Origin of the sequence: Kitasatospora sp. NPDC001527 (genome assembly GCF_040298605.1) — a bacterium.
Taxonomy (GTDB): Bacteria; Actinomycetota; Actinomycetes; order Streptomycetales; family Streptomycetaceae; genus Kitasatospora.
In genome coordinates, this window is record NZ_JBEPAM010000013.1 from 56,877 (window position 1) to 169,331 (window position 112,455).

Genomic DNA, 112,455 nt, shown 5'->3' on the forward strand with positions numbered 1-112,455 from the left:
CTGCGCGCCGCCGAGTACACGCTGCGGCGCGGTCGCCCGCTCGCCTACTCCTGAGCCGCGTCCGCGAGGGCGGGGGCCCCGTCGCCGTTCCGGTCCGCGCGGCGCCGCCGCCCGGGGTCGCCGCGCAGGACGGAGACGACGCCGAGCCCGGCGGCGCAGACCGGCACGGCCAGCAGGGCACCGATGATGCCGGCGATCCCGGAGCCGGCCACCACGGCGACCATGATGGTGGCCGGGTGGAGCTCCACCGTCCGGCTCTGGATCAGCGGCTGGAGGATGTTGCCCTCGATGACCTGGACCGCGACCACCACGCCGAGCGCCCAGAGCGCCGTGCCCAGACCGCCGTCGGCGAGGGCGACCAGCACGGCGACGGTGCCGGAGAGGAAGGCTCCGACGAACGGGATGTAGGCGCCCATGAAGACCAGCGCGCCGAGGCCGGGCGCGCCGGGGACGCCGAGGATCAGCAGTCCGACGGTGATGAAGAAGGCGTCGATGAGGGCGATCAGGGTGGTGCCGCGCATGAAGCCGGCCATCGCGTCGAAGGCCCGTTCGCCGCAGGCCACCACCGTGTCGGCGGTGCGGCGGGGCAGGTAGGAGTGGACGAACTCGCCGGTGCGGTGGCCGTCACGGAGGAAGAAGAAGACGAGCGCGAGCGCGAGCACGCCGCCGGTGGCGATCTGGGTGGCGAGGCCGAGCCCGGAGAGCACGCTGTCGGTGAGCGTCGTGACGAGCGTGTTGGTCTCGCCCTGGGCGTTGTCCAGCACGTGCCGCAGCTTCTCGCCGAAGGGGCCGAGCCATTCGGCGAGCCGGTCGCCGGACTCCTGGAGGGCGGAGGCGATCTGCGGGGCGCTGTGCACCAGCGAGTTGACCAGCAGGGCGATGACCGTGCTGACGGCGGCCACCAGCACGGCGCAGGTGAGTCCGGCGGCGACCGAACGGCTGACACCGCGTCGGACCATCCACGGCATCACGGGGTAGAGCAGGGAGGTGCCGAGCAGCGCCAGGATCACCGGCACGGTCGCGGCCCGCAGTTCGACCAGGGCGAAGACGACGAGCGAGGCGACGGTGATGAGCAGCACCAGCGCCGCCGACCAGGCGGCGGCGGCCCTGACCGGGGCCGGCAGCATGAGGTAGGGGCGTCGGTGGTCGGCGGGTCGGTGTTCGGGCGGAGTCTCCCCCGGCATCCGTTCCTCCATCCGGTCGATCGGTCCAGGTCTGCCCCATCTCAGCAGATGATCCGATCATATGCCTGATTTGTTCCGCCTTCGGACACGCCCGCCCCGGCGGTCGCGGCACGACCGGGGCGGACGCGCCGCCGGTCACTCGTGGAACTGGAACAGCCAGGCCTGCCGCTGGTCCTGAACCTCCAGCGGTCGCAGCGCGGTGCGCTGCGGGAAGATGTCCAGCACGCTCAGGTCCAGCGCCAGCTCCCGGCCGCCGACCGGGCCCCCGGGGAGGACCACGTGGAAGGAGAACCGGTCGGCCGCCTGGTACAGGGCCCATTCGAACGCCTCGGTGGTGCCCCGGACCTGCCGGTCCACCTTCGGCGGGCCGTCCAGGCCGATGTAGGCGTCATGCCGGAGGTTCCTGATGACGACGTTTCCGTTGTCGCGGCCGGTCACCTCCCACTCCTGCTCGCCGGGCTCCCCGGTCGGTGTCAGGACCACCACGAACTCCTTGGCGGCCTGGAGGGTGAGCAGCTGCTCGTCGGGCTTGGCGATCGCGTAGACGCCATTGTTCACAGGGGCCACGGCCGACTCCACTTCGATGCGGGACGCTGGTGCACGGGGCGGCCGCCGCAACCGGCGCCGCCCCCTGCGAAAGAGTGGGTCGATTGAAGCCAGCCGCGGCGGTACGGACACAGAGCACCGCTGCGGGACCACCCCAACGAGTCACGCCGCCCCGCACGTCCGTCCGGCCGTCGAACGCGCTATCCGGCCGCCTCGAAGCGCACCTCACCATGGCCGCCCGCGAAGGCGAGCACCCGTTCGGCCTCGGCCCGGGCCGCGTCCCGGTCGGCCCGGGCGAGCGGCGCGAACGGGCGGACCGTCACCGACCACGCCCCGGTGCCCTCCCCGGCCAGCTGCCAGCTCCCGGCGACCAGGCCGTCCACCAGCAGGCTGCCGAGCACGATGCCGTTCTGCGTCATCACCCGCGGCCGGTAGGCCTCGGGCAGCACCCGGGTGCGGTCGGCGTGCGAGAGCAGCAGGTTGTCGAACGGCGCGACCAGCCGGACCGGGGCCGGGGTGTCCGGATCGGGCCGCGGTGCGTCGGGCAGGTCGTAGAGCTGGCGGCCCTGCTCGTCGCGGAAGGCGACCAGGCCCGGGGCGAGGCGCCCCAGCACCGCGGCCCACCCGCCGAGGCCGCACCACTTCTGCAGGTCGGCGGCGGCGGCCGGCCCGAAGGCGGCGAGGTAGCGCAGCGCGAGGGCATCGAGCGGGGGCGCCGGGGCGAGCGGGCGGCCGAGCCAGGCCTCGGCGGTGGTGTGCGCGGCGGGACCGCCGCGCCCCCACAGGCCGCGCGGCGGGACCTGCACCAGCGGCAGCAGGCAGCGCGCGGCCTGGGCGAGCGCGGCCGGGTCGCGGTCGGGGCGGGTGACGGCCAGTTCGGCGCCCAGCCGCTGGAAGGTGCGCGGCTCCTCCTCGACCAGGGCGCGGGCCTCGACGGCGAGCGCGTCGAGGTCGAGTCCGGCCAGCCGCTTGCCGTAGGTGGTGCGCAGTTGCCGTTCCAGCAGCGGCTGCAGCAGCGGACGCAGGCTCAGGCAGTCCTCGGCGGTGACCAGGTGGATGGTGCCGCGCTGGAGGGCGATCCGCACGGCCCGCCGGCTCTCGATCAGCCCGGTGAGCGCCTCGGGGGTGAAGCCGTCGATCCGGGCGAGCAGGCCGAGGTAGGGCGGCTGCGGGGCGGCCTGGGCCTGCAGGCCGCCGAGGTGCCCGATCACGGCGGCCGGGCCGTCGGCGGTGCGCTCCAGCAGGTGCTGACGGGCCAGCAGCGCGCGGCCGAGCGCCCGCGGGCCCAGCACCCCGCCGTCGGCCCCGGGCATGCCCCCGGTCACCGGCGGCCGTCCAGCACGGCGCGCAGCAGGGCGATCCGGTTGGTGGTGATCGAGTCGACGCCGGCCTCGCCCAGCTTGCGCATGGTGCGGCGCAGGTCGGCGGTCCAGGTGGAGACGGCCAGCCCGGCCTGGTGGGCGGCGGCGGTGAAGGCGGGGGTGGCCAGGCCGAAGGGCGGGTTGACGTACCGCGGGCGCAGGTCGTCGAGCAGGGCGCGGGCGGGCAGCCGGGGCTGCTTCCAGGTGAGGGCGATCTCGGCGCCGGGGGCGAGGGCGCGGACGGCCAGCATGGCGGTGGCGGGGCCGCAGAAGCCGACCCGCTGCTCGGCGCCGAGGGCGGTGACGGCCTCCCAGGTGGCGGCGGCCGGGCCGGCGTCGTCGAGGTCGATGAGGAGCTTGGCGCCGGGCGGGGCGGCGGCGGTGGCCTTGAGCGCCTCGGCGAGGGTGGGGACGTGGTGGCGGCCGTCGTCGAGGGCGTCGAGCTGCTCGGCGGTGAGCCGGGCGAGCGGGCGCGGGTCCCCCCAGAGGCGTTCGAGGGTGGCGTCGTGCAGCAGGACCGGGACCCGGTCGCGGGTCAGCCGGACGTCCACCTCGACGGCGTCGGCGCCGGCGGCGAACGCGGACTCGACGGAGGGCAGGGTGTTCTCGCGGTGGCGGTACGGGTCGCCGCGGTGGGCGACGGCGAGGACGGGGCGGCGGGCGGCGTAGGCGGTCATCGGTCCGTTCATCGGTCCGTTCATCGGGTCGGAGCGGTGGTCTGCGCGGGCGGCCGGGGTCAGCGCAGCCGTCCGGCCAGCCACGGGGTCAGGGTGTACAGGGTGACGGCCTCGCGGTAGCTCGGCTCGCCCGGCACGGTGACGATCATGGTGCAGGAGGGCGGGAAGACCCGCTGCTTCAGGTGGACCAGGCCGGTCCAGACGGAGTTCAGGAAGGCCGGGACGCTGTCGCGCGGCACGTCGAAGGCGATGGCGTCGACGGTGACCACGGCCTCGTCGTGGTCGAAGAGGCGGACGGTGATCTCGGGCGTCCCGGCGATCTCGACCAGCGCCTCGTGGGGTATCGCGGCCAGCTCGTCGGTGCCGGGGCCGCCGTCGGCGCCGACCAGGCCGGCGAAGGTCTGGTCCCGCCCGATGTCGTGGCCGGTGCGCACCGGGCGGCCGTGCCGGGCGGCCATCGCCTCGATGGCGAGGACGGCGCTCTGGGTGGACGGCAGCGGGTCGTGGGGCATCGGGCGTCCTCTCCTCGGTGCTCGGCTGGTCGGCTGGTCGGCTGCTCGGCGCTCAGCGTCGTTCGATCATCACATTGGTCGACTTGATGACGGCCGTGGCGGGTGCGCCGGGCACCAGCTCCAGCTCCTCCGCCGACTCCCGGCTGATCAGCGAGACCACCCGGAACGGCCCGGCCTGGATCTCCACCTGGGCGGCGACGTCCCCCAGCAGCACCTCGGTGACGATGCCCGGGAAGCGGTTGCGGGCCGAGGAGGGGCGGCCCTCGGCGGCGGCGGTCTCGGGGCGGGCCAGCTCACGGGCGAAGGCGGCCAGCTCGGCGCCGGCGATGATCCGGTGGCCGTGCTCGTCGCGCTCGGCGGCGATCCGGCCGGCGTCCACCCAGCGCCGCATGGTGTCGGCGCTCACGCCGAGCAGCGCCGCGGCCTCGCCGATGCGGTACGGGTTGGCCGGTGCCCCGGGCTGGCCCATGGATGCGACTCCTGACGGTGGTGCGGACGATCGGCCGGGGAGACGGTCGGGCCGTGGTTCGCCCCCGCCCGGTCCCGGCCCCGCCGCCCATCCTGCCGTACCGGCCGGACGGCGGCGCAGCGACCCTGGGGTCCGTCGTCGGACCCCGTCGTCCGTCCGGCAGGCGGGGGTTCGACGACGGACCCTAGGGTTCGCCGAAGAGGTCCCGGCGCACGGCGTCGCCGGCGGTGAGCACGGCTCCGCCGAGCACCGCGCCGCCGCCGGCCTCGCCGGGGCGGACCTCGGTGCGCAGCGGAGAGAGCCCGGCCAGCCGCCGTTCGACCCGGGCGGCGAGTTCGACGCCGCCGGCCCGGCCGATCTCGCCGCCGAGCACGACGCAGCCGGGGTCGAGGACCACGCAGACGGCCGAGACGCCGACGGCGATCCGCTCGGCGAGCTCGTCCAGGAACGGCCCGCCGGGCAGCCCGTCGCCGAGCGCGTCGAGCGCGGCGCGTACGGCGGCCTCGGCGGCGGGGGCGTCGTCGGCCGGGCCGGCGGACAGGCCGTGGGCGCGGGCCAGCGCGCAGACGGCGGCGCTGCCGACCAGGCCGTGGAAGCCGCCCTCGCAGCCGGTCGCGCTGGGGAGCGCGGTGGTGCCGGGCACGGGCAGGAAGCAGATCTCGCCGGTGCCGCCGCCCGCGCCGCGGCGCAGCTTCCCGTCCAGGACGACGGCGGCGCCGACGCTGTGCCCGAGCCAGATCAGGACGAAGTCGTCCCGGCCGCGGGCGGCACCGATCCGGTACTCGGCGCGTCCGGCGAGGTTGACCTCGTTCTCCAGGATCACGTCGGTGCCGGGCAGTTCGCGCAGGGCGGCGAGGAGTTCGGCGTGCCAGGCGGGCAGTTCGCCGGTGGACTGGAGCCGGCCGGTGGCGGGGTCGACCAGGCCGGGGGCGCCGACGGCGACGGTGTGCAGGTGCTCGACGCCGGCCCGCCGGGCGGTGTCGAGCAGGGTGCGGACGATCCGCTCGGCGGCGGCGCGGTGGGCGGCGGCGTCGGTGGGCGGCTCGGCGACGGCGAGTTCGGCGCCGGCCAGGGTCTGCCCGGCGAGGTCGGCGACGACCAGGGTGACGCCGCCGGAGCGGACGTCGACGGCGCCCAGGTGGGCGCGGGAGGCGACCAGGGCGTAGAGCCGGGCGTTGGGGCCGCGCCGCTGTTCGCCGCGCTCGCCGACGACGGCGACCAGGCCGGTCCGCTGGAGCCGGTCGAGCAGGTCGGCGACCGTGGGCCGGGAGAGGCCGGTGAGGTCACGCAGCTCGGTCGCGGTGAGTGGTCCCTGGTCGAGCAGCAGGTTGAGCGCCAACCGGTCGTTGATCGCCCGGGCGGTGCTCGGCGTGGCCGTACGCACGGTGGTCATGGCCGAACATCCTTCCAGAGTATTTCTATCAGGGTCCCTTCCTGATAATTTATCGAACCGTCGCCGCACTGCCACGTCGGCGGGCACCACCGAAGCCACCACACCCCCAGGGCACCGCCGCGCCGCGCGCGGCCGGGAGGGAAGAGCCGGATGACCACCAGCCTGACCGCAGCACCACCCTTCGGCGGCCGGCGCGCCGCACGCCGCGCCCATGCCGCCGTCGCCCTCGTCTTCGCCGTGCACGGCGCCGTCGGCGGCACCTTCGTCAGCCGGATCCCGTGGATCAAGGACCACCTCCACCTCTCCCCCGGCCAGCTCGGCCTGGCCCTGGTGATGCCGGCCGTCGGCTCGTCCCTCGCGATGCCGCTGGCCGGCCGCTTCGTGCACCGCTACGGCGGGCGGGCGGCGGTGCGCGGCCTGCTGTCGCTCTGCTGCCTGGCCTTCGCCCTGCCCCTGTTCGCGCCCTCGCTGCCGGTGCTCTGTCTGGCCCTGCTGGCCTACGGCGCGACGGCGGGCATGTCGGACGTGGCGATGAACGCGCAGGGCGTGGAGATCGAGCAGCGGCTCGGGCGCTCCGTCATGTCCGGCCTGCACGGGATGTGGAGCGCGGGCGGGCTGGTGGCCGCCGGCGTCGCCATCCTGGCCGCGCACCAGGACCTCGACCCGCGGGTGCAGGTCGCCGTGACCGCCGCCGTCCTGGTGGCGCTCGCCCAGTTCGTCTGCGGCGCGCTGCCGGACCTGCGCGCGCCCGAACAGGCCGAGGAGCCGCCGCGCTTCGCACTGCCGCCGCGCAGTTCGCTGGTGATCGGCCTGGTCGGCTTCTGCGCGGTGTTCGCCGAGGGCGCCTCGATGGACTGGAGCGGCGTCTACCTGCGCGACGTCACCGGCGCCTCGCCCACCGTGGCGGCCGCGGCCTACACCGCGTTCTCGCTCACCATGGCGGTCAGCCGGCTGGCCGGCGACGCGGCGATCCGCCGGCTGGGCGCCGTCCGGGCCGCCCGGCTGAGCGGCGCGATCGCCACCACCGGCGGCCTGCTGGTGGTCTGCGCCGACCGCCCCTCGGTCGCCATCCCCGGGTTCGCGCTGATCGGGATCGGTGTCGCCGTGGTGGTCCCGCTGGCCTTCGCCGCGGCCGGCCGGATCGGCAGCAACCCCAGCCAGGCCATCGCCGGCGTCGCCACCGTCACCTACACCTCGGGGCTGATCGCCCCCGCGATCATCGGCGGCCTCGCCCAGGCCACCTCGCTCACCGCCTCCTTCGGCGTGGTCACCGCGCTCTCCGTGGCCCTGCTGCTGAGCGCGGGCGCGCTGCGCCGGGCCGAGGAGCGCAGCCCGGACGGCGCCGGCCCGGACATCGTGACCACTCCGGAATCGAAAAACTCTTTCGAAAGAAATTCGCCGTCGATATGATGGAAAATTCCTCGGGGAATTCTCGCTAGCATCTCGGACCGCCGGGCGCGCACACCGCGCGCCCGGCGGTTCCGCGACCCGCGAAGGATTTCCCGTGTGCTACCAGGCCGACGCCGCCCCGCCCGTCTTCACGCCCGCCACCCACACCCTCGCCGAGGCCACCGCCCTCACCCTGACCTCGGCGGACGGCACCGCGTTCGCCGCCTTCCTGGCCCGCCCGGACGACCCGGCCGGGCCCGGCGTGCTCGTCCTGCCGGACAACAAGGGCCTTTCCGATTTCTACCGGCAGACCGCCGTACGGCTCGCCGAACAGGGATTCCCGGCCCTCGCCGTGGACTATTACGGCCGCACCGCCGGCGCCGACCCGCAGAACCGCGCACCGGAATTCGGCGAGCTGCCGAACCTGCTGCCGCACCTGCTCGCGCTCACCCCCGAGGGCCTCGACGCCGACCTCACGGCCGGCCTCGACCGGCTGCGCGCGCTCGGCGCCGCCGAGGTCGTCGCGCTCGGCTTCTGCTTCGGCGCCCGCCAGGCCTTCCGCGCCGCCGCACCGCGCTTCGGTCTGGCCGGCGCGGTCGGCTTCTACGGCTACCCCGACGCCATCAACGGCGCTCCGGGGCCGACCCAGCTCGCCGCCGGACTGACGGCACCGATCCTCGCCTTCTGGGGCGGTGCCGACGAGCACATCCCGCCGAGCGCGGTCGAGGCCTTCGACGCCGCGCTCACCCGCGCCGACTGTGAACACGAGTTCATGACTTTTCCTCAGGCTCCGCACAACTATTTCGAACTCGCGGCGGTCCAACACCGCGACGCCGCAGAGGAGTCCTGGATCAGGCTCCTCGGCTTCCTGTCCGAGCGCACCATCCGTCGCACTTCGGGAGGACACCCGTGACCGATCCCGCCCCCACCAACAGACGCCGCCTCGGCGCCGCCCTCGGCGCCCTCGCCACCGCCGCGGCGGTCGTCATGACCGCTCCCGGTACCGCCCACGCCGGGCGGGCCCACTACTTCTCCCCCTACTTCGAGATCCGCAACGTGGCCACCGGCAAGTGCCTGGAGGTCGCCGACTGGCGCACCGACGACCGCGCGCCCGTCCGGCAGTGGACCTGCACCGGCGGCGCCAACCAGCTGTGGAGCAACAGCAACTACGGTCTCCTGAAGAACAAGAACAGCGGCAAGTGCCTGGACGTGCCGTACTCGAGCACCGTGTGGGGTACCCAGCCGATCCAGTGGTCGTGCGCCGATCCCTCGAACCTCGCCAACCAGACCTGGTCGGTTCCCGGGGTCAACCGGCCCTCGCCCAACACCGTGTACACCCAACTCGGGCTGGTCCTCGACGTGTACGGCTACGACCCCTCCGACGGCGCCCCGGTCGTCACCTGGGGCGCCAACGGCGGCGACAACCAGCTCTGGATCGGGCTCGACCCCCAGATCAGCCTGCCGCGCTTCTGACACCGCCCGCCCGTGCCGGGACGCCCCGCCGTCCCGGCACGGGACCGCACACCCGGGAGGACCCCATGCGCATGCCCCTTCGCACCCTCACCGCGCTCGCCGCCGCCGGCGCGCTCGGCCTCCTCACCCCCACCGCCGCGCAGGCCGGCCCCGACCGGCCCTTCACGGTCATCACCGCCAACCACTCCGACAGCCAGCAGTGCCTGGACGTCACCGGTCGGCGGACCGACGACGGCGCCCCCGTCGAGCAGTGGCCCTGCAACGACGGCGACAACCAGAAGTGGTACTGGACCGACGCGCACGAGCTGGTCGGCGTCGGGAGCGGCAAGTGCCTGGACATCCCCTTCGGCAGCACCGAGGAGGGCGTGCAGGCGATCATCTGGCCGTGCAACGGCGGCACCAACCAGCAGTGGACCAGCACCCTGGTCCACCACGCCGGCATCTACATCCTGGCCGGCGTCAACAGCGGACTCCTGCTGGACGTCCGCGGCGCCGACCCGACGCCCGGCGCGCCGGTGATCCAGTGGCGCCACGTCGGCGGGCTCAACCAGTGGTGGTTCTTCTCGCCCTGGCAGAACGGCCAGAACTGACCCCGGGAGGTCACCATGCACACCCACCGCACGGCCCTGCGCCGCCCGGGCGCGGCCCCGGCCGTGCTCACCACCGCGGACGCCCTCGTCCTCGTCCCGGCCGCCGAGACCTCTTCGGGGGCAGCTCCGCCGACGGCGCGCCGGTAGGCCGGTGGACCACCACCGGCGGCGTCAACCATCGCTGGCTCATCCGACCGGCCCCGCCCGCGCCCGGCCCGGCACCCGTCCGCCGGGCCCGACCGGGCACCCGGTTAGGCTCGGCCCGTGCCCGAACCCGTGACCTCCCCGTCTCCGCCCGGCCAGGCCCCGGCCGACCCGCCGGAGCGTTCGCCGTGGCCGCGGTTCGCCCTGCTGGTGGCGATCCTCGGCGCGGCGACCGGCTCGCTGCTGCTGTGGAGCCCGACCGCCCTGCTCGACGGCGACGCGTTCGCCGGGACCCCGTGGTACTGGCGCGCCCCGCTGTTCACCGCGGTGTACGCGCTCGGTACGGTGGCCTTCTTCCCCCGGCCGGCCCTGAACGCGGCCGCCGGGCTGCTGCTGGGCGTGCAGCAGGGCCTCCTGCTGGCCGTGCTGGGCACGACGCTCGGGGCGGCGACGGCCTTCGGGCTGGCCCGGTGGCTGGGGCAGGACGCGCTGCGGCGCCGGCTGCGCGGCCGGATGCTGCTGGCGCTGGACCGGCGCTTCACCGACCAGGGGTTCCGCAGCGTCCTGCTGCTGCGGCTCTTCCCCGGCCTGCCGTTCCAGGCGGCCACCTACGGGGCGGCCGTGTCCGGGGTGCGGTTCCCGCCGTTCATCCTCGCGACCGCGCTCGGCGTGGTCCCGGTGACCGCGGTCTACGTCACCGCGGCGGCCACCGCGCGCGAGCCGGGCTCGGCCGGCTTCCTGGTCTCGGCCGGGCTCGTCGGGCTGATCTGCCTCGCGGGGCTGGTCCCGGTGGCGCGGGCGGCCCTGCGGCGACGGCGCGCGACGGCGGGCTGAGCGCCGGGAGCCCGCGACGGCGCGCCGGGCGCGGGACACGCCGACACCCGCTCGGCCGAGCGGGTCGTTTGTCGGTGGCGTGTGAAATCGTTCCCGCATTGTTGACAGAAGGTCAATTACGCGGTGACCGCGACCGATATCGTCTACGCGCGCAACCGTACGTCCCTGCACCGCGTCGCTTCTGATGCCCGGGTCCGCCCGGACCGTCGGCGCGGCGCGACGCGTGCGGACGGCGCGAGCGGGCACGAGACCGGTGATCAGTGCGATACTCGGACAGTTCCGACGAGTGGATGACGTGTCAAAAGGGCACGCGCACCGGGGGACCTGTATCGGAACAGAGGCAGGGAGGCGCGGCATGGGAGCACTTCGCGACGAGCACCACAACGGGTGGCTGATGCCCTCCGGGCACTACCCGGCCGCGGTGTACGAGGACGAGTGGGTCGAGCAGGAGACGGTTCCGTCCTCCCCCGCCCCGGCGAAGATCGTCTCCCTGCGGCCGACCGGATTCGAGGCGGCCCGCACGGTCGGCGAGCACATCCGGGCGAGCACCCCGGTGGTCATGGACCTCACCGAGATGGAGGAGGCGGAGGCCAAGCGGATGGTCGACTTCGCCTCCGGCCTGATCTTCGGCACCCGCGGCGGCATCGAGCGGATCGCCCGCCGGGTGTTCCTGCTCACCCCGGCGGACGTCGAGGTGATGGTGATCGACCGCCCGCTGGACGACACCGGCTTCTACAACCAGAGCTGACCCGAGCCCGACGGAACCGGGGACGGCACCCGCCGTCCCCGGCTTTCTGTTGCCCGGGCGCCGTACCGGCATGCCTCGAACGAGACAGCCGGATTAACAATGAGACATCCATGTCTCATTCGACGTACACTCGCTCCATGGCCACCGACCGTGACTCCGTGCTCGAAGCCGCCGTCGGCGTGCTCTCCCGCCGCCCGACCGCCCACCTCGACGAGATCGCCCGCGCCGCGGGCATCAGCCGCGCCACCCTGCACCGGCTCTTCCCCGGCCGGGACGCGCTGATCCGCGAGGTCGGCATGCTCGCGCTCCAGCGCCTGGCCTCCGCGCTCGACACCACCGCGGTCGAGGAGGGCGACGCGCACGCCGCGCTGCGCCGGCTGATCGACGCGATCGTGCCGGACGCCATGCTCTGCGCCTACCTGACCGGCGAGAGCCAGCTCTACGACGACGAGGCGGTCAACGAGCTCTGGGAGGCCCAGATCGCCCGGCTGCACGCGCTCTTCCTGCGGGGGCAGCAGCAGGGGGTCTTCCGCATCGAGCTCTCCGCGGCCTGGCTCAGCGAGGCCTTCTTCGACCTGCTCGCCGGGATCGGCTGGGCCGTCCAGGACGGCCGGCTGGCCCCGCGCGACGCGACCTTCTCGCTCGCCGAGCTCTTCCTCGGCGGCGCCCTGCGGACCCCGCGCCCGCACTGACCCCGACTCCTCATCCACCGCACCTCGGACCGGAAACCGGACACCGATACCCATGAGCAGCACCGTCCACCTCCAGCCCCGCCAGCGCTGGACCGGCCTCGCCGTCCTCGTCCTGGCCGTCACCCTGGTCGCCGTCGACGCGACCGTCCTGTCCCTGGCCATCCCCTCCATCAGCGAGACCCTGCGCCCCAGCGGCACCCAGCTGCTGTGGATCGGTGACGCCTACTCCTTCGTGCTGGCCGGCCTGCTGGTCTCGATGGGCTCGCTCAGCGACCGGATCGGCCGCAAGCGGCTGCTGCTCGCCGGTGCCACCGCGTTCGGCGCCGCCTCGCTGCTCGCCGCCTACGCGCCGACCGCCGGCTGGCTGATCCTGGCCCGCGTGCTGCTCGGCGTGGCCGGGGCGACCATCATGCCGTCCACCCTCTCGCTGATCCGCACGCTCTTCCCCGACGACCGGGAGCGGGCCACCGCGATCGGCATCTGGGGCGCCGCGGCGTCGGCCGGCGCCGCGCTCGGCCCGGTGGTCGGCGGCGTGCTGCTGGAGCACTTCTGGTGGGGCTCGGTGTTCCTGCTGAACATCCCGGTGCTGGTGCTGCTGCTGGTCCTCGGCGCCTGGCTGCTGCCCGAGTCCAGGGACCCGAAGCCGGGCCGCTGGGACGTGCTGAGCGTGCTGCTGTCGCTGGCCGGTGTGATCGGCGTGGTCTACGCGATCAAGGAGGCCGCGGCGCACGGTGTCGCCCGCTGGGACGTACCGGTGACGGGCCTGCTGGGCGCGGCCGCGCTGGTCGTCTTCGTCCGCCGCCAACTGCGGCTGGAGACCCCGCTGCTGGATGTCCGGCTCTTCGGCAACCGGCGCTTCACGGCCGCCGTGCTGGCCTCGCTGATCGCGCTGATCGGCCTGTCCGGCATCGTCTTCGTGACCTCGCAGTACCTGCAGCTGGTCCGCGGCTACCCGCCGCTGAAGGCGGGCCTGGCCGAGCTGCCGGCCTTCGCCGGCGCGGTGGCCGGTGGTCTGCTCACCGCCAGGCTGGTGCGCCGCACCGGCGCCCGCACGGCGCTCACCCTCGGCCTGCTGACGATGGGCGCCGGGATCGGCCTGCTCGGCTGGATCCAGCAGGACACCACCTACCTCGTGCTGGCCGGCGCCTTCCTGCTGGTCGGCACGGCCGAGGGCGTGGTCTACACGCTCGGCGCGGACATGGTGCTGGGCGCCGCCCCCGCCGACAAGGCCGGCGCCGCGTCCGCGGTCTCCGAGACGGCCTACGAGCTGGGCACCGCGCTCGGCATAGCCCTGGTCGGCTCGGTGGTCGGCGCGCTGTACGCGGACCGGCTGGCCGTCCCGGCCGGGACGGACCCGGCGGCGGCCGCGCAGGCGGGCGAGTCGCTGGGCGGCGCGGTGGAGGCGGCGCACGGGCTGCCGGAGGCCCTGGCCGGGCCGCTGCTGTCGAGCGCCAAGGAGGCGTTCGTCCACGGCGTGAACGCGGCCGGGATGCTGGCGGGCGCGCTGCTGCTGGGCGCGGCGGTGCTCGCCTGGCGGCTGCTGCGGGAGCCGAACGGCGGGGCCGGTCGGCCGGAGCGGCCCCGGGAGCCGGCGCAGGAGCCGGCCCAGGAGCGGACGCCGCAGCAGGCGGCGCTCTGAGCGAGGGCGGTGCCCCGCGTCCCGGGAGGGGGCGCGGGGCACCGCCGCGTTCGGGACCGGTCAGACGGCGCCGAAGGGCAGTTCCAGCTCCGCCCAGACCACCTTGCCGTCCCGGGTCAGCCGGCTGCCCCAGCGCTGGGCGAGTTCGCTGACCAGGAACATGCCGCGGCCGCCCTCGTCCTGCTCGGCGAACGGGCGCAGCTGGGGCGTCTGGCCGCCGGCGTCGGCGACCTCGACGGTGAGCACCCGGTCGCGGAAGAGCCGCAGCCGGCGCGGGGCGTCGGCGTGCAGCAGGGCGTTCGTGACCAGTTCGCTGACCAGCAGCTCGGCGTAGTCGGAGAGCGCGCCCAGGCCCCAGGCGTCGAGCGTGGCGCGGGTGAAGCGGCGGGCCTTGCCGGGCAGCCGGCCGCCGCCGGTGAGCGGGAGGGTGGCGACCCGGTCGGCGGGCAGCGGCAGCACCCGGGCCATGATCATCGCGATGTCGTCGTCGCTGCCGCCGCTGACCAGCGCGCCGAGCACGGCGTCGCAGCTCTCCTCCAGGGTCCGGCCGGGGCCGGCCAGGGTGCGGGCGAGCAGGTCGATGCCGTCGTCGAGGTCCTGGCCGCGCCGTTCGACCAGGCCGTCGGTGTAGAGCGTGACCATGCCGCCCTCGGGGAGGGCGAACTCGACCGACTCGAAGGCCACCCCGCCGACGCCGAGCGGCACGCCGGGCGGCATCTCGACCCGCCGGGGCGTGCCGTCGGGGGCGACCCAGACCGGCGGCAGGTGGCCCGCCGAGGCGACCAGGAGGGTGCGCTCCAGCGGGTCGTAGACGGCGCAGATGCAGGTGGCGAACTGGCCCTCGCCGATGCCGGAGGCGGTCTCGTCGAGCCGGGTGAGCACCTGCTCGGGCGGCATGTCCAGGGTGGCCAGGGTGCGGGCGACGGTGCGCAGCTGGCCCATGGTGGCGGCGGCCCGGATGCCGTGGCCCATGACGTCGCCGACGACCAGGGCGACCCGGCCGCAGGAGAGCGGGACGACGTCGAACCAGTCGCCGCCGACCTCGCTGGTGACGCTGGAGGGCAGGTAGCGGTAGGCGATCTCCAGGCCCAGGGTGCGGTGGATCTCCTGGGGCAGCAGGCTGCGCTGGAGGGTGAGCGCCGTCTCCCGCTCGCGCCGGTAGAGGCGGGCGTTGTCGATGGCGAGCGCGGTGCGGGCGACGAGTTCCTCGGCGAGCGCGACGTCGGCGGCGGTGAACGGCTCGGGGTTGCGCATGCGGATGAACTCGGCGCCGCCGAGGACCATGCCCCGGGCGGTGACGGGCAGCATCAGGTAGGAGTGGATGCCGGCGGCGAGGCCGGGGGCGACCCGGTCCGGGCTGGCGACCAGCCCGCGCAGCACCTCCGCGTCGACGTGGGCGCGCAGCAGCGGGCGCCCGCTGCGCAGGCACTGGGTGTAGCTGCGTTCGGGCGCGTACTCGGATACCTCGCCGACGGTGTCGACGGCGCTGGTGAGCCCCGTTTCGTAGGCCTCGCCGACCGCGACGGCGCGCAGCTGGACGCCGCGGTCCTCCGGGATGGGGGTGGGTTCGGAGCCGCGCAGCACGGTTTCCAGCAGGTCGACGGTGGCGAAGTCGGCGAACCGGGGGACGACGGCCTCGATGAGCTCCTCGGCGGTGCGCTGGAGGTCGAGGGTGGTGCCGATCCGGGCGGTGGCCTCGGCGATGGTGGCGAGGCGCTCCTGGGCGCGGGCGGCCCGGGCCTCGGCCTGGAAGCGCTCGGTGACGTCGATGATCGAGGAGCAGACGCCGAAGACCCGGCCGCTGGAGTCCTCCAGCCGGAAGTAGGAGGCGGACCAGGCGCGGTCGCGGCGCGGGTCGCCGGGGACGCGGCCGTGCGAGCGGGCGTCGACCACCGGCCGCCCGGTGGTCAGCACCTGCTTCATGATCTGTTCTATCTCGGTGCTGTTGATGCCGGGCAGGATGCTGCTGATCCGCCGGCCGAGGTGGTCGGCGACGGGGAGGCCGTTCATCCGGGCCAGTGACTCGTTGAGCCGGACGTAGCGCAGCTCGGTGTCGTAGACGGCCATGCCGATCGGGGACTGGCCGAAGATGCCGTCGAGGACGGCGAGGTCGGCCTCGACCCGGTGCAGGGCGGCGGTGTCGGAGGCGGTGGCGAGCAGCAGCAGGGTGCCGCCGGGACCGGCGACGGGGTAGGTGCGGAACTCCAGCTCGACGGTGTGGCCGTCGCGGTGACGGAGCGGGAGGACACCGGACCAGCCCTTGCCGCCCAGGATGCGCTCGAAGAGCTCGACGGTCTCGGGGCGCTCGGCGTCCTCGGTGAGCAGCCGGGCCGCGTGGGTGCCGACGGCCTGTTCGGCGCTCCAGCCGAGCAGCGCCTCGGCGTCCTCACTCCAGTGCAGGATCAGCCCGTCGTCCTGGAGCAGGGCGGTGGCGAGCGGGAGGAGGCGATGGCCGTCCAGGCGTGCGGGGCTGGCGCCGGCTCCGGGGCCGGTGGCATTGGTGGCGTCCCACTCGTCTCTCCGCATGATCAGGCTGCACCCCGGTTCGGCTCGTGCCCGGCCGGGCGGTCTCGTGGTCCGTGCGGCCGGGGTTCTTCTCCAGACTGCACGGACATCGGCCGCCCGGCGACCCCTTGGTGAGGGGTACCGGTCGTCCAGGTGTACGGGCGTCATGGGCCTACCGGGCGCAGCGTACTCTCCAGAAGGCTCGCCCACTGCCTGATCACTCCGGAACGTCGGGCGCTGTCGTCGGTGAGCAGGTTGGCGAGGCCGAGTCCGCGGGCCATGTCGAGGGTGGCCTGCACGGTTTCGCGCACGCCGGGGCGGGTCTCGTCGGCGCCGAGGAACTCGACGGCGGCGCGGTGGGCCTCGCGGCCGACGTGGCCCTCCAGACCGATGATCCGTTCGCGCAGCGGTTCCTCGGTCGCGGCGGCGACCCACAGGTGCAGGGCGGCGCGGAACAGCGGGCTGGTGTAGAGCCGGACGATCATGTCGACGACGGCCTCGGTGCGGGCCGGGCCGGCGGCGGGCAGCGCGTCGGCGTGCGCGCGGACGGCGGCCAGCCGTTCGGCGGTGACGTGTTCGACGGCCGCGGTGAAGAGGTCCTCGCGGGTCGGGAAGTGGTGCTGGGCGGCTCCCCGGGAGACGCCGGCCCGTTCGGCGACGACGGCGACGGTGGAGCCGTTCCAGCCGAGTTCGGCGAGGCAGTCGACCGCCGCGGCGAGCAGCCGGGCCCGGGTGGCGCGGCTGCGGTCCTGTCGGGGGGTGCGGGCGGCCGGGTGGGTGGTCATCTGCGGCGGCGGTTCCTGTCCGTGCGGGGCTGGCGGCTGGTCGATCCTCGCAGACGGGGGCGGGGGTGGTGCGGCCCGGTGGGGGCGGCCGCACCGGTGGGCGGGGGGCGGGTGGGATCGGCCGGCCGGCGGTTCGGGCCGGCAGGCGGTTCGGGCGGGCGGGCGGCTCAGCGGGCGGCGGCCTCGCGCTCGCGCAGCTCGCGCCGCAGGATCTTGCCGGCCGGGGACTTCGGGACGGCGTCCAGGAACTCCACCGCGCGCACCTTCTTGTACGGCGCGACCTGGCCGGCCACGAAGGCGGCGACCTCCTGCTCGGTGAGCGCGCTGCCGGGGGCGCGGACCACGAAGGCCTTGGGGCTCTCGGTGCCCTCGGCGTCGCGCACGCCGATCACGGCGGCGTCGGCGATCTGCGGGTGGCTGAGCAGCAGGGCCTCCAGTTCGGCGGGGGCGACCTGGTAGCCCTTGTACTTGATCAGCTCCTTGACCCGGTCGACGATGTGCAGGTAGCCGCGGTCGTCGACGAAGCCGATGTCGCCGGTGTGCAGCCAGCCCTCGGCGTCGACGGTGGCGGCGGTGTCGGAGGGGCGGCCGAAGTAGCCCTTCATCACCTGGGGGCCGCGGATCAGCAGTTCGCCGCTCTCGCCCGGGCCGAGGTCGGCGCCGGTGCCGTCCAGGGCGGTGACCCGCAGCTCGGTGGAGGGCACCATCCGGCCGACCGAGCCCGGGGAGGGGTCCGGGTCCGTCGGGTCCATCACGTGGCTGACCGGGGAGAGCTCGGTCATGCCGTAGCCCTGGAGGATGTGCGTCAGGCCGAGGCGGCGGGCGCAGGCCTCGGCGAGCTCGCCGTCCAGCGGGGCGGCGGCGCACAGCAGGTACTCCACCGAGGAGAGGTCGTACTGCTCGACGACGGGGTGCTTGGCGAGCGCGAGGACGATCGGCGGCGCCGCGAGCACGGACTGCACCCGCTGGTCCTGGACGGTGCGGCAGAACTGCTCCAGGTCGAAGCGGGGCAGCACGACGACGGTGGCGCCGCAGCGCAGCGGCTGGTGGAGCAGGGCGGCGAGACCGTAGATGTGGAAGAAGGGGAGGACGGCGAGGACGCGCTCGCCGGGCTTGGGGCGGAACAGGGCGTCGGTCTGGGCGAGGTTGGTGGCGATCGAGCGGTGGGTGAGCATCACGCCCTTGGGCAGGCCGGTGGTGCCGCTGGAGTAGGGCAGCACGGCGATGGACTCGGCCGGGTCGAGCGCGATCTCGGGCTCGGGGCCGGTGGCGGCGAGCAGGTCGGCGAGCGAGAGGTGGCCCTCGGCGCCGTCCAGCACGACGATCCCGGCGAGCGGCCGCCCGTCGGCGGCGAGCTTCCCGGCGGCGGCGCGCGCGGTGGGCAGGAACGGCGAGACGGTGATCAGCCAGCGGGCCCCGGCGTCGGCGAGCTGGCCGGCGAGTTCGGTGTGGGTGGTGAGGGAGGAGACCGGGGTGACGGTCGCACCGGCCCGGGTGGCGCCGAAGAAGGCCATCGGGTAGCGGATGCTGTTGGGGCTGTACAGGGCCACCACGTCGCCCTGGCGGACCCCCGCCTCGGCGAGGCCGGCGGCCACCCGCCGTACGGCGTGGGCGAGTTGCGCGTAGCTGACGGTCTCGCCGGTGATCCCGTCGATGAGGGCGGGCCGGTCGCCGTGGCGCTCGGCCTCGCCGAGAACGGCGTCGTGCAGGGCGAGGTCGACGATGCCGACGTCCGGGAACTCACTGTGGAACACCAAGGCGTGCCTCCTGTGCGGTAGTTGGCGCGGGGCGGGACGGCCGGCTGGAGGTCGTGGCGACCGGCCGTGCGTCGTGCGGGACAGGAGCATACGGACAGTGGGCGCCCGGTGCGCCCCAGTGACGGACGTTTGGCGGAGCGCGCGGGGCGCAGGGGTGGCGCAGTACGGCGAATGTCGAGGTGGGGACGGGTCGGCGGGGTGCCCGGCCGGGGGCTCCGGTCAGATGTCAGAACGATGGTGCGACGATCCGTTCGAGAGCCGGCCGCGGGCCCGCCGACCCGGTGGCCCGGCCGCCCCGCCGGCCGGTTCGGGCCCGGCGGCTCAGTAGGACTTCGGCAGGCCGAGGGTGTGCTGGGCCACGTAGTTGAGGACCATCTCGCGGCTGACCGGGGCGACCCGGCCGACCCGGGTGGCGGCGAGCAGCGCGGCGAGCCCGTACTCCTGGGTGAGGCCGTTGCCGCCCAGGGTCTGCACGGCCTGGTCGACGGTGCGGGCGGCGGCCTCCCCCGCCGCGTACTTGGCCATGTTGGCCGCCTCCCCCGCCGCGGCGTCCTCGCCCGCGTCGTACAGCAGGGCGGCCTTCTGGGTCATCAGCCGGGCGAGTTCGACCTCCACCGCGCACCGGGCGAGCGGGTGCGCGAGGCCCTGGTGGGCGCCGATCGGGGTGGACCAGACGGTGCGGGTGCGCGCGTACTCCACCGCCTTGCCGAGCGCCTGGCGGGCCAGGCCCAGGGAGAACGCGGCGGTCATGATCCGCTCGGGGTTGAGGCCGGCGAACAGCTGGAGCAGTCCGGCGTTCTCGTCGCCGACCAGCGCGTCGGCGGGCAGCCGGACGTCGTCCAGGAAGACCTGGAACTGCTTCTCGGGGGCGACGAGTTCCATCGGGATCGGGCGGAACTCGAAGCCGGGCGTGTCGCGCGGGACGACGAACAGCGCGGGCTTCAGCTTCCCGGTGCGGGCGTCCTCGGTGCGGGCGACGAACAGCACGGCGTCGCAGTGGTCGATGCCGGAGACGAACACCTTGCGGCCGGTCAGCAGCCAGTCCGCGCCGTCGCGGCGGGCGACGGTGGAGATGCGGTGGGAGTTGGAGCCGGCGTCCGGTTCGGTGATGCCGAAGGCCATCCGGCGGCTGCCGTCGGCGAGGCCGGGCAGCCAGTGGCGCTTCTGCTCCTCGGTGCCGTAGCGGGCGATGACGGTGCCGCAGATCGCCGGGGAGACGATCAGCAGGAGCAGCGGGCAGCCGGCGGTGCCGAGTTCCTCCAGCACGATCGCGAGGTCGGCGATCCCGCCGCCGCCCCCGCCGTACTCGGCGGGGAGGTTGACGCCGAGGTAGCCGGCCTTGCCGGCCTCGGCCCAGAGCTCGTCGGCGGGCTCGCCGGCCCGGGCCCTGGCGAGGTAGTAGGCGGAGCCGTAGCGGGCGCCGAGGGCGGCGACGGCGTCGCGCAGGGCGCGGCGTTCGGGGGTTTCGAGGAGCTGGCTGCCGATGGCGGACATGCGCGGTCCTTCCTCAGACCTCTTCGGGGGTGTTGGGACCTTTCGGGGGACGTCGGGCCTCGTCGGGCGGCGTCGGGTTTCTTCGCGGGACGGCGGGCCTCGTCGGGCGGCGTCAGGCGTCCTCGGGGGACTTCACGACGGCGAGCAGGGCGCCCGTCTCGACCTGCTGGCCCGGGGTGGCGCGGAGTTCGACGAGGACGCCGTCGGCGGGGGCGGTGATGCGGTGCTCCATCTTCATCGCCTCCAGCACCAGCAGCGGTCGGCCGGCGGTGACGGTGTCGCCGACGGCGGCGGTGGTCCGTACGACGGTGCCGGGCATGGGGGCGAGCAGCGCGCCGGGGTCGGCGCTCACCCGGGCCTCCGGGAAGCGCGGCAGGGCGGTGAGCGCGGTGGCGCCGGCCGGGGTGTCGACGTGCACCCGGTTCCCGTAGCGGGCGACGCGGTAGGCGCGCCGCAGTCCGCCCTCGCGCAGCACCACCAGCCCGGGCGCGGCCTCGACCAGTTCGGTGTCCGGGTGGCCCTCGGCCCGCAGGCCGGTGCGGGTGAGCCGGTAGCGGACCTCGTGCTCGGTCCCGTCGTCCGACCGGAAGCGCTTGAGCTGCGGCTGGGAGGGCAGGTTGCGCCAGCCGGAGGGCAGCGCGCCGCGGCGGGCGGCGGCGTCGGCGAGGGCGGCCGCCAGGGCGGCGCGCCCGGCACCGTCCCGGTCCGGGGCGGTGAGGGCGTCGGCGTGCTCGGCCAGGAAGCCGGTGTGCAGCCGGCCGGCGAGGAACGCCGGGTGGCGCAGGGCACGGACCAGCAGCTCCCGGTCGGTGGCGGGCCCGTGGATCCGGGCGCGGGCGAGCGCGTCGGCCAGCCGCCGGGCGGCGGCGGCCCGGGTCGGTGCCCAGGCGATCACCTTGGCGAGCATCGCGTCGTAGTGCGGGGTGATCGCGCAGCCGTCCGCGACGCCGGAGTCCAGGCGCACCCCCCGGCCGGTGAACTCCTCGTGCGGGACGGTGAGTTCGAGCCGGTGCAGGGTGCCGGTGGCGGGCCGCCAGTCGTGCGCCGGGTCCTCGGCGTAGAGCCGGGCCTCGATCGCGTGGCCGGTGACCGGCGGGGCGGCGGGGCCGGGCAGGGCCTGCCCCTCGGCGACGGCGAGCTGCAGGGCGACCAGGTCCAGGCCGGTGACCGCCTCGGTGACGGGGTGCTCGACCTGCAGCCGGGTGTTCATCTCCAGGAACCAGCAGCGGCCGTCCGGTCCGAGCAGGAACTCGGCCGTGCCGGCGCCGGTGTAGCCGATCGCCTTGGCGGCGGTCACCGCGGCCTCGTGCAGGGCGGCGCGCACCGCCGGGTCGAGTCCGGGCGCGGGCGCCTCCTCGACGACCTTCTGGTGGCGCCGCTGGAGCGAGCAGTCCCGGTCGCCGACCGCCCAGACCGTGCCGTGCGCGTCCGCGAGCAGCTGCACCTCGACGTGCCGGCCGGTGGGCAGGTAGCGCTCGCAGAACACCTCGCCGGAGCCGAAGGCCTTCGCCGCCTCGGCGCGGGCGGCGGCGAGTGCGGCCGGCAGGTCGGCGAGGTCGCGCACCACGCGCATGCCGCGCCCTCCCCCGCCGGCCGCCGCCTTGACCAGCAGCGGCAGGTCGGCCGCGGTGGGCGCGTCCAGCGCGTCCAGGACGGGCACCCCGGCCGCGGCCATCAGGCGTTTGGCGGCGGTCTTGGAGCCCATCGCCTCGATCGCCTCCGGCTCCGGGCCGACCCACCGCAGCCCGGCCGCCCGCACGGCGCGGGCGAAGGCGGCGTCCTCGGCGAGGAAGCCGTAGCCCGGGTGGACGGCGTCGGCACCGGCGGCCAGCGCGGCCTCGACGATCAGCGCGCCGCGCAGGTAGGTGTCGGCGGGCGCGGCGCCGGGCAGCCGCACGGCGGTGTCCGCCTCGCGCACGTGCGGCGCGTCGGCGTCCGGGTCCGCGTACACGGCGGTGGTGGCGATGCCGAGGCCGCGGCAGGTGCGGAAGATCCGGCGGGCGATCTCGCCCCGGTTGGCGACCAGCAGGTTGGTGATCACGTGGTTCCCCCTACATCCGGAAGACGCCGTAGCCGGTGGCGCCCGCGACCGGCGCGTTGTGGATCGCGGACAGGCAGAGCCCGAGCACGGTGCGGGTGTCGCGCGGGTCGATCACCCCGTCGTCGTAGAGCCGCCCGGAGAGGAAGGCCGGCAGCGACTCCGCCTCGATCTGCTGCTCCACCATGGCCCGCACCGCCGCGTTCGCCTCCTCGTCGTACGGCCGTCCCTTGGCGGCCGCGGACTGCCGGGCGACGATGGACAGCACCCCGGCGAGCTGCTGCGGGCCCATGACGGCCGACTTGGCGCTCGGCCAGGCGAACAGGAAGCGCGGCTCGTAGGCGCGCCCGCACATGCCGTAGTGGCCGGCGCCGTAGGAGGCGCCCATCAGCACCGACAGGTGCGGGACGGTGGAGTTGGCGACGGCGTTGATCATCATCGCGCCGTGCTTGACGATGCCGCCCTGCTCGTAGTCCCGGCCGACCATGTAGCCGGTGGTGTTGTGCAGGAACAGCAGCGGGACCGACCGCTGGTTGGCGAGCTGGATGAACTGGGCGGCCTTCTGGGACTCCTGGCTGAACAGCACGCCCTGCGCGTTGGCCAGGATGCCGACCGGGTAGCCGTGCAGCCGGGCCCAGCCGGTGGCGAGGCTGGCGCCGTAGCGGGGTTTGAACTCGTCGAAGTCGGAGGCGTCGACGATCCGGGCGATCACCTCGCGCGGGTCGAAGGGCACCTTGAGGTCGCCGGGGACGATGCCGAGCAGTTCCTCCTCGTCGTACTCCGGCGGCTCGGCGCCGAGGTCCGGGCCCGGCCCCGGCTTGCGGTGGTCCAGGCGGGCGACGATCCGGCGGGCCAGGCGCAGCGCGTCCGGCTCGTCCAGCGCGAAGTGGTCGGCCAGGCCGGAGACCCGGGCGTGCATCTCGGCGCCGCCGAGCGACTCGTCGTCGGACTCCTCGCCGGTGGCCATCCGCACCAGCGGCGGGCCGCCCAGGAACACCTTGGCCCGTCCGGCGACCATCACGGTGTGGTCGGACATGCCGGGCACGTAGGCGCCGCCGGCCGTGGAGTTGCCGAACACCACGGCGACGGTGGGGATCCCGGCGGCGGACAGCCGGGTGAGGTCGCGGAACAGCGCGCCGCCGGGGATGAAGATCTCCTTCTGGCTGGGCAGGTCGGCGCCGCCGGACTCGACCAGGTTGACCAGCGGGAGGCGGTTGGCCAGGGCGATCTCGTGGGCGCGCAGGGCCTTGCGCAGGGTCCACGGGTTGGACGCGCCGCCGCGCACGGTCGGGTCGTTGGCGGTGATCACGCACTCGACGCCCTCGACCGTGCCGATGCCGGTGACCAGCGCGGCGCCGACCGGGTACTCGCTGCCCCAGGCGGCGAGCGGGGAGAGCTCCAGGAACGGCGAGTCCTCGTCGACCAGCAGCTCGATCCGTTCCCGGGCGAGCAGCTTGCCGCGGCCGCGGTGGCGCTCGACGTAGGCGGGGCCGCCGCCGGCCAGCGCCTTGGCGTGCTCGGCGTCCAGGTCGGCGAGCTTGGCGAGCATCGCCTCCCGGTGGGCGGTGTACTCGGCGCCGCCGGGGTCGAGGCGGGTGGGCAGGACGGTCACAGCAGGGCCTCCGGGATGTCGAGGTGGCGCGAGCGCAGCCACTCCCCCAGCGCCTTGGCCTGCGGGTCGAAGCGGTGCTGGGCGGCGACGCCCTCGCCGAGCAGGCCGGTGATGGTGAAGTTGACCGCGCGGAGGTTCGGCAGGACGTGCCGGGTGATCGGCAGCTCCGCCACCTCCGGGAGGAGTTCGCGCAGCAGGTCGGTGGTGAGGGTGTGGGTGAGCCAGCGCCGGGCGGGCTCGTCGCGGGCCCAGACGCCGAGGTTGGCGTCGCCGCCCTTGTCGCCGCTGCGGGCGCCGGCCACCAGGCCGAGCGGGGCGCGGCGGGTGGGGCCGCCGGGGACGGGGGCCTCGTCGACGGGCTCCGGTTGCGGTGCGGTGGCAGGGGCGGGCGCGGTGGCAGGGGCGGGCGGGACGGTCACCCGGCGGCCGTCGGGCAGCACGGCGGTGTGCTCGACGGCCGCCGCGTCCACGGAAACGGCCTCGAACACCCCGTACGGCGTGCCCGGCCCCGGCGGCGCGGTGAGGTGGAAGCCCGGGTACCCGGCCAGGCCCAGCTCCACGGCGACCCGGCCGAGTTCACGGCCGACCCGGTCGGGGTCGCGGTCCCGCGCGGTGAGCCGCAGCAGCGCGGAGGCGGCCTCCTCGGTGGCGGCGTCGGCGTGGTCGGTGCGGGCGAGGGTCCAGCGCAGTTCGGCGGGCCCGCGGTGCGCGGGCAGGGCGTCCTCGAACTGCCGCCGCACCAGGGCGGCCTTCGCCTCGATGTCGAGGCCGGTGAGCACGAACACCACCTCGTTGCGGTGGCCGCCGAGCCGGTTCAGCCCGGCCTTGAGGGTGGCCGGCGGCGCCTCGCCGCGCACCCCGTCGATCCGCACCCGGTCCGGCCCCTCCTCCGTGAGCCGGACGGTGTCCAGGCGGGCCGTCACGTCCGGCCCCGGGTAGCGCGGTCCGCCGGTCTCGTAGAGGAGTTGGGCGGTGACGGTGCCGACGGTGACGGCGCCGCCGGTCCCCGGGTGCTTGGTGATCACGCTGGAGCCGTCCGCGCGCAGTTCGGCCAGCGGGAAGCCCGGCCGGGTGACGTCGTGCTCGCGGAAGAAGGCGTAGTTGCCGCCGGTGGCCTGCGCCCCGCACTCCAGGACGTGCCCCGCCACCACGGCGCCCGCGAGCGCGTCCAGATCCCCCGGGCCCCAGCCGAAGCGGGCGATCGCCGGCCCCGCCACCAGCGCCGCGTCGGTGATCCGCCCGGTGACCACCACGTCCGCGCCGGCCCGCAGGCACTCCGCGACGCCGAACGCCCCCAGGTAGGCGTTGGCGGCCAACAGCCCCCCTGGCAGGCCGAGTTCCTCCCGGCGCGGCAGCAGGTCGTCGCCCTCGACGTGCCCGACCGCCGCGTCCAGCCCCTGGCTCTTCGCCAACTCCCGCACCGCGTCGGCGAGTCGGGCCGGGTTGAGGCCGCCGGCGTTGACCACGATCCGCACCCCGCGCTCCAGCGCCAGGCCGAGGCACTCCTCCGCCTGGCGCAGGAACGTCCTGGCGTACCCGAGCGAGGGGTCCCTCAGCCGGTCCCGCGCCAGGATGAGCATGGTCAGCTCGGCCAGGTAGTCCCCGGTGAGCACGTCCAGCGGCCCGCCGGTGAGCATCTCCCGCATCGCCGAGAAGCGGTCCCCGTAGAACCCCGACGCGTTCCCGACCCGCAGCACCGGCCCACCGCCCGCCGTCCGCGCCTGAGACTCCCCGTACACGCCCACCCCCGGAGGCTGGCCCAACGTTCGCCGACGGTGAGCAGACTGACACCCTGTGAGAGAAAAAGCAATCACGCGTGCTTGTTTCTCGGGCGGGGCGATCGACCGAAGATCGTCGAGCGGTAAGATCGTTTCGCAACACGACGCGAAGGAGAGCTTGTGGCGCGGGTTGCGGTGATAGGCGGGGGCATCAGCGGGCTGGGGGCGGCGCTCATGCTCGGGCGGCGGGGCCACGCGGTCACGGTGTTCGAGCAGGAGGTGCGGGAGGCCGGGGCCGACCTGCACCGGGACTTCTTCGACTGGGACCGGCCCCGCGTGCCGCAGGCCGTCCAGCCGCACTCCTTCCTCGCGCTCGCGCGCAGCGTCCTGCGGGCCGAACTCCCCGACGTCCACGCGGATCTGCTGGCCCGCGGGGCCCGGGAGCACCACGACTTCGACTGGTTCGGCGAGCATCCGCCGCGCCGGGCCGGCGACGAGGACCTGGTGACGCTGCGCACCCGCCGCATCGTGCTGGAGGCCGCCCTGGCCGCGGCGGTCCGGCGGGAGCCCGGCGTCGAGGTGCGGCGCGGCCGGCGGGTGCACGCCCTCACCTTCGAGGAGGGCCGCCCGCCCCGGGTCACCGGCCTGCGGGCGGACGGGCGCACGCACCGGGCGGACCTCGTCGTCGACGCCTCCGGCCGCCGCTCGCCGGTGCCCGGCTGGCTGGTCGCGGCCGGCTGCCGCCCGCCCGTCGCCGAGAGCCACCGCACCGGGCTCGCCTACCTGTGCCGCTGGTACCGCCTGCGGCCCGACGGCCCGCGCGACCCCGGGCGGGTGAAGCCCGGCTCCTCCTCGCCGTTCGCGCTCGCCGGCGTCTTCCCGTCCGACAACGACACCGTCGCGGTGAACCTGATGCTCTCCACCGGCGACCCGAGCCGGGGCGCGCTCGCCGACCCCACCGTGTTCGAGGCCGTCGCCCGCAGCTTCCCCGCCACCGCCGCCTGGCTCGCCCTGGACCCCGAACCGCAGTCGGCCGTCCTGGCGATGGCGGGTCTGGACAACCGCTGGACCGCCCTCGCGGACGCGGACGGACCGGTCGTCACCGGCCTGGTCAACACCGGCGACAGCCTCGTCCACACCAACCCCACCTCGGGCCACGGCGTTTCGTTCGGCCTGTGCGCCGCCCGGTACCTCGCCACCCGGGCCGACCGGATCGTCGCGGACCCCACCCGGTACCACGTCTGGGCGGCCGGGACCCTCCGCCCGTGGTTCGACGCCCAGGTGGCCGCCGACCGCGCCAACGAGCAGCGCCTCACCGAGAACCCGCCGCCCCCGGACCGCCGCGCCGCCGCCCTCGCCGCCTGCGCCTTCGACGACCCCGTCGTCATGCGCGCCCGCGCCCAGGTCCGCCACCTCCTGCGCGCCCCCGGCGAGGCCTTCGGCACCGAGGAGGTCGACCGCCGCCTCACCGCCTGGCTCGCCGCCCGCCCGGACTTCGCCCCGGCCCACGACGGCCCGACCCGGGCCCGGTGGGAGGCCCTCGTCGCGGACCCGAGCGACCGCCCCGCCGCCCTGGCCCGCGGCTGAGGGTCGGCGGGCGCGGGCCGCCGGATCCGGCGGTGCGCGTGACGGGCGGTGGGGTGCGGGGGCAGGATGGGGCGCATGTGCGGTCGCTTCGTCTCCACCACCACGCCGTCCGATCTGGCGGACCTGCTGCGCGCCTCCGTGTGGCCCGCGACGGAGGCGCTGGCGCCGTCCTGGAACGTGGCGCCGACGGACCGGGTGGCGAGCGTGCTGGAGCGGGTCGACCGGGAGACCGGGGAGCTCACCCGGCAGGTGCGGTCGCTGCGGTGGGGACTGGTGCCGTCCTGGTCCAAGGACCCGGGCTCCGGGGCGCGGATGATCAACGCGCGGGTGGAGACGGCGCACGAGAAGCCCGCGTTCCGCAAGGCGTTCAAGGAGCGGCGCTGCGTGGTGCCCGCGGACGGGTACTTCGAGTGGCGGCCGGTCCCGGCGGCCGAGGGGCGCAAGGCCTACAAGCAGCCGTACTACCTGCACCGGCCCGACGGCGGCCTGCTGCTGATGGCGGGGCTGTACGAGTTCTGGCGCGACCGCGCGGTGGAGCACGACGACGACCCGGCCGCCTGGCTGGTCACCTGCACCGTGCTGACCACCGAGGCGACCGACGCGGCGGGCCGGATCCACGACCGGATGCCGGTCACCCTCGCCGCCGACGCCGTGGACGCCTGGCTGGACCCCACCGCGAGCGACCCCGGCGAGGTGCGCGACCTGCTGCACGCCCCGGCCGGCGAGCTGACGGTGCGGCCGGTGGCCACGACGGTCAACAGCGTCCGCAACGACGGCCCGCGGCTGCTGGACCCGGTCGAGGACCCGCTGCCGGAGGTCACCGGGGGCCACTACACCTGAGCCGCCGCCCGCCACCGACCCTCTATGGCGCATCCGCGTTGTTCTTAGACTGGCCGGATGGAGGACATCGACGCGATCGCGGCGCTGCAGGATCCGGTGCGCCGCCGCCTGTACGAGTACGTGGCGGCCCAGGGCCGCGAGGTCGGCCGCAACGAGGCCGCCGAGGCGACCGGGGTGGCGCGCACGCTCGCCGCGCACCACCTGGACCGACTGGCCGAGGCCGGGCTGCTGGAGACCGGCAGCCGGCGGCTGACGGGCCGTTCGGGGCCGGGGGCGGGCCGCCCGGCCAAGGTGTACACCCGGGCGCGGGCGGAGCGGTCGGTGTCGCTGCCCGCCCGCGACTACCGCACCGCCGCCGAACTGCTCGCCGAGGCCGCCGAGGAGGCCGGGCTGGACGCCGGGCTGTGCGCGGCCGCGCGCCGCCGGGGCGAGGCCCTGCGCCAAGCGGCGGCGCCCTGCGGCGGCCTGGGCGAGGCGGTGGAACTGCTGGCCGCCCGGGGGTACGAGCCGTACCCGGCGCAGGACGCCGCGGGGCCGGTCGTCCGGATGCGCAACTGCCCGTTCCACGCCGTCGCCGAACACTTCCCGCCGCTGGTCTGCGGCATGAACCTCGCCCTGCTGGAGGGCCTGCTCGGCGCCGGCGGCCCGCTGCGCGCCCGGATGGACCCCCGGCCCGGGGAGTGCTGCGTGGTGGTCGAGGCTTCTAAAAACAATGGAGATTGACATAGAAAACGGGGCCGTGCTGGGATGGGGCATGACCTCACCCGCGCCCGCCGCCCACCTGGCCCAGCTCAACGTCGCCACGCTCAGCCACCCGATCGACGACCCGCGGATCGCCCCCTTCGTCGAACAGCTGGACCCGGTCAACGCCGCCGCCGAGGCCGCCCCCGGCTTCGTCTGGCGGCTCGTCGAGGACGGCGCCGCCGACGCCACCGGGCTGCGCCCGGCCGGCGAGAACGTCATCGTCAACCTGTCGGTGTGGCAGAGCCCGGAAGCCCTGTGGGACTTCACCTACCGCAGCGGCCACCTGGACGTGGTGCGCCGGCGCCGCGAGTGGTTCGAACGGCACGTCCAGGCGCACCTGGTGCTCTGGTGGGTGCCCGCCGGGCACCGGCCGGGCGTGGAGGAGGCGCTGGAGCGGCTGGCGGACCTGCGGGCGAACGGGCCCTCCCCGCGCGCGTTCACCTTCGCCTCGGCGTACCCGGCGGACGGGGCCGTTGTCGGTGCCGCCCGCTAGGGTCGGCGCATGTCGATCACCGCGATGTCGATCACGGCACACCTGCGCGACTCGGTGAAGCTGCCGGGCGGCGCCGCACTGATCAGCGGCCCCGCGCTCGAACGCCGGGGGGACGGCTCGCGCCGCGCGCTCCTGCGGCAGGAGGGCGAGCTGGCGGTCCACGAGCTGGACGAGCTGTTCGCCGGGGAGCGCGCGCCGGCCGCCGTCTTCCCGCTGCCCTGGCCCGGCTGGCGGCACGGCGGCCAGTCGGTGAGCCCCGACGGGGAGTTCGCGGTGTTCGCGGGCCAGCGCGCCGTGCGGGCGGTGGCGCGGGACGGGACGACGCTGTGGGAGTACCCGCACGCCTGCTGGGGACACCCGTCCGGCCACCCCCACACCGGCGACGCGCAGGAGGTCTGCGCCGGCTGGGAACACGGCTCCTGCCTGGTCTCCGACGACGGCCGGCTGGTCTGGGCGCACGTCGCCTCCGGCTCGGCGGCGCAGGACCGCCGGGAGCACTGGGTCGTCCTGGACTCCCGGGACGGCGGGGAGGCGGCCCGTCTGCCACTGCGGAACAGCGAGGCCTCCGGCTCGTACCAGCTCTCCCACCCGGACGGTGCGCACATCGGCCTCGCCATCGGCATGGGCCAGGACGGCGTCCTGCTCCACTGGGCCCGCCGGGACGGCGCGGACCTCGGCAGCTGGGGCGTCAACCAGGACCTTGACCGCATCCTGGCGGACGTCCACCCGGGCCACCCGGGGTTCCTGACGGTCGAGCACGGCGGCTCGGACCTGCGGCTGCACGCACTGGACGGCAGCGTCCTCGCCCGGCGGGAGCCCGAGCAGGGCGAGGACGAGGACCCGCCCTGCTGGGACCACGACTGCGGCTTCGTCGACGCCGACACCGTCCTCGCCTCGACCCTGGACTGCGCCGACGATCCGGCGGACGGGCGGCACTGGCTGCTGGACGCCCGCACCCTGGAGATACGCGGGAGCGTCGACTACCCCGGCCGCCCCGTCGACGGCTACGCGCGTCCGCTCGGGGACGGCACCTGGCTGACGTACGACGACGCGAACGGGACGCTCGAGCGCTGGAGCGCGGCGCCGATGTGAACGTGTCAGGCGGATCGGTCGAGCGGGAGGGCCATCTCCAGTTCGCGGGCGGCCGGGTCGAGGGGGTAGGGCCTGGTGGCACCGGTGAAGTCGAAGCCGCGGCGGCGGTAGAAGGCGGCGGCCCGGGCGTTGTCCTCGTGCACGGTGAGCGCCAGGCGCCGCGCCCCGGCCTCGTCGCGCGCCCAGGCGACGACGGCGTCCAGCAGCAGGTCCGTCACCCCGCGCCCGCGGCCGCGGTGCTGCGGGGCGACCCAGACGCCGACCAGCATCGCCGCACCGGGCTCGGGGGTGAGGCCGATCATCGTGCCGACCCACTCCCCCGGCGTCCCGGTGACGGCCACCAGGCCGACGCTTCCGGGCTCGTTCACCCGGCGGACCCGGGCCTGCCACTCCTCCTCGCCGTGGGCGAGCGCCGTCTCGTGGGTCTCCAGGAAGGCCATGGGCGTGTCGAGCAGCTGCGCGAGCCGCACCTCCCGAAGCCGCTCCCAGTCCTCCAGGCCGATCCGTTCGATCCGGTAGCTCATGGCCCCGCCTCCCCGTGACGATCATCATTCCGCGGTTCAGGAGCATAGGCCACCGCCGGGGGACGCCGAACAGCACGCCCGCAGCCCGCCGACCGGGCGTCGGCGCAGGTCAGGGGGTGGCCCGGTGGATAGGGTGCGGGAAGGGGCGGCGCACGTACCGCCCCGTCCGCACCCCGCCCGTGCCGCCGAAGGAGCCCCGCCATGCCGACCGTCCCCGCCACCGAGGCCCCCGACACCGCCGGAGCGTCGATCGCGCGGTTCGGCCTGGGCACCGCGGCCGTCGGGCGGCCGGGCTACATCACGCTCGGCCGCGACCTCGACCTGCCCGCCGAGCGCACCGTCGACGCCCTGCGCGAGCGCACCCACGCCCTGCTCGACGCCGCCTTCGCGGCCGGCGTGCGCTACTTCGACACCGCCCGCTCGTACGGGCGCGCGGAGGAGTTCCTCGGCGAATGGCTCGCCGCCCACCCGCGGCAGGCGGCCGAGGTGACGGTCGGCAGCAAGTGGGGCTACACCTACACCGCCGGCTGGCGGGCCACCGGCGTGCCGGTGCACGAGGTCAAGGAGCACTCGACGACGGTGTTCGACCGCCAGGTGGCGCAGACCCGGGCGCTGCTCGGCGGGCTGCCGGACATCTACCTGGTGCACTCGGTCACCCCGGACAGCCCCGCGCTCACCGACCCCGCGCTGCACGGGCGGCTCGCCGCACTGGCCGCCGAGGGCGTGCGGGTGGGCCTGTCCACCAGCGGCCCCGAGCAGGCCTCGGCGGTGCGCGCGGCCCTGGCGGTGACGGTCGACGGGCGGCCGCTGTTCACCGCCGTGCAGTCCACCTGGAACCTGCTGGAGCCCTCCGCCGGTCCGGCGCTCGCCGAGGCCTACGAGGCCGGGTGGCTGGTGGTGGTCAAGGAGGGCATGGCCAACGGCCGGCTCGCCGACCGCAACGCCACCGGCCCGGACACCGCCGCGCTGCGCGCGCTCGCGGCCCGCACCGGCGCGTCCTGCGACGCCCTGGCGCTGGCCGCCGTCGCCGCGCGTCCCTGGGCGGACCTGGTGCTCTCCGGGGCGGCGACCACCGGTCAGCTGGCCTCCAACCTGGAGGCCGCCGGGCGCGTCCTGGACGCCGACGACCTGGCCTGCCTCGCGGAACTGGCCGAGCCGGCCGAGGAGTACTGGCGCACCCGCTCGGCGCTGCCCTGGGCCTGACCGCGCCCGGTCCCGTCAGCGCGCGGCGCGGCGGACCGTCAGCATGTCCCGGGTGTGCCCGATGGCGTAACCGCCGTCCGGCCGGGTGAAGTGGCGCTCGACGGAGGAGGCCAGCTCCGCGCGTTCGGGCAGCGGGTCCACGGTGGCCAGGTCGGCCACGTTGATCATGAACTCGGCGACGTCCACCGCCTCGTCCAGCCGGTCGGTGCGGTAGTGCAGGTCGAGGGCTTCGAGGGCGAACGTCCACGGCGCGGCGGCCCGGTCGGCGTCCTGGGCGGAGAGCTGCTCGGCCGGCGGCCGCAGGTCGTAGCGCACGCCCGTGAAGTGCGCGGCCATCCGCATGCAGGGGCTCTCCGGGTTCTGCGGCACCACCAGCAGCGTCCCGCCGGGGGCCACCCGGTCCAGCACCCGGCGCACCGTGCCCGGCCGGTCCGTCGGCGGCACGTAGGACAGCACGTGCGAGAGGCGCACCAGGTCCGCCGGGCCCGGCGGCTGCGCCGTGTCCACCGGCTCGGGCAGGACCAGCGCCTCGGGGCAGGCCAGGCGGAGCTTCTCGCGCATCGCCGCACTGGGCTCGACGGCCACCGTGCGGTCGCAGTACTGCGCCAGGTAGGCGGTGGTCCGCCCCTCGCCCGGCTCGACGGCGTTCCCGTGCCGGGCCAGTGCACCCCGGCACGGGGCGGCGCCGGCGCAGGCACGTTCCTGCCCTCGTGCCGCGCGCCGGACGGGGCGCCGCGGAACGCGCCGAACGCCGCCGAACCCCGCTGGACCGCCGCCGTCCGGCGTCCGTGCACGTCACGGCCACGTCCGCGATCGCCGCTCCCGGCACGCTCGGGGCAGCCGGCGCCACCGCGCCGCCACCGCCCCTGCGCACCACCCCGCCGGAAGGAAGACGACCGCCCGTGTCCCGTACCGCCCGCCCGCGCCACTACCTGATGTGCCGTCCGACCCACTTCACGGTCGACTACTCGATCAACCCGTGGATGGAGCCGGCGAAGCCGACCGACGCCGAGCGCGCCGTCGCCCAGTGGGAGCAGCTGTACGCGCTTTTCCGGGAGCTGGGCCACACCGTCGAGCTGATCGAGCCGCTGCCCGGCCTGCCCGACATGGTGTTCGCCGCCAACGGCGCCACCGTCGTCGACGGCACCGCCCTGGTGGCCCGCTTCCGGCACCGCGAGCGCGCCGACGAGGCCCCGGCGTACCTGGAGTGGTTCCGCTCGCGCGGCTACCGCACGGTGGCGCAGGCCGGGTTCACCAACGAGGGCGAGGGCGACTACCTCCTGGCCGGCGGGCGGCTCCTGGCCGGGACGGGCTTTCGCACCGACCGCCGGGCGCACGCGGAGGCGCAGCGGGTGCTGGGCCGCCCGGTGGTGACCCTGGAGCTGGTCGACCCGCGCTACTACCACCTGGACACCGCGCTCGCGGTGCTCGGTGAGGAGGAGATCATGTACTACCCGGCGGCGTTCTCCCCGGAGAGCCGGAGCACGCTCGCCGCGCTGTACCCCGACGCCGTGCTCGCCACCGACGAGGACGCCGCCGTCTTCGGCCTCAACGCCGTCTCGGACGGCCGCCGGGTGGTCCTGCCGGAGGCGGCGGTGGCGCTGGCGGCGCGGCTTCGCGCGCGGGGCTTCGAGCCGATCGGGATCGACGTCACCGAGCTGCTCAAGGCGGGCGGCAGTGTGAAGTGCTGCACCCTGGAGCTGCGCGGCGCACCCGCCTGACCTGCCCCTTTCCCGGCGCCGCCCGCCGGGAAACCGGATGTGCTCCCCGGCCGCCCGGTGTTAGGGTCGTCCGGCCGGCCGCGGGACTCCGGTGCGACTTCCGGAACGTGCCCCTACCGCAATGATTCGCAGTTCGCGCCCCCATTCCCCGGCCGGCATCACTCCATGACGGGACGCGACCGGAGGGCGGGGCGGTGGAGACGTACGGCGACCTGGTCGCCGCCGAGGACGTGCTGCTGTTCGTCAACGCCGCGATCACCGGCACCGGCCAGCGCGAATTCCACGGCGCGGCGGCCGAGCAGCAGCTCTCACTGGACTTCCTGCACGCGTACATGCGCGTCAACTACCGCGGCCCGTACGCCGCCGCGCTCGCCCTGGACATCAACGACCACAACGCCGCCCTGATCGTCCGGCACCTGCTGGAGACCTCCCGCGAGGCCACCGAGGAGCAGCGGCGCACCGAGGGCCGGCTGATCGCCCGCCGCCTGGAGCTGCTGCCCCCGCAGCGGGTCTACCGGCTGATCGGCGAGCTGCGCCGCGCCAGGGTCAACAACCGCCGCACCCGCGCGATCCTGCGCGACTGGCTCGCCGCGCGCCCCGATCAGGCGCTCGACGCCGTCAAGTACCGCGCCGGGTTCAAGCGGGCGCTGCGCCACGCCCACCTGCGGCCCGCCGAGGCGGAGACCGGGGACTTCCTGTACGCCCCGCGCCGGCGGTCCAAGTACCGGGCGCCGCTGCTGGACGCCTGGCGGCGCGCCCACCACCAGCAGGCCGCCGTCTACGAACTCCCCTACACCGTCGCGGAGTCCTTCGCGCAGCGGCACGGGATCCCGCGGGCCGCCTTCCTGGAGCGCATCGCGCCCCGGCTGACCACGCTGGAGCGGCTGCGCCTGCAGGAGTCCGCCCGGGCGCACGGCGCGGGCGCCGTCGCCGCGGACCTCGCGCGGATGCCGCTCACCCGGCTCGCCTCCTACGTGCTCGCGCTGCCGCCCGCCGACCGCACCGCCCGCCGCGCGGAGCTGACCGACGCCCTGCGCGGCGCGGCGCGCCGGGCCGCCCGCGCGGCCGGGGCCGCCGAGGGCGGCTGGGGCCGGGTCACGGCGGTGCTGGACGACAGCTGGTCCGCGTACGGCTCGGGCGTCAAACGCCGCCGGCCGCTGGCCGCCGCGCTCGCCTGCCACTTCCTGCTGGAGGCGCTGGCCGGCGAGTACACCGCGCTGTGGACCTCCGGGCGCAGCGACGCGCTGCTCGCCCGCCCGTCCGGCCCGACCCCGCTCGGCCGCCGGATCCTGGACGCGCTCGACACCGCGCCGCAGCGCCTGCTGATCGTCTCCGACGGCTGGGACAACGCCCCGCCGGGCCTGGCCGCCGAGGTGCTGCGGGTGTGGCGCACCAGGCTGGACCCGGAGCGCCGGACCAGCATCGTGCACCTCAACCCGGTCTACGACGCGGAGGGCTTCGACGTCCGCCGGCTCGCCCCGACGGTGCCCACCGCCGGGCTGCGCGACGCCGAGGACCTTCCGGCGCTGGTCGAGTTCGCCCGCTTCGCCGAGGGCCGCACCGGCCTCGCGGAGCTGACGGAGCACCTGGCGGCCCGCACCGCACGCTTCCTCGCCGACCCGGAGGTGACCGCCCGGTGAGCACCGCCCCGCCCGCCTTCCGTCCGGACCTCACCGGCCTCGACACCCGGCCCGCCCAGGTGTGGGGCGGCGTGCGCCTGGTGCCGCTGGTCCGCGCCGAGCCGATCGCCGACCTGCGGCTGCGCCAGGAGCTGTACGAGGAGGAGTACGCCGCCGTCCCGGTCGGCCGCCGCGCCCACTACTGCTCCTACGTCCCGCACGGCTTCGTCGCCGACTGGACGCGCGACGGCACCCCGGCGGCCGCGTACGGCACCCGGCTGGACGCGTCCGACGCCGGTGCGGCGCCGCCCGAGCGCGTGCGGGTCCGGGTGCCGCGCCGCCTCGCCAAGCGCGAGGGCCGCACCCGGCTGCGCTTCCTGCCGCTGCACCTCGCGCTGGACGGCTACCTCGCGCTGCACTTCGGCGGCCCGTCCCTCGCCTGGGAGCAGTGGTCCGAGCGGGCGCTGCGCCACGGCCTGTCCCCGCGTGCCGAGGAGGCCTACGCCGGTGACCGGGTCCGCGGCCTGGCCGACGCGCTGCGGGTCTTCGAGCTGTACCCCGGCCAGTGCGGCCTGGTGGTGTACGTCGCCGACGCCCTCGCCGCGGCCTTCGCCGTCCCGCACCCCGACGACTACCGCGCCCTGCACCGCACCCTGCTGCTGGACCTCTACGGCGAACTGATCCACCACTACGCCACGCTGTCCGCCCCCGTCCCGGACTTCCGCGCCGACCTGCGCGCGGCCGGCCCGATCGGCTCGGCCGCCGACCTGCGCGCCGCCGTCGCCCACCAGGAGCGCGCCTGGGCGGACTTCCACGACGGCACCATGGCCGGCGGCCTGCTGGACAGCGACTACCGGGCCCGGGTGGTGCGCCGCACGGACCGCTTCACCCTCTCCCGTTTCCTCCCGGACTTCCGGCCCCGCCGGGAGAACCACATCGGCGAGGCGATCACCGACGAGCACGGGCGGATCGCCTACCTGAAGACCTTCCGCCTCTCCGAGGCGCAGGTCCGCCGCGGCTACCTGCTGGACCGCCTCGCCGCCCACGACTGGCACCTGCCCGCCGCCGCCGGCGCCCTGAACCTCACCGAGGCCCAGCTCGCGCTGCGCCTGGAGGGCGCCGGCTTCGGCGAACTGCTGCGCCAGGACGTCCTGGACCACTACCGCCGGGCGGCGCGCGGGTAGGGGCGTCTTCCTGCCGGTCGCCCTCAGGAGCGGGCGGGCCCGGTCCAGTCGGCGGGGACGTGGCCGAGGCGGACGCGCTGCGGGTGGTCGCCGACCTCGACGGAGGAGGTGCGCTGCCCGGTGGCGAAGTCGATCGCGGTGACCCGGTCGGCGCCGCTCTCGGAGACGACGCAGGAGCGGCCGTCGCCGCTGACCGTCGCCCAGTAGGGCTTGGCGACGGGCACCAGCGGGCCTTCCCGCAGGGTGGCCCGGTCGACCACGGTGGCGTAGTCGTCCATGGTGCCCGCGACGCAGAGCCGGTCCCCGGCGGGGCTCATGGCCAGGCCGTGGTGGCGGGAGTCGTTGACCCAGGTGGTGCGGTCCTCGCTGGTCGCCGGGTTCCCGGGCAGGGTGGCGACCCGGGTGATCCGGTCGGCGGCGGCGTCGTACTCCACGAGGCCGTTGAAGAAGGAGACCTGGAAGTACAGCGTCGAGCCGTCCGGGGTGAAGGCGGCCGGGCGGATCGCGTCGGAGAGGTCGGGGCGGCCGAAGGCGTCGAGGCGCTCGCGCATGTCGATGATCCGGACGGTGCGCAAGGTGTCGGCGTCGGCGACGGTGATCCGCCGGTCGCCCTTCGTCCAGTCCAGCCAGGGCGCGTCGAGGGCGGTGGTGACCTCGCCGATCGACATGTTCCAGATCCGCCGGCCGCCGTCGGTGAAGAGGTTCTCGTGGGGCTTGTCGCCGGTCGCGAAGGAGCCGATGGGGCGGCCGGTGGCGATGTCGAGCACGTGCACCGTGTTCGCGGTGGAGGCGGAGACCGCGACCCGGGTGCCGTCGGGCGAGAGCGCCATGTGGTCGGAGCGGTAACCGGCCACCGGGAAGCGCCAGTTGATCCGGCCGGTGGCGAGGTCGAGGGAGACCACGTCGGCGAAGCTGGGGCGGGAGACGACCACGGCGGTGCCGTCCGGGGTGGTGTACATGTCGTCGGCGAACTGGTCGTGGCCCTCGCCGGGGCCGAGCCGGACGCCGAGGAAGTAGGCGAGCTTGACGGGGTTGAGGTAGATCTCGGCGAGGCGCTGGTCCTTGTCGGGGACGACGTCGATCCGGCCGATCCGGGCGAGGTCGCCGCGGGCGGTGACGACGTCGGCGGTGCCGTCCCAGTTGTTGCCCACGAACATCACCTCCCGCAGGGCGGCGGGAGCGGCCGGGGTACCGGGGCCGTCGGCGGCCACGGCGGTGCCCGGCAGGGCGAGGCCGAGCACGGCCGCGGCGGCGGCCAGGGCCCGCGGGCGACGACGGCGCGGGAGGAACTTCGGGAACATCGCGGCTCCTTGGCGCGTGCGCGGCCCACGGGGCGCACGAGGTGCGGGACGACGGGGGTCGGCGTGGGCGCTACTCGACGGTAGGGAGCACCCGGTGGCCCTGGCAAGACTCCCGACAGGTGTTGCTGACGAATTGTCAACAACTGCCGTGCCACTCCTTGACGGTGCGCGGACACCGCTCTACAACGTAGTCAACTCCCGGACGCCGGCCCCCACGGCCCCTGTTCCGGGACGTCCGCCCGCTCGCCCCCCACCGAGAACGAGGCCCCCTCATGCGCATGCACCCCTGTCTTGCCCTGGCCGCGGCCGCCGCGACGCTGGCCGTCGGCGCCCTCCCGGCGTCCGCGACCCCCGCCGCGGCGCCGGTCGCCGCCGGGCCGGTGCTGACCACCGGAGGCGCCGGCGGCACGGCCGTCGCCGTCGGGGACGTCCTGCTCGCCCCGCTCGCCGCGGGCACCCGCGCGACCTTCTCCTCGGACACCACCGGCTCCACCGGCGTCTTCTGCGGCGTCTCGCCGCTCACCGCCAAGGTCCTGGGCAACCCCGCCGCGCCGGGGACCGCCACCGCCTCGCTGACCGGCCTGACCTTCGGCTCGTGCACCTCCAACGTCACCGGCGTCACCTCGGTGAAGAGCCTCACGGTCGGCAACCTCGCCTACAACGTCGCGGTCAGCGATGCCGCCGGCCTCCCGGTCGCCCTCACCGCCGGCCCGGCCGGACCGATCCAGGCCTCGGCCGTGCTGAACAGCTGGTTCGGCACCCTCACCTGCACCTACCAGCTCAGCGGCGCCTTCGCCGGCACCGCCGACAACACCGCGCACGCCCTGGTCTTCCGCAACGCCCACTTCGTCAAGAGCGGCGGCTCCGCCCTCTGCCCCGGCGAGGGCTACTTCTCCGCCGCCTACGGCCCGGTCACCGACTCCACCCAGCCCGGCGCCCCGGCGGTCACCGTCAACTGACCCCCCACCCACCCCACCGGCCCGCGAGCGGTGCGCCCCCGCCCACCGCTCCCGGGCCGGTGCGTGTTCCTACCGGCCCTGGGCACGGACGCAGGGCCGGCCGGTCAGGCGATCTTGGCGCAGAGGGGGTCGGCGGTGCCGTGGGTGAGGGTGAGGGTGCGGTAGCCGGTGGGGCTGATGCCGATGGTGTAGACGCCGTCGACGGTGTAGAGGTCCCGGGGGAGGGTGCCGGCGCCGGTGCCGAAGCCGAGCAGGATCGGGCCGTGGGCGCGCCAGGTCTGGGAGCCGTCGGGGCGGTAGTCGACGAGGGAGCGGCCGCCGGCGTCGGCGTCGTGGTGGGCGCCGGTGAGGGTGTTGGTGAGCCGCATGACCAGGGCGCCGCGGTAGGCGACGCGGCGGACGGTGCCGTCGGGCTCGGCGGACAGGACGTGGCGCTCGACGCGGTCGACGACGGGTTCGAGGTGCACCGGGAAGTCGCAGCGGCTGCCGGCCGGCAGGTCGAAGGACGGCGAGGGCCACGGCTCCCAGCCGCCGCGGGCGGCGGCACCGGCGGCGGGGGCGGCGGCGAGACCGCCGGCCAGGGCGGTGAGGGCGGCAGCGGCGGCGGTCGCGAGTCGCAGGGGGATGCGGCGCATGGTCGGTCTCCTGATGGTGCGTCGGACTGGTCGGCGGCCAGCCTGGCAGCGGCCGCTGACCGGATTCTCACCATCGCCGATCGTCAGCTGCCCCCGCGCGGCGCGGCGCCCCGCCGTAGGGTGGCCCGCCATGGAGTTCCGACTGCTCGGCCCGTTCGGGGCCGACCACCACGGCGAGCCCGTCCTGGCCGGCGCGCGCCGCCAGGAGCGGTGCCTGCTGGCCGTCCTGCTGCTGGAGGACGGCCGGGTGGTCGCCACCGAGCGGCTGATCGACCTGCTCTGGCACGGCAGCCCGCCCACCTCCGCGCGCGGCACCGTGCACACCTACATCGGCCGGCTGCGCGCCCGGCTGCGCCCGCACGGCGTGCTGATCGAGACCCGGCACGAGGGGTACGCCCTCGCGCCCGGCCACCACGGCCTGGACGTCCGGGAGTTCCTCGACCTCACGGCCCGCGCCTCGGCGACCGGCGACCCGGCCGAGCGGCTGCGCTGCCACGACCGGGCGCTCGCGCTCTGGCGCGGGCCGCTGCTCGCGGACGTCGCCGACGAGGCGCTGCGCGGGCGGATCGGCGGGCGGCTGCTCCAGCTGCGGCTGTCGGCCCTGGAGCAGCGGGCGGAACTGCTGCTGGCGATGGGCCGCCACGACCGGCTGCTCGCCGATCTCCCGCTCCGGGACGGCGAGTTGGACGGCCTGCCGCCCCGGGAGCGGCTGGTGCGCGCCGCGATGACGGCCCTGTACCGGGCGGGCCGGCAGGGCGAGGCGCTGGCCCTGTACCGGCACACCCGGCGGACGCTGGTGGAGACGCTGGGCGTGGAGCCGGGCGCCGAACTGGCCGCGCTGCACGAGCGGATCCTGCGCGCCGACCCGCGGCTGGACCGGCCGCCGGCGCCGCTGTACGCGGTTCGGGTGGGCGAGGAGTGGCTGCCGTGGAGCGCGGGCGGCCACCCGGCGCTGGAGTTCTGCAACACCTTCGCCGGCTGGGGCGCCCCGGACCCGCTGCCCGGGTCGGACTGGCTGCGCGGCTACTCGACGCTCGCGGTCTGGGCGGGCCACCAGGACCTCGCGGAGCAGCCGCTGGTCGAGGCGCTGCTCCGGCAGGCCGCGCGGCGCCCGGACGAGGCGGCGGCCGTCCTGGCCGAGGCCCGCGCGTTCCGCTCGGCGCTGTACGCCTGCCTGACCGATCCGCAGGACGGGGCGGCCTTCGGGGAGGTCGCCGCCGTGGTCCGGCTCGCCACCCGCGCGGCGGAGTTCACCCGGGGCGAGGACGGCCTGGCGCGGTGGCGGCTGCCGCCGTCGGCCGGGCTGCGGCTGCCGCTGTACGCCGCCGCCCGGGCGGCCGCCGAACTCCTGGCCGAGCCGCGCCGGCTGACCGTCCAGCGCTGCCCGAGCGCGGACTGCGGCTGGCTGTTCCTGGACGCGGGCGGGCGGCGGCGCTGGTGCAGTCTGGCGACCTGCGGGGCGCCGGCCGGGCGCGCTGCGCCCTGATTCAGGACTCCGCGCGCCCGCTTCGCCCAACTCCTTGACGAATGCATGACATTGACGGACCATCGTGCTCGCGGCGCCGCACCTCCTCCACCGTTCCGTCCCTACGGACCCCCCACAGGAGGACAGTCATGCGACTGCCCCGCCGAGGGAAGCCCGCCGCGGCCACCGCCGTCCTGCTGGCCCTCGCCCTCGCCGTCCCCCTCACCTCCCAGGCCACCGCCCAGCCGGCCGACGGTCCCGTCGCCGGCTCCGGGAGCGGCTCCGAGGCCGGCTCCGAGGCCGCCCGGCAGTACCGCCTCGACGGCCCCCGGACCGTCGCCGAACGCACCGCCGTCGCCGCCACCGGTGCCTCGGTGGACGCCGTCCGGCCCGACTCGCTCACCGTCACCGCCACCCCCGCCGAGGCCGCCCGGCTGCGCGCGCTCGGCTGGTCGCCCGCCCCGCTGCCGATCCCCCGGTACGGCGCCGAGCCCGGCCGGGAGGGCGTCGGCGCGGCGCTGTACGACTTCCCGTCCGCCGACTCCGGCTACCACAACCACGCGGAGGCCGCGGCCGACATCGACGCCGTCGTCGCCGCGCACCCCGCCATCATGAGCAAGCGGGTCATCGGCACCTCCTACGAGGGCCGGCCGATCGTCGCCGTCAAGATCAGCGACAACGTCGGCACCGACGAGAACGAGCCCGAGGTGCTGTTCACCGCGCACCAGCACGCCCGCGAGCACCTCACCGTCGAGATGTCGCTCTACCTGCTGCACGAGTTCGGCGACAAGTACGCCACCGACGGCCGGATCGCGAACGCGGTCGACACCCGGGAGATCTGGATCGTCCCGGACCTCAACCCGGACGGCGGCGAGTACGACATCGCCACCGGCCGCTACCGCAGCTGGCGCAAGGACCGCCAGCCCAACCCGGGCAGCAGCAGCGTCGGCACCGACCTCAACCGCAACTGGGACTACAAGTTCGGCTGCTGCGGCGGCTCCTCCGGCTCCACCGGGAGCGAGACCTACCGGGGCAGCGCGCCGGAGTCCGCCAAGGAGACCAGGGTGGTCGCCGACTTCGTCCGCAGCCGGGTGGTGGGCGGCAAGCAGCAGATCACCTCGGCGATCGACTTCCACACCTACAGCGAACTGGTGCTCTGGCCGTTCGGCTGGACCACCGCCAACACCACCACCGGCATGACCGCCGACGAGTACAACACCTTCGCCACGCTGGGCCGTTCGATGGCCGCCACCAACGGCTACACGCCCGAGCAGTCGAGCGACCTCTACATCACCGACGGGTCGATCGACGACTGGCTGTGGGGCGCGCAGCGGATCTTCGCCTACACCTTCGAGATGTACCCCGGGCCGAACGGCGCCAGCGGCTTCTACCCGCCCGACGAGGTGATCGGGCGCGAGACCAGCCGCAACCGGGAGGCCGTGCTGCGGCTGGTGGAGACGGCCGACTGCGTCTACCGCGCGATCGGCAAGCAGCAGCAGTACTGCGGCATCGCCAACTGAACCGCCGGGCGACCACGTTCGCCGGGACCGAGCCGCCCGTCCGGACAGCAGGCGTCCGGGCGGGCGGCGTCTTTCCTGCGGGGCAAGGAGCATGCCACCTCGATCAGGCCAACGGAAGGGCGTCGTCCGGTCATTCGGACCATCGGACGGACCGGACCGCCGTTCGGGTGCCACCATGACCTCAGAACGATGTGACATGTCACAGAGCGTTCGGCCTTGCCGTCAGACGCGCTGTCCACAGGGAGGAAACCCACCCATGCACCGTCGTCGCACCGCCGCCACCCTGGCCGGCGCCGCGGTCCTCGCCGCGCTGACCGCCGCCGCCCCGGCCGCCGTCGCCGCCCCCACCCCCACCGGTCCGCCCGGATCCTTCACCACCTGCGGAACTCCGGGCGCGCCCGGCCTGCTGCAGACCCGCGCCTGTATCGACGTCAACGGCCTCCAGGTCCGCCTCTACGGACACGCCTACCCGACCAACCCGGCCTGGGTCCCCCAGAACGTCGGCTTCAAGATCTCCGGCACCGCCCCCGGCCTTCCGCCGGGCCCGCCCGTCTACACGACCGCCCTGGTGCCCTCCGGCGGCATCTACGTCGGCGAGATCAACACCACCGCCACCTGCGGCAGCACGGTGACCGCCAACTTCAGCGTGGACAACGGCGGTTGGCCGCCGTCGCCGGCGACCGTCTCGGTCGTCGTCCCCTGCTGAGACCGCTGAGACCGCTCCCGGTCCCAGCCGCGCGGCCCGGCCCGTCCACCGGGCCGGGCCGCGCCCTCTATGGTGTGCCGATGAGTCTTCATGTGATCGTCGGACACGGGCCCGCCGGAGCGGCCACCGCCCGCCTGCTGGCCGACCGGGGCCACACGGTCCGGGTGGTCACCCGGTCCGGCCGCCCGGCCGGGTCCGGCATCGAGCACCTGGCGCTGGACGCCACCGACACCGCGCGGCTGACCGAGGCCGTGCGCGGCGCCGCCGCCCTCCACAGCTGCGCCGCCCCGCCGCTGCCCCGCTGGACGACCGACTGGCCGCCGCTGCACGCCTCGCTCTGCGCGGCCGCCGAATCGACCGGCGCCGTGCTCGTCATGCTCGGCAACCTCTACGGCTACGGCCCGGTGGACGGCCCGCTCACCGAGGACCTCCCGCTCGCCGCCACCGGGCCGAAGGGCCGACTGCGCGCCTCGCTCTGGGAGCGGGCCCGGGCGCTGCACGAGGCGGGCCGGATCCGCGCGGTCGAGGTCCGCGCCTCCGACTTCTTCGGCCCCGGCGTGACCGACGGCGGCCATCTGGCCTCGCACGTCGTCCCCCGCCTTCTGGCCGGCAAGCCCGTCTCCGTGCTCGGCGACCCGGACGCCCCGCACAGCTGGACCTACCTCCCCGACGTGGCCCGCGCGCTGGCCGAGGCCGCCACCGACGAACGCGCCTGGGGCCGGGCCTGGCACGCCCCGACCGCCCCCGCCCTCCCGATCCGCCGCATGATCGACCTCCTCGCCGCCGAGGCCGGCGTCTCCCCCGTCCCCGTCCGCCGCCTCCACCCCGCCGCCCTCGCCCTGGCCGGCTTCTTCTCCCCCCTCCTGCGCGAACTGCGCGAGACCCGCTACCAGTTCGACCGTCCCTTCACCGTCGACACCACCGCCTGGACCACCACCTTCACCACCCGCCCCACCCCCCTGGACACCCAGCTCCGCACCACCGCCACCTGGTGGCGCGACCGCCGGGCCCTGGCCTGAGACGGCGCTCAGACGGCCTCGATGCGTTCGACGACGAGTTCGCACAGTTCGTGGGTGCGCAGGGCGTCGTGGGCGTCGGCGCGGGTGCCGGTGCGCACGGCGGTGAGGAAGGCGAGGACGACCTGTTCGATGCCGCGCTGGCGGGCGACGGGCACCCAGTCGCCGCGGCGGCGGACCGTGGGCTGGCCGCGGTGGTCGATCACCTCGGCGAGGTTGTGGACCTCGCGCCTGGAGTCGGCGCCGGAGACCTCCAGGACCTCCTCCGTCGATCCGGAGCGGCGGTTCATGATGCCGAGGGCCGTGAAGCCGTCCCCGGCGAGGGTGAGGACGACGTGGTCGACCAGGCCGTCGCGCACCCGGGCGCGGACGTCGACGTGCTCGATCTCGCCGGGGGCCAGGAAGCGCAGGGTGTCGACGACGTGGATGAAGTCGTCGTAGACGAGGGTGCGGGCGGTCTCGGGCAGGCCCTCGCGGTTCTTCTGCAGCACGATGAGGTCCCGCGGCCGCTCCAGGGCCTGGGCGTAACCGGGGGCGTGGCGGCGGTTGAAGCCCACCGCCAGGGAGCGGCCGGTGCGGTCGGCGAGGTCGACCAGGCGGCGGGCGCCGTCGAGGGTGTAGTCGAGCGGCTTGTCCACGTAGACGTCGACGCCCGCCGTGAGCAACTGCTCGACGATCGGCACGTGCTGGTCGGTCGCCGCGTGCACGAAGGCCGCCCGGATGCCGCTGTCGACCAGCCGGCCGAGGTCGGTGAACCGCCGCTCCGGCGCGATCCGGTACGTCTCGCCGAGCCGGTCCAGCTTGGCGCCGTCGCGGGTCATCAGCCGCAGGTCCAGGCCGGGCAGCGCGCCGAGGACCGGCAGGTAGGCCTTCTGCGCGATGTCACCGAGCCCGATCACCCCGACCGGGAGCGGGGCCTCGGGAACAAGCGGGGCCTCGGGAACAGCGGTCGAACTCATCAGATCTCCACGGGTGCGTGAGCCGGTGTCGGCCCTCACCCTACGACCGGGGCGCGACCGGGCCGGACGCGGACCGTCCGGTCCGCGTCCGGCCCGGAAGGGGAGGTCAGGGGCAGAGCTGGTGGGTCGTGGGGGTGCACTCGGGGTCGGGGTCGATCGGGCCGGTGCCGCCGGGGTGGTAGTTGGACCACCAGAGGGGGGTGCTGCCGTAGTAGACGACCAGGTTGCCGCCGTTCTGGATGGCCAGGTAGGCGCCGGGGTGGCGGCCGGTGCGGCTCTCCCAGAGGGGGCGCCAGGCGGCGTCGTAGGCGGTGAGGTTGCCGTCGTCCTGGACGTAGAAGTAGGTGCCGACCCCGTAGGTGCCCACGGCGGTCCAGATCGCGACGTTGTTCTTGTAGAGGACGACGTGCCCGTCGTACTGCTGGTACAGGACGGTGCTGCCGTCGGGCGAGGACCAGCTCTGGCCGCGGCTCAGGCCGGCGGTGGCCTGGATGACCGTCTGGTTGGCGTCGGAAGCGGGGGCCGCGGCGGCCCCGGGAGCCGCGGCGGCCGTGACGGCGGCGGGGGCGGGGACGCCGTCGGCGGCCTGGGCGGGTGCGCCCAGCAGCCCGGTCGCCATCAGGACGGCGCCCAGCGCGACGCCGGCGCGGGGGACGAGGGAACGCGCGATGCTCATGACGGACACTCTCCTCGGGTCACTTCTCCGAATGGCCTGTTGCCTCGGAAAGTCTCACGGCGCGCGATCCGGCCGGGCAAAGCCCTTCGACCCACCCCGAAAACGGGCACGCCCCGGGATCACCCGGTGCGCCCCGCGCGCAGCAGGTAGAGGCCGGAGGCGGCGGCGAGCACCGCCATGCAGCCGGCGAAGACCACGCCCGCCTCGGACAGGCCGATCGGCTGGGCGAGCAGGCCGATGCCGATGACCGGGATCGAGATGCCGAAGTAGGCGACGACGAAGAGGGCGGAGAGCGCGCCGCCGCGGTGCTCGGCGGGGGCGACGGCGGCGATCTCGCCGACCGCGCCGCGCAGGCCCATGCCCTGGCCGGCCCCGCCCACCAGGGCCGCGAGGACCAGCGGCGGCAGGGTGTCCCAGGCGAGCGAGGCGGCCAGCAGGGCGAGGCCCGCGATCAGCACCAGGCACCCCAGCGGGATGGCCCGGGCGGTGCCCAGCCGGGGCACCAGGAGCTGGCCGAGCGTGGAGGCGAAGAAGGCCGTGAAGACGATCAGCCCGATGACCGCGCGGTTGTGGACGCCCAGTCCCTCCGTGAGGAAGGCGGGGCTGACGGAGGTGAAGACGCCCAGCAGCGAGAAGCCCGCGAAGGCGGCGAGGCCCGCCGGGACGAACACGCCGCGGACCTCCGGCGGCAGCGAGGGCCGGTTCGGGCGGGCGGTGCGCAGCGGGCGGGGGCCCTCGACGGTCTCCGGCAGGAACCACATGACGGTGAACGACCCGGCGAGCAGCACCAGGTGCACGACGAACGGCAGCACCAGGGGGTGCGGCGCGTACTCGGCGAGCAGGCCCGACAGCAGCGGTCCGCAGCCGAGGCCGCCCATGTTCGCGGCGGTCGCGGCGAACCCGGCCCGGGCCCGGCGCCCGGGCGGGGCCAGTTCCAGCACGTAGGCGGTGGCGGTGCCGGTGAACAGGCCGGCCGACAGGCCGGAGAACAGCCGGCCGAGGCAGAGCATCGGCAGGCCGCCCACGGCGAGGAAGGCGACGGCGCTGCAGGCCGCGAAGGCGAGGCCGCAGAGCAGGACGGGCCGGCGTCCGACGGTGTCGGAGACGTTGCCGACGAGCAGCAGGACGGCGATGACGCCGAAGGCGTAGACGGCGAACACGACCGTGACCATCAGTTCGGAGAAGCCGATCTCCTCCTGGTACAGGCCGTAGAGCGGGGTGGGCAGGGTGGTGCCCGCCATGCAGACGGCGAAGGCGGCGGCGGCCCCGAGGTAGGCCCGGCGGCGCGCGGCGGGCGGCCGCCCGGTCGGACGATCGGTCATCAGTTCACGGTAGGCGGGTCTCCGGGCCGGGGCCGGGTCGGCGGCGGCGGGCTGCGCCGAATGGCCGCCTGGGCGGCGGGGGGCGCGGCGACGCTGCGGCGGGGGCCGCGGCGACACGGAAATGTCCCAAGGGGACTTCTGTCCCATTGAGACATTTTCCGGGTGTACGGTGGGGATCGTGAGCATCGAGAAGGACGAGGCGGCCGCCGGCGGCCGGCGCGGGCGCAAGGCCCGGCGCACCCGGGAGTCGCTGGCCGGCGCCGCGCTGCGGCTGGTCCTGGACCGGGGCCTGGCGGCGGTCGCGGTGGAGGACGTCACCGAGCTGGCCGACGTCTCCCGGCGCACGTTCAGCCGGTACTTCCCGTCCCGGGAGGACGCCGTGCTGGACTGCCTGCGGGCGGACTTCGACCGGATCAACGCGGCCCTGGCCGCCCGCCCGGCGGACGAGACCCCGCTGACCGCCTACCGGACGGCCCTGCGCGCCTGGCTGCGGGACGGCGCCGAGCCGGCCTGGCACCGCCGCCCGGACATGCGCGAGCTGTTCGCGCTGATCGCCCGCGAGCCCTCGCTGACGGCCGCCTACCGCCGGATCTGCGTGGACGCCGAGGAGGCGTCCATCCGGATCGCCGCCGAACGGCTGGGGCTGGACGCCGAGCGCGACCTGCGCCCGGCGGTGGCGATCGGGCTCGGAGTCGCGGCGCTGCAGGCCGCCGCCCGCGCCTGGGTCCGCCGGCCGGCACCGGGAGCACCGGACGGCGGCGGGGCGGACGGCGGCACGGACGACCTGCCCGAGCTGCTGGAGCAGGCCTTCGCGGCGCTCACCGCCGAACCGCCGCCGACCCCGACTCCGGACCCGGACCCGGACCCGGACCCGGCGGCAGCCTGAACCACCCGCACCACCCCGCGCCGCCCCCGGCGCGACCGCACCGAAGGAGCACCACCATGACCACCACCCCCGACACCACCGGCACCGCCCACCCGCAGGAGTTCACCGGCCGCGTCGCGCTGGTCACCGGCGGCGCCTCCGGCATCGGCCTCGCCGTCGCCCGGCGCCTGGCCGCCGGCGGCGCCGCCGTCGCCGTCGCGGACTTCCACGCCGAAGGTGCCCGCCAGGCCGCCGCCGCCCTGGAGGCCGAGGGGGCGCGGACCCTGGCCGTCGAGATGGACGTGACCGACCCGGAGTCGGTGCGCGCCGGCGTCGAGGCCACCGTGGCCGGCCTCGGTGCCCTGCACCTGGCCGTCAACAACGCCGGCGTCGCGGGCGCGACCGCGCCGACCGGCGCCTACGACCCGCAGGAGTGGCGCCGGGTGCTGGCCACCAACCTGGACGGCGTCTTCTACTCGCTGCGCCACGAGATCCCGGCCATCCTGGCGGCCGGCGGCGGCGCGGTGGTCAACATGGCCTCCATCCTGGGCACCAACGGCTTCGCCGGCTCGCCCGCGTACGCCGCCGCGAAGCACGGTGTCGTCGGCCTGACCAAGACCGCCGCGCTGGAGTACGCCGCGCAGGGCGTGCGGATCAACGCGGTCGGCCCGGGCTTCATCGACACCCCGCTGCTGAGCGGCGCCGACGAGGCCACCCGCGAGGCGCTGATCGCGCTGCACCCGGCGGGCCGGCTGGGCCGCGCCGAGGAGGTCGCCGAGCTGACCGCCTTCCTGCTGTCCGACCGGGCCTCCTTCGTCCACGGCAGCTACCACCTGGTCGACGGCGCCTACGCGGCCCGCTGACCTCGCCGGCCGTCCGGCGTTTCCGACACGGGGGCACGCGCGCACCGAAGGTGCGCACACGGATCACCAGGGAATGGAGTACCCGCATGAAGGCCGTCCAGTACCGCACGATCGGCGCCGCCCCCGAGGTGGTCACCGTCCCGACCCCCGAGCCCGGCCCCGGGCAGGTCCTGCTGAAGGTCACCGCCGCCGGGGTCTGCCACTCCGACATCGCCGTGATGAGCATGCCCGCCGAGCGGCTGGGATTCCCGCTGCCGCTCACCCTCGGGCACGAGGGCGTCGGCACCGTGGCCGCGCTCGGCGCCGGGGTGAGCGGCCTGAGCGAGGGCGAGGCCGTCGCCGTCTACGGCCCGTGGGGCTGCGGACGCTGCCTCACCTGCGCGCAGGGCAAGGAGAACTACTGCCTGCGCGCGGCCGAGCTCGGCATCCGTCCGCCCGGCCTCGGCGCGCCCGGCGCGATGGCCGAGTACCTGCTCGTCGACGACCCGCGCCACCTGGTGCCGCTGGGCGGCCTCGACCCGGTGCGGGCCGTGCCGCTGACCGACGCGGGGCTGACGCCCTACCACGCGATCAAGCGCTCGCTGGGCAAGCTGCTGCCCGGCAGCACCGCCGTGGTGATCGGCACCGGCGGGCTCGGCCACGTCGCGATCCAGCTGCTGCGCGCGATGACCGCCGCCCGGGTGGTCGCGCTGGACGTGACGGAGGAGAAGCTCGCCCTGGCCCGCGCCGTCGGCGCGCACGAGACGGTGCTCTCCGACGCCGCGGCCGCCGCGACGGTGCGCGAACTCACCGGCGGGGTCGGCGCCCAGGTGGTGCTGGACTTCGTCGGCGCCCCGCCGACCACGGCCGCCGCCGGCGCGATGGCGGCCGTCGAGGGCGACGTGACCATCGTCGGCATCGGCGGCGGCACCCTGCCCGTGGGCTTCGGCAGCCTCCCGTACGAGGTCTCGGTGGCCTCGCCCTACTGGGGCACCCGCGACGAGCTGATCGAGGTGCTTGACCTCGCCCGCGCCGGGACCCTGGACGTGCACGTGGAGACCTACGGCATCGACGACGCGCCGCTGGCCTACGAGCGCCTGCACGCGGGCCTCGTCAACGGCCGGGCCGTCATCCTGCCGCACGGCTGACCGCCCGCGCCCCGGCGCCGCGCCGACGGGACCGCTCCCCGGCGCGGCGCCGCCGCCGCGCGGTCCGCCGCCGAGGGCTGGCGGATGACCTGTGCGTGCCTGTCCGCGGCGTCCTCCGCCGACCCGGCGGCCAAGCGGTTCGTCGACGACTACACCGCGCTCGCCCACCAGCCCCCGGGCACCTACTCCCCGGAGAGCTACGACGCCGCCAACGCCCTCATCCAGGTGATGGCGTCGCTCGGCGCCGACGTCGGCCGCCAGAAGGTCGTCGAAGGCCTGCGCACCGTGGACCACCAGGGGCTCACCAAGGAGATCAGGTTCCAGCCCGACGGCGAGGTCACCGAGAAGGGTGTCTACGTCTACGAGGTCAGGGACGGCCGGATCGCCGCGCTCGGCACGGTCGACAGGCTGATCGCCGAGTGACCCGCGCCGTCCCATGTGCCTCACCGACCACTTCTGGCAGTTCCTGGTCCGGGAGGGCGAGGTGGTCACCCTGCTGGGCGCCAACGGGGCCGGGAAGACCACCGCCCTGCATGCGGTGTCGGGCCTGTTGCGGCCCCGCGGCGGCGAGATCCGCTTCCGGGGCGTCCGGGTGGACGGCGTCCCGCCGCACGAGGTGGCCGGCCTCGGGATCGGGCACGCGCCCGAGGGGCGGCGGGTGTTCCCGGCGATGACCGTCCGGGAGAACCTCGACATGGGCGCCTACCGCTTCCGCCGCACCCCGCGGGCGGAGCTCGACCGGGTCTTCGCCCTGTTCCCGGTGCTGGCCGAGCGCCGCGCCCAGGAGGCCGGCACGCTGTCCGGCGGCGAGCAGCAGATGCTCGCGATCGGACGCGCGCCGATGGGGCGGCCCACCCTGCTGCTGGACGAGCCGTCGATGGGGCTGGCCCCGCTGGTCGTCGCGCAGATCTTCGACATCGTGCGGGAGATCAACGCCCAGGGGACGACCGTGCTGCTGGTCGAGCAGAACGCCGCCCAGGCGCTCAGGCTCGCCGACCGCGGCTACGTGCTGGAGACCGGGTCGATCGTGATGAGCGCCCCGGCGGCCGAGCTGCTGGACGATCCGCGGGTGCGGGCCGCCCATCTCGGCGAGGCGGCGCGCTGAGCACCCGCGGCGCGGGTGACCGGTTCGGGCGCCGGGCCGGGGCCGGGCAGCGGTCCCGGGTGCGGGCGCGGCTCCGGGCGGGGCGCGGGCGGGGGCGGCGGATCGGGCTGCAGCGGCGGCGGGCCGGGCGGCACCGGGTCCGGCCCGCCGGGGCCGGGCACCGGACCGGGCAGTGGACCGGGGCCCGGGGCCGGTCCCGGGCCGGGCGGCGGGGTGGGGCTGGGCGGTACGGGGTCGTTCGGCGGTGTTCCCACGGCGGGGTCGCTCCTTCCCGGGTCCACGGCTGCGTTCCCGCACGCGGCTACCCCGTTCCGCACCGTCCACGCCCGGGCCCGGACCGGCGCCACCGCGCGGCGCCGGGCAGGTCGCGGACCGCCGCGTGGTGGAGCGTGGTGAGCATCGCGGCGACGGCGGCGGTCACCGGGGTGCCGTGGGTGGGGCGCTCGGCCCAGCGCCAGTCGCCGTCCGGGTTGACCTCCAGGAAGACCGGGGTGCCCGCGCTGAGCAGGAAGTCGAAGGCGCCGTAGCGCAGGTTCATCGCGGCCAGGACGCGGGTCGCGGCGGCGGCCTCCGGCGGGCCCGCGTCGAGTTCCCGGCCGTTCGCGAGCACGCGGAGCGGCCCGAGAATCCCGAATCCAACCGTCATCTCACGCCAACTTGATGACGAAGGAACGCCCTTCCACCTCGGCGTCCGAAACGGCGTCCAGCCGCTGTTTGACGGAATTGAGGACGGCCACCTCGTCCTCGGTGAGCCGGGACAGCACGTCCCGCTGCTCCAGGGTCAGCAGGTCGACCGGATTGCCCGCCTGCCGGAGGGCGTCGAGGGCGTCGAATGTCATGGTCCCCTCCTTCTCGGACACCCGGTCATCATCACCGCCGCCCGGGGGCCCGTCCATGAGACTTATGGGCCAGGCACCGCCCTCGGCCGGCGGCGGGGGGACGGACGCCGTGAGAATCAGCGCGAGCAGTCCGGCCTGCAGTCTTGACCGGAGTCCCAGTTTCGCCAGAATGGCGGTGACGAACCGTTTGACGGTGCGTTCGCTGATATGGAGTTCGCAGGCTATCGACCTGTTGTCGTATCCGAGGCCCAGCAGGTGCAGCACGGCCCGTTCGCGCGGTGTCAGCGCCCCGGTCAGCGGCAGCGAGGCCGCCGCCGGCAGCGGCGACACCCCTGACGCACGGGGCGTCCCGCACGCCGGACACACCGGATCCCCACCATCCATCGACAGGATCCCCCCTCCGACGGCACATCACTGCGGTGCCCTCATGCTGACGCCCGCACCGGAGCCCGGCAAGAGGGCGGGCGGCCCGGAGAACGCGCACCGCACCGGCCCGTCGTCGGCCCCCGGCGCTACCGTGTCCCGCATGTCATCACTGATCACCGCCATCACCGAGCACGACGAGGCCGCCCGGTTCCTGGCGTGGCCGGGCGACTTCGACCTGGACTGCGGGGAGCACGTCGAGGAGGTCCACCTCGCGTCGGGGGCGGCGCTGGAGGGGTTCGCCGGGGACGGCGCCGGGGGCAGCTTCTTCTTCTGCGGCGACGGCGGCGAGGAACGCCCGGTCCTGTACGCCGACTCCGAGGGCCAGGCGGCGCTGCTCGCCGTCGGGCTGCCGGAGCTGCTGCGGCTGCTGCTGGTCGTGCCGTGGTGGCGGGACTGCCCCACGTTCTCCGAGGAGGAGAGCGAGCGGGCGCGTGCCCGGCACCTGGAGGACATGCCCGACCTGACGGCCGGGCGGGACCGGGCGGCCGCCGCACTCGGCCTGGAACTGCCCACCGAGGCCGAGGCCCTGGCGCGGCTGCGCGAGGTCGTCACGGGCGCCGGCGAGGCGTTCACGCTGATCTTCACCCCGGACTCGCTGCCCTACGAGCCGCTCTTCGAGGTCTGACGGCCGGCCGCCGCCGTCACGGCCCCGCGGGGGTGCCGGGGGCGGCGTCGGCCAGCGCGTCCAGGACGGGGCGGAGGAGCGGGTGCCCGTCGGCACCGGCCCGGACGGCGGCGAAGACGCGGCGGGTGGCGAGCGCGCTGTCGACGGGGCGGACGGCGACCCGGGCCAGGTCGACGCCGAGCAGCGCCGAGCGCGGCACCAGCGCCACGCCCGCCCCGGCGGAGGCGAGGGCGACGACGGCGCGGAAGTCGTCCGAGGAGTGCACCAGGCGCGGCTGGAAGCCGGCGTGCTCGCAGGCCAGCAGCACCACGTCGTGGCAGGGGTTGCCCGGGTAGGGGCCGATCCACGGCTGGTCGGCGAGGTCGGCGACCGCGATCGGGCCCTCGCCGGCGGCCAGCGGGTGGTCGAGCGGCAGCACCGCCTCGAAGGGTTCCGCGTAGAGCGGGACGCGGGTCAGGCGGGCGTCGTCGGCGCGCGGGGCGCCGCGGTACTCGACGGCCATCGCGAGGTCGGCGCGCCCGTCCAGGACCATCGGCAGGCTGGCGTCGCCCTCGGCGTCGAGCACCTTGAGCCGCACGCCCGGCGCGCGCGCGGCCAGGAGGCCGATCGCGGGGGCGAGGACCAGCGAGATGCCGGTGGCGAAGGAGGCCACGGTGACCTCGCCCGACACGCCCGCGCTGTAGGCGGCGAGGTCGGCCTCGGCGCGTTCGAGCTGGGCGAGCACGGCGTCGGCGTGACCGAGCAGGATCTCCCCGGCGGCGGTGAGCCGCACGCCCCGGCCCTCGCGGGCCAGCAGGTGGTGGCCGGTCTCCTGCTCCAGCGCGGCCAGCTGTTGCGAGACGGCGGAGGGGGTGAGGTAGAGCGCGGCCGCCGCGGCGGTCACCGTCCGGTGGTCCGCCACCGCTCGCAGGGTCCGCAGCCGTCTCGCGTCGATCACAGCCCCAATTCTGCCAGCGCCGGTGCGGCCGGCGGGGCGGGGGTGACGAAACGGTGAAGAAGACGCGACCGGAGTAGGAAGTCGGCTCCGCCGACTTCCTGTTCCGGAGGCCGACCGCGGCGGCGGGGCGGGGCCTCGCGCAGGCCGGACTCCGGCATCTGCCGGTTCGCCCTCGCACTTTGCAAAGTGCGAACTTTGCAAAGCGAGTGAGCAGGTGAGGGGGGCAGATCCCCTGTGCGGCAGGGGCCAGGTGGCTCCACGGCGCCGCCGAGAGCTCTTTGCAAAGTATGCGAGCACTTTGCAAAGAGCTCGGCGGGCAGCGGGTGAGGCAGGAGAAGCGGGCACGGAAAACCGCGAACGGGAGTGGGAAGTCGGACGGGCCGACTTCCCACTCCCGTCGCGGGAGGGTGGGGCAGGTGGTCTTGGGTGCCGTGCGGTGGAGGCGGGCCGGTCCGGCCTCCACCGCACGGCGGCTGGCGAGCCCGTGGCGCGTCCGGTTCCGCGCGGACGCGCCACGGGCGATCGGGGGGCGGGCGGCTACTCGCCCAGGGCGGCGCGGGCGTCGACGAAGGCCGCCACCGCGCGCTCGACGTCCTCGGTGGTGTGCGCCGCGGAGAGCTGCACGCGGATCCGGGCCTTGCCGTGCGGCACGACCGGGTAGGAGAACCCGATCACGTAGACGCCGCGCTCCAGCAGCAGCTCGGCGAGGCGGCCGGCCTTGGCGGCGTCACCGATCATCACCGGGGCGATCGGGTGGTCGCCGGGCAGGATCTCGAAGCCCGCCTCGGTCATCTTCGAGCGGAACAGCGCCGTGTTGGCCGCCAGCCGCTCGCGCAGCTCGTTCGACTGCTCGACCAGGTCCAGCACCTTCAGCGAGGCGGCCGCGATCACCGGCGCGAGCGAGTTCGAGAACAGGTACGGCCGCGACCGCTGGCGCAGCAGCGCGACGATCTCGCGGCGCGCGGCCACGTAGCCGCCGGAGGCGCCGCCGAGCGCCTTGCCCAGCGTGCCGGTGATGATGTCCACGCGGTCCATCACGCCGTGCAGCTCGGGGGTGCCGCGCCCGTTCGCGCCGACGAAGCCGACGGCGTGCGAGTCGTCGACCATGACCATGGCGTTGTAGCGGTCGGCGAGGTCACAGATCTCGCGCAGCGGCGCGACGTAGCCGTCCATGGAGAAGACGCCGTCGGTGACGATCAGGCGGCGGCGGGCGTCCTGGCTCTCCTTGAGCTGCTGCTCGAGGTCGGCGAGGTCGCGGTTGGCGTAGCGGTGGCGGCGGGCCTTGCACAGGCGGATGCCGTCGATGATGCTCGCGTGGTTGAGGGCGTCGGAGATGACGGCGTCGCGCTCGTCGAGCAGGGTCTCGAAGACGCCGCCGTTGGCGTCGAAGCACGAGGAGTAGAGGATGGTGTCCTCCTGGCCGAGGAACGCGGAGAGGCGCTCCTCCAGCTCCTTGTGCACGTCCTGGGTGCCGCAGATGAAGCGGACGGACGCCATGCCGTAGCCCCAGCGGTCGAGGGCGTCCTTGGCGGCGGCGAGCACCTCGGGGTGGTCGGCGAGGCCGAGGTAGTTGTTGGCGCAGAAGTTGAGCACCTCGCCGGGGGTGCCGCCGGCGGTGACGGTGACGGCGGCGCTCTGCGGGGTGCCGATGACGCGCTCCGGCTTGAAGAGGCCGGCCTCGCGGATCTCCTCGATGGTGGCGGCGAGGTCGTCGCGCACGGTGTCGAACACAGCTGCTCCTAAGCGGGGTGGCAACGGGCGGGCGAGCGCGGGGCTCAGGCGGTCCAGTCGAGGATGATCTTGCCGCAGCGGCCGCTCGCCGCCTCGTCGAAGGCGGCCTCGAAGTCGGCGGCGGGGTAGCGGCCGGTGATCACGGGGCTGAGGTCGAGGCCGCCCTCCAGCAGCACGGACATCGCGTACCAGGTCTCGAACATCTCGCGGCCGTAGATGCCCTTGATGGTGAGCATGGAGGTGACCACGGAGGACCAGTCGATCGGGAACTGTTCGGCGGGCAGGCCGAGCATCGCGATCTTGCCGCCGTGGGTCATGTTGGCGATCATCGACTGGAGCGCCTCGGGGCGGCCGGACATCTCCAGGCCGACGTCGAAGCCCTCGCGCAGGCCGAGCTTCTGCTGGCCCTCCTCGATGGTGTGCTCGGAGACGTCGAGCGCCAGCGAGACGCCGACCTTGCGGGCGAGGTCGAGGCGGTAGGGCGAGACGTCGGTGATCATCACGTTGCGGGCGCCGGCGTGCTTGGCGACGGCGGCGGCCATGATGCCGATCGGCCCGGCGCCGGTGACCAGGACGTCCTCGCCGACCAGCGGGAAGGACAGCGCGGTGTGCACGGCGTTGCCGAAGGGGTCGAAGATCGCGGCGACGTCGAGGTCGACGGGCACCCGGTGGACCCAGACGTTGGAGGCGGGCAGGGCCACGTACTCGGCGAAGGCGCCGTCGCGGTTGACGCCGAGGCCCACGGTGTTGCGGCACAGGTGGCGGCGGCCGGCCAGGCAGTTGCGGCACTTGCCGCAGACCAGGTGGCCCTCGCCGCTGACCAGGTCGCCCACCGCGATGTCGGCGACGCCGGCGCCGATCTCGGCGACCTCGCCGACGAACTCGTGGCCGAGGACGAGCGGGGTCCTGATGGTCTGCTGGGCCCAGCCGTCCCACTTGCGGATGTGCAGGTCGGTGCCGCAGATGCCGGTGCGCAGCACCTTGATCAGGACCTCGCCGGGGCCGATCACCGGGGTGGGGACGTCCACGAGCCAGAGTCCGGGTTCGGCGTTCTGCTTGACGAGTGCCTTCACGGCGGTGGCTCCTGACGCACGGTGGGGGCGGCCTGGTGTGGGCAGGCCGACGGGGCCCGGTGGGTGGCGGCCCCGGGGGTCGACGGGTCCCGGCGGGGCCGGGGGCTGCGGGACCGCTTCCGGTGTCCGCATGCCGGGCAGGCAGAAATCTGCCTGGTGGGAGGGGGTGCGGTCCATCGAGGAATTCTTAAGGGCCGCGACAGCTCGGCTAAACGATCGTGCCCGAGCGGGCGTCGGGGGCCGTCGCGGCGTGCCGGTCGGCACTCCGACGGCGTAGCGCGCGGGGCGTGTCCGGGGCGCGCGGGGCGCTGCGCCGGTGGGCGCGAGCCCCGCGTCCGGGGGTCAGTCGCGGCGGGCGGCGACGGTGTGGGCGAGGGCGGTCGCGGCGGCGAGGAGGGCGGCGGCGAGTGCGAGCAGCAGGGCGGTGGAGGCGAGCAGGTCGGCGGCGCGGTGGTGGGCGGATAGCCGGGTGAGCAGCAGGTTGACCGGGGGCAGGCCCTTGGTGACGGTGAGCGCGAGCAGGAGGGCGAGGGCGAGCAGCAGCCCGTGGCCCGGGCGGCGGACCAGTGGCCGGGAGCTGAGCAGGCCGACGGCGGTGCCGGTGAGGGCGCAGGTGAGCTGGGCCTCGGTGCCGAGGAGCAGGTCGGCGGCGGTGGGGGTGTGGGTGCCGACGAGCAGCGGCAGGGCGAGGCCGAGGGCGGTGAGGGGCAGGCAGGCGAGGAGGGCGGTGAGGACGGTGCCGGTGAGCAGGCGTCGGTGGCTTCCGGTGGCGGCGGTGAGCAGGGCGCGGTGGGGCCGGTCCTCGATTCCGGTGAGGGCCATGGTGAGCCAGGTGGCGGCGAGCAGCATCGCGGCGGCGGCCGCGCCGTGGGCGGCGGTGAGCGGGCCGGTGTCGTTGCTGGTGAGGACGGTGACGAGGCCGGTGAACAGGAGCAGCGGGGCGAGGTGGCGTTGGGAGAGCAGGAGGGTGGTGAGCTGGTAGCGGACGAGGGCGGTCATCGGCTGGCGGTCCTCGGGGCGGGCGGGGCCGCGGGGGCGGGCGGCGGTGCGGGGCGGGTGACGGCGTGCACGGACCAGTGGTGGTTCAGGGCGGTGAGCAGGACGGCGTCGGCGTGCGTCCGGTCGACGCGCAGGTGGAGTTCGGGGCCGCGGCGGGTGAGGGCGAGGACGCCGGGCAGGGTCTGCCAGTCGGGGCCGGATGAGGGACCTTGGCCGGTTTCCCGGAGGACGATCTCGGCGGGTGGTGCCCCGGGGCCGGGGGCGGGGTCGGCGTGCCGGGTCAGCCGGCCGTCGGCGATCGCGCGGGTGGTGGTGGCGTGGGCGCCGGCGACGGCTTCGCGGTGGTCGGTGAAGACGACGGCGCCGCCGTCGGCGGCGGTCTCGGTGATGAGCTCGGCGAGGACGGCGTGCGCGGCGGCGTCGAGGCCGGACCAGGGTTCGTCGAGCACCAGCAGGTCGGGTGGGACGAGCAGGGCCTGGGCGAGCGCGATCTTCTGGGCGTTGCCCTTGGAGAGGGTGCGCAGGGCGGTGTCGGGGCCGCCGACGAGGGCGAGCCGGTCGAGGAGTTGTCCGGCGCGGTGGCGGGCGGTGGCGGTGGGCAGGCCGCGGATGCGGCCGAGGTGGGTGAGGTAGCCGGCGGCGGTGAGGCGCGGGTGGGCGGTGAAGCGGTCGGGGACGTAGCCGACGGCGGCCCGGCGGGTGGTGGCGGGGCCGGTGAGGCGGCCGGTGGTGGGGCGGGTGAGGCCGGCCAGGATGCGCAGCAGGGTGGATTTGCCGGAGCCGTTGGCGCCGAGGACGGCGAGGACGTCGCCGGGGGCGAGGGACAGGTCGACCTCGCGCAGGATCCAGGGTCCTCGTCCGTAGCGTTTGCCGACGGCTTCGCAGTGCAGCACTTCGGTGGTCCCCTCCCGTCGTCCCCGGCGGTGCGCACCTTACGCGGGTGCGGGTAGGGGGCGGGTAATGGGGCGGGGGCGGGTCATGGGGCGGGTACGGGCAATGGGGCGGGTACGGGCAATGGGCGGGCCGTGGCGGGCGGGGGTGTGCGGCGCGGGGGCGCGAGCGGGGTTGGGACGGGTGGCTGACGGGTGGGTCCGTTCGGTCCAGCGGGCGGCCGGTGGGCGCGCGGGGCCCGGCGGGGGCGCATACGGTGGCGATCGCTCCCCCTTTTCGGGCCCGTGGAGCGCTGCTCCGGGCCTGTCCGGCCCAGAGAGGCGCCCGAAGATGACGAACCGTGTGATGTGCCGAACCACCGCCGCCGCCGCCGGGCCTTCGACGGCCCGGCCGGCCCTGGCGCTGCTGCTGGCGCTGGCCGGGCTGCTGGCCTCGGCCGGCTGTTCGGGCGGTTCGCCGTCCGGGCCGGCGGCGGCCGGGGCGGTGACGGCCGAGCCGGCGGCGCTGAGCCCGACGGCCACCGTGAGCCCCTCCGCGTCGCCCAGCCCCTCCCCGACGGGGAGCCGCTCGCCAGGGGGGACCGCCACGCCGCTGAGCCCGTCGCCGACGACGTCCACTCCCCCGGCCGGCCCGGCGGACCCGACGGCGCTGCCGCTGACGCCGGACGTGACGGCGCGGCTGGACGCCGCGGTGGGCCGGGTGCTGACGCAGGCCTCGGTGCCGGGCGTGATCGTCAACGTGTCGACGCCGCAGGGCGAGTACCTGAAGGCGTTCGGGGTGTCCGAGCGGGTGCCGGGCACGGCGATGGTGACCGGCCTCAACATGCGGATCGGCAGCGAGACGAAGACGTTCACGGTCACCGGTGTGCTCCGGCTGGTGGACCAGGGCAAGGTGGGGCTGGACGATCCGGTCGGCAAGTACCTGACGGGCGTGCCGAACGGTGAGCTGATCACGCTGCGGCAGCTGGCGAGCATGCGCAGCGGCCTGTTCTCGTACACCCAGGACGAGGACTTCGTGCGGGCGCTGCAGGCGGATCCGCAGCGCGCGTTCACGCCGGACCAGCTGGTCGGCTACGCGTTCCGGCATCCGGTGAACTTCGCGCCGGGCGCGGAGTTCGAGTACTCCAACACCAACACGGTGCTGCTGGGTCAGGTGATCGAGAAGGTCTCCGGGCGCACGCTCGGGGAGTTCCTGAAAAAGGAGGTGTTCGAGCCGGCGGATCTGGGCCGCACGGTGTTCCCGACGGACAACGCGTTCCCGCAGCCGCACGCGCGCGGCTACACCAACCAGACGGCGGACGGGACGATCCAGGACGCCACGGACTGGAACCCGTCCTGGGGCTGGGCGGCGGGGGCGGCGATCTCGGACCAGGGGGACATGAAGAAGTGGGCGAAGGCGCTGGCCACCGGGTCGTTGCTGAAGCCGGAGACGCAGGCGCAGCGCCTGGCGCAGCAGCCCTCGCAGGTGCCGGGCAGCTGGTACGGGCTGGGGGTGTTCAACAACCACGGGTGGATCGGGCACAACGGTTCGCTGCCGGGTTACCAGTCGGTGGTGGTGTACCTGCCGTCGGCGCGGGCGTCGTTGGTGGTGCTGCTGAACACGGATGTGGAGTACCGGGGTTCGGCGCCGTCGACGCTGTTCGCGAAGGCGATCACGGAGGTGGTCTCTCCGGGGAACGTCTACGACCTGCCGGCCGCGCCGGCGGAGGGGGACGAGCCGCCGGCCTCGCCGGCGCAGACGCCGCCGGGTCAGTCGCCGGGTCAGGCGGCGGAGCAGGCGGCCGAGCAGGCGGCCGAGCGGTCGGAGGCCTGAGGGCACGCGTCGGGGCGCTCGGCCGCGCCGGGGCGGCCGGCGGCCCGGCGCGGCGTCAGGTGCCGAGCACCCGGGCCAGGTCGTAGGAGACCGGCTCCTCCAGCTGCGCGTAGGTGCAGCTCCCGGGCGTGCGGTCGGGCCGCCAGCGGCGGAACTGGGCGGTGTGCCGGAAGCGGGTGCCCTCCATGTGGTCGTAGGCGACCTCGACGACGCGTTCGGGGCGCAGCGGCACCCAGGAGAGGTCCTTGCCGCCGGTCCAGCGGCTGGTGGCGCCGGGCAGCCGGGCGTCGGCGTGGGCGGCCTCGTCGGCCCAGGCGCCCCAGGGGTGGGCGGCGAGGTCGGTGGTGCGCAGCGGGGCGAGTTCCTCGGCGAGTTCGCGGCGGCGGGCCATGGAGAAGGCGGCGCAGACGCCGACGTGCTGGAGGCGTCCTTCGGTGTCGTGCAGGCCGAGCAGGAGGGAGCCGACGACGGGGCCGCTCTTGTGTTCGCGGTAGCCGGCGACGACGCAGTCGGCGGTGCGTTCGTGCTTGATCTTGTACATGGCGCGTTCGCCGGGGCGGTAGGGCTGGTCGAGGGGTTTGGCGACGATGCCGTCGAGGCCGGCGCCCTCGTACTGGGCGAACCAGGACTGCGCGAGGTCGCGGTCGGTGGTGGTGGGGGCGGTGAAGACGGGGTCGGCGGCGCCGGCGAGGGCGGTTTCCAGGGCGCGGCGGCGGGCGTCGAGGGGCTGGTCGAGGAGGGGTTCGTCGCCGAGGGCGAGCAGGTCGAAGGCGACGTAGGAGGCGGGGGTGCGTTCGGCGAGGAGGGCGACGCGGCTGGCGGCGGGGTGGATGCGTTCGAGGAGTTCCTCGAAGCGCAGCCGGCCGTCGCGGGCGATGACGATCTCGCCGTCGAGGACGCAGCGGTCAGGGGTCTCGCGGCGCAGGGCCTCGACGAGTTCGGGGAAGTAGCGGGTAAGGGGTTTGCCGGTGCGGCTGCCGAGTTCGACCTCGTCGCCGTCGCGGAAGACGATGGTGCGGAAGCCGTCCCATTTGGCCTCGTACTGCATGCCGGGCGGGATCTTCGCGACGGACTTGGCGAGCATCGGGGCGAGGGGTGGCATGACGGGCAGGTCCATGGGACCGATCGTCGCGCCGAACGCTCCGGGGCGCGCGGCGGGCGGGGCGCCCTTAGCGTGGGGGCATGGGCTCTGCCGTGGAACTGGATGTCGCCGGGCGCAGCGTGCGGTTGTCGAACCCGGACAAGGTGTACTACCCGGAGCGCGGGTTCACGAAGCTGGACGTCGCGGAGTACTACCTGGCGGTGGCGCAGGGGGTGCTGCGCGGGTTGCGGGACCGGCCGACGACGCTGCAGCGGTTCCCGGACGGGGTGGAGGGCGAGTTCTTCTACCAGAAGCGGGCGCCGAAGGGCCTGCCGGAGTGGCTGCCGACGGCGCGGATCGCCTTCCCGTCCGGCCGCTCGGCGGACGAGATCTGTCCGACGGAGCCGGCGGCGGTGCTGTGGGCGGCGAACCTGGGGTGTCTGACCTTCCACCCGTGGCCGGTGCGGCGTTCCGACACCGATCACGTGGACGAGCTGCGGATCGATCTGGATCCGCAGCCGGGGACGGACTTCGGGGACGCGGTGCGGGTGGCGCACGAGCTGCGGGCGGTGCTGGAGGAGCAGGGGTTGCGGGGGTGGCCGAAGACGTCGGGCGGGCGGGGGCTGCACGTGTACGTGCCGCTGGTGGCGCGGTGGTCGTTCACGGACGGGCGGCACGCGGTGATCGCGCTGGGCCGGGAGCTGGAGCGGCGGCTGCCGGGGCGGGTGACGACGGCGTGGTGGAAGGAGGAGCGCGGGGAGCGGATCTTCGTCGACTACAACCAGATGGCGCGGGACCGGACGATCGCCTCGGCGTACTCGCTGCGGGCGCGGCCGCGGGCGACGGCGTCGGCGCCGTTGCGCTGGGAGGAGCTGGACGACGTGCTGCCGGAGGACTTCGACCTGCGGACGCTGCCGGTCCGGTTCGCGGAGCTGGGTGATGTGCACGCGGGGATGGAGGAGGAGCGGTTCGGGCTGGAGGGGCTGCTGGAGCTGTACGAGCGGCAGGTCGCGGAGGGGGCGCACGGGGAGCTGCCGTATCCGCCGGACCATCCGAAGGCGGCGGGCGAGCCGACCCGGGTGCAGCCGAGCCGGGCGCGCAGGAAGTCCTGAGCCGGGCGTGGAGTGATCCCGTAGGCTGGGCGGCCACGAAGATCACGGAGGGGCGGTCGGGGCAGTGGGTGCACGGGGGTTGCGGGAGATCCTGGCGGACGCGGCGGGCGGGGTGTTCCCGCCGGCGGACGGGTCGGTGACGGTGGTGGCGCAGCCATCGCCGCGCGAGGCGGGGGTGGTGGCGTTCTCCGCGCACGCGGTGGTGTTCACGGACGAGGATCCGGCGTGGGTGCGTGCGGAGCTGGCGGCGGTGGACGGCGATCCGCTGGCGGCGCCGCTGTGTCCGCCGTTCCTGGGCGCGTTCGCGGCGCGGACGGGGCGGGTGAACGGCAACATCGACCTCTTGACGGTGGCGGACCGGCTGCCGGGGGCGCCGGCGCTGGCGGTGCGGGCGGTCGAGGACCGGGAGCACCCGCGGGTGGTGCGGGCGCTGCGCTACCGCGAGGACGTGCGGGTGTTCGAGGCGGACGGCGGGCGCGGGGTGCTGGTGCTGGGCCGCGGGGTGGCGGGGCGCTGGGAGTGCGCGGTGGAGGTGGACGAGGCGGCGCGCGGGCGCGGGCTGGGGCGGGCGCTGGCGCTGGCGGCCCGGCATCTGCTGCCGGAGGGCGAGCGGCTGTGGTCGCAGCAGGCGCCGGGGAACGCGACGAGCGTGCGGGCCTTCCAGGCGGCGGGCTACCGGCCGGTGGGGGCGGAGACGCTGCTGGTGGTCTCGTGAACGCGTCGGCGGCCGTGCCCGAGGAGGTGCGGGAGCGGCTGGTGGTCCGGTTCGGGCCGGGGGCTCGGGCGTGGTGCGCGCAGGTGCCGGGGCAGGTGGCCGCGCTGGCCGACCGCTGGGGCCTGGCGGTGCGGGCGGCCGGCGGGGGCGGCACGTCGCGGGTGTTCCGCTGCGAGCGGCTCGCCGACGGCGCGGTGGTGTGGCTGAAGCTGACGCCGGACGCGGAGGTGGCCCGGCAGGAGGCGGTGGCGCTGGGCGCGTGGCGGGGCGTGCCGTCGGTGGTGCGGCTGCTGGAGGCGGACGCCGGGGCGGGTGCGCTGCTGCTCGCGGACGTCGCGCCGGGGGCGTCGCTGCGCGAGCGCGGGTGGCGGCCGCGGGAGGTGGCGGGGCTGCTGGGTGCGCTGCGTTCGGTGCCGGTGGCGGGGTTGGCGCTGCCGCCGCTGGCGGAGCGGCTGGAGTTCCTGTTCGAGCTGACCGGCCGCCGCGCCCCGGGGGTGCCGACGGCCGGTGCGCGGGCGCTGGCCCGGGAGCTGACCGGGGACGGCGCCCCGGTGGCGCTGGTGCACGGCGATCTGCACCCGGCGAACGTGCTGCTCGGGCCGGACGGTCCGGTGGCGATCGACCCGCGCGCGTGCCTGGGCGACCCGGATTTCGACCTGGTCGACTGGGCGCTGGACGGTGTGACCGACGGGGCGGCGCTGGCGGCGCGGATCGGCGGGCTGGCGGCGCTGGTCCCGGGCGCGGACGCCGACCGGGTGCTGGCCTGGTGCCGGGCGACGGCGGTGGTGATCGCCGCCCCGCGGCTGGCCGCCGGCCGCCGGGACGCGGGGACCCTGTTCCTGCGGGAGCTGGCGGGTCTCTGAGATCCGCCCTACCGCGCGGCCAGGGCGCCCGCGAAGGTGGCGAGCGCGCAGGCCAGCAGGGCGGCCGTGGCCACGCCGAGGGCCACCCGCCTGCGCTGCGAGCGGTCCCGGTGGCGCAGCAGTCCCTGGACGGCGACGAACCCGGCGACGGGGAAGGCCGCGAGGGCGAGCAGGAGGAGGCTCAGCCAGTACAGCACTCCTCCGGTGCCGGCGAGGCGGCATGCGCCGTCGGCGGCGCAGGAGACCGGGACGGGCCGGTGGGTGTCGATCCGCCAGTCGGTCCGGGCGTGCTCGTTCGCCGGGCCGCCGTCGTCGGGAACGAAGGTGCCGCGGCAGTCGCCGGTCGGGCCGAGCGCGGGCCGGTCGGCGTTGACCCGCAGGCACCGCTCGGCGACCAGGACGCCGCGGGTCCCGGTGAGTCCGGTGGCATAGGCGAGCCCCTGGCCGGCGTGGGCCGCGCCCCGGCCGCCGACGGCCAGGAGCGCGAGCACCGCCGCGAGCGGGAGCAGCGCGGCGGCCGCGCGGAGCCGCCCGGCGGTTCCGGTCACGGCCGGTCGGGCGCGTCCGCCGGGGCGGTGGCGGCGATGATCCTCACCGCGTCGGCGATCTGATCGTCCGTCAGATCGCCCCGGGCGGTCAGCCGCAGGCGCGAGACGCCGTCGGGGACGGACGGGGGGCGGAAGCAGCCGACGGCGAGGCCGGCCCGGCGGCAGTCGGCGGCCCAGGCGACGGCGGCCTCGGGGCCGGGGGCGCGTACCGAGACGACGGCGGCGTCGGGGGCGGAGGCGGGCAGGCCGGCGGCGGTGAGGCGGGCGGCGAGGGCGCGGGCGACCTCGCGGGCGCGCTCGGCGCGGTGGGGTTCGGCGCGCAGCAGGCGCAGCGCGCCGAGGGCGGCGCCGGCGGCGGCGGGGGCGAGGCCGGTGTCGAAGATGAAGGTGCGGGCGGTCTCGGTGAGGTGGCGGATGACGCGCCGGGGGCCGAGGACGGCGCCGCCCTGGGAGCCGAGGGACTTGGAGAGGGTGACGGTGGTGACGACGTCGGGCGCGCCGGCGAGTCCGGCGGCGGCGGTGGCGCCGCTTCCGCCGGGGCCGAGGACGCCGAGGCCGTGGGCGTCGTCGACGAGCAGGGCGGCGCCGAACCTCCGGGCGGCGGCGGCGAGTTCGGCGAGCGGGGCGGCGTTGCCGTCGACCGAGAAGACGGAGTCGCTGACCACCAGGGCGCGGCGGTGGGTGCGTTCGGCGAGGATGCCGGCGACGGCGCCCGGGTCGCTGTGCGGGGCGCGGTGGACGTCGGCGCGGGCCAGCCGGCAGCCGTCGATGAGCGAGGCGTGGTTGTAGGCGTCGGAGACGATCAGGGTGTCGGGGTCGGTGAGCGCGGTGAGCGCGGCGAGGTTGGCGGTGTAGCCGGAGGAGAACACGAGCGCGGCCTCGGCGCCGCAGAAGGCGGCGAGTTCCTCCTCCAGTTCGGTGTGCAGCGCGGTGGTGCCGGTGACCAGCCGCGAGCCGGTGGCGCCGGCGCCCCAGCGCAGCGCGGCGTCGGCGGCGGCGCGGGTGACGGCGGGGTGGCGGGTGAGGCCCAGGTAGTCGTTGCCCGCGAGGTCGAGGACGGGGTCGTCGGCGGGCCGGCCGCGCAGCGTGCGGGTGAGCCCGGCGCGGGCCCGCTGCCCGGCGCTCTCGTCGAGCCAGTCGAAGACGGCTGCGGGATCGGTGGCGGGATCGGCGGCGGCGATGTCGCCGGCCTCGGGCGCCTCGAACGCGGTGCGGTTGACCATGCCCGGCACTCTGGCACGCCCCGCCCGGCCCGGGCAATGTGCGCCGGGGCACACCGCCGAACGAGGAGACCCCTTGAAGAAACTCTCATTCTGCATTGAATTCATTCCTTGTTCATTTTCCAGGTCGCCGTCTTCCGATTCCCGTAAAGACGGCCGATCGTTCGCGCTCGGGGGAACCGCATCACGTAGTGGAGATCGGGGTGGATCAGATCGAGGAGGACTACTACCGCGCCACACGGAATCACGAGACCGAGCTGGCCGGCACCGGGCAGAACACGGTGCTCGACTTCGGGGCAGGGGTCGACGGCTGGCTCCAGCCCTTCAGCTCCCTGCTGCTATTGCTGCGGTGCGACAACGGCCGGCCGACGGGGCCGGGGAGGGTCTACCGGCAGATCTACGTTTCTGGCGGCGGCGATAGCGGCCTGCCCGAGCGGGAGCGCACACAGCTCTTCGCCGACATCGCCCGCCGCACCGCCGCACCGCCGCCGAGATCGTCCGCCAGCAGGGGTGCCCCGACGTGCGGATCGCCGAGCGGGCGCCCGTGGTGGCGGGGTAGCTTTGCCGGGGGTGACGGCGAGCAGGCAAGATAGCCGGGTGACCCTCCTTGATCTGATGCCGAAGCCCGCCACGCCCGACGCGCTGTACGAGACGTTCGCCGCCTGGACGGAAGAGCGCGGGATCTCGCTGTACCCGGCGCAGGAGGAGGCGCTGATCGAGCTGGTGTCGGGCAACAACGTGATCCTGGCGACGCCCACCGGCTCGGGCAAGAGCCTGGTCGCGGCGGGCGCGCACTTCGCGGCGCTCGCGGAGGGGCAGCGCACCTTCTACACCGCGCCGATCAAGGCGCTGGTGTCGGAGAAGTTCTTCGACCTGGTGAAGATCTTCGGGACCGAGCAGGTCGGCATGATGACCGGCGACGCCTCGGTGAACCCGACCGCGCCGATCATCTGCTGCACGGCGGAGGTGCTGGCGCAGATCGCGCTGCGCGACGGCACCCGGGCGGACATCGGCCAGGTGGTCATGGACGAGTTCCACTTCTACGCGGAGCCGGACCGCGGCTGGGCGTGGCAGATCCCGCTGCTGGAGCTGCCGCAGGCGCAGTTCCTGCTGATGTCGGCGACGCTGGGCGACGTGCGGCGCTTCGAGGAGGACCTGACCCGGCGCACCGGGCGGCCGACCACCGTGGTGCGCAACGCGACGCGCCCGGTGCCGCTGTTCTACGAGTACCGGCGCACCACCATGCACGACACGCTGGAGGAGCTGCTGCAGACCGGCCAGGCGCCGGTGTACGTGGTCCACTTCACGCAGAAGGAGGCGGTGGAGCGGGCGCAGTCGCTGATGAGCATCAACATGTGCTCGAAGGCGGAGAAGGACGCCATCGCCGAGCTGATCGGCAACTTCCGGTTCACCACCAAGTTCGGCCGCAACCTGTCGCGTTACGTGCGCCACGGGATCGGCGTGCACCACGCGGGCATGCTGCCGAAGTACCGGCGGCTGGTCGAACGGCTCGCCCAGGCGGGCCTGTTGAAGGTGATCTGCGGGACGGACACGCTGGGCGTGGGCGTCAACGTGCCGATCCGCACGGTGCTGTTCACCGCCCTGTCGAAGTACGACGGCCAGCGGGTGCGGATCCTGCGCGCCCGCGAGTTCCACCAGATCGCCGGGCGGGCCGGGCGGGCCGGGTTCGACACGGTCGGCCAGGTGGTGGCGCAGGCTCCCGAGCACGTCATCGAGAACGAGAAGGCCGTCGCCAAGGCGGGCGACGACCCGAAGAAGAAGCGCAAGATCGTCCGCAAGAAGGCGCCGGAGGGCTTCGTCGGCTGGTCCGAGGAGACCTTCGAGAAGCTGATCGCCGCCGACCCGGAGCCGCTGGTCTCCCGGTTCAAGGTGAGCCACGCGATGCTGCTGTCGGTGATCGGCCGGCCCGGCAACGCCTTCGAGGCGATGCGCAAGCTGCTCACCGACAACCACGAGGAGCGCCCCGCGCAGCGCCGGCACATCCGCACCGCGATCGCCATCTACCGCTCGCTGCTGGAGGGCGGCGTGGTGGAGCGGCTGCCGGAGCCGGACCCCGAGGGCCGCATCGTGCGCCTGACCCTGGACCTCCAGGAGAACTTCGCGCTCAACCAGCCGCTGTCCACCTTCGCGCTGGCCGCCTTCGAGCTGCTGGACCCCACCTCGCCGTCGTACGCGATGGACGTGGTGTCGGTGGTCGAGGCGACCCTGGACGACCCGCGCCAGATCCTCGCCGCGCAGCAGAACAAGGCGCGCGGCGAGGCCGTCGGCGAGATGAAGCGCGACGGCATCGAGTACGAGGAGCGCATGGAGCGGCTCCAGGAGATCACCTACCCGAAGCCGCTGGAGGAGCTGCTCACCCACGCCTACGAGGTGTACCGCCGGGCGCACCCGTGGATCGGCGACCACCAGCTGCAGCCGAAGTCGGTGGTGCGCGACCTGTACGAGCGGGCGATGACCTTCACGGACTACGTCGGCCACTACGAGCTGGCCCGCACCGAGGGCATCGTGCTGCGCTACCTGGCGGGCGCGTACAAGGCGCTGGAGCAGACCGTCCCCGAGGACGTGAAGACCGACGACCTGAAGGACGTCATCGCCTGGCTCGGCGAGCTGGTGCGCCAGGTCGACTCCAGCCTGCTGGACGAGTGGGAGCAGCTGGCCAACCCGACCGAGCCGCAGGCCGCCGAGGTGGTGCTGGACGACAAGCCGGCGCCGGTGACGGCGAACGCGCGGGCCTTCCGGGTGCTGGTGCGCAACGAGCTGTTCCGCCGGGTGGAGCTGTGCGCGCTGGAGCACTACGAGGAGCTCGGCGCGCTGGACGGCGAGTACGGCTGGGACGCGGACCGCTGGGCGGACGCCATGGACGGGTACTGGGAGGAGTACGACGACCTGGGCACCGGTCCCGACGCGCGCGGCCCGAAGATGCTGCTCATCGAGGAGGAGGACTCCGCCTGGCGGGTCCGGCAGATCTTCGACGACCCGGAGGGCGACCACGACTGGGGCATCAGCGCCGAGGTCGACCTGTACGGCTCGGACGAGGAGGGCCGCGCCGTCCTGCGGGTCACCGCCGTGGACCGGCTGGGCGGCTGACGGAGCGTCGGGCGAAAGCGTCCGGCGGACCCGCCCTCACAGCGGGTCCGCCGGACGCGGGCCGTCACATCCAGACGAACGGCAGGCCGGCGGTGTAGGAGACGGCCCGGGTGGCCTCGTCGAGCAGCTGGTCGAGGTTGGCGGCGCTCACCGAGGGCACCGGCAGCGGGCTCGCCGGGGAGCCGGACGGGCTCGGCGAGGCGGTACCGGTGGCGCCGGCGGCGCCGGTGTGCGCGTCGGCGGACCGCGAGCTGGTCACCGTCACGTAGTGGCCGACGAGTTCGACCCGCGGCTCGGTGGCGGGGCGGGCCGCGGAGGCCGGCAGCGCGGGGGCCGCGGAGGCGTCGGGCAGGATGAAGGCGACCGAGCCGGGCTTGGCCCGCAGCGCCTCGGCGGCCCGGGCGGCGGCCGGGGCGTCGGCGAAGCGCAGCAGGGTGACGCTGCTGAGCACCGGCTTCTCCTGGGCGGTGAAGCTGACGGCCAGGTAGCCCTTGCAGCCGGCCTCGCGCAGCAGTTCCAGGGTGCGGTCCTGGAGCACCTCGGTGCAGTTCTCGCCGCGCCGCACGCCGGAGCGCTTGCCCTTGTAGCCGCCGGACTCGACGACCCGCTGGGCGGGGAAGTACGCGTCGACGTCGAGGGCCTCGGGGTCGGCGACGGTGCGCGGCGGCGGGTCGCCGACGATCGGCGGGGTCTTGGACGCCTCCTTGCTGGAGGGGCCCAGCCCGGGTATGTAGTCGCCGGGCGTCGGGCGGGTGACGATCCAGCCGCCGGCCGCCACCACACCGACGACGGCGACCCAGCCGACGACCCGTCGGGCGGTCACGCGTCTGGCCCGGTGCCCCCCGGACGGCTGCTGGGACGTGTGCTCTGCCGGCGGCCCGGCCGGTTGCTGTGCCGGTGACGGGGCGCGCTCCCCCTGCGTGGTCATGCGGCAGATTCTATGCAGGTCACGGGTGGTGAAGATCACGGGGGCGCGGGCCCGGCGGGGCCGCGGGGGCACCGCCGCGGGCGACGTGACCTGCGCCACTACCGTGAGCTGCGACACTGTGACAACTCGCACAGCTTCCCCGGGATCTTCTGGTGGGTTTCCTCTGGCGTCCCTCAAGGGGCAGCGGGCAGGATCAGCCCCATGGATCTGCTCGATACCCTCACCGCCAAGGGCCTGCGTGGGGAGACCCCCACCCGCGAGGAGGCGCTCGCCGTCCTCGCCACCACCGACGACGAGCTGCTCGACGTGGTCGCGGCCGCCGGGCGGGTGCGCCGGCGGTGGTTCGGCCGCCGGGTGAAGCTCAACTACCTGGTGAACCTGAAGAGCGGGCTGTGCCCGGAGGACTGCTCGTACTGTTCGCAGCGCCTGGGCTCCAAGGCCGAGATCCTGAAGTACACCTGGCTCAAGCCGGGCCAGGCCGCCGAGGCGGCGAAGGCGGGCGTGTCGGGCGGCGCCAAGCGGGTCTGCCTGGTGGCGAGCGGCCGCGGTCCGACGGACCGTGACATCGACCGGGTGACGGACACCGTGGCGGCCATCAAGGAGGCCGACCCGGCGGTGGAGGTCTGCGCCTGCCTGGGCCTGCTCTCCGACAACCAGGCGGAGCGGCTGAAGGCGGCCGGCGTCGACGCCTACAACCACAACCTCAACACCTCCGAGGGGACCTACGGCGACATCGCCACCACCCACACCTACGCGGACCGGGTGGACACCGTGCAGAAGGCGCACGGCGCGGGTCTGTCGGCCTGCTCGGGCCTGATCGCGGGCATGGGCGAGAGCGACGAGGACCTCGTGGACGTGGTGTTCGCGCTGCGCGAGCTGGGTTCGGACTCGGTGCCGGTGAACTTCCTCATCCCGTTCGAGGGCACCCCGCTGGCCAAGGAGTGGAACCTCAGCCCGCAGCGCTGCCTGCGGATCCTGGCGATGGTGCGGTTCGTCAACCCGGACACCGAGGTGCGGATCGCCGGCGGGCGCGAGGTGCACCTGCGCAGCCTGCAGCCGCTGGGCCTGCACATCGCCAACTCCATCTTCCTGGGCGACTACCTGACCAGCGAGGGCCAGGCCGGGCAGGCCGACCTCGACATGATCCGGGACGCCGGGTTCGAGATCGAGGGCATGGGCGAGGGCACCCTGACGCGGCACCGCGCGGACGTCGCGGCGCACGCCGGGGCGGCGGCCGCGGGCGGCTGCGGCACGGCCCCGGCGGCCGGGGCGTGCGGCCCGGGCGGCTGCGGCACGGCCCCGGCGGCCGGGGCGTGCGGCCCGGGCGGCGGTGGCTGCGGCCCGTGCGGCGGACACGCCCACGGCGACACCGCCGCCGACGCCCCCGGAACGGACGAGGAGGCGCGCACCGACCTGGTACGGGTGCGCCGCCGCGGCGCCGGCACCGAGCTGGCGCCCAACGCCTGAGCCCCCGTTACCCGAGCCCCTGACGAACAGCCCGGAAAGCCCCTCCCCATGACCCAGCTGTCCACGGACACCCTGCTCGCCCTCGACCGGGCGCACGTCTGGCACCCGTACGGGCCCATGCCCGGCACCTCCACCCCGTACGTGGTGGAGTCCGCCTCCGGCGTGCGGCTCAGGCTCGCGGCCCCGGCCGCGGGCGGGCACCGCGAACTCGTGGACGGCATGTCGTCCTGGTGGGCGGCGATCCACGGGTACGGGCACCCGGTGCTGGACGAGGCGGTGCGCGGGCAGCTCGGCCGGATGAGTCACGTGATGTTCGGCGGGCTCACCCACGAGCCCGCCGTGCGGCTCGCCACCACCCTGGTGGAGATCACCCCGGAGCCGCTGCGGCACGTCTTCCTGGCCGACTCGGGCTCGGTGTCCGTCGAGGTCGCGATGAAGATGTGCCTGCAGTACTGGCAGTCGGTGGGCCGCCCGCGCAAGCGCCGGCTGCTGACCTGGCGCGGCGGCTACCACGGCGACACCTTCCACCCGATGTCGGTGTGCGACCCGCAGGGCGGCATGCACCACCTGTGGGGCGGGGTGCTGCCCGATCAGCTGTTCGCCCCCGAGCCGCCGGCCGGTTTCGACGCCCCGCTCGACGAGGAATACGCCCGCGCCTTCGGCGAGTTGATGGAGCGTCACGCCGACGATCTGGCGGCGGTGATCGTCGAACCGGTGGTGCAGGGCGCCGGCGGGATGCGCTTCCACTCCCCCGCCTACCTGCGGATGCTGCGCGAACTGTGCGACCTGCACGGGGTGCTGCTCGTCTTCGACGAGATCGCCACCGGCTTCGGCCGCAGCGGCGCGCTGTTCGCCGCCGATCACGCGGGCGTCGCCCCGGACGTGATGTGCCTGGGCAAGGCGCTGACCGGCGGCTACCTCACCCTGGCGGCGACGCTCTGCACGGCGGAGGTCGCCGACGGCATCAGCCGCGGCGAGATGCCCGTGCTCGCCCACGGGCCGACGTTCATGGGCAACCCGCTGGCGGCGGCGGTCGCCAACGCCTCGATCGGCCTGCTGCTCGGGCAGGACTGGCCCACCGAGGTCAAGCGGATCGAGACCGGGCTGCGCGCGGGCCTGGCGGACGCGGCCGCGCTGCCCGGCGTCAAGGACGTCCGGGTGCAGGGCGCGATCGGCGTCGTCCAGCTGGACCACCCGGTGGACATGGCCGCCGCGACCTCGGCCGCCGCGCGCGAGGGCGTCTGGCTGCGCCCCTTCCGCGACCTCGTCTACACGATGCCGCCGTACGTGACCGGCGACGGGGACGTGGCGCGGATCGCCGCGGCCGTGACGGCGGCGGCGGTGGCGGGATGAGCGGGACGGACCACAGGAACGGGATGAACGGCGTGAACGGCGTGAACGCGGCGGGAGCGGCCGGCCGGGTCGTCTTCGTGACCGGCACCGGTACCGAGGTCGGCAAGACCGTCGCCACGGCGGCCCTCGCGGCGAGCGCGCTGCGCGCCGGGCTGCGGGTCGCGGTGCTCAAGCCCGGGCAGACCGGCGTCGCGCCCGACGAGCCGGGGGACGTCCAGGAGGCGGACCGGCTGGCCGGGCCCGCCGCCTCCCGCCCCGGACAGCTGACGCTGCGTGAACTCACCCGCTACCCCGAGCCGTTGGCGCCCGACACGGCGGCCCGCCGGTCCGGGCTGCCCTGCCTGGCGGCGGAGGACGTGGCGAAGGAGGTCGCCGGGCTCGCCGAGCGGCACGACCTGGTGCTGGTCGAGGGCGCCGGCGGACTGCTGGTCCGCTACGACGAGCAGGGCCGCACGCTCGCCGACCAGGCCCGCGCGGTGCGCGAACTCGGCCTGCCCACCCAGGTGCTGCTGGTGGCCTCGGCCGGTCTCGGCACGCTGAACACCACGGCGCTGACCGCCGAGGCGCTGACCGCGCGCGCACTGCCGCTGCTCGGCGTGGTGGTCGGCGCCTGGCCCGGCTCCCCCGGCCTCGCCGAGCGCTGCAACCTGGCCGACCTGCCGCGCGCCGCGGGCGCCCCGCTGCTCGGCGCGCTGCCCGAACACGCCGCGCGGGCCGCGGACTTCCCCGCGCTCGCCACCGCCGCGCTCGCGCCCGCCCTGCACGGCCACTGGGACGCCGCCGCCTTCGCCGCCGCCTTCCCGGCCGCCCTCCCCGCCGCTTTCGGGGGCGGGCCCGCGGCCGGCTGACGCCCCGGCCCGCGCACCGCGCGGACCCCGCCGAAGCAGCCATCGGCGCCCGCACGGCGGAAGAGCGCGTTTGTCGCTCGAACGGGTGAGATCCTCGCTCGACCCGGCCCGCCGCGCGGTAGGGGTGCATACGGTTCTCCGCATGACGGATGGCCTGATGGTGGACGAGGCCCTGCGGGCCCTCGCCGCGCTCGAAGCGGCGTGGAAGGACGACGACGAGGCCCTGGCCGCGCTGGCCGCGCGCGGACCGGCCGAGCGACCGCTCGCCGCGCTGGTCGCGCTCTACGGCGAGCACGCCGTGGACACGCTGATGGCGCTGGCCTTCGGCCTGCGCTCCAGCATGACCGACGAGGAGCTGGCCGAGCTCACCGACGCGGTGAGCTCCAACATCGGCGCCCGGATGAGCGCCCTGCTCACCCGGACGCTGTGCGCCTGGGGCGAGACGGCCGGGGACGACCTCGCCGTGGTGAAGGTGATCGCCCACGCGGTGATCGACGCCATGCGGGCCGTCACCGAGGAGCCGAGCAAGACCGACGTGCTGCCGCTGCTGGCCACCTTCCGCACCTACGCGCTGAGCAGCAGTCCCTGACGGTCCCTCAGGCGGTCAGGTGGGCGGCGCGGACCGGTCGGCCCGGTTCCGGCGAGCCGGATCCAGGCGCCGGATCCGGCCAGCCGGCACTCTTGAGATGCCCTTGACACCCCCAAAAGGTCTATACCATGCTGCCAGGCGGCGCCCGGCGGCGGAGTCGACTCCGCTTCCCTCGGCGCCATTTCGGCGCAGGTGAGAGCGACGAACGGGGGCTGTGTTGTGCTGGTGCATGTCCTGGGACCACTCCAAGTCGAGGTCGGGGGAAGAGCCGTGCCGCTCGGCGGCCGGCGGCCGCAGCTCGTGCTGGCGACCCTCGCCCTGACCCCCAACTGGGTGGTCCCGCTCGACCGGTTGGTGGACAACCTGTGGGGCGCGGCGCCGCCCGCGAGCGCCCGGACGCAGATCCGGATCTGCGTCTCGCAGCTGCGCCGCGCGCTGGCCGACGCGGGCGCGCCGCCCGTCATCGAGACCCATCCCAACGGCTACCGGCTGCGGGTCGGACCCGACGAGCTGGACGCCGCGCTGTTCGGCGAGGAGGTCGCCCGCGCCCGGCTGCGGGCCGCCTCCGGCGCCCTCGCGGAGGCCGTCGCCGTCCTGCGCCAGGCCCTCGCCCGGTGGACCGGGCCGGCCATGACGGGCCTGGACTGCCCCGCGCTGGAGTCCTCGGCCCGCCGTCTGGAGGAGAACCGGCTGCGCGCCGTCGAGGAGCGGGTGCGGCTGGAGCTGGCCCTCGGCCGGCACGAGGACCTGGTCGGCGAACTCGTCCAGCTGGTCTCCGCGCACCCGTTCCGCGAGCACCTGCACGGGCTGCTGATGCACGCCCTGCACCGCTCCGGGCGGACGGTGGAGGCGCTCGGCGTCTACCGCACGCTGCGCGCCCACCTGGTCGAGGAGCTGGGCCTCGAACCGGGCCAGGAACTGCGGGCGCTGGAGCAGGGCATCCTCAACGGCGCCTGCCCGACCGCCTGACCGCCCGACCGGCCGGGCGCCCGACCGCCCGACCGCCACCGGTGAGGAGCGGCCCAGGGCCGCGGCTCAGCCCGCGTGCCGCCACCAGAACGACCCGGGCTCGTAGTGCTCGGTGACCCCGAGCCGGCGCCACAGCGGCTCGGCGATCCGCCGCAGCTGCGGGTCGGCGTGCACGAAGGCGTCCGGCAGCTCGACGTCGAACCGCCCGGGCGCGGCCGTCAGCAGCGCGGCCAGCAGGTACTGCTCGGAGTAGTGCCGCCAGCGCCAGGACTGCGGGTAGTCCGCCGGGAGCATGATGTCGTGCACGTGCACCAGCACCCCGGGCTTGAGCACCGGCAGCACCTCGAAGAAGAACACCGCGACGTCCGAGCCCATGTGGAGCCGGTGCGAGCCGTCGAAGAAGACGAGGTCGCCCGGCTCCAGCTCGCGGAAGACGGCCAGGTCGGCGTGTTGCAGCGGGGTGCGGACGACCTCGTCGCAGAGCCGGTCGACGGTGGCGCGCGGGGCCGGGTCGATCGAGGTGATCCGGGTGCTCAGCCCGAGGTCCTCGACGGCCCGGCGGGCGAACTTGGTGGAGTTGCCGGAACCGATCTCCAGGTAGCGGGCCGGGCGCTCGGCCGCGAGGAAGCCGTAGAGCGAGAGCGCGTCCAGCGGCGGCAGCCAGCCGTTGTTCCAGTACGGGGTGGAGCCGGCGGCGGTGCCGCGCAGCGGGATGCCGCGCAGCAGCTCCTCGAACTCCAGGAAGCCGGTGAGGCGTTCGGCGTAGCGCTCGCGGTTCTGCTCCAGCAGGGCGCGCACCTCGGCGAGTTCGGCGCGCGGCTCGGGGGTGACCACGTGGTCCCAGAACAGCGGCTTGCGCAGGCCGAAGGCCCACAGGGTGAGGCCGTGCAGCACGGGCCGCTCGCCGAGCCAGTCCATCGGGCGGCGCAGCGCCGGCACGCGTTCCATCAGTTCGACGCCGGAGGCGGTGCGGACGGCGGTGCGCAGGTCCTTGAGCAGCATGGGGGGTCCTTTCGGGGGGTGTTCAGAGCGAGAGCCAGAGGTCCTGCAGCCGGTGTTCGGAGATGCCCTCGGCGGGGCGGAAGTCGTAGCGGTGGACCGTGACGGGGCCGCGGGTGAAGCTCCAGTCCAGCCGCCAGAACGGGTAGGGGCGGTTGACGGCGCTGTCCCAGTCGAATCCGGCGGGTGCGGAGAACTTCCAACTCAGCGGCAGGAGATCGTTGTTGGCGCGAATCGCATCGTCGGCCAGCGAGCGCACACCGTCCAGGTCGCGCATCGCGGGGCTGGCGTTGAAGTCGCCGGCGATCAGGGTCCGGTTGGGGTTGTTCCTGAGGTCGGCCTCCAGGCCGCGGATCTCCTCCTGGCGCCAGGCGAACTTGCGCTTGAAGTAGGAGTCGAAGTCGAAGCCGGAGAAGGGGTCGAGGTCGGGGGCGAGCGGCACGGTGACGTGCACGTTGTAGACGCTGAGCAGGGTGGCGCCGACCTGGAGGTCGGTGCGCATGACCTTGTCCCGGGCGAAGATCCGGCTGAAGGAGGGGTCGGGTCCGAGGGCGGCGCCGGGGCCGACGGAGCGCTGGGAGGTGATCGGGTAGCGGGAGACGGTGAGCAGTTCGCCGGTGCGGGCGATGTGGTAGCCGGGGAACTCGGCGGCCAGGCGGGCGTCGTCGTCGAGCCGGCGGTAGCCGTCCTCGCCGAGGCCGGGCTGCCAGACGACGTGCTCCTGGAAGAGGTAGACGTCGGCGTCCTGACGGTGGATCAGGTCGTAGAGCTTGTCGACGCCGGTGGAGGCGGCCCAGTACTGGGTGTTGAAGGAGACCACGTGCAGGGCGCCGGGCGGCACGGGGCGCTCGCCGTGCCACAGGGCGGGCCAGTTGATGCCGGAGCCGGTGGTGAGGGCGAGCAGCAGCGGGGGCAGGGCGAGGCCGAGGGCCCAGGTGCGGCGGGGGCCGCAGGCGGCGGTGGCGGCGAGCAGCAGGAACAGCGGGGTGCCGACCAGGAACAGCGGGGGGACGGCGTCCAGCAGGATCGCCCAGTGCCAGCGGCCGCTGACCGACCAGCGGACGAAGGCGTAGAGCAGCCACAGGCCGGTGAGGCCGACCAGGGTGCGGCCGTACCAGGTGCGCAGCCGGCGGGCGACGCGCCGGGCGCGGGTGGGTTCCGGTTCCGGTTCCGGCGCCGGTTCGCGCGCCGCCGTTTCCGCCGCTTCCGCCGTCTCGTCGCCGTCGTCCGCTCCGTCCCGCCGGTACATCCGGCGGAAGCGGCGGCTGACCGCGAACTGGGCGAGCCCGGCGGCGAGCCCGGCCGTGACCACGGCGTTCATCAGCAGGTGGCAGAGGGTGAAGAAGGCGAGGAAGCGGTAGCCGCGCTCGCGGCGGACGAACCGGTACTGGCCGAGGTCGGCGAGCACGAAGGCGGCCAGCAGCAGGGCGGTGGCGAGCGCGGCGAGCGGCTGCCAGGCGATCAGCGGCAGGCTGAGCAGGGTGAGCGCGGCGAGCAGCGAGGCGGCGGCCCGGCCCGGGGTCTCCATGCCCTGCATGGCGCGGCCCCGGTCGAGGTAGAACGGCACCCGCAGGCGGCTGCGGACGAAGGCCTTGCGCAGCAGCGGCCGCATCCGGTTCTCGTCGGAGAGCCGTCCGCGGATGCGCGAGGTGAGCAGCATGGGGTGGCGGGCGGCGAGCCGTTCGGCGTGGTCGATCTCCTCGGTCTGGCGCAGCGCCGGGTTGAACCAGCCGGCCTCCAGGAAGGCGTCGCGGCGCACCGCGCCGAGGGCGTAGAAGCCGCCGCTGACCAGGCCTTCGGCGCTCTTGCGCCAGTAGTGGTACTGGAGGATGCGGTACTGGCCGACGGGTCCTTCGGGGAACAGGGGTTCCTTGTCGGGGACGCCGAACACGGCGCCGTACTCGGGGTGTTCGGTGAACAGGGCGACGGTTTCGGCGACGGCGTCGGGGTGCACGGCGAGGTCGGCGTCGAGGAAGAGGACGATGTCGCCGGTGGCGTGCCGCACGCCGAGGTTGCGGCTGGCGCCCGGTCCGCCGTTGCGTTCGGCGCGGACCAGGGTGACGGGGTGGGCGGCGGCGCGTTCGGCGGAGTCGTCGGTGCTGGCGTCGTCGACGACGATCACCTCGGTCGCGGGGTGGCTCTGGGCGAGGACGGACTGCAGACAGAGGTCGACGGTGCGGCTGTCGTTGTACATCGGTACGACCACCGAGACGAGCGGTGTGGCGGGCATGGCTCCTCGTTCGGACGGCGGGTGGGTCGACGCCGGGGGGCGTCAGGTGAGCTGGAAGGTGAGCAGGAGGGCGGCCCAGAGCGCGGCGGTGGCGAGCATGGCGCGGTCGCGCAGCAGGGTGCGCACGGGGTTGCCGCCCTCGGCGTGGACGACGACGATCTGCAGGTAGCGGAAGAGCGCGAACAGGGCGCAGGGGGCGGTGAGCAGGGCGCCGGTCTCGTAGCCGGACTCGGTGCGCAGGTAGAGCAGGTAGCCGACGACGGTGAGGCCGGAGCAGAGGACGAGGACGAGGTCCAGGAAGTGCGCGGAGTAGCCGACCAGGGCGGGGCGGTGGCCGCTGCCGGCGACGCCGAGTTCGTGGCGGCGTTTGCCGACGATGAGGACCAGGCAGAGGGTGAGGACGGTGAGCAGGAGCCAGGCGGCGAGCGGGCGGCCGCTGGCGCCGTAGCCGCCGAGCAGGCGCAGTACGAAGCCGGTGGCGACGACGAAGACGTCGAGCAGCGGCAGGTGTTTGAGTTTCCAGCTGTAGGCGGCGTTGACGGCGAGGTAGAGCAGGACGGGGGCGGCGACGCCGGGCCCGCAGGCGGCGAGCAGCGGGACGAGCAGGGCGGCGAGCAGGCCGGCGAGGGCGACGGCGGCGCGCGGGGTGATGCGGCCGGCGGCGAGCGGGCGGTGGCGTTTGACGGGGTGGCGGCGGTCGCGTTCGATGTCGGCGAGGTCGTTGACGACGTAGACGAGGGAGGAGGCGAGGACGAAGGCGGCCATGGCGAGGGCGGTCCGGGCGGCCATGTCCCAGGCGGGGTCGGCGCCGAGCAGGGGCAGCGGGACGACGAGGACGTTCTTGGGCCACTGTCCGGGGCGCAGCAGCGCCAGCGGGGCGGGCAGGCGGGAGGGGCCGGCGGGGCGTCGGGCGGGTTCGGGTGGTTCGCCCGCCGTGCTCTGCGCGTGCGGTGAGCTCTTGTCGTACTGCGAGCTCTGTTCGCTCAGGGAGGTCATGGCGGAGCGCTCCTCAGAAGAAGATCTTCACGGCGGACAGCAGTCCCTGGCTCCACGGGTCGCGGCTGGTGCGCCCGGCGTTGGGGCCGGCGGCGCGGCCGGCCGGCGTTTCGTGGCGGGCGGATCGCCACCAGTGGTAGGTGCGCAGGATGGCGTCCTGGTTGGAGAGCCGGGGGGCGAAGCCGAGCCGGTCGCGGGCCTTGTCGATGGAGACGTAGGAGTCGGCGGTGAGTTTGTGGAGCAGGCGGCCGTAGACGGGTGACAGGCGGGCGCGCTGCAGGGTGTCGAGGACGGCGAGGGCGGGGCGGGCGGGCAGGCCGACGACACGTTTGCCGTGGCCGGCGGCGTCCAGGACGGCCTGGAAGTCCTCGCGCAGGGTGCCGAACTCGGCGGCGGCGAGGTTGTAGGTGTCGTTGGCGACGTCGTCGGGGGCGTGCAGGACGGTGACGACGGCGTCGACGAGGTCGTCGATGGCGAACATCTGGGTGCGGACGTCGCCGCGGCCGAGGACGGGGAAGTTGCGGCCCTCCTCGGCCCATTCGAAGAGCATCGCGAACAGGCCCATCCGGCCGGGGCCGACGAAGGTCTTGGGGCGCAGGATCGGCACGCACAGGCCCTCGGCGCGGTGGCGTTCGGCGATCTCCTCGGCGGCGGCCTTGGCGCGGCTGTAGGTGTCGACGGGTTCGCGGGGGTGGGTCTCGGGGGTGGGGACGCGCCGGGGCAGGCCGTAGACGGCGGTGGAGGAGATGTGCACGACGCGCGGGGTGCCGGCGGCGCGGGCGGCGGCGAGGACGGCGCGGGTGCCGTCGACGATGATCGAGCGGATCTGCTCGTCGGGGTAGCTGGGCAGGGCCGCGGCGGCGTGCACGAGGGCGTCGGCGCCGTGCAGGGCGCGGTCGAGGACGGCGCGGTCGCGGATGTCGCCGACGACCTCGACGCCGGGGCCGGGGCGCAGGTCGATGCCGCGCACCCGGTGGCCGTCGGCGGTGAGGCGTTCGGCGAGGCGGGAGCCGAGCATGCCGGCGGCGCCGGTGACGGCGACGGTGCGGGCGCGGGGAGGGCCGGGGGTCACCACTGCGAGCCCACCTTCTGCTTGACGAAGCGGGTGACGAGGCGGCCGAGGCTCTGGTCGAGGACGGCGCCGAGGGCGTCGACGGTGCGTTCGACGTCGGCGGGGTCGGTGACCAGGGAGGGGCCGATGATGAGCGGGTTGCGGCCGTTGAGGGTGTAGTAGGCGAAGATGCCGTGGTCCTGGTAGAGGGCGTTGATGACGGCGCAGGTGACGAGCTTGGTCTTGAACCGGGGGTCGCGGGCCATGCCGCCGGGGGCGAGTTTGGCGACCAGGTCGAGGATGCGAGGTCCGCCGTCGATGAACACGCCCCACAGGGCGCCGGCGCCGTCGACCCGGGAGACGGTGTCGGGGTGTTCCTTGGCGAGGCGGCGCAGGCCGGGTTCGAGGACGGCGCCGATGGCGCGGGCGCGGGCCGGGTAGTCGTCCTCGACGGCGATGTTGACGGCTTCCAGGGCGGTGGCGCACTCCTCGCCGAAGCCGTAGTAGGTGGTGGAGGTGGACTGCAGCAGGGCGTCGCCGAGGTTGTCGTAGGCCTTGCGGAAGACGGGTTCGCGGGCGATGAACGCGGAGATGGAGGACTTGCCGCCGCCGAAGGACTTGGAGGTGGTGAGGACGTCGGGCAGCAGGCCGGGGTAGCGCATGAAGTGGAAGAGGGTGCCGGTCTTGCCCCAGCCGGTGTAGATCTCGTCGAAGATCAGCACGATCTTCTCGCGGTCGCACAGCTCGCGCAGCCCGCGCAGGAACTCCTCGGAGCAGGCCTCGATGGTGGAGGCGCTGAACGGTTCGATGAGGATCGCGTAGACGTCGCCGGGGTGGGCGGCGACGGCGCGGCGCACCGAGGCGAGGTCGTTGTAGGTGAAGGTGTCGATGCCGGGGATGGTCGGGAAGGCGAACTGGGCCTGCCCGGTGAGGCCGCCGGAGCCGAGGAGTTTGCCGTGGAAGGCGCGGTCGGCGCGCAGCACGGTGCCGCGCTTGCCCTGGTGGTACTTGTAGGCGAGCTTGACGGCGCCCTCGACGGCCTCGGCGCCGGAGTTGGGGAGGAAGGACATCGACAGGTCGCCGGGCAGCACCTCGGCGAGGTTGTGGGCGAGTGCGGCGAGGTAGGGCGAGAAGTAGGTCTTGTGGACCTCCATCCGGTGCTCGCGGGCGAAGCGTTCGCGGGCGGCGAGGATGCGGGGGTGGTTGTGGCCGTGGTTGAGCACGCCGACGCCGCCGGTGACGTCGAGGATCCGCCGGCCGTCGGTGAGGGTGAGGTGGGCGCCCTCGGCGTGGGCGACGAGTTCGCGGCCGAAGCCGAAGGAGGTCATCAGCGAGACCTGGCTCTTGTTCACGTATCGGCGGTACAGGTCGTGCACCTCGCCGACCTCGAAGCGTTCGGCGTCGTCAAGGGTGTACACGGGTGTCTCCCATCGGGGCGGGGGTGGCGGGGGCGGGTGGGGTGCGGTCGGCGGGCGGGGTGGCGGGCGGCGTGCCGTCGGCGGGGGTGCGGCGCGCGGTGCGCAGCCGGGACCAGGCGAGGACGGCGGCCGAGCTGCCGAGTTCGGCGACCACGCACACGACGCGGCTGGCGACGGCGGCGGTCGCGGCGGTGCCGCCGGGCAGGACGGTGGCCAGCGCGGCGGCGATGGTGAGTTCGCGCACGCCCCAGCCGTCGGGGACGACCACGGCCAGGCTGCTGACGACGGTGGCGAGCGCGAACGCGCCGATGCCCGGTCCGGCGGAGGCGGCGGCGGGCGCGCCGAGGGCGACCGCGAGGAACCACAGGTGCAGTCCGGAGACCAGCCAGGAGGCGACGGCCAGCGCGATCGCCCGGCGGACGGCGGCGTCCGGCGGCGGTTCGATCGGCCGGCGGGCGAGCCGGGCGAGGGCGGCGACCGGGCGGGTGGCCAGGGCGGGGCGGGCGGCGCAGGCGAGGAAGCCGGCGGCGGGCAGGCAGAGCCAGAACCACTGTCCGGGCAGCGCGGCGGGTGCGGCGAGCAGGCTGACGCCGGCGCCGGTGAGGACGGTGAGGGCGAGGCTGAGCAGGTAGGCGGAGGTCATCGCGGCGGCGGGCACGCCGGCCTCGCGGCCGTGGGTGACGTGGGTGACCACGCCCCAGACCCGGCCGGGCAGGTACTTGGACAGCTGGCCGAGGAAGTAGATCCGGGCGGCGGTCAGGCCGCGGATCGGGCCCGGGGTGCCGGGGGCGCTGCCGGGCGGGGCGGGGACGAGCACCCGCCAGGCGTGCACGGCGAGCACCAGGCCGGCGACGTTGGCGGCGAGCGCGGCGAGCAGCAGCGGGACGGCGTCGGCGCGGGCGAGCGCGCGGGCGGCGACGGGGCCTTCGTGGCGCAGCAGCAGGCCGACGCCGACCAGGGCGGCGAGGACGATGGCGGGGGTGAGGAGGGCGCGCAGCCGCCGCGCCATCAGGGCCGCTCCCCCGCCGGTGACGCCGTCCGCTCCTTCGCCGCGGCCGGGTTCCGGGGCAGCAGCATCCGCAGGGCGCCGACGCCCGCGCCGGTCAGCAGCGAGCCGATGACCAGGAAGTGCACCCCGGCCGTGTACGGCACGAAGGCGGGCCCGTGCTGCCGGGCGGCGAAGCGCAGCAGCCCGGCGTTGGCGGCGCAGAAGGCGGCCAGCCCGGCGGCGGGCAGCAGCGGGCGGCGGCGGGCCAGCGGCAGGGCGGCCAGGGTGAACGCGGCGGCGGCGACCGAGGCGGGGCTGTTGGCGGTGAGGTTGCGCCGTCCGCCGCGCCGCGCCGCGACCAGCGCCGGGACGAGCACCAGCGCCCGCCGGTACGTCTCGGCGAGCAGCGGGCCGAGCCGGTCGACCTCGTCGTGGTGCGCGACCACCCGGTCGGTGAGCACGATCCGGTAGTGCGGGGCGAGCCGGTCGCTGAGTTCGAGGTCCTCGGAGTCGCGCAGGCTCTCGTCGAAGCCGCCGATCCGCTCGAACACCTCGCGCCGGACGGCCGCCTGGGCGAAGAACGCGGTCTCCACGACGCCGGCGCCGCGCGCCCGCCACCAGTGCGCGTGCAGGACGCGGTAGCGCTCCACCGGGCCGTCGTCGAACAGCGGCTCAGGGGCGATCACTCCGTGTACGCAGCCGCATTCCGGGTCCTCCGCGAGGATTTCCAGCGCATTCGCCACCGAATCGGGTGTCAGCGCCTCGTCGGAATCCAGGAAGAAGACGACGTCGCCACTGGCCGCGGCAATTCCGGCGTTCCGCGCGGCGGAGACCCCGCGGTTGGGCCACCGGCGGATCAGCGTGCACGGCGGGCCCTGCGCGGGCCGCGGGTGGTTCTCGGCGATGCGGGCGGTGGCGTCGGTGGAGCCGTCGTCCACCACGATCACCTGGTGCGGAGGATGGGTCTGGGCGTACACCGAGTCCAGGCAGGCCGCGAGGGTGCGGGCCGCGTTGTGGGCCGGGATGACGACCGATACGGAAAACGTCATGGGGCCAGTTCAGGCGGGCCCCGTATCGGGCGGGTATCGTCCCCGTATCGGCGGGGTCCGCGGAATGGGGAATGTCCGGGGGGCGGATACCGGAATTCCGGTGTTCCGTTCGCCTGCTACGCTCCGCCGCATGGACCCGGATTCCGTTTCCCCGCGCCCGTGGCGTTCGACCGGTCCGCGCCTGCTGGCCGGTGCCGTCGGGCTGTGGGCGGTGTTCCTGCTGCTCGACTTCCTGGCGGGCGGCCGGTGGTGGTTCTGGCTGATACCCGGGCTGGCGCCGCCGCTGCTGTTCCTCGCCGTCCCGGTGGCGCTGCTCGCGGTGGCGTGCACGGCCCCGGCGGCGCCGGTGCGGCGGTGGCTGGTGCCGGCGGTGGTGGCGCTGCTGCTCGCGGGGCTGCCCCGCACGGGCCTCAACTGGTCGGCGCTGCTGCCGGGTTCGGCGCCCGCCGGGGCCGGTCCCGCGCTGTCGGTGTTCTCCTGGAACACCGAGTACTGGGACACCACCGACGACCCGGAGGCGTTCTACCGCTTCCTGCGCGCCCGCGACGCCGACGTCTACCTGCTCCAGGAGTACCTGGCGTGGGTGCGCGAGACCCACACCGAGGTCCGTGAACTCGACCGCATCCGGCGGGAGTTCCCCGGCCACCAGGTGGTGGTCACCGGAGAGCTGGTCACCCTCTCCCGCTTCCCGGTGCTCGCCACGCCGCCGGTCGGCCCGGCGGTGGCACCGGACGCGCCGTGGGAGGAGACCTTCACCAGGCGCAAGGTGCTGCGCACCGACCTCGACGTGCACGGGCGCACGGTGTCCTTCTACAACGTGCACGTCCCGGTCCAGGTGGACACCCGGGAGTCGGTGTTCGGCGGCGGGTTCTACCGGGTGGTCCGGGAGGCCGACGCCGCCCGCCGCGAGCAGTTCACCGCCCTGGAGCGCGACGCCGCGGCCAACCCGAACCCGCTGCTGATCGCCGGTGACTTCAACACCAGCCCCGCCATGGCCGACCTCGACCCGCTGCGCGCCCGCTTCGACGACGCCCGCTCGGCGAGCGGCGACCTCTACCCCGGCAGCTGGGGCGGCGTCCTCGGCGCCGACTGGTGGCGCCTGGACTGGGCGTTCACCAACCACGCGGTGGCGGTGCGGCACTACGCCTTCGTCGACGACCTGGGGATGTCCGACCACCGGGGCCAGGACCTGCGGATCTCCCTGCGGCCGTGACCTCCTGACGTCGCGTCACCCGGCGTTCCCCTATCGTGGGGCCATGGACCTCAGTTCGGAACTGACCACGCTGGCCACGACCGGCGCGACCCAGCTGGTGGGCGCCATCGCCACCGACACCTGGCCGGCCGTGAAGTCCGGCGTCCTGGCCCTGTGGCGGCGCGCCCGCCCGGAGCGGGTCGCCGAGGACCTGGAGGAGGCCCGCGAGCAGCTGCTCGCCGCCGAGGAGTCCGGCGCCGACGCCGCCGGACTGCGGGTCCTGCTGGTCGAGGAGTGGCAGGCGCGGCTGGCCCGGCTGCTCGTGACCCATCCGGAGCTCGCCGACGAACTGCGGGCGCTGGTCGACGGCCTGCGGGCGTCCGGCGGTGAGCGCCCCTCCGGGCCGGTGACGATGACCGCCCACGTCACCGGCGGCGGCAGCGCCTACCTGGCCGGCCGCGACCTCACCGTCCACCAGCGGGCCACCGAGTGACGTGACCGAGCCGCAGGAGCCGGCCCGGCACCTGGAGGTCACCGTCTCCGGCGGCTCGACGGGAGGCTGCGCGAGGGCGGCCCGCCGATCGTGCTCGGGCCGTCCGGCGCCGGCAAGTCCTCGCTGCTCGCGGCCGGCGTGCTCCCCGCCGTCGCCGACGGCGCCCTGGCGGTGGCCGACTCCATCGGGACCGTCACCCTGTGGAACCTTCCGCCGACCCTGCTCGTCGGCGGGGGGCCCGTCGCGTTCAGCCCGGACGGCCGGCTGCTCGCGACCACCGATGGGGACACCGCGGTGCGGCTGTGGAGTCTCACCGATCCGGGCCGCCCCGTCGCCGTCGGGTCCGTTCGGTCCGAGGCCCCGGCGCCGATCCAATCGCTCGCGTTCAGCCCCGACGGGCACTCCCTCGCGATCGGTGTCCGGACGACCGGCGGGACCGGGGGCGCGGTCCGACTGGCGGAGGTCACCGACCCGCGTCGCCCCGGCCCGCCCCTCGCGCTCGGCGCTCCGCCGTCCGGCGACGACACCGTCGTCGCGCTCGCGTACCGGCCCGACAGGCACATGCTGGCCAGCGCTCACGAGTCGGGCGCCGTCCACCTGTGGGACCTCGTCGACCGCGACCGTCCTCCGCACGTCGTGCGAGCACCGTCCCCCTCCCGCAACCCGGCAACCTCCCTGGCCTTCGACCGCGACGGCACGACCCTCGCGGTCGGCCTCCTGATGGGCGTCGAAAGCCACCTGATCGGCGTGGGCGCCGACGGGCCGACCTCCGCGCCGGGCCCCGCGGTGACCGGTCCTCCCGGGCCCGTCGCCGGGCTCTCGTTCCGCCCCGACGGGCACGCGCTGGTGGCGGGCGGCTGGGAGAGCACGACGAGGATCTGGGACCCGGGGACCCGGTTCGACCACGTCCGCCGGCCGCCGTTCCCCGTCGCGACCGGCTTCCTCACGGCAGCCGGGTTCAGCCCGGACGGCGGTACCGTGGCGGCCGGCAGCGGCGACGGCACCGTCCGCCTCAGCTCCCTGGATCCCGCCACGGGAAGCCCGGTGGCACACGGCCGCGTGCTCACCGGCCCGAGTGGCGCCGTCGCCTCCATCGCCTTCTCACCCACCGGGGACCTCCTGGCGGTGGCGGGCTCCGACGGGACCGTCCGCCTCTGGGACCTCGACATCGGCGCCGCGATCTCCCGCATCTGCGCGACCAGCGACGGCGTCCTCACCCGCGAGACGTGGAGCGAGCTGTTCGGCGACACGCCCTACCGGCGCCCCTGCGACCGCTGACCCGGACCGGCCCGGCGCGAGCGGCTGTCGGTGGCGCGTGGTTGAGTGCCGGCGTGCACGAACTCCTCACCCGCCTGCCCGACGCCCCCGCGCTGCGGGACCGCTGCCGGGGCATCGCCATGCTCGAAGCGGTCCTCGGTCCCGCCTGGGGGGACCGCTACTACTCGTTCGACTCCCGGTGGGGCGCCGGCGAGGAGATGGCGTCGATGCGCAACGGGGAGGGCGACGACTGGTTCGTCGTGTTCTCCGCGGCCGGGGTGTACGCGCGCGGGTTCGACCACGAGGTGGCGAACGCGGGGGCGCGGCTGCTCGCGGAGGTGCCTTCGGCGTTCCGCGCGTACGTGACGGAGCCCGCGTTCGGTGAGGAGGACGGCGCGCCGCTCGCCACCGTCTGCTTCTGGCGCGAGCGCGGGGACGCCGCGTGGCGGGCGCCGTCGGCCGCGCCCACCGGCGGGGTGGGGCTCTTCGGGCTGCTCGCCGCCGAGGACCCGGCGGAGGCGTACCGGGCGTGGGCCGAGGAGTACTACGAGCGGGAGGACCCGCTCGACCCGGCGGCGGTCGCCCACGTGCTGGCGCTGCGCCCGCTCACCGCGGCCGTGGTGTCCGCGCTCGACCCGGACCTCGGCCTGGACGAACTCGCCGGCGACATCGCCGAGATCGGCTACCCGGTGGCCTGAGGGACCGGACCTGACCGGTGGCGGGCCGGTGGCGGGCCGGTCCCTCAGGGCGGGCGGGGCGAGGGCTACAGCGCGGCCTCGTCGAGCCGCTCGCGCTGCTCCGGTGTCAGCGTCACGCCGAGGGCGCCGAGCGCCTCGTCGAGCTGGGCGACCTTGCTCACGCCGACCAGCGGCAGGATCCGCGCCTCGTGGTCGAGCAGCCAGCTGAGCGCCACCTGGTTGACGGTGGCGCCGGTCTCCTCGGCGACCGCGCGCAGGGCGGCGAGGCGCCTGGGGGTGCCGGGGTGGTCGTAGGCGGCGCCGATCTCGACGTCCTCGCGGGTGAGGCCGCCGGAGAGGATCGGGCTGTACACCCACAGCCGCAGGTCGCCCTCGGAGCGGACGTAGTCGAGGAGTTCGGAGGTCACGTGCACATGGGCGGAGGAGAGCAGCGGCACGTCGAAGCGCGGCTGGAGGTAGGAGTAGCGGTACTGCAGGTGCGCGTAGCGCGGACCGTCCCCGGCGAGCGCGCGGGCCCGCTCGACCCGCCACACCGCGTGGTTGCTGGCGCCGACCGCGCCCGCCTTGCCCGAGGTCACCAGGTCGGCCAGCGTCTCCACGGTCTCGGCGAGCGGCACCGAGCGGTCCTCGATGTGCGTCCAGTACACGTCGACGTGGTCGGTGCCCAGGCGCCGCAGGCTGCCCTCGATGCCGGCCCGGACCGCCTTCTCGGACAGCCCCTCCGCCGCCTCCAAGCCCGCGCCGGGCACCGTGGGCCGGGCGCCCACCTTGGTACTGATGACGACCCGGTCGCGCGCCTTGCGGCTGGCCAGCCAGCGGCCGATGACGGCTTCGCTCTCGTCGCCGGTCGCGCCGTCCAGCCAGAACGCGTAATTGTTCGCGGTGTCCAGGACCGTTCCGCCGTTCTCGACGAAGTGGTCCAGGATCCGGAACGAGGTCTTCTCGTCGACGATCGTGCCGAAGCCCAACGTCCCCAGGACGACGGTGCGCTGAGGAACTGTCATGGGTTTGCATCCCTCCCGTTGTGGTCTGGACCATTCAAGACCCATTCGCGATCACCCGCAACAGCGTCCCGGATCGCCCGGCCCTGAACGCCGGCGCCCGGCCGTGGCAGCACGGTGGGCGGTCCCCCGGGGCCGAGGTCCAGCCGGCCCGGTGGCGGCGATCTCGTCCGACTGCTCGCCAAGGGCTTCGCGCAGCCCCGGCCGACTTGACGGCGGGACGGCGGGACGGCTACCAGTCCGCGATGTCGGGCTCGAAGAAGTCGCTGAAGCAGCCGGCCTCCCGCGCCGCGGCGGCCCGCCCGGGGCCGGGAGCGGACAACCGCCCGGCGATCCCGCGCAGTTCGCCGGGCGTGCGGCCGGACAGGGCACGGAAGTCCCGGTTCATGTGGGCCTGGTCGTGGTAGCCGCTCCTCGCCGCCACGTCGGCGAGGGTGAGGTCGCCGAAACCGGACAGCGTGAGCGCGCGCTGGAAGCGCAGGATCCGGGACAGCGTCTTGGGCGGGACGCCGACGTGGTCCCGGAACACGTGCTGCAGCCGGCGCTCGCCCCGGCCCGTCGCGGCGGCGAGTTCCCGCGCGGTCAGGCCGCCGTGCGCGTCGCGCAGGCGCTGCCAGGCCTCGACAGCGAGGTCCGTGGCGGGCGGCGCGTCCGCGAGCCGCGGCCCGAGGACGGCGTCGACGACGGCCCAGCGGGCGGACCAGTCCGGCGCCTCGGCCAGCCGTTCGGTGAACCGCGCCGTCCAGCCGGGGCCCATCGCCTCGTCCGGGTGGGCGGCGGCGTTGGCGAGCAGGTGCAGCGGCAGGCCGAAGAAGCGGAACGCCCCGACGGCCGTGAACTCCACCTCCACGGCGTGGCCCGAGCCCCGGTAGCCCGCCACCACCGGGGCCGTCTGCAGGCCCGCGATCATCGCGTGCCGCGTCCCCTCGCGCTCCGCATCGCCCAGCCCCTGCCGGACGTACAGCGGTTCGCCCCAGCCCACCAGCAGGGTCACGGCCGCGCTGGGCAGGGTGACCCTCGGGCGCTGGACGCCGGCCGTCCGGTACCCGCGGCACCGGACGACGTCGCCGCGCATCCACTCCGGCGGCCGCCGCTCGACGTTCTCGCCCCGGTCGTCCTCCGAGCCCACGGCCCCTCCCGTCATCCCGAACCCCGGATCCTCCGCTCGACCCGCTCGACCCGCTCGCCCTGCTCGCCCCGCGGTTCGCTTTCGTACAAGCGCCCGCCACCCCCACGCCCCCATCCTGGACGGGCACCCCCCACTCGGTGCCGGCCCCGCGCGGGGGGCGGGGCCGCCACCGGGCGGGGATGCCGACCACCCCTCCCCCTCAGGCGGCCGTGCGCTCCCAGGGGATCTCGCGGTGGAGCAGGGCCCGCCCCAGCGGCTCGCCGGAGCGGCGGGCGTACACGGTGCGCTCGCGCACCTCGTGGCGGGTGCGGGGGCGGTAACCCGGGCCGCCGCAGCAGGACTTGTGGAAGCCGATGCCCGCGTTGAGCAGCAGCGCGAGGGTGCGCCAGGCGGCGGTGTCGCGGCGGGGCGGGGCGGCGAAGGCGGAGCCCACGTGGCGCAGCGTCCCGGCGCAGCGCGGGCAGCGCCGCTCCTCGGTCGGCCGGCCGTAGGGCTGCTTGTACGAGGCCCGGCAGGGCAGGCAGACGTAGGAGGTCTTCGCGTGGGCCATGCGGCTCACCGTACGGCACGGCCGGCGGGCGGCACGAGCCGGTATCCGTCCACCGCCGCCGTCCGCTTGTCCTGGTAGGGGCAGGCCAGTTGCTCCTGGATGGCGTCGGAGAGCAGGTCCTCCTGCCCCTTGAGCGCGTCGGCGATCTCCTGGTCGACGGGGAACACCAGCTCGGCGGCGACGTTGTCCTGCACGATCCGGGCGAGGTTGTCGAGGGCGGTGAGGACGGGGTCGGCGGGCGTCTCGGCGGTCGGCAGGTCGATGAGGTGCGTGGCCACGGCGGCCGGGTCCATGAACCGCCGGATGATGACGCTGTTCTGGTTGAGCACCGAGGTCGTCCACAGCGAGAGGACCACCGCGTAGAGGCCCTTCCACCGCTGCTCCCCCACCCGGCGGCGCCAGCGCCGCATCACCGTCTCCACCCCGGCGGTCTGGGCCTTGGCGGCGTGGTCCATGGTGGCGCGGATGTCGCCGTACACGCCGCCGGTGAAGCCGGTGAAGGCCCTCGTCAGCTCGGCGCCGGACATCGGGCGCTCCACGGCGGTCGCGACGAAGCGCAGCGCCGCGTCGAGGATCCGCCGCGAGGACGCCGCGGGCCCGGGCGGCAGACCGGCGCCGTCGAGCTGCCGGCGGGCGACGGTCAGGGTGGCCGCGAAGTCCTGGAGCGGCCGCACCCATTCGCGCCCCTCGGGGCCCTTGAGGTACGGGGCGAGGATCGTGAAGGTGCCGAGCGGCACGTGGGCGACCGACTTCGCCAGCTCGAACACCTCGTCGACGGGGTGCAGCGATTCCCGCTCCCCGCCGTCGACGAGGGTGTAGCGGCCTCCCCGGGAGTCGTTCTGCACGACGATCACCGGGGTGAGGTGGGTGGTCAGCCCGGCCTTGAGGGAGGCGTAGTTGCGCCGCATGTCGGCGTTGACGGCGAGCAGCGCGTCGCGTGCCCGCCGTCGCGCGGCGGAGCGGAACGCCACCTGGTCGAGGTCGTGCGGATCGACGTCCGCGCCGTGGTCGTTCCGGTACTCCGCCATCGTGCGCCCCGCTTCCCCGGTTCGGATCGTTCCCTCCTCACGGTCCCCGTCCCGGTGTCCCGGCCGACAGGGCCCGTCGTCCCGTTCACCCCCGGTTGGACCGGTGTGCGGTAGATCACGGCGACCGCCGCGGCCGCTCCCGCCTACGATTCGTGACCGATGCACCTGCCCCGGTCGAGGAGACGGATCCCGTGACCACCAGCACGAACGCGCGCGAGAGCTACTACGAGCGGACGGGCGAGCACACGTTCAAGCCCACCGCGTACGCGGGCGGGGCGTGGAGCGCCGACGAGCAGCACTTCAGTCCGCTGGCCGGCCTGGTGGTGCACGCGATCGACCGGTACCTCGCCGAGCGCCCCCGGGGCCTGGCACTCGCCCGGATCAGCTACGACATCCTGGGCCGGATCGCGCTGGACGAGTGCGAGATCACCGTGCGGACCGTCCGCCCCGGGCGCACCATCGAACTCCTCGAAGCGACCGTGACGATCGGCGGCCGCGCCGTCGTACGGGCCCGCGCCTGGCTGCTGGCCACCCTGGACACCTCGGCCGTCGCCGACAGCCCGCGCGAGCCGCTGCCCGCGCCCGGGTCGCTCCCCGCCTGGACGATGGCCGACGCGTGGAGCGGCGGCTACATCTCCTCCATCGACGTGCGCCGGGTGCCGCCGGTGCGCCGGGGCCGCGCGACGGCCTGGATCTCCTCGCGCGTCGACCTGGTCGCGGGCGAGCCGAGCAGCCCGTCGGCGTCCTTCGTCGCCCTGGTGGACACCGCCAACGGCATCGCCCCGCAGCAGGACCCGACGGCGTGGATGTTCCCCAACGTCGACCTGACCATCCACCTGCACCGCCGCCCGCGCGGTCCCTGGACGGGCCTGGACACCACCGTCACCTTCGGCCCGACCGGCCAGGGCCTCACCAGCACGGTGCTGCACGACGTGGACGGCCCGGTCGGCCAGGCCGAACAGATCCTCACCGTCCGCCCGCAGCCGGGCGCATGACCGGAGGTCCCACCGCCGGCGGGGGGCCGGGAGCGGCGGGGCGCTCGTCGCGGAGGCACGGGAGCGCCTGCGGTCGGGCGCGACGCCGGCCCTGGTCTGCGGTCAACTGGCCGAGGGCACGCTCCGGTGGTGGGACGCCGCGTCGGCCGTCGGCCGGGCGCTCGGGATCCCCGAGCCGGAGTTGCGCCGTCGGCTGCACGCCGCCCCGGAGCAGGTGCGGGGCGGGCTCCGGCCCGGCGAGGAGCAGGTGTACGGCGAACTCCTCGGCACGATCGGCGTGTTCGACCTCCCGAGGCGGCTCGACGCGCGGGAGCGGGCGATCGCGGAGCACCTGCGCGCCGCCGTGCGCGCGATGGGCGGCGTGGCGAGCGGCCACGCCGCCCTCCTGGCGCGCCGTCTCGCCGCGGGCGAGCCGGCGGACGCCTTCGGCACCCTCGCCCACAGCGGCCCGCGCGCCGGCGGCGGCCGGCCGACGGCGTACTGGGCGGCGCTGGTGGCCGGCGGCGAACTCCTGGACACGGCGAACGGCGACACCCACGGCGGCGTGGCGCCGGCGCTCGCCGAGTGCCGGCGCCGGCTCGCGGACCGCGTGCGGCAGTCCGGCCCGCCGCCCTCCGGTGTCGGGCCGCCAAGTCAGGCCGCCGGGCCGGACGCGTAGGCCAGGGGCGGGGCGATGGCCTGCGCGTCCTCGCCCTCGCCGACCCACAGGCCGATGAACAGCGCGGCGGTCGCCTCCAGCAGGCCCGCGCGGTCCAGCCCGCCGGCGGCGACCGGCCGGCAGCCGGTGTCCCGCACCAGCTCGTGCGCCCGGTCGAGCGCCGCCGGGTCGTCGCCGCAGACCGGGACGGCCAGCGGCCTGCCGTCGAAGACGGGCGGGCGCATCCGCCACACGTCCTCGTGGCAGAGGTTGAACGCCTTGACCACCTCGGCGCCGGGGGCGGCCGCGGCCAGCCGCCGCGCGGCCGGGGGCCCGCCGTCCGTCAGCAGCCGGAAGCCGGGGCCGACGGGGTTGGAGCAGTCGAGCAGCACCGTGCCCTCCAGTTCCGCGCGCAGCTCCCCCGCCACCTGCGCGCCCGCCGCGAAGGGCAGCGCGGCCAGCACCACCTCGCCGAACGCGGCGGCCTCCCGCAGCCCGGCGGCCCGCGCGCCGCCGCCGACCCGGCGGGCGAGCCGCTCGGCCGCGGCGGCGTCCCGCCCGCCGACCGTCACCTCGTGCCCGGCCCGGGCCCAGTGCGTGGCGAGAGCGTCCGCCATGTTGCCCGTACCCAGTACACCGATCCTCATCACGCAGTCCTCCGCGGGTCGTCCGAAACCGTCCCCGCCGACGCTAGAGAACCCGTCAGGCACCATTCGGTACGTGACCACCGACAGCTTCCTCGCCGACTGCCGCGCCCGCCTCGCCTTCGACCTGCTCGCCAACACCTGGAACGCCGTGGTCCTGTGGGCCCTGCGCGACGGGCCGCTGCGCCCGGTCGAGCTGCGGGAGAGGATCGGCGGCATCAGCTCCAAGGTCCTCACCGAGACCCTGCACCGGCTCCGGTTCAACGGTCTGGTCGAGCGCCACGCCCTGCCCGGCGCCCCGCCGCGCGTCGAGTACCGGCTCACCGCGCTCGGCCGCACCTTCCTCGCGCCCATCGACGCCGTCGGCGCCTGGGCCTTCGAGCACGGCGACGAGGTGATGGCCGCCCAGGAACGCGCCGAGGCCCGGCCGCAGACGCGCTCGGAGGCCCGCCGCCCGATCGCCACCACGCGCCCCGGGGGCTCCACCCCGTGACCGAACGCTGACCGTGCGGATGCGAACCAGGTGTGCGGCGACTAGGCTTGATGGCGATCTCAAGGGTTCCCGGGATCGCCATCCCCCCTTGCCTCCAGTCGTGACCGACGGGAGAGTTTCATGTTCATTCTTGCCATGACGTGCGTGGCGGTCGTTCTGACAGGCGTCCTGACAGGCGTCCTGGTCCGCCTCGCACGACCCGCCTACGCCGATCTCAAGTGCGGCGACGCGCCCATGTACTTCGACGGCGGGCTCGTCGTCACGTGGGCGGGACCCGCCCCGAGGGAAGCGCGGGTGACGCTGACGGACGGCGATGTCTTCGAGCGGGTGGAGCGGGCCACCGGGCCGGGAATTCCCTCGGACTACCCGGAGAAGTATCTGCGGGGCCTTCGCACGTCCGACGTGTTCAACGCCTGCACCGCGTGGACTCCCGACGAGCTGGTGCGCTGGCAGGGGCGCTACGGGATCGAGATGGAGCCCGAACCCCTGAGCGTCTTCGACGACTACCTCAAGAGCGGCAACACCATCTTCATGGCGCTGGTGGACCATCCGAGCGTCTCCGATCCGGGATCGTTCGTGGCCTGCAGCCTGGTGCTCCAGCGGGCCGTGATCGTCTTCAACGGCGGACGCCAGGACCTGTTCCTCCGCTCGTACTTCCACAGCGCGCGGGCGGACTCGTCGGAGTTCGTCAACTTCGCGCCCGGCGGCAGCGTCCACTACTCGTTCAGGACCGACACCGCCTGGTTCCCCCTGGAGCTGACCCGGTTCATCTCCGAACCCTCCTCGTACGTCGAGCTGGACATCGTCACCCCCGAGGGATTCGACGAAGGCCTTCTGCCGGCCCCCTTCTCGACGCGAGAGAGCGGCCACACCCTGCTGGGCGGCATCACGTACCGGGTGAGGCGGGCCTCGGCCGTCTTCAGGATCGGAGATCAACGTCGGGCCATCCCCGACTTCAGGCTCGCGCTCGGCCGCTGACCTTCCGGGTCCGCCCCGCCGAGGCCGGGCGGGGCGGGCCTTCTGACGCTCGGCCAGGGGAGAAGCCCGTGCACACCGCCGAGATCGTGTACCTGGCCGGACTGGCGCTGGCGGTCATGGCCGTGGTGTCGTCGACCTCCTTCGTCCGGATAGCGTCGGAGTCCATGGCGCCGACCCTGGTCGTCGACGACCGGCTCCTGGTGCTCCGGAGGTCGGTGCTGACGCGGCGCTGTCCCGCTCGCGGCCAGGTGGTCGTCTTCACCGGCGGTGCCGACGGTGCCGACGGGCGCAGGATGGTCAAGCGCGTGGCCGCCACAGGCGGGGACAGCCTTCTCGTCGGCGGCGGCTCCCCGGCGGACGGCGCGCTCGGCCACGGGACGCGGGTCGATGTACCCCCGGGCGGGATCTTCGTCCTGGGCGACAACCGAAGGGTTTCGCACGACTCGCGTGACTACGGGTGCATCGGTGCTCGGCAGGTGACGGGCCGGGCTCTTCTCGTCGTGTGGCCGCCGCGCCGCGTGCGGGTGGTCCGTTGACGACCGCTTCCGGCTCCCCGCCGTCGTCCGCCGACGCCGCCCGCGTGGAAAGTCGGCGGGGCCGACTTCCTGCGCCGGCCCCGAGACCGCGGAAGGCCGGGGCCGGCGCAGGAAGTCCCTGCCGGCCGGCGGTCAGTCGGACGCGGCGACGCCGACGGCCGTGCGCTGCGGCGGCGCGAGGGGCGTGCGCCGGGTGCGGTGCGCCCCGACGGCGGCGAGGGTCGCGCAGGCCCCGATGAAGGCCAGGCCCCAGGGCACGGCCCGGATGTCGGTGGCGACGAACCAGCCGATCGCCGTCGGGAAGAGCACGCTGCCGCTCATCGAGGCCGCGATGGCGAGCCCCACGGACCGGCGGTCGCCGCCGCGCTGCGCGATCCAGGCCAGACCGCTGGGGAACACCGGCCCCAGCGCGAGCCCGGCCAGCAGATAGCCGGCGACCGCCCCGTGCGGCAGCGAGGCGACGAACAGGAAGACGCTGGTCCCGGCGAGTCCGGTGATGACCAGACCGGCCGTCGGCACCCTGCGGGCCAGGGCCACCGCGCCGAACTTGGACACCGCGGTGGCCCCCCAGAAGACGGCGACGATGCTCGCCGCGGCGGCCGCGCTGTGGCCCTGGCTCTGGATGTCCTTGGCGGCCCAGGCGCCGATTCCCGTCTCCAGGCCGCCGTAGCCCAGGTAGAGCAGCAGGAAGACGGCCAGCGCGTTCCTGCCGAGCGCCTTCGGCGCGCCCCCGTCCGCCGGCTCCTCCCGGGGCCCCCAGGCGGTGACCCGGCTGACGCGGAAGCAGAGCAGGGCCCCGAGGGCCGCGACGAGGAAGCCGTAGGGCCGGCCCCACTTGAGCGAGGCGCCGGCCAGCAGCGGGCCGAGCACGGTGCCCAGCGCGAAGACCCCGTTGAGGAGGTTGACCAGGCTCACCCCGTTGGCCTGGCGGGCGAAGGCGCTGTTCACGGTGAGCACGACGGTGCCGGCCCCGAAGCCGGCGAGCGCGCAGCCGAGCAGCCCGGCGGCGAGGCTCCCGGAGAGGTAGATCCCGGCGCAGCCGGCGGCGTAGAGCGCGGTGGCGAGCGGGAGCGTGCGGCGGCCGACGGACCGGACGGCGGAGGAGATCACCATCGCGGCCAGGCAGCCGGTGAAGAAGGCGGTGATCAGGTACGGGACGCCCGCCGCGCCGGAGGAGTAGCGCTTGTCGAACAGCGGCAGGAGCGGGCCGGTGCTGGACTGGGAAATACCCACGAGGAATAACAGAAAAAGGGCCGGAATGTATCCCTCGGCCTTTCGGATGCCTACGGGCACGGTGCCTCCTGTCAGTATGGACTGGTGGTGCGGAAAGGCGCTGGCGGGCCGGGTGCTTCGCCTGTGGCAGTTCATCAAACGGACGCGATCAGGTGATGTCCGTCACGCCAGGCATCGTCACAAAGGAACATAAATCGGTCATATCATCCTCTCATCTGCCCACCATCACGGAGAAATATCCACGCCGGGCAGCCGGCCGGGCAGCCCGTGTCCTTTCCGATTCGACCGCGATCTGACATAAAAGATACTGCGAAATGCACTCATCCCTTTTTGCCCGATGCGACGGAGGAATGACATGCGCTACGCAGTGACCGGCGGCGACGGGTTCATCGGTCAATACGCCATGCAGTACCTGCGGGAACAGGGCCACGAGGCCGTTTCCATCGACCGCCGGTCCGGTGTCGACCTGCTGGACGACAAGCTGCGGCCCGCGCTCGCGGGCGTCGACGGCGTGATCCACCTCGCCGGCATCCTCGGCACCGAGGAGCTGTTCGCCTCGGTCGAGGACGCGATCGACGTCAACATCAAGGGCACCTACCGCGTGCTGGAGGCGTGCCGCGAGAACGGGGCCCGATTCGTGGGCATCACCATGCCGCAGGTCTGGCAGAACGTGTACCAGAGCACCAAGCAGTGCGCGCAGAACCTCTCCTACGCGTGGCACGCGAACTTCGACGTCCCGGTCAGCCACGTGCGGGCCTTCAACGCCTTCGGCGCGGGGCAGAAGCACTACGGGGTGCAGAAGATCGTCCCCACCTTCTCCCTCCGCGCCTGGAACAACGAGCCGATCCCGGTCTGGGGCGACGGCGAGCAGACCGTCGACCTGGTGTACTCGGCCGACCTCGGCCGGATGCTCGTCGAGGCGCTCGGCTTCGGTGACCGCGAGGTCTTCGACGGCGGCACCGGCGTCTCCTTCACCGTGAACGAGGTCGCCCGGATGGTGCTGGAGGTGACCGGCTCCACGGCCGGCATCGCGTACCTGCCGATGCGCAAGGGCGAGACCCGGAGCGCCGACCTGGTGGCGAAGGGCGAGGGCTGGGACAGGCTGGGCTGGCACCCCGAGTTCCGCGAGTCGGACCTGGAGCAGACGGTCCTGTACTACCGTCAGTTCGCCAACTCCTGAGCCCGGGGGCCGTCGTGGACCAGCTGTTCGAAGTCGTGGACAAGACGCTGCCGTTCTGTCCGCCGGACGACCGTGCGGCCCGTCTCACGGTCCAGGTGACCGTGACCGGCGGCGGGGCCCGGCCGCGCACCACCTCCTTCGGGCTGGTCTTCGGCGCCGACGACCTGCTGGGCTGCTGGTGGGGCGACTCACCGGCGGTCCGGCTCCGGCTCGGCCTGTCCGCCGACGCGCCGGCGCGGGTCCGCGGGGGTGCGGCCACCGGCACCTCGCTGGTCATGTCCGGACAGATCGGGTTCTCCGCGGACTGGGCCGAGCTGGCGGCCCTCCGGGCGTGCGCGGGCGGCCCGCTGTTCCGGGAGTACGCGCGGGCGCTGGACGGGCTTCCCGCCGTGCCGGCGGTCCCGTCCCCGGGGAACGGCCGGCGGGCGGTGGCCGTCCTGGCGGCACCGAACGACGCGGACGGCACGCTGAGCAGCATCGCGCGGGCGCGCACCCTTCACGCCGTGGAACTGCTGGAGACGCCGGGCACGCGGCTGGTGCTGACCGGGGGCTTCGGGGCGCAGTTCAACACCACGGAGCAGCCGCACTGGCGGCACTGCGCGGCCTGGCTGGCGGCGCGGCCCGGCGGGCCGCCGCCCGTCTTCGCGTGCCTGGAGACCCGCCACAGCTACGACGACGTCCTGTTCGTCGACGCGTTGGCGCGCCGGCACGGGTTCGGGGAGGTGGTGCTGGTGACGTCCGACTACCACGCGCCCCGGGTCCGGTACATCGCGAGCCTGATGATGCCCGCCTGCCGGGTCGCGGAGGTGGTCCATCCCGACCTGCCGGACGGGGAGTTGGCGCGGCTGCGGCGGCACGACGCGGGCGCGCTCGGCAAGACGGTCGCCTCGACGCTCCTCTTCGGGCGCGACCGGTCCCTGCTGCCGCTGCGGCGGGTGGAGGGCGCCGGCGGGCCCGGCGAGGTGTGGCGCCTCGACACCACCGGCTCGGAAGGATGAGTGAGGACGGGAATGGGTCAGATGTTCTGCGAGCGTATTCTGTTCGACCTCGACGGCGTGCTCGTCGACTCGCTGCCGCTCATCGAACGCATCCTGCGGGACTGGGCGGTGCGTCACGGCCTGAACGCCGACGACGCGGTGGCCAAGTCGCACGGGCGGCGGGACATCGACCTGATCGCGCTGATCGCACCGGAGCTGGACGCGGCCTACGAGGCGGGTGTCATCGCCGGGCTGGAGGAGCACGACTTCGAGGGCATCCGGCCGATCCCGGGGGCGCGGGAGCTCCTGGACTCGCTGCCGCCGGGGAGTTGGGGCGTGGTCACCTCGGGGACCCGGCGGGTGGCCCGGGGGCGGCTGGCGGCGGCGGGACTGCCGGAGCCGGCGGTGCTGTTGGCCGCCGAGGACTTCGAGCGGGGCAAGCCGGACCCCGAGGGGTACCTCAAGGGCGCGGCGGCGCTGGGGACTCCGGCCGGGAGATGCGTGGTGATCGAGGACGCCCGGGCGGGGGTCGAGGCCGCCCTGGCGGCGGGGATGCACTGCATCGGGCTGGGGGGCGGTCTGGGCGGGTTGCCCGAGGGGGCGCTCGCGGGGGCGGTGGAGGATCTGACGTCCATTCATGTGGCGGCGCTGGAACAGGGGTTGCTGCTGGAGGTCCGGCGCTCGCGGTAGCCACCGGAGGGGTTCGCCGATCGACGGAGGGGCCCGGAGGAAGAACTCCTCCGGGCCCCTCGGGGACATCTCGCTATCCCGCGGTCACCAACGTGCCCAGCGCCTGTGCCACGCGGTCGATCGCCGTACAGACAACCTCCGGCTGATAGGCCGTGAAGCACAGCCGGAAGTATCCGGGGGCGGGGCTGTGCATGGTCTCACCGGGCAGCAGGGCGACTTCGGCCGCCGGGCCGGCCAGGTAGTTGAAGAGCCACAGCTCGTCCTCGTTCACGTCGCCGTCCCGCGTGAACGGCAGCGGCGTCACGGTGGCCGCGCCCTCGGGCGGGCGCTTGCCCAGGTAGGCCGTCAGGTCGATCCAGAAGAACTGCGCCGGGTTGTCGCCCTCCGTGTGGACGAACTCGATCCCCCGCTGCACCAGCCGGTCCCGGACCTTCTCGAAGCTCGCGGTCAGCAACTCCCGGTACCGGGACATCGCGTAGTCGGTGTACAACTCCGCGCCGCCCCCGTTCACCGTCGTGTCCAGGATCGCCCGCAGCACGTAGTGCTTCAGCGAGTCGACCGGAGTGAACCACGACATCGGGTGCTTCTTCTCCTCGATGCCCTTCGTCCCCAGCATCGCCCGCTGCACCGGACCGGACCTCGACACCAGGAAGCCCGTCCGGAACCCCGAGAGCCCGAAGTCCTTCGCGAACCCCCACACCACGTGGATCCGCTCCGGCGCCCGGTCGTACGCGTCGAGCGCCAGCGCGCTCGTGAACGGCACCCGCCCGCCGTCGACCTGCGAATGACAGTAGATCTCATCGGAGAGGACGTGCATCTCCGTCTCGTCGAGCACCCACGCGTAGATCTCGTCCAGGAGCGGCTGACCGTAGTTGACGCCCAAGGGGTTGTGCGGGTTGGTCAGCGCCAGCAGCCGGGGGTACTCGGCGTTCACGCGGTAGTACCGGTAGTACTCCTCCTTGATCGCGTCCAGCGTGAGCCGGAACCGCCCCTCCCCCTCGGTGGGCAGCGGCACCGGGACGCACTTCAGCTTCGGCCGCTGCTCGAACGACCAGTTGAACCCCTGCCAGTACGGCGCCGGCAGCAGCACCGCGTCCCCCTCCTTCAGCGGCGGCGGACCGGCCTCCCCCGGCAACAGCGGACCCTGGAGCGCGAACGCGAGACACTCCAGTGCCGAGCCGACGCCGCCCGTGCCGAAGAGGTCGCCCGGCGCCACCGGCGCCTCGAAGGCCTTGGTCAGCAGCACCGCGACCTTCTCGCGCAGCTTCGGGTCGCCGTACGCACTGATGTAGTGGATGTACTTCTCCGGCAGCAGGCGGGTGTCGTCGAACACCATCTTCTGCATCGAGTCCTCGTAGACGAGGACGTTCTCCGCGACGGACAGGTCGAGGAAGTCGTCCGGAGCGAGCTCACGGCGGTAGAGCGCGAGGGCCTGCTCGAAGTCGGGGATGCGAGCGATCAGCTCGGCGGGCTCGATCGGGCCGGTCGAAACGGTCATGACGGAGTGGCTGCCTTCCAGGGTCGCTGACGGTGCGCACGCGGATGGCTTCAGCGCACCACGCTCCCGCACTCCCCGTCAGCCATCCACGCCCATCCAGCGACATGGACAGGAGCTCACTCCTTGCGCCGCGCCCTCCCCCGCACCAACGCGCCCCCGCTCACCACCAGCGCCGTGCCGAGCGCGTACACCGGCAGCCACCGCGTGGTCGTCGCGGCCAGGCAGTCGTCCACCGCCACCCGGCTCTGCTGCTCCCGCGCGTACGCCAGCGCCGCCGCGTCCCGCCCGGCGAGGTCTCCCAGCGCGGCCTGGGCGTGCAGGCTCTCGTACCGGCCCGCCTGCACGCACCCCTCCCTCGTGCCCGGAATCGGGAACAGCCGGTCCCACCGCTGCAACGCCGGCGCCAGCGCCAGCGCCACGCACAGGCCCACCACCAGCGAGTACGCCGCCAGACTCCACCCGTACCCGGCAGTCCCCCGCGCCGGCACCCGCCCGAACGCCAGAACCACCGCGAGCAGCGTCACCCCCAGATACGTGGAGAACCACTGCCACGAGCCCTCCGCCAGCGAGAACGCCAGCACCACCCCGAGCGCCGTGCCGAGCACGCCGACATCGGCGCCGCCCCCCGCCGCCGCGCCACCGGCACCACCACGACCACGCACAGGCCCACTCCCGCCTCCCGGCTCCGGAGCACCAGCCTCCCGCCCGCCCCCGCCGGAACCGCACCGACGACACCGTGCCGCCCCCCGTACGGCGCAGCGCCCTCAGGCGCCGGCCAGTGGCTTCACCCAGCGCGTCCACTGCGGTTGCGGCGCGTACCCACCGGCCCGCCACGTGCGGTGGCCGAGCGCGTTCCCGTCCAGCACCATCGCGTCCACCCGCCGCCCGCCGAGCGCCGCGAACCGTTCCTCCGCGGCCGCCAGCAGGGCCGTGCCGATGCCGCGCCGGCGGTGCTCCGGGGCGACGGCGAGCCGGTACAGGTGACAGCGCCAGCCGTCCCAGCCGGCGATGACCGTGCCGAGCAGCACGGCCGGATCGTCCGCCGGGACGGCGACCAGCAGGCACTGCGGGTCGCGGGCGAGCAGCGCCGCCACGCCGTCGGCGTCGTCGGTGATGCTGGTGCCCTTGGCCGCGCGGGCCCACAGGGCGAGCACGGCGGGTATCTCGTCGGGGACGGCGGTACGCACGAGGAAGTCGCTCATGTGCGGGTGTCTACCAGGACCGCGCACCGGGCGACCGTGAATTTCACGGGCCGGACGGGCCGGACGCCAACTCCCACACCGTCGTCGTCTTCAGCGCCGCGTCCTCCAGGTCCGCGACCACCGGCACGTCGTACGCGGCCAGGGCGGTGAAGCGCTCGCGCGGCAGGTAGGCGCGGCCGGGGTCGCCGACGATCACGGTGGCGCCGCGTGCCCGGGCGCGCTGGAGGAACGGCAGGAAGCGGGCGGCCATCGCCCGCTCGTAGAAGACGTCCCCCGCGAGCACCACCTCCGCCGGCGCGCCGTCGCCGTCCAGCAGGTCCTCGACGGCCGCGGCCACCCGCACGCCGTTGGCCGCCGCGTTGACGCCGATGGCGGCGACGGCGTACGCGTCGATCTCGGCGGCCCGTACCGAACGGGCGCCGCACAGCGCGGCCGCGATGCCGACCAGCCCGCCGCCCGCCGCGAGGTCCAGCACCGTCCGGCCGGCGACCAGCTCCGGGTGGTCCAGCACGTAGCGGGCCACGCCGACGCCGCCCGCCCACGCGAAGGCCCAGAACGGCGGCGGCAGTCCGCGCTCGCCGCGCGCGGACTCGGTGGTCTCCCACAGCGCGATGGCGTCCTGCGCCATGTACAGCCGCACCTCGGGCACGAACGGCACCGGCCCGATCTCGGTATGCGCCCGAACGAACTCCTGATCCGACAACATGGCCGCCCCCGAACCCACCGGGCGTGTCTCGCTCAGCATGCGCAGCAGCATAAGGCCCCCGGGCGGGTGCTCCGTCCCCGCCGCCGGGGGCGCGGACCCGGGCGGCCGGCGAAGTGCCGGCCGCGCCGGCCACGCGGGGTGAGGGCGGGTCAGCCGGTGGTCTCGGCGGCGGCCCGGAAGCGGTTGATCGCGTCGAGGTGCCGGGCGCGCAGCTCGTGGTCGCGCACGCCCATGCCCTCCTCCGGGGCCAGGCAGAGCACGCCGACCTTGCCCTGGTGGAGGTTGCGGTGGACGTCGTAGGCGGCCTGTCCGGTCTCGTCCAGGGTGTAGGTGCGGGAGAGCGTCGGGTGGATCTTGCCCTTGGCGATCAGCCGGTTGGCCTCCCAGGCCTCGCGGTAGTTGGCGAAGTGCGAGCCGACGATGCGCTTGAGCGACATCCACAAGTAGCGGTTGTCGTACTGGTGGGTGTAGCCGGAGGTGGAGGCGCAGGTGACGATGGTGCCGCCCTTGCGGGTGACGTAGACGCTGGCGCCGAAGGTCTCCCGGCCGGGGTGCTCGAAGACGATGTCGACGTCCTCGCCGCCGGTCAGCTCGCGGATGCGCTTGCCCAGGCGCTTCCACTCGCGCGGGTCCTGGGTGTGCTCGTCCTTCCAGAACCGGTAGCCCTCGGCGCTGCGGTCGATGATCGCCTCGGCGCCCATCGCCCGGCAGAGCTCGGCCTTCTGCGGGCTGGAGACCACGCAGACCGGGTTGGCCCCGCCGGCGAGGGCGAGCTGGGTGGCGTAGGAGCCGAGGCCGCCGCTGGCGCCCCAGATCAGCACGTTGTCGCCCTGCTTCATACCGGCGCCGTTGCGCGAGACCAGCTGGCGGTACGCGGTGGAGTTGACCAGGCCGCAGGCCGCGGCCTCCTCCCAGGTCAGGTGGGCGGGCTTGGGCATCAGCTGGTTGGACTTCACCAGCGCCAGCTGCGCCAGGCCGCCGAAGTTGGTCTCGAAGCCCCAGATCCGCTGCTCCGGGTCGAGCATGGTGTCGCCGTGGCCGTCGGCGGACTCGAGTTCCACCGACAGGCAGTGGGCGACGACCTCGTCGCCGGGCTTCCAGGCGTTGACCCCGGCGCCGGTGCGCAGCACGACGCCGGCCAGGTCGGAGCCGATGACGTGGTAGGGCAGGTCGTGCCGCTTGGCCAGGGGCGAATGTCTGCCGTAGCGCTCCAGGAAGCCGAAGGTGGGCAGCGGCTCGAAGATCGAACTCCACACCGAGTTGTAGTTCACGGAGCTGGCCATGACGGCCACCAGGGCCTCGCCCGGGCCGAGTTCGGGCACGGCCACCTGCTCGACGTGCAGGGACTTGCGCGGGTCCTTGTCCCGGCTGTTCATGCCGGCGAACATCTCGGCGTCCTGCTTGCGGACCGTCACGGCGCGGTAGGACTCGGGGACGGGCAGGGCGGCGAAGTCCCGCCGGGTGGCTTCACCGGACACGACGGCGTTCAGGATGGATTCCACGTCGATCACCTCAAGGCGGCTGAGTACTGCGACAGATGGGAGGCGGTGGGGGAAGGCCCGGCCCTCGCCGAACGGAATCGCGGGGCGCACCGGCCGCCATCGTAGGACCCGAGGACCCCCTACTCGGCCGTCCCACCTCCCCTAAAGCAGCCAGAGCAGGTCGGGTTCCGGACACATTTCTTCGACAAAGGCCCGGTTTTCCGGATAGCCAACGTGCAGGTCACTGATACCCGGCCGACCACCGCCGTTCATCGGCCGATGCAACGAACGGTGCGGGAGCGGCAGTTGTCCGGCCGGCCGGCCCGGCGTCCGCCCCGCGCAACTGGCTGAAAATGTGTCACTGCAGTGGTTTATCCCGGAAGAGGCCGTCATGTACACCCCTATCCTCGCCCCCCGACACCCCTATCTTCCCCGGAGATCCTGCGCCGCCCGGCCGGATCCGACACACCGACAGCTCCCGGCCACCGGCTCTTGTGTACGAAGAAACCGGTCGAGGTCATCCTATTGATCGCCACCGGTGTCACTCGGGTACCATCCCCCCAACTGTCGCCAGTCTTACGGGATACGCCCGTGGCGTCTGACCTTCGATCGGAGTCTTGAGGATGCTGACCGGCAGAGGCGAGCAACTCACCAAGCTGGCTGATGAATTCTTCCGGTGCCTCTCCCGCAATGCAGGTGTCGTCGTTATCCAAGGTCCAGCTGGATTTGGCAAGACAGCAATCTTAACGGAATTCGGACGACAGTTGGAGCACAGTCGGGCAGTGGTTCTGCGCATCACCGGGAACCCCGGGGAGCGCGAGGTCCCGCTGGCGGCCCTGCGCCAGCTGCTGCACGACCCCGGTCTGCCGGCCGCGGCGCACGCTCCGCTGCGGGCGGCGCTGGGCGTGCGGAACCCCGTCGGCGCCGCTCCCGCCGACCCCTCCGCCGCGGCCGGTCCGGCGGAGGCCGAGGCCCCCTCCGGCCAGCACGGCTTCTGTCTGGCCCTCCACGACCTCACCTCCCGCATGCCCGTGGTGGTCCTGGTGGACGACGTCCAGCACGTCGACTCGGCGACGCTGCGCCACCTGCTGGCCGCCACCCGCACCATGCACGGCGGCCCGATGCTGCTGGTCTTAACGGAGTCCGCCGTCCACGAGCGGTGCGGCGACCCGGCGCTGCGCACCCTCTTCCTCCAGCACCCGAACCGGCGCCGGATCATCCTGCCCCCGCTGCGCCCGGACGACGTGGCCGAGGTGCTCGGCGAGACCTTCGGGACGGCCGAGGCGCACCGGGTCGCCGCGTCCTGGCACGCCGTCAGCGGCGGCAACCCGCTCCTCCTGCGGGCCCTGCTGGAGGACCACCACACCGCCACCGCCCAGGCAGTGGCCCCCACCACCGGCGAACCCCAGGCCGGTGAGGCCTTCATCTCCGCGGTGCGCAGCATCCTGCGGCGCTCCGGCCCGATCGCCGAGGACCTGGTGACGGGGCTGTCGGTGCTCGGCCGCGCGGCGTCGCCCGACCTGCTGAGCCTCATGCTGGACGCCAGCCGCGGCACCGTGATCCGCGGCATCCAGGCCCTGAACGCGGTCGGGCTGACGGACGGCTCCACGCTGTGCCACCCGCTGGTGCAGACGACCCTGCGCGACGAGATGGCGCCGCAGGCCCGCGCCGCCCTGCACTGGCGGGCGGCCGAGGTGCTGCACCGCGTCGGCGCCGACAACCTGGAGGTCGCCGCCCACCTGCTGGCCGCCGGGACGTCCGCCTCCCTCCAGGCGTGGGCCGTCGACGTCCTGCGCCACACGGCCGAGCAGGTGCTCGCCTGCGACGTGCCGCTCGCGGTGCGGTACCTGGAGCTCGCCTGCGCCGCCAGTACCGGCCCGGCGCAGCGCACCGAGATCCGGCTCAGGCTCGCGGCCGTCCTGCTGCGCCTGGACCCCTCGGCGGTGGAGACCCACCTGGTGGAACCGCTCACCCTGCTGGGCAGCGACCGGCTCCCCGCGTCCTGCGCGGGCCCGCTGGCCCGGCTGCTGCTCGCGCTGGGGCGGGTCGAGGAGGCGCGGCGGACGCTGCGCCGCTTCGGCGGCGCGGACCAGGACGATCCCACCGCCGCGCAGGTGCCCGGGACGTTCGACGGCGCGCTGATCGGCTCGACGCTGACGAGTGCGGCCTACAGCTCGGCCGCGCCGGCCGTGACGCTGCCCGGCCCCACCCCGGCGCGCCCGGTCCGCAACGAGCCGGTCGCCCTGGTGGCCGAGGGCTCGCTGCAGCTGCTCGCGCTCACCGAGGCGACCTTCGAACCCGCCGTGACGGCCCTGTCCGCCCTGGCCGGGGGAAGCCGCGGCTCCACCGAGATCGAGACCTGGTGGCAGCTGCTGACCGGCGAGGCCCAGGGGTGGCAGACACCGGGCTGGCGCACCATACTCGCCATGATCCGCAGCGAGATCGCGCTGTGGCAGGGCGATCTGAACAAGGCCGTGGAGCACGCCTCCGACTCCCTGGAGGGGATCGCCGAGGAGGTCGGGAACGTGTTCGCCGCGGGGGCGATCGCGACCCAGATCCTCGCCTTCACCGCCATGGGGCGGCTCAACGCGGCGGCCCGCCAGCTCAGCCGCCCCGTCCGCGACAGCGTCTTCCGGAGCATCTACGGCCTGAAGTACCTGCGGGCGCGGGGGCACTACTACCTGGCGACCGGCCGGGCGCACGCCGCGCTCGGCGAGTTCCTCATGGCCGAGCGGCTCGCCAAGCAGTGGAACGTCGACCAGCCCGTGCTGCTGCCCTGGAACCTGGACGCCGCGGAGGCGTGGCTGCGCATCGGCGAGCGGGAGCCGGCCGAGCGCCTGATCAGGAGCCAGCTCAAGGAGATCGGAAGCTCCCGCATCCGGGGCACCGCGCTGCGGCTGCACGCCGGTCTCAGCGAGCCCGCGCTGCGCCCCCGGACCCTGGCCCTGGCGGTGGCGGAGCTGGAGCGCTCCGGCGACCGGCTCGAACTGGCCCGCGCGCTGGCCGACCTCGGCCGGGCGCACCGGGCGATGGGCGAGTTCAGCCGGGCCGGCACGATCACGGACCGGGCCTGGCAGATGGCCAAGGAGTGCGGGGCCGACGCGCTGTGCGAGGCGATCCGGCCGGGCCGGCTGAAGGCGCACGAGCGCTCGCAGGCGGACGACAGCGAGGCCAGCCCGCTCGCCAAGCTCAGCGATTCGGAGATCCGGGTCGCCGCCCTGGCGGCGCAGGGGTCCACGAACCGCGAGATCGCGGCCGAGCTGTACATCACCGTGAGCACCGTCGAACAGCACCTCACCCGGGTGTACCGGAAGCTCAACATCCGCGGACGGCGGCAGCTCATGATGGACTTCGGCGTGGACCGGGTCTCCATGGCGGCCGGATTCGCTTGACGGAATCGACGCACCGCCCGATCCGGCTCGGGCGGTGCCCCATTGTCTTCAACGCCGTTGGTGCGGCATCGAATTGATCGGCCGCACGTTCACCGCCCGATTGCCCGCCGCCTTCGGGCCGTTCAATGCTGCCCGCACAACCGCGGCCGGCGGAACCCCCGGAGAACCCCTTAACCGGCGCGAATAGCGGTAGGGGTGGCATTCGGGGAACTAGGGGTTGGTCGGCCCCCGCCCCCGGCGATAGCCTCCCACCAGCTCCAACTGCCCATCTTTCTTCCGCATTTGATTTTCCTGTGGAGAGGCGATCCGAGTCGCGATGTCTGGGAACAGCGAGATGCACAACGATCCGATCGCCGTCGTCGGACTGGCCTGCCGCCTTCCGCGCGCCACCGGTCCGGAGGAATTCTGGGCAGTGCTCCGTGACGGCGTCGACGCCATTACCGGAATACCCGGGGACCGCTCCGGGATCGCCGGGGCCGCCCCGGAAACCGGCCGGGGCGGATTCGTCGAGCAGATCGACCGGTTCGACCCGGCGTTCTTCGGGATATCGCCGCGCGAGGCCGCCGCCATGGACCCGCAGCAGCGTCTCGTGCTGGAGCTCGGCTGGGAGGTGCTGGAGGACGCCGGCGCCGTCCCCTCCTCCCTGGCGGGCAGCCGCACCGGCGTCTTCGTCGGGGCCGTCGCGGACGACTACGCGGCCCTCCAGCACGGGCTGGGCCTGCCGGGCCTCACCCAGCACTCGCTGACCGGACTGCAGCGCGGCGTCATCGCCAACCGCCTCTCCTACGTCCTCGGGCTGCGCGGCCCCAGCCTGGTCGTGGACACCGGCCAGTCCTCGTCGCTGGTCGCCGTCCACCTGGCCTGCGACAGCCTGCGGCGCGGGGAGTCGCACGTCGCGCTGGCCGGCGGGGTCAACCTCAACCTCGCCCCCGAGAGCTTCGCCGGCGCCTCGAAGTTCGGCGCCCTCTCCCCCGACGGCCGGTGCCACACCTTCGACGCCCGGGCCAACGGGTACGTCCGGGGCGAGGGCGGCGCCCTCGTGGTCCTCAAGCCGCTCTCCCGGGCGCTCGCCGACGGCGACCGGGTCTACTGCCTGATCCACGGCTCGGCGACGAACAACGACGGCGGCGGGCTCAGCCTCACCACGCCCGACCGGGCCGGGCAGGAGGAGGTCCTGCGCGAGGCCTACCGGCTGGCCGGGGTCGACCCCGCCGAGGTGCAGTACGTGGAGCTGCACGGCACCGGCACCAGGGTCGGCGACCCGGTCGAGGCGGCGGCCCTCGGAGCGGTCCTGGGCGCGGCCCGGTCCGCCGGAGGACCGCTGCGGGTCGGCTCCGCGAAGACCAACGTCGGCCACCTGGAGGGCGCGGCCGGCATCACCGGCCTGCTGAAGGCCGTCCTCTCGCTCCACCACCGCGAACTCCCGCCCAGCCTCCACTTCGAGACGCCCAGCCCCGCCATCCCGCTGGACGCGCTGAACCTCCGCGTGCAGACCGAGCGCGAGGTGTGGCGGCGTCCCGACGGCGGACCGCTGATCGCCGGCGTCAGCTCGTTCGGCATGGGCGGAAGCAACTGCCACGTGGTGCTGTCGAGTTGGACGGACGCCGAGCAGCACTCGGCGCCGGCCGGCAGCGGTTCCGTGGTCCCGTGGGTGGTGTCGGGCGCGTCCGCGGCGGCGCTGCGGGCCCAGGCCCGGCGGCTGGGCGAGCACGTGGCGGCCTCGCCGGAGCTGTCGCCGGTCGACGTCGGCTTCTCGCTGGCGACCGGCCGGACGGCGTTCGGGCACCGGGCTGCCGTGGTCGGGCGCGACCGCGAGGAACTGCTGCGCGCTCTGGAGGAGTTGGCGTCCGGTGACGCGGCGGGCACCCGGGCGGCCGACGGGTCGACCGCGTTCCTGTTCACCGGTCAGGGTGCGCAGCGTGTCGGCATGGGCCGGGAGTTGTGCGCGGCGTTCCCCGTCTTCGCGGCCGCCTTCGACGAGGTGTGCGCGGCGGTCGACGAGCACCTCGACCGGCCGCTGAACGAGGTCATCACCTCCGACGCCGCCGCGCTGGAGGGCACCGGATACGCCCAGGTGGCGCTGTTCGCGATCGAGGTCGCGCTGTTCCGCCTGGTCGAATCCTGGGGCGTGCGCGCCGACTTCCTCGTCGGGCACTCGGTCGGCGAACTCGCCGCCGCCCACGTCGCCGGCGTCTGGTCGCTCCAGGACGCCTGCGCGCTCGTGGCCGCCCGCGGGCGCCTCATGCAGGCCCTGCCCAACGATGGCGCCATGGTCTCGGTGATCGCCTCCGAGGACGACGTCCTGCCGCACCTCGCCGGTCACGAGGGCCGCGTGTCCATCGCCGCCGTCAACGGACCCACCGCCACCGTCCTGTCCGGTGAGGAGGACGCCGTCCTGGCCATCGCGGAGGCGGGCGGCTGGAAGTCCACCCGCCTGCGGGTCAGCCACGCCTTCCACTCACCCCTCATGGAGCCGATGCTGGAGGAGTTCCGGCGGATCGCCGAGGGTCTCAGCTACCACGAGCCCACGATCGCCCTGATCTCCAACGTCACCGGCGACGTCGCCGACCCGGACCTCGTCCGATCGCCCGACTACTGGGTGCGCCACGTCCGCGAAGCCGTCCGCTTCCACGCCGGCATGACCACCCTGAACGCCCGCGGCGTCACCCGCTACATCGAGTTCGGCCCCAACGCCGTCCTCACCACCATGGGCCAGAACTGCGTCCCCGACGGCGAGTTCATCGCCCTCCTGCGCAAGGACCGCCCCGAGGAGGAGTCCGCGGTCGCCGCGCTCGGCCGGATGCACAGCGCCGGCCTGACCGTCGACTGGACCGCCGTCTTCCCCGGCGCCCACCGCGTCGACCTGCCCACCTACGCCTTCCAGCGCGAGCGCTACTGGCTCGACACCCCGGTGCCCGAGCTGGACGCCGCCGGCGCCGGGGAGCCGTCGGCCTGGCGCGACCGCCTGGCCGCCCTCCCCGACGAGGCCGGGCAGCAGGAGGCCGCCGAGGAACTCGTCCGCAAGCACGCCGCGTTCGTCCTCGGCCACGCCGCCCCCGACGCGATCGACACCGGCCGGGCGTTCAAGGACCTCGGCTTCGACTCGATCGGCGCGGTCGAACTGCGCAACCAGCTGAACGCCGCCACCGGCCTGCGGCTGCCCGGCACGGTCCTCTTCGACCACCCCACGCCCGCCGCCCTGGCCCACCACATCCGGACCTCCGCGGCGGACCTCCCCGCCTCGCCCCGGCCTGCCGCCGCCCCCACCGCCGCCGCCCCCACCGAAGACGAGGGCGAGCACGACCACGACCCGATCGCGATCGTCTCGATGAGCTGCCGGCTCCCGGGCGGCGTGCGGACTCCCGAGGACCTGTGGGAGGTGGTCGCCGCCGGCCGGGACGTCGTGGCGGGCTTCCCCACCGAGCGCGGCTGGGACCTCGCGGACCTGTACGACCCCGACCCGTCCAAGCAGGGCAAGAGCTACGTCCGGGAGGGCGGCTTCCTGCACGACGCGGGCTGGTTCGACCCCGCCTTCTTCGGCATCAGCCCCCGCGAGGCCCAGGCCATGGACCCCCAGCAGCGGCTGCTGCTGGAGACCTCCTGGGAGGCCCTGGAGCGCGCCGGCATCCGGCCCGCGGCGCTGCAGGGCAGCCGCTGCGGGGTGTTCGTCGGGGCGATGCCCCAGGACTACGGGCCCCGGATGGAGGAGCCGTCGGAGGGGCACGAGGGCTACCTGCTGACCGGCAGCACCACCAGCGTCATCTCCGGCCGGATCTCCTACACCCTCGGCCTCGAAGGCCCCGCCGTCTCGGTGGACACCGCGTGCTCGGCCTCCCTGACGGCCATCCACCTGGCCGTCCAGTCGCTGCGCCGGGGCGAGTGCTCGCTGGCGCTGGCCGGCGGTGTCACCGTGATGTCCAGCCCCGGCATCTTCGTCGAGCTGAGCCGCCAGAAGGCACTCTCCGCCGACGGCCGCTGCAAGGCGTTCTCCGCGCGGGCGGACGGCACCGGCTGGGGCGAGGGCGCCGGCATGATCCTGCTGGAGCGGCTGTCCGACGCCCGCCGCAACGGCCACCAGGTGCTCGCCGTGATCCGCGGCAGCGCCGTCAACCAGGACGGCGCGAGCAACGGCCTGACCGCCCCGCACGGCCCCTCGCAGCAGCGGGTGATCCGGGCCGCGCTCGCCGACGCGGGCCTGTCCCCCCGGGACGTGGACGCCGTCGAGGCGCACGGCACGGGCACCGCCCTCGGCGACCCGATCGAGGCCGGGGCGCTGCTCGCGACGTACGGCCAGGACCGGGCGGACGGGCAGCCGCTGTGGCTCGGCTCGCTGAAGTCCAACTTCGCCCACCCCCAGGCGGCGGCCGGGGTGGCCGGGGTCATCAAGATGGTGCTGGCCATCCGCCACGGCCTGCTGCCGCAGACCCTGCACGTCGACGAGCCGTCCCCGCACGTGGACTGGTCGGCGGGCGCGGTCGAACTGCTCACCGAGGCGACGCCGTGGCCGTCGACCG

104 protein-coding genes and 2 pseudogenes (2 of these 106 running past the window's edge) are annotated in these 112,455 nt (G+C 74.8%); 55 read left to right on the forward strand and 51 right to left on the reverse strand.

All coding sequences use genetic code 11. The features are described from left to right. Positions 1-54, forward strand: the 3' portion of a protein-coding gene (locus tag ABT238_RS15795) for a hypothetical protein (protein WP_350566270.1). 519 nt of this gene lie to the left of the window's left edge; the window shows 54 of its 573 coding nt (coding positions 520-573); its start codon lies off the left edge, out of view; the stop codon is at positions 52-54. Here the strand turns inward: ABT238_RS15795 and ABT238_RS15800 are convergent. The 7 genes from ABT238_RS15800 to ABT238_RS15830 all read right to left on the reverse strand — a co-directional run bounded on the left by ABT238_RS15800 (position 45) and on the right by ABT238_RS15830 (position 6,142). Then, positions 45-1,184 (reverse strand): AI-2E family transporter, encoded by a 1,140-nt coding sequence (locus tag ABT238_RS15800; protein ID WP_350758663.1) that lies wholly within the window; start codon positions 1,182-1,184, stop codon positions 45-47. The two genes, ABT238_RS15795 and ABT238_RS15800, sit on opposite strands and share 10 nt — an antisense overlap. Positions 1,185-1,319: 135 nt before the next feature. Continuing rightward, positions 1,320-1,751, reverse strand: coding sequence for a ricin-type beta-trefoil lectin domain protein (locus ABT238_RS15805; protein ID WP_350758668.1), 432 nt, complete (start codon positions 1,749-1,751; stop codon positions 1,320-1,322). A 179-nt stretch (positions 1,752-1,930) separates the two neighbouring features. Next, positions 1,931-3,043, reverse strand: coding sequence for a winged helix DNA-binding domain-containing protein (locus ABT238_RS15810; RefSeq protein ID WP_350758674.1), 1,113 nt, complete (start codon positions 3,041-3,043; stop codon positions 1,931-1,933). An 8-nt stretch (positions 3,044-3,051) separates the two neighbouring features. Then, positions 3,052-3,780 carry a glycerophosphodiester phosphodiesterase gene (locus ABT238_RS15815; protein ID WP_350566262.1) on the reverse strand — a complete coding sequence of 243 codons (729 nt, stop codon included), beginning with the start codon at positions 3,778-3,780 and terminating at the stop codon, positions 3,052-3,054. 47 nt (positions 3,781-3,827) lie between these two features. Next, the gene (locus ABT238_RS15820; protein WP_350566260.1) at positions 3,828-4,280 is read right to left on the reverse strand and encodes a hypothetical protein; all 453 of its coding nucleotides are present in this window, start codon (positions 4,278-4,280) and stop codon (positions 3,828-3,830) included. Between the two features lie 52 nt (positions 4,281-4,332). Then, positions 4,333-4,749: a TOBE domain-containing protein gene (locus ABT238_RS15825; RefSeq protein WP_350566258.1), complete on the reverse strand. Its 417-nt coding sequence runs from the start codon at positions 4,747-4,749 to the stop codon at positions 4,333-4,335. Positions 4,750-4,933: 184 nt separating this feature from the next. Then, complete coding sequence (locus tag ABT238_RS15830) at positions 4,934-6,142, reverse strand: ROK family transcriptional regulator (protein ID WP_350566256.1); 1,209 nt, start codon at positions 6,140-6,142, stop codon at positions 4,934-4,936. Between the two features lie 150 nt (positions 6,143-6,292). Here ABT238_RS15830 and ABT238_RS15835 point away from each other — a divergent pair, with 150 nt between their 5' ends. The 9 genes from ABT238_RS15835 to ABT238_RS15875 all read left to right on the forward strand — a co-directional run bounded on the left by ABT238_RS15835 (position 6,293) and on the right by ABT238_RS15875 (position 13,651). Further along, positions 6,293-7,552 (forward strand): MFS transporter, encoded by a 1,260-nt coding sequence (locus ABT238_RS15835; protein WP_350566254.1) that lies wholly within the window; start codon positions 6,293-6,295, stop codon positions 7,550-7,552. Positions 7,553-7,646: 94 nt separating this feature from the next. Then, a complete protein-coding gene (locus tag ABT238_RS15840; RefSeq protein WP_350758697.1) occupies positions 7,647-8,444 on the forward strand; it encodes a dienelactone hydrolase family protein in 798 nt (265 codons plus the stop codon). After that, on the forward strand, positions 8,441-9,004 hold the full coding sequence (locus ABT238_RS15845) for an RICIN domain-containing protein (RefSeq protein WP_350758708.1): 564 nt from the start codon (positions 8,441-8,443) through the stop codon (positions 9,002-9,004). The genes ABT238_RS15840 and ABT238_RS15845 overlap by 4 nt, the downstream gene beginning before the upstream one ends. A 71-nt stretch (positions 9,005-9,075) precedes the next feature. Next, positions 9,076-9,594, forward strand: coding sequence for an RICIN domain-containing protein (locus tag ABT238_RS15850; RefSeq protein ID WP_350566248.1), 519 nt, complete (start codon positions 9,076-9,078; stop codon positions 9,592-9,594). Positions 9,595-9,609: 15 nt separating this feature from the next. Further along, on the forward strand, positions 9,610-9,741 hold the full coding sequence (locus tag ABT238_RS15855) for a hypothetical protein (RefSeq protein WP_350758719.1): 132 nt from the start codon (positions 9,610-9,612) through the stop codon (positions 9,739-9,741). 117 nt (positions 9,742-9,858) lie between these two features. Then, positions 9,859-10,572 carry a TVP38/TMEM64 family protein gene (locus tag ABT238_RS15860; RefSeq protein ID WP_350566244.1) on the forward strand — a complete coding sequence of 238 codons (714 nt, stop codon included), beginning with the start codon at positions 9,859-9,861 and terminating at the stop codon, positions 10,570-10,572. 355 nt (positions 10,573-10,927) lie between these two features. Next, positions 10,928-11,320: a cell division protein SepF gene (locus tag ABT238_RS15865; RefSeq protein WP_350566242.1), complete on the forward strand. Its 393-nt coding sequence runs from the start codon at positions 10,928-10,930 to the stop codon at positions 11,318-11,320. A 137-nt stretch (positions 11,321-11,457) separates the two neighbouring features. Beyond that, on the forward strand, positions 11,458-12,012 hold the full coding sequence (locus ABT238_RS15870) for a TetR/AcrR family transcriptional regulator (RefSeq protein ID WP_350566240.1): 555 nt from the start codon (positions 11,458-11,460) through the stop codon (positions 12,010-12,012). Between the two features lie 52 nt (positions 12,013-12,064). Next, a complete protein-coding gene (locus ABT238_RS15875; RefSeq protein WP_350566238.1) occupies positions 12,065-13,651 on the forward strand; it encodes an MFS transporter in 1,587 nt (528 codons plus the stop codon). 60 nt (positions 13,652-13,711) lie between these two features. On the opposite strand, the gene ABT238_RS15880 is transcribed toward ABT238_RS15875, so the two are convergent. The 7 genes from ABT238_RS15880 to ABT238_RS15910 all read right to left on the reverse strand — a co-directional run bounded on the left by ABT238_RS15880 (position 13,712) and on the right by ABT238_RS15910 (position 25,488). Further along, entirely contained in the window at positions 13,712-16,177 is a 2,466-nt protein-coding gene (locus tag ABT238_RS15880; RefSeq protein WP_350566236.1) for a SpoIIE family protein phosphatase, read from the reverse strand. 143 nt (positions 16,178-16,320) lie between these two features. Next, positions 16,321-16,941: a TetR/AcrR family transcriptional regulator gene (locus ABT238_RS15885; RefSeq protein ID WP_350758751.1), complete on the reverse strand. Its 621-nt coding sequence runs from the start codon at positions 16,939-16,941 to the stop codon at positions 16,321-16,323. Positions 16,942-17,108: 167 nt separating this feature from the next. Further along, the gene (locus ABT238_RS15890) at positions 17,109-18,695 is read right to left on the reverse strand and encodes a 4-coumarate--CoA ligase family protein (RefSeq protein ID WP_350566290.1); all 1,587 of its coding nucleotides are present in this window, start codon (positions 18,693-18,695) and stop codon (positions 17,109-17,111) included. Positions 18,696-19,019: 324 nt separating this feature from the next. Then, positions 19,020-20,192, reverse strand: a complete 1,173-nt coding sequence (locus tag ABT238_RS15895) for an acyl-CoA dehydrogenase family protein (RefSeq protein ID WP_350566232.1) — start codon at positions 20,190-20,192, stop codon at positions 19,020-19,022. A gap of 112 nt (positions 20,193-20,304) precedes the next feature. Beyond that, on the reverse strand, positions 20,305-22,233 hold the full coding sequence (locus ABT238_RS15900; RefSeq protein ID WP_350758768.1) for an ATP-binding protein: 1,929 nt from the start codon (positions 22,231-22,233) through the stop codon (positions 20,305-20,307). Positions 22,234-22,243: 10 nt separating this feature from the next. Beyond that, on the reverse strand, positions 22,244-23,842 hold the full coding sequence (locus ABT238_RS15905) for an acyl-CoA carboxylase subunit beta (protein ID WP_350758781.1): 1,599 nt from the start codon (positions 23,840-23,842) through the stop codon (positions 22,244-22,246). Beyond that, a complete protein-coding gene (locus ABT238_RS15910; RefSeq protein ID WP_502891435.1) occupies positions 23,839-25,488 on the reverse strand; it encodes an acyclic terpene utilization AtuA family protein in 1,650 nt (549 codons plus the stop codon). The genes ABT238_RS15905 and ABT238_RS15910 overlap by 4 nt, the downstream gene beginning before the upstream one ends. Before the next feature lie 252 nt (positions 25,489-25,740). Here ABT238_RS15910 and ABT238_RS15915 point away from each other — a divergent pair, with 252 nt between their 5' ends. From ABT238_RS15915 to ABT238_RS15935, 5 genes are all read left to right on the forward strand, one after another. Next, entirely contained in the window at positions 25,741-27,147 is a 1,407-nt protein-coding gene (locus ABT238_RS15915) for an FAD-dependent oxidoreductase (protein WP_350758801.1), read from the forward strand. Between the two features lie 75 nt (positions 27,148-27,222). Continuing rightward, a complete protein-coding gene (locus ABT238_RS15920; RefSeq protein WP_350566223.1) occupies positions 27,223-27,987 on the forward strand; it encodes an SOS response-associated peptidase in 765 nt (254 codons plus the stop codon). A gap of 57 nt (positions 27,988-28,044) precedes the next feature. After that, positions 28,045-28,710, forward strand: coding sequence for a helix-turn-helix transcriptional regulator (locus ABT238_RS15925; protein ID WP_350566221.1), 666 nt, complete (start codon positions 28,045-28,047; stop codon positions 28,708-28,710). Positions 28,711-28,741: 31 nt separating this feature from the next. Further along, entirely contained in the window at positions 28,742-29,224 is a 483-nt protein-coding gene (locus ABT238_RS15930; RefSeq protein WP_350758815.1) for a DUF3291 domain-containing protein, read from the forward strand. Between the two features lie 9 nt (positions 29,225-29,233). Further along, positions 29,234-30,316 carry a hypothetical protein gene (locus tag ABT238_RS15935; protein ID WP_350566217.1) on the forward strand — a complete coding sequence of 361 codons (1,083 nt, stop codon included), beginning with the start codon at positions 29,234-29,236 and terminating at the stop codon, positions 30,314-30,316. Between the two features lie 5 nt (positions 30,317-30,321). Here the strand turns inward: ABT238_RS15935 and ABT238_RS15940 are convergent, their stop codons facing one another. Further along, positions 30,322-30,840 (reverse strand): GNAT family N-acetyltransferase, encoded by a 519-nt coding sequence (locus ABT238_RS15940; RefSeq protein ID WP_350566216.1) that lies wholly within the window; start codon positions 30,838-30,840, stop codon positions 30,322-30,324. Between the two features lie 201 nt (positions 30,841-31,041). Here ABT238_RS15940 and ABT238_RS15945 point away from each other — a divergent pair, with 201 nt between their 5' ends. After that, positions 31,042-32,043: an aldo/keto reductase gene (locus ABT238_RS15945; RefSeq protein WP_350566214.1), complete on the forward strand. Its 1,002-nt coding sequence runs from the start codon at positions 31,042-31,044 to the stop codon at positions 32,041-32,043. 15 nt (positions 32,044-32,058) lie between these two features. Here the strand turns inward: ABT238_RS15945 and ABT238_RS15950 are convergent, their stop codons facing one another. Continuing rightward, the gene (locus tag ABT238_RS15950) at positions 32,059-32,706 is read right to left on the reverse strand and encodes a class I SAM-dependent methyltransferase (RefSeq protein ID WP_350759609.1); all 648 of its coding nucleotides are present in this window, start codon (positions 32,704-32,706) and stop codon (positions 32,059-32,061) included. A 239-nt stretch (positions 32,707-32,945) separates the two neighbouring features. Here ABT238_RS15950 and ddaH point away from each other — a divergent pair, with 239 nt between their 5' ends. From ddaH to ABT238_RS15965, 3 genes are all read left to right on the forward strand, one after another. Then, entirely contained in the window at positions 32,946-33,764 is an 819-nt protein-coding gene (gene ddaH, locus ABT238_RS15955) for a dimethylargininase (protein ID WP_350758832.1), read from the forward strand. Between the two features lie 194 nt (positions 33,765-33,958). Continuing rightward, positions 33,959-35,404 (forward strand): hypothetical protein, encoded by a 1,446-nt coding sequence (locus ABT238_RS15960; protein WP_350566210.1) that lies wholly within the window; start codon positions 33,959-33,961, stop codon positions 35,402-35,404. After that, complete coding sequence (locus ABT238_RS15965; RefSeq protein ID WP_350566208.1) at positions 35,401-36,567, forward strand: ARPP-2 domain-containing protein; 1,167 nt, start codon at positions 35,401-35,403, stop codon at positions 36,565-36,567. Before ABT238_RS15960 ends, ABT238_RS15965 begins: the two co-directional genes overlap by 4 nt. 23 nt (positions 36,568-36,590) lie before the next feature. Here the strand turns inward: ABT238_RS15965 and ABT238_RS15970 are convergent, their stop codons facing one another. Next, positions 36,591-37,868: a YncE family protein gene (locus ABT238_RS15970; RefSeq protein ID WP_350758840.1), complete on the reverse strand. Its 1,278-nt coding sequence runs from the start codon at positions 37,866-37,868 to the stop codon at positions 36,591-36,593. 272 nt (positions 37,869-38,140) lie between these two features. Between ABT238_RS15970 and ABT238_RS15975 the strand changes: the two genes are divergently transcribed. Further along, positions 38,141-38,827 (forward strand): Tat pathway signal sequence domain protein, encoded by a 687-nt coding sequence (locus ABT238_RS15975; RefSeq protein WP_350758845.1) that lies wholly within the window; start codon positions 38,141-38,143, stop codon positions 38,825-38,827. A gap of 104 nt (positions 38,828-38,931) precedes the next feature. Here ABT238_RS15975 and ABT238_RS15980 read toward each other — a convergent pair whose 3' ends face one another. Beyond that, complete coding sequence (locus tag ABT238_RS15980) at positions 38,932-39,462, reverse strand: hypothetical protein (RefSeq protein WP_350566203.1); 531 nt, start codon at positions 39,460-39,462, stop codon at positions 38,932-38,934. Between the two features lie 130 nt (positions 39,463-39,592). On the opposite strand from ABT238_RS15980, the gene ABT238_RS15985 reads away from it, so the two are divergent. The 4 genes from ABT238_RS15985 to ABT238_RS16000 all read left to right on the forward strand — a co-directional run bounded on the left by ABT238_RS15985 (position 39,593) and on the right by ABT238_RS16000 (position 44,172). Then, positions 39,593-40,948, forward strand: a complete 1,356-nt coding sequence (locus tag ABT238_RS15985; RefSeq protein ID WP_350758856.1) for a BTAD domain-containing putative transcriptional regulator — start codon at positions 39,593-39,595, stop codon at positions 40,946-40,948. A 128-nt stretch (positions 40,949-41,076) separates the two neighbouring features. Continuing rightward, positions 41,077-42,447 carry a M14 family metallopeptidase gene (locus tag ABT238_RS15990; RefSeq protein WP_350566199.1) on the forward strand — a complete coding sequence of 457 codons (1,371 nt, stop codon included), beginning with the start codon at positions 41,077-41,079 and terminating at the stop codon, positions 42,445-42,447. Between the two features lie 256 nt (positions 42,448-42,703). Next, positions 42,704-43,153, forward strand: coding sequence for a hypothetical protein (locus ABT238_RS15995; protein WP_350758863.1), 450 nt, complete (start codon positions 42,704-42,706; stop codon positions 43,151-43,153). A gap of 80 nt (positions 43,154-43,233) precedes the next feature. Next, on the forward strand, positions 43,234-44,172 hold the full coding sequence (locus tag ABT238_RS16000; protein ID WP_350758869.1) for an NAD-dependent epimerase/dehydratase family protein: 939 nt from the start codon (positions 43,234-43,236) through the stop codon (positions 44,170-44,172). A gap of 8 nt (positions 44,173-44,180) precedes the next feature. Here the strand turns inward: ABT238_RS16000 and ABT238_RS16005 are convergent, their stop codons facing one another. From ABT238_RS16005 to ABT238_RS16015, 3 genes are all read right to left on the reverse strand, one after another. Then, complete coding sequence (locus ABT238_RS16005) at positions 44,181-45,128, reverse strand: Gfo/Idh/MocA family protein (RefSeq protein ID WP_350758880.1); 948 nt, start codon at positions 45,126-45,128, stop codon at positions 44,181-44,183. Positions 45,129-45,234: 106 nt separating this feature from the next. Next, a complete protein-coding gene (locus tag ABT238_RS16010; RefSeq protein ID WP_350566191.1) occupies positions 45,235-45,804 on the reverse strand; it encodes a hypothetical protein in 570 nt (189 codons plus the stop codon). A gap of 119 nt (positions 45,805-45,923) precedes the next feature. After that, positions 45,924-47,126, reverse strand: coding sequence for an MFS transporter (locus tag ABT238_RS16015; protein ID WP_350566189.1), 1,203 nt, complete (start codon positions 47,124-47,126; stop codon positions 45,924-45,926). Positions 47,127-47,304: 178 nt separating this feature from the next. Here ABT238_RS16015 and ABT238_RS16020 point away from each other — a divergent pair, with 178 nt between their 5' ends. From ABT238_RS16020 to ABT238_RS16040, 5 genes and pseudogenes are all read left to right on the forward strand, one after another. Then, on the forward strand, positions 47,305-48,012 hold the full coding sequence (locus ABT238_RS16020) for a TetR family transcriptional regulator (protein ID WP_350758890.1): 708 nt from the start codon (positions 47,305-47,307) through the stop codon (positions 48,010-48,012). 56 nt (positions 48,013-48,068) lie between these two features. Further along, positions 48,069-48,854: an SDR family NAD(P)-dependent oxidoreductase gene (locus ABT238_RS16025; protein ID WP_350758895.1), complete on the forward strand. Its 786-nt coding sequence runs from the start codon at positions 48,069-48,071 to the stop codon at positions 48,852-48,854. Between the two features lie 86 nt (positions 48,855-48,940). Next, entirely contained in the window at positions 48,941-49,981 is a 1,041-nt protein-coding gene (locus ABT238_RS16030; protein ID WP_350566184.1) for an NAD(P)-dependent alcohol dehydrogenase, read from the forward strand. 69 nt (positions 49,982-50,050) lie between these two features. Next, a pseudogene (locus ABT238_RS16035) lies at positions 50,051-50,404 on the forward strand (ABC transporter substrate-binding protein); the annotation flags it as partial. Positions 50,405-50,417: 13 nt separating this feature from the next. After that, entirely contained in the window at positions 50,418-51,086 is a 669-nt protein-coding gene (locus ABT238_RS16040; protein WP_350758907.1) for an ABC transporter ATP-binding protein, read from the forward strand. Positions 51,087-51,387: 301 nt separating this feature from the next. Here ABT238_RS16040 and ABT238_RS16045 read toward each other — a convergent pair whose 3' ends face one another. Further along, positions 51,388-51,732 carry a hypothetical protein gene (locus ABT238_RS16045; RefSeq protein ID WP_350758912.1) on the reverse strand — a complete coding sequence of 115 codons (345 nt, stop codon included), beginning with the start codon at positions 51,730-51,732 and terminating at the stop codon, positions 51,388-51,390. 1 nt (position 51,733) lies between these two features. Beyond that, positions 51,734-52,255 (reverse strand): helix-turn-helix domain-containing protein, encoded by a 522-nt coding sequence (locus ABT238_RS16050; protein ID WP_350758916.1) that lies wholly within the window; start codon positions 52,253-52,255, stop codon positions 51,734-51,736. Positions 52,256-52,451: 196 nt separating this feature from the next. On the opposite strand from ABT238_RS16050, the gene ABT238_RS16055 reads away from it, so the two are divergent. After that, positions 52,452-52,976, forward strand: coding sequence for a hypothetical protein (locus tag ABT238_RS16055; RefSeq protein WP_350758923.1), 525 nt, complete (start codon positions 52,452-52,454; stop codon positions 52,974-52,976). 16 nt (positions 52,977-52,992) lie between these two features. Here the strand turns inward: ABT238_RS16055 and ABT238_RS16060 are convergent, their stop codons facing one another. The 5 genes from ABT238_RS16060 to ABT238_RS16080 form a co-directional block, all read right to left on the reverse strand. Continuing rightward, positions 52,993-53,913: a LysR family transcriptional regulator gene (locus tag ABT238_RS16060; RefSeq protein ID WP_350566174.1), complete on the reverse strand. Its 921-nt coding sequence runs from the start codon at positions 53,911-53,913 to the stop codon at positions 52,993-52,995. A 537-nt stretch (positions 53,914-54,450) separates the two neighbouring features. Next, complete coding sequence (locus ABT238_RS16065) at positions 54,451-55,644, reverse strand: glycine C-acetyltransferase (RefSeq protein WP_350758931.1); 1,194 nt, start codon at positions 55,642-55,644, stop codon at positions 54,451-54,453. Positions 55,645-55,688: 44 nt separating this feature from the next. Further along, a complete protein-coding gene (gene tdh / locus ABT238_RS16070; RefSeq protein WP_350566170.1) occupies positions 55,689-56,717 on the reverse strand; it encodes an L-threonine 3-dehydrogenase in 1,029 nt (342 codons plus the stop codon). A gap of 342 nt (positions 56,718-57,059) precedes the next feature. Next, positions 57,060-57,716: a hypothetical protein gene (locus ABT238_RS16075; protein ID WP_350758938.1), complete on the reverse strand. Its 657-nt coding sequence runs from the start codon at positions 57,714-57,716 to the stop codon at positions 57,060-57,062. Further along, positions 57,713-58,606: an ATP-binding cassette domain-containing protein gene (locus ABT238_RS16080; RefSeq protein WP_350759624.1), complete on the reverse strand. Its 894-nt coding sequence runs from the start codon at positions 58,604-58,606 to the stop codon at positions 57,713-57,715. Before ABT238_RS16080 ends, ABT238_RS16075 begins: the two co-directional genes overlap by 4 nt. Positions 58,607-58,937: 331 nt before the next feature. On the opposite strand from ABT238_RS16080, the gene ABT238_RS16085 reads away from it, so the two are divergent. Continuing rightward, positions 58,938-60,419, forward strand: coding sequence for a serine hydrolase domain-containing protein (locus ABT238_RS16085; RefSeq protein ID WP_350758942.1), 1,482 nt, complete (start codon positions 58,938-58,940; stop codon positions 60,417-60,419). A 55-nt stretch (positions 60,420-60,474) separates the two neighbouring features. On the opposite strand, the gene ABT238_RS16090 is transcribed toward ABT238_RS16085, so the two are convergent. Beyond that, complete coding sequence (locus ABT238_RS16090) at positions 60,475-61,536, reverse strand: ATP-dependent DNA ligase (RefSeq protein WP_350566164.1); 1,062 nt, start codon at positions 61,534-61,536, stop codon at positions 60,475-60,477. A gap of 77 nt (positions 61,537-61,613) precedes the next feature. On the opposite strand from ABT238_RS16090, the gene ligD reads away from it, so the two are divergent. From ligD to ABT238_RS16105, 3 genes are all read left to right on the forward strand, one after another. Beyond that, positions 61,614-62,612: a non-homologous end-joining DNA ligase gene (gene ligD / locus ABT238_RS16095; RefSeq protein ID WP_502884267.1), complete on the forward strand. Its 999-nt coding sequence runs from the start codon at positions 61,614-61,616 to the stop codon at positions 62,610-62,612. A 79-nt stretch (positions 62,613-62,691) separates the two neighbouring features. Beyond that, entirely contained in the window at positions 62,692-63,327 is a 636-nt protein-coding gene (locus ABT238_RS16100) for a GNAT family N-acetyltransferase (protein WP_350566161.1), read from the forward strand. Then, positions 63,324-64,190, forward strand: coding sequence for an aminoglycoside phosphotransferase family protein (locus ABT238_RS16105; protein ID WP_350758965.1), 867 nt, complete (start codon positions 63,324-63,326; stop codon positions 64,188-64,190). The genes ABT238_RS16100 and ABT238_RS16105 overlap by 4 nt, the downstream gene beginning before the upstream one ends. 8 nt (positions 64,191-64,198) lie before the next feature. Here ABT238_RS16105 and ABT238_RS16110 read toward each other — a convergent pair whose 3' ends face one another. Beyond that, positions 64,199-64,738, reverse strand: a complete 540-nt coding sequence (locus tag ABT238_RS16110; RefSeq protein WP_350758970.1) for a hypothetical protein — start codon at positions 64,736-64,738, stop codon at positions 64,199-64,201. After that, on the reverse strand, positions 64,735-65,961 hold the full coding sequence (locus ABT238_RS16115) for an 8-amino-7-oxononanoate synthase (RefSeq protein WP_350758976.1): 1,227 nt from the start codon (positions 65,959-65,961) through the stop codon (positions 64,735-64,737). The genes ABT238_RS16110 and ABT238_RS16115 overlap by 4 nt, the downstream gene beginning before the upstream one ends. 200 nt (positions 65,962-66,161) lie before the next feature. Here ABT238_RS16115 and ABT238_RS16120 point away from each other — a divergent pair, with 200 nt between their 5' ends. Both ABT238_RS16120 and ABT238_RS16125 read left to right on the forward strand, forming a co-directional pair. Continuing rightward, positions 66,162-66,551 carry a hypothetical protein gene (locus ABT238_RS16120; protein WP_350758985.1) on the forward strand — a complete coding sequence of 130 codons (390 nt, stop codon included), beginning with the start codon at positions 66,162-66,164 and terminating at the stop codon, positions 66,549-66,551. Between the two features lie 22 nt (positions 66,552-66,573). Further along, positions 66,574-69,066: a DEAD/DEAH box helicase gene (locus ABT238_RS16125; protein ID WP_502891436.1), complete on the forward strand. Its 2,493-nt coding sequence runs from the start codon at positions 66,574-66,576 to the stop codon at positions 69,064-69,066. A gap of 64 nt (positions 69,067-69,130) precedes the next feature. Here ABT238_RS16125 and ABT238_RS16130 read toward each other — a convergent pair whose 3' ends face one another. Further along, positions 69,131-69,889, reverse strand: coding sequence for a hypothetical protein (locus tag ABT238_RS16130; protein WP_350566150.1), 759 nt, complete (start codon positions 69,887-69,889; stop codon positions 69,131-69,133). Between the two features lie 306 nt (positions 69,890-70,195). Here ABT238_RS16130 and bioB point away from each other — a divergent pair, with 306 nt between their 5' ends. From bioB to ABT238_RS16155, 5 genes are all read left to right on the forward strand, one after another. Further along, on the forward strand, positions 70,196-71,461 hold the full coding sequence (gene bioB, locus ABT238_RS16135; RefSeq protein ID WP_350759047.1) for a biotin synthase BioB: 1,266 nt from the start codon (positions 70,196-70,198) through the stop codon (positions 71,459-71,461). A gap of 48 nt (positions 71,462-71,509) precedes the next feature. After that, positions 71,510-72,814, forward strand: coding sequence for an adenosylmethionine--8-amino-7-oxononanoate transaminase (locus ABT238_RS16140; RefSeq protein ID WP_350566147.1), 1,305 nt, complete (start codon positions 71,510-71,512; stop codon positions 72,812-72,814). A gap of 23 nt (positions 72,815-72,837) precedes the next feature. Then, complete coding sequence (bioD, locus tag ABT238_RS16145; protein WP_350759154.1) at positions 72,838-73,662, forward strand: dethiobiotin synthase; 825 nt, start codon at positions 72,838-72,840, stop codon at positions 73,660-73,662. 142 nt (positions 73,663-73,804) lie between these two features. Then, a complete protein-coding gene (locus ABT238_RS16150; protein ID WP_350566143.1) occupies positions 73,805-74,251 on the forward strand; it encodes a hypothetical protein in 447 nt (148 codons plus the stop codon). 270 nt (positions 74,252-74,521) lie between these two features. Continuing rightward, positions 74,522-75,220: an AfsR/SARP family transcriptional regulator gene (locus ABT238_RS16155; protein WP_350566141.1), complete on the forward strand. Its 699-nt coding sequence runs from the start codon at positions 74,522-74,524 to the stop codon at positions 75,218-75,220. Positions 75,221-75,286: 66 nt separating this feature from the next. On the opposite strand, the gene ABT238_RS16160 is transcribed toward ABT238_RS16155, so the two are convergent. Genes ABT238_RS16160 through ABT238_RS16190 form a run of 7 tightly spaced genes read right to left on the reverse strand, consistent with a single transcriptional unit; the run spans position 75,287 to position 83,951 of the window. Then, positions 75,287-76,222: a class I SAM-dependent methyltransferase gene (locus ABT238_RS16160; protein WP_350566139.1), complete on the reverse strand. Its 936-nt coding sequence runs from the start codon at positions 76,220-76,222 to the stop codon at positions 75,287-75,289. A gap of 22 nt (positions 76,223-76,244) precedes the next feature. Continuing rightward, positions 76,245-78,449 carry a glycosyltransferase gene (locus tag ABT238_RS16165; protein ID WP_350759214.1) on the reverse strand — a complete coding sequence of 735 codons (2,205 nt, stop codon included), beginning with the start codon at positions 78,447-78,449 and terminating at the stop codon, positions 76,245-76,247. 42 nt (positions 78,450-78,491) lie between these two features. Continuing rightward, the gene (locus ABT238_RS16170) at positions 78,492-79,445 is read right to left on the reverse strand and encodes a UbiA prenyltransferase family protein (protein WP_350566135.1); all 954 of its coding nucleotides are present in this window, start codon (positions 79,443-79,445) and stop codon (positions 78,492-78,494) included. A gap of 13 nt (positions 79,446-79,458) precedes the next feature. After that, positions 79,459-80,520 (reverse strand): NAD-dependent epimerase/dehydratase family protein, encoded by a 1,062-nt coding sequence (locus ABT238_RS16175; RefSeq protein WP_350759229.1) that lies wholly within the window; start codon positions 80,518-80,520, stop codon positions 79,459-79,461. Next, positions 80,514-81,914 carry an aspartate aminotransferase family protein gene (locus ABT238_RS16180; RefSeq protein WP_350566131.1) on the reverse strand — a complete coding sequence of 467 codons (1,401 nt, stop codon included), beginning with the start codon at positions 81,912-81,914 and terminating at the stop codon, positions 80,514-80,516. Before ABT238_RS16180 ends, ABT238_RS16175 begins: the two co-directional genes overlap by 7 nt. Further along, positions 81,901-82,923, reverse strand: coding sequence for a lysylphosphatidylglycerol synthase domain-containing protein (locus tag ABT238_RS16185; RefSeq protein WP_350566129.1), 1,023 nt, complete (start codon positions 82,921-82,923; stop codon positions 81,901-81,903). The genes ABT238_RS16180 and ABT238_RS16185 overlap by 14 nt, the downstream gene beginning before the upstream one ends. Next, entirely contained in the window at positions 82,923-83,951 is a 1,029-nt protein-coding gene (locus tag ABT238_RS16190) for a glycosyltransferase family 2 protein (RefSeq protein WP_350566127.1), read from the reverse strand. The genes ABT238_RS16185 and ABT238_RS16190 overlap by 1 nt, the downstream gene beginning before the upstream one ends. 130 nt (positions 83,952-84,081) lie before the next feature. Here ABT238_RS16190 and ABT238_RS16195 point away from each other — a divergent pair, with 130 nt between their 5' ends. From ABT238_RS16195 to ABT238_RS16210, 4 genes are all read left to right on the forward strand, one after another. Continuing rightward, entirely contained in the window at positions 84,082-85,164 is a 1,083-nt protein-coding gene (locus tag ABT238_RS16195; protein WP_350759280.1) for an endonuclease/exonuclease/phosphatase family protein, read from the forward strand. Between the two features lie 43 nt (positions 85,165-85,207). After that, a complete protein-coding gene (locus ABT238_RS16200; RefSeq protein WP_350759290.1) occupies positions 85,208-85,636 on the forward strand; it encodes a hypothetical protein in 429 nt (142 codons plus the stop codon). Between the two features lie 66 nt (positions 85,637-85,702). Further along, entirely contained in the window at positions 85,703-86,914 is a 1,212-nt protein-coding gene (locus tag ABT238_RS16205) for a WD40 repeat domain-containing protein (RefSeq protein WP_350759635.1), read from the forward strand. A 53-nt stretch (positions 86,915-86,967) separates the two neighbouring features. After that, positions 86,968-87,591, forward strand: a complete 624-nt coding sequence (locus ABT238_RS16210; RefSeq protein ID WP_350759295.1) for a hypothetical protein — start codon at positions 86,968-86,970, stop codon at positions 87,589-87,591. Positions 87,592-87,656: 65 nt separating this feature from the next. On the opposite strand, the gene ABT238_RS16215 is transcribed toward ABT238_RS16210, so the two are convergent. From ABT238_RS16215 to ABT238_RS16230, 4 genes are all read right to left on the reverse strand, one after another. Next, entirely contained in the window at positions 87,657-88,595 is a 939-nt protein-coding gene (locus tag ABT238_RS16215) for an aldo/keto reductase (protein WP_350566121.1), read from the reverse strand. Positions 88,596-88,824: 229 nt separating this feature from the next. Continuing rightward, complete coding sequence (locus tag ABT238_RS16220; RefSeq protein WP_350759319.1) at positions 88,825-89,736, reverse strand: helix-turn-helix domain-containing protein; 912 nt, start codon at positions 89,734-89,736, stop codon at positions 88,825-88,827. Positions 89,737-89,920: 184 nt separating this feature from the next. After that, a complete protein-coding gene (locus ABT238_RS16225; protein WP_350759326.1) occupies positions 89,921-90,271 on the reverse strand; it encodes a paraquat-inducible protein A in 351 nt (116 codons plus the stop codon). 5 nt (positions 90,272-90,276) lie between these two features. Next, complete coding sequence (locus ABT238_RS16230; protein ID WP_350759333.1) at positions 90,277-91,299, reverse strand: hypothetical protein; 1,023 nt, start codon at positions 91,297-91,299, stop codon at positions 90,277-90,279. A gap of 191 nt (positions 91,300-91,490) precedes the next feature. Here ABT238_RS16230 and ABT238_RS16235 point away from each other — a divergent pair, with 191 nt between their 5' ends. Further along, the gene (locus ABT238_RS16235) at positions 91,491-92,294 is read left to right on the forward strand and encodes a thioesterase family protein (protein WP_350759343.1); all 804 of its coding nucleotides are present in this window, start codon (positions 91,491-91,493) and stop codon (positions 92,292-92,294) included. Between the two features lie 181 nt (positions 92,295-92,475). Further along, positions 92,476-92,952, forward strand: coding sequence for a hypothetical protein (locus ABT238_RS16240; protein WP_350759352.1), 477 nt, complete (start codon positions 92,476-92,478; stop codon positions 92,950-92,952). On the opposite strand, the gene ABT238_RS16245 is transcribed toward ABT238_RS16240, so the two are convergent. Next, complete coding sequence (locus ABT238_RS16245) at positions 92,928-93,578, reverse strand: NADPH-dependent F420 reductase (protein WP_350759363.1); 651 nt, start codon at positions 93,576-93,578, stop codon at positions 92,928-92,930. The genes ABT238_RS16240 and ABT238_RS16245 overlap by 25 nt on opposite strands. Positions 93,579-93,651: 73 nt before the next feature. On the opposite strand from ABT238_RS16245, the gene ABT238_RS16250 reads away from it, so the two are divergent. The 3 genes from ABT238_RS16250 (at position 93,652) to lepB (ending at position 95,582) form a co-directional block, all read left to right on the forward strand. Continuing rightward, entirely contained in the window at positions 93,652-94,068 is a 417-nt protein-coding gene (locus ABT238_RS16250) for a winged helix-turn-helix transcriptional regulator (protein ID WP_350566107.1), read from the forward strand. Positions 94,069-94,212: 144 nt separating this feature from the next. Beyond that, a complete protein-coding gene (locus tag ABT238_RS16255; RefSeq protein ID WP_350759385.1) occupies positions 94,213-95,046 on the forward strand; it encodes a hypothetical protein in 834 nt (277 codons plus the stop codon). Between the two features lie 68 nt (positions 95,047-95,114). Next, positions 95,115-95,582, forward strand: a complete 468-nt coding sequence (gene lepB, locus ABT238_RS16260; RefSeq protein ID WP_350759398.1) for a signal peptidase I — start codon at positions 95,115-95,117, stop codon at positions 95,580-95,582. 132 nt (positions 95,583-95,714) lie between these two features. Here lepB and ABT238_RS16265 read toward each other — a convergent pair whose 3' ends face one another. Beyond that, positions 95,715-96,950, reverse strand: coding sequence for an MFS transporter (locus ABT238_RS16265; RefSeq protein WP_350759407.1), 1,236 nt, complete (start codon positions 96,948-96,950; stop codon positions 95,715-95,717). A 220-nt stretch (positions 96,951-97,170) separates the two neighbouring features. On the opposite strand from ABT238_RS16265, the gene ABT238_RS16270 reads away from it, so the two are divergent. The 3 genes from ABT238_RS16270 to ABT238_RS16280 are packed head-to-tail and all read left to right on the forward strand — an operon-like array spanning position 97,171 to position 99,662. Continuing rightward, positions 97,171-97,995 carry an NAD-dependent epimerase/dehydratase family protein gene (locus ABT238_RS16270; RefSeq protein ID WP_350566100.1) on the forward strand — a complete coding sequence of 275 codons (825 nt, stop codon included), beginning with the start codon at positions 97,171-97,173 and terminating at the stop codon, positions 97,993-97,995. Between the two features lie 14 nt (positions 97,996-98,009). Then, positions 98,010-98,993, forward strand: coding sequence for a YdcF family protein (locus ABT238_RS16275; RefSeq protein ID WP_350759435.1), 984 nt, complete (start codon positions 98,010-98,012; stop codon positions 98,991-98,993). Between the two features lie 21 nt (positions 98,994-99,014). After that, on the forward strand, positions 99,015-99,662 hold the full coding sequence (locus ABT238_RS16280) for an HAD-IA family hydrolase (RefSeq protein ID WP_350759448.1): 648 nt from the start codon (positions 99,015-99,017) through the stop codon (positions 99,660-99,662). 73 nt (positions 99,663-99,735) lie between these two features. Here ABT238_RS16280 and ABT238_RS16285 read toward each other — a convergent pair whose 3' ends face one another. The 6 genes and pseudogenes from ABT238_RS16285 to ABT238_RS16310 all read right to left on the reverse strand — a co-directional run. Next, positions 99,736-101,160 carry a pyridoxal phosphate-dependent aminotransferase gene (locus ABT238_RS16285; protein WP_350759463.1) on the reverse strand — a complete coding sequence of 475 codons (1,425 nt, stop codon included), beginning with the start codon at positions 101,158-101,160 and terminating at the stop codon, positions 99,736-99,738. Between the two features lie 116 nt (positions 101,161-101,276). Then, positions 101,277-101,822, reverse strand: a complete 546-nt coding sequence (locus tag ABT238_RS16290; RefSeq protein ID WP_350759470.1) for a hypothetical protein — start codon at positions 101,820-101,822, stop codon at positions 101,277-101,279. A 102-nt stretch (positions 101,823-101,924) separates the two neighbouring features. Then, positions 101,925-102,362: a GNAT family N-acetyltransferase gene (locus tag ABT238_RS16295; protein WP_350759493.1), complete on the reverse strand. Its 438-nt coding sequence runs from the start codon at positions 102,360-102,362 to the stop codon at positions 101,925-101,927. Positions 102,363-102,405: 43 nt separating this feature from the next. Next, positions 102,406-103,107, reverse strand: coding sequence for a class I SAM-dependent methyltransferase (locus tag ABT238_RS16300; protein ID WP_350566089.1), 702 nt, complete (start codon positions 103,105-103,107; stop codon positions 102,406-102,408). A 110-nt stretch (positions 103,108-103,217) separates the two neighbouring features. Then, on the reverse strand, positions 103,218-104,576 hold the full coding sequence (gene ccrA, locus ABT238_RS16305; RefSeq protein ID WP_350759656.1) for a crotonyl-CoA carboxylase/reductase: 1,359 nt from the start codon (positions 104,574-104,576) through the stop codon (positions 103,218-103,220). Between the two features lie 138 nt (positions 104,577-104,714). Further along, positions 104,715-104,822: pseudogene (locus tag ABT238_RS16310) on the reverse strand (metallophosphoesterase); the annotation flags it as partial. Between the two features lie 350 nt (positions 104,823-105,172). Between ABT238_RS16310 and ABT238_RS16315 the strand changes: the two are divergent. After that, a complete protein-coding gene (locus ABT238_RS16315; protein ID WP_350566281.1) occupies positions 105,173-107,941 on the forward strand; it encodes an AAA family ATPase in 2,769 nt (922 codons plus the stop codon). A gap of 334 nt (positions 107,942-108,275) precedes the next feature. After that, positions 108,276-112,455: part of a type I polyketide synthase coding region (locus tag ABT238_RS16320; protein ID WP_350759518.1), annotated on the forward strand (this coding region is incomplete at its 3' end). 5,888 nt of the annotated region lie beyond the right edge of the window; the window shows 4,180 of its 10,068 annotated nt.

Excerpts from the sequence above, each read along its gene's own strand:
- ABT238_RS15800 (WP_350758663.1), bottom strand. The coding sequence starts at position 1,184 with ATGCCGGGGGAGACTCCGCCCGAACACCGACCCGCCGACCACCGACGC.
- ABT238_RS15810 (WP_350758674.1), bottom strand. The coding sequence starts at position 3,043 with ATGCCCGGGGCCGACGGCGGGGTGCTGGGCCCGCGGGCGCTCGGCCGC.
- ABT238_RS15815 (WP_350566262.1), bottom strand. The coding sequence starts at position 3,780 with ATGAACGGACCGATGACCGCCTACGCCGCCCGCCGCCCCGTCCTCGCC.
- ABT238_RS15820 (WP_350566260.1), bottom strand. The coding sequence starts at position 4,280 with ATGCCCCACGACCCGCTGCCGTCCACCCAGAGCGCCGTCCTCGCCATC.
- ABT238_RS15825 (WP_350566258.1), bottom strand. The coding sequence starts at position 4,749 with ATGGGCCAGCCCGGGGCACCGGCCAACCCGTACCGCATCGGCGAGGCC.
- ABT238_RS15830 (WP_350566256.1), bottom strand. The coding sequence starts at position 6,142 with ATGACCACCGTGCGTACGGCCACGCCGAGCACCGCCCGGGCGATCAAC.
- ABT238_RS15835 (WP_350566254.1), top strand. The coding sequence starts at position 6,293 with ATGACCACCAGCCTGACCGCAGCACCACCCTTCGGCGGCCGGCGCGCC.
- ABT238_RS15850 (WP_350566248.1), top strand. The coding sequence starts at position 9,076 with ATGCCCCTTCGCACCCTCACCGCGCTCGCCGCCGCCGGCGCGCTCGGC.
- ABT238_RS15855 (WP_350758719.1), top strand. The coding sequence starts at position 9,610 with ATGCACACCCACCGCACGGCCCTGCGCCGCCCGGGCGCGGCCCCGGCC.
- ABT238_RS15865 (WP_350566242.1), top strand. The coding sequence starts at position 10,928 with ATGGGAGCACTTCGCGACGAGCACCACAACGGGTGGCTGATGCCCTCC.
- ABT238_RS15870 (WP_350566240.1), top strand. The coding sequence starts at position 11,458 with ATGGCCACCGACCGTGACTCCGTGCTCGAAGCCGCCGTCGGCGTGCTC.
- ABT238_RS15875 (WP_350566238.1), top strand. The coding sequence starts at position 12,065 with ATGAGCAGCACCGTCCACCTCCAGCCCCGCCAGCGCTGGACCGGCCTC.
- ABT238_RS15880 (WP_350566236.1), bottom strand. The coding sequence starts at position 16,177 with ATGCGGAGAGACGAGTGGGACGCCACCAATGCCACCGGCCCCGGAGCC.
- ABT238_RS15885 (WP_350758751.1), bottom strand. The coding sequence starts at position 16,941 with ATGACCACCCACCCGGCCGCCCGCACCCCCCGACAGGACCGCAGCCGC.
- ABT238_RS15895 (WP_350566232.1), bottom strand. The coding sequence starts at position 20,192 with ATGTCCGCCATCGGCAGCCAGCTCCTCGAAACCCCCGAACGCCGCGCC.
- ABT238_RS15910 (WP_502891435.1), bottom strand. The coding sequence starts at position 25,488 with ATGCGGGAGATGCTCACCGGCGGGCCGCTGGACGTGCTCACCGGGGAC.
- ABT238_RS15920 (WP_350566223.1), top strand. The coding sequence starts at position 27,223 with ATGTGCGGTCGCTTCGTCTCCACCACCACGCCGTCCGATCTGGCGGAC.
- ABT238_RS15925 (WP_350566221.1), top strand. The coding sequence starts at position 28,045 with ATGGAGGACATCGACGCGATCGCGGCGCTGCAGGATCCGGTGCGCCGC.
- ABT238_RS15930 (WP_350758815.1), top strand. The coding sequence starts at position 28,742 with ATGACCTCACCCGCGCCCGCCGCCCACCTGGCCCAGCTCAACGTCGCC.
- ABT238_RS15935 (WP_350566217.1), top strand. The coding sequence starts at position 29,234 with ATGTCGATCACCGCGATGTCGATCACGGCACACCTGCGCGACTCGGTG.
- ABT238_RS15940 (WP_350566216.1), bottom strand. The coding sequence starts at position 30,840 with ATGAGCTACCGGATCGAACGGATCGGCCTGGAGGACTGGGAGCGGCTT.
- ABT238_RS15945 (WP_350566214.1), top strand. The coding sequence starts at position 31,042 with ATGCCGACCGTCCCCGCCACCGAGGCCCCCGACACCGCCGGAGCGTCG.
- ABT238_RS15970 (WP_350758840.1), bottom strand. The coding sequence starts at position 37,868 with ATGTTCCCGAAGTTCCTCCCGCGCCGTCGTCGCCCGCGGGCCCTGGCC.
- ABT238_RS15975 (WP_350758845.1), top strand. The coding sequence starts at position 38,141 with ATGCGCATGCACCCCTGTCTTGCCCTGGCCGCGGCCGCCGCGACGCTG.
- ABT238_RS15980 (WP_350566203.1), bottom strand. The coding sequence starts at position 39,462 with ATGCGCCGCATCCCCCTGCGACTCGCGACCGCCGCCGCTGCCGCCCTC.
- ABT238_RS15985 (WP_350758856.1), top strand. The coding sequence starts at position 39,593 with ATGGAGTTCCGACTGCTCGGCCCGTTCGGGGCCGACCACCACGGCGAG.
- ABT238_RS15990 (WP_350566199.1), top strand. The coding sequence starts at position 41,077 with ATGCGACTGCCCCGCCGAGGGAAGCCCGCCGCGGCCACCGCCGTCCTG.
- ABT238_RS15995 (WP_350758863.1), top strand. The coding sequence starts at position 42,704 with ATGCACCGTCGTCGCACCGCCGCCACCCTGGCCGGCGCCGCGGTCCTC.
- ABT238_RS16000 (WP_350758869.1), top strand. The coding sequence starts at position 43,234 with ATGAGTCTTCATGTGATCGTCGGACACGGGCCCGCCGGAGCGGCCACC.
- ABT238_RS16005 (WP_350758880.1), bottom strand. The coding sequence starts at position 45,128 with ATGAGTTCGACCGCTGTTCCCGAGGCCCCGCTTGTTCCCGAGGCCCCG.
- ABT238_RS16010 (WP_350566191.1), bottom strand. The coding sequence starts at position 45,804 with ATGAGCATCGCGCGTTCCCTCGTCCCCCGCGCCGGCGTCGCGCTGGGC.
- ABT238_RS16015 (WP_350566189.1), bottom strand. The coding sequence starts at position 47,126 with ATGACCGATCGTCCGACCGGGCGGCCGCCCGCCGCGCGCCGCCGGGCC.
- ABT238_RS16025 (WP_350758895.1), top strand. The coding sequence starts at position 48,069 with ATGACCACCACCCCCGACACCACCGGCACCGCCCACCCGCAGGAGTTC.
- ABT238_RS16030 (WP_350566184.1), top strand. The coding sequence starts at position 48,941 with ATGAAGGCCGTCCAGTACCGCACGATCGGCGCCGCCCCCGAGGTGGTC.
- ABT238_RS16040 (WP_350758907.1), top strand. The coding sequence starts at position 50,418 with ATGTGCCTCACCGACCACTTCTGGCAGTTCCTGGTCCGGGAGGGCGAG.
- ABT238_RS16045 (WP_350758912.1), bottom strand. The coding sequence starts at position 51,732 with ATGACGGTTGGATTCGGGATTCTCGGGCCGCTCCGCGTGCTCGCGAAC.
- ABT238_RS16055 (WP_350758923.1), top strand. The coding sequence starts at position 52,452 with ATGTCATCACTGATCACCGCCATCACCGAGCACGACGAGGCCGCCCGG.
- ABT238_RS16075 (WP_350758938.1), bottom strand. The coding sequence starts at position 57,716 with ATGACCGCCCTCGTCCGCTACCAGCTCACCACCCTCCTGCTCTCCCAA.
- ABT238_RS16085 (WP_350758942.1), top strand. The coding sequence starts at position 58,938 with ATGACGAACCGTGTGATGTGCCGAACCACCGCCGCCGCCGCCGGGCCT.
- ABT238_RS16090 (WP_350566164.1), bottom strand. The coding sequence starts at position 61,536 with ATGGACCTGCCCGTCATGCCACCCCTCGCCCCGATGCTCGCCAAGTCC.
- ABT238_RS16115 (WP_350758976.1), bottom strand. The coding sequence starts at position 65,961 with ATGGTCAACCGCACCGCGTTCGAGGCGCCCGAGGCCGGCGACATCGCC.
- ABT238_RS16125 (WP_502891436.1), top strand. The coding sequence starts at position 66,574 with ATGCCGAAGCCCGCCACGCCCGACGCGCTGTACGAGACGTTCGCCGCC.
- bioB (WP_350759047.1), top strand. The coding sequence starts at position 70,196 with ATGGATCTGCTCGATACCCTCACCGCCAAGGGCCTGCGTGGGGAGACC.
- ABT238_RS16140 (WP_350566147.1), top strand. The coding sequence starts at position 71,510 with ATGACCCAGCTGTCCACGGACACCCTGCTCGCCCTCGACCGGGCGCAC.
- bioD (WP_350759154.1), top strand. The coding sequence starts at position 72,838 with ATGAACGGCGTGAACGGCGTGAACGCGGCGGGAGCGGCCGGCCGGGTC.
- ABT238_RS16150 (WP_350566143.1), top strand. The coding sequence starts at position 73,805 with ATGACGGATGGCCTGATGGTGGACGAGGCCCTGCGGGCCCTCGCCGCG.
- ABT238_RS16160 (WP_350566139.1), bottom strand. The coding sequence starts at position 76,222 with ATGCTGCTCAAGGACCTGCGCACCGCCGTCCGCACCGCCTCCGGCGTC.
- ABT238_RS16165 (WP_350759214.1), bottom strand. The coding sequence starts at position 78,449 with ATGCCCGCCACACCGCTCGTCTCGGTGGTCGTACCGATGTACAACGAC.
- ABT238_RS16170 (WP_350566135.1), bottom strand. The coding sequence starts at position 79,445 with ATGACCTCCCTGAGCGAACAGAGCTCGCAGTACGACAAGAGCTCACCG.
- ABT238_RS16185 (WP_350566129.1), bottom strand. The coding sequence starts at position 82,923 with ATGGCGCGGCGGCTGCGCGCCCTCCTCACCCCCGCCATCGTCCTCGCC.
- ABT238_RS16190 (WP_350566127.1), bottom strand. The coding sequence starts at position 83,951 with ATGACGTTTTCCGTATCGGTCGTCATCCCGGCCCACAACGCGGCCCGC.
- ABT238_RS16195 (WP_350759280.1), top strand. The coding sequence starts at position 84,082 with ATGGACCCGGATTCCGTTTCCCCGCGCCCGTGGCGTTCGACCGGTCCG.
- ABT238_RS16200 (WP_350759290.1), top strand. The coding sequence starts at position 85,208 with ATGGACCTCAGTTCGGAACTGACCACGCTGGCCACGACCGGCGCGACC.
- ABT238_RS16215 (WP_350566121.1), bottom strand. The coding sequence starts at position 88,595 with ATGACAGTTCCTCAGCGCACCGTCGTCCTGGGGACGTTGGGCTTCGGC.
- ABT238_RS16220 (WP_350759319.1), bottom strand. The coding sequence starts at position 89,736 with ATGACGGGAGGGGCCGTGGGCTCGGAGGACGACCGGGGCGAGAACGTC.
- ABT238_RS16225 (WP_350759326.1), bottom strand. The coding sequence starts at position 90,271 with ATGGCCCACGCGAAGACCTCCTACGTCTGCCTGCCCTGCCGGGCCTCG.
- ABT238_RS16230 (WP_350759333.1), bottom strand. The coding sequence starts at position 91,299 with ATGGCGGAGTACCGGAACGACCACGGCGCGGACGTCGATCCGCACGAC.
- ABT238_RS16245 (WP_350759363.1), bottom strand. The coding sequence starts at position 93,578 with ATGAGGATCGGTGTACTGGGTACGGGCAACATGGCGGACGCTCTCGCC.
- ABT238_RS16265 (WP_350759407.1), bottom strand. The coding sequence starts at position 96,950 with ATGAACTGCCACAGGCGAAGCACCCGGCCCGCCAGCGCCTTTCCGCAC.
- ABT238_RS16270 (WP_350566100.1), top strand. The coding sequence starts at position 97,171 with ATGCGCTACGCAGTGACCGGCGGCGACGGGTTCATCGGTCAATACGCC.
- ABT238_RS16280 (WP_350759448.1), top strand. The coding sequence starts at position 99,015 with ATGTTCTGCGAGCGTATTCTGTTCGACCTCGACGGCGTGCTCGTCGAC.
- ABT238_RS16285 (WP_350759463.1), bottom strand. The coding sequence starts at position 101,160 with ATGACCGTTTCGACCGGCCCGATCGAGCCCGCCGAGCTGATCGCTCGC.
- ABT238_RS16295 (WP_350759493.1), bottom strand. The coding sequence starts at position 102,362 with ATGAGCGACTTCCTCGTGCGTACCGCCGTCCCCGACGAGATACCCGCC.
- ABT238_RS16300 (WP_350566089.1), bottom strand. The coding sequence starts at position 103,107 with ATGCTGAGCGAGACACGCCCGGTGGGTTCGGGGGCGGCCATGTTGTCG.
- ABT238_RS16315 (WP_350566281.1), top strand. The coding sequence starts at position 105,173 with ATGCTGACCGGCAGAGGCGAGCAACTCACCAAGCTGGCTGATGAATTC.